The sequence below is a fragment of the Actinacidiphila paucisporea genome, assembly GCF_900142575.1.
Classification (GTDB): domain Bacteria; phylum Actinomycetota; class Actinomycetes; order Streptomycetales; family Streptomycetaceae; genus Actinacidiphila; species Actinacidiphila paucisporea.
Genome location: NZ_FRBI01000017.1, coordinates 1 through 115096, shown reverse-complemented (window position 1 = coordinate 115096; position 115096 = coordinate 1). Strand labels below are relative to the sequence as shown.

Genomic DNA, 115096 nt, shown 5'->3' with positions numbered 1-115096 from the left:
CCGACGGTCTCACGTGGCGGTACACCTACGATCCGCTGGGCCGACGGATCGCCAAACTGCATTCGCTCGACGGCACCTCGCACACGACCACCTTCGCCTGGGAGGGCACCCGACTGGCCGAGGAGCGGTCTCCGGAAGGGCGTACCACGACATGGGATTATGCACCGGGCACGCACACCGCTCTGGCTCAGACGACCAGCCGCGCAGTGCTTCTCAGGCCGGACCCGAACAGTCCGGCATCCCCACCGCCGGGCCCGCCGTCCTCCTCAGGCGCGGATCTCTCCTTCTACGCGGTGATAACGGATCCCGTCGGATCTCCGACGGAGTTGGTCGCCCAGGATGCCACCATCCCGTGGCACTCTCGGCACGACGTCTGGGGCGTTGCTCACCCGGCTTCCGAAAGTTCCGGGGAGGCCTACTGCCCACTGCGATTCCCGGGTCAATACGCCGACGACGAGACGGGATTCAATTACAACTACCATCGGTACTACGACCCCGAGACCGCGCGATACATCAGTCCTGATCCACTGGGGCTGATTCCGGCGGACAACCACTACGGATACGTGGACAACCCGCTGGCGTGGCAGGACGCCCTCGGACTCGCACCATGCAAGGGATATGACCTTCGAGGGAAAGATCCCATGAGCATCGTTCCTGACGATGCGAAGATTCGCGAATTGACGCCCCACTCAGGTGGTGGCTCGCAGTACGGCCTCGAATACTCCTGGAAGAACGACGCGGGACAGACGGTACGGCTCAGGATTCATGGCCCCGACGGAACTGCCCCGGTAGGGTCGAACTCAGCATCAGGCGAGACCTACCGCATCCAGATCGGTAGGCAATACCAGGACGAGGCCGGCAATCTGTACCATCATCAGTCCCACAACCCCAACAGTCCGAACTACAATCCGAACGCTGCAAACGCTACGCACATACCCTGGCCCTCTGAGTATCCGGGACTCTAGATGACCATCGGCGAGACGGATCTGGTGGGCCTCGTCACGAAGATCGTGTCCGCCTCCCCTGAAGATCGCGAATACGGCGCAAACACCTGCAGCGACTGGTCGCCCTTGTTCGACCAGGACGAGGCAGACCTGCTGGTGAGGATTCTGGCACTGACTGCGACGTCAGAAGATCACGAGACGATTCGCGAGATCCAGTTGCATGCCCTCCTGCGTATCGATGAACACCTGCTGGTCCGTACCGAACTCCTCGCGCCCCTGCGAAGGCTGTTCTCCGCCCAGCTCGACGAGGAACAGGCTGACTATCTACAGGAATTGGGCGTTCGGCCATGATGCCGAAGCCCTGGTGCCACGCGAAGCCCAACTGTGCGCGGATGTCAAGGCTCCGTCGTTCTCGCGGTTGGCCCGACAGAGCCGATAGTGGCCTCATGCCGCAACCCGGCCATGGCGGTGACGGATCGGCAGGTAGACGATCACCCGTATGTTCGCGCCTACGAATCTCTGCCGGATTCGTCCGCCGAAGCCTGCCCCAACTGTGGCGCCAGAACACTCAACCTGGCCTTTACCGGTCTCGTCCCTGACAGGGTCGGGTACGCATCGTTCTGGTGCTCCACCTGCCTGTTCGGCATCCACCTGTCACGCGTACCCGTACCTGATGACGTCGCCTCACCACGGTCACCAACCCGCAGGGGCTGACCTGGACCTACACCCACGACCAGGCAGGACGCCTCACCGCCGAGACGGACTTCAACGGCCGCACCCTCACCTACGCCCATGACGGTGCCGGGCAACTGGTCGCCCGCACCAACGGCGTCGGCCAGACCACCGCCTACACCCGCAACCCGCTGGGCCTGGTCACCGAACAACGCGCCACGGACGGTGAGGCTGCCACGTTCGCCTACGACGCTGCGGGGCTACTCACCGCCGCCGTGAACGCCGACGCCACCGTCACCTTCGAACGCGACGCGCTCGGCCGCATCCTCGCCGAGACCGTCAACGGCCACACCACCCGCTACACCTACGACCTCGCAGGCCACCGCCTCAGCCGCACCACCCCGTCCGGCCACTCCTCCACTTGGACCTACGACCCCGCCGGACGCCCCACCGGCCTGGAATCCCTCGCCGGCGCCCTCACCTTCGGCTACGACGCCGCCGGCCGCGAGACCGAACGCCGCATAGACGACGGCCTCCGCCTCACCCAGAGCTGGGACACCAGCAGCCGTCTCACCGGCACCGCCGTCACCAACGCTGCCCACGGCCAGGCCGACCACCTCCTGCACCACCGCACCTACACCTACCGTGAAGACGGCTACCTCACCGAGATCCGCGACCTCCAGGACGGCACCCGCCGCTACGACCTCGACCCCACCGGCCGCGTCACCACCGTCCACACCCCCCACCGGGCCGAGACCTACGCCTACGACAGCGTCGGCAACCTCACCCACGCCCCGGAAGCCGAGTCCGAGGCCCCCACCACCCGGGAGTTCACCGGCACACGCATCCACCGGGGCGCCCGCACCACCTACGAACACGACGCCCACGGCCGCCTCACCCGCACCACCCTCCGGCTCCTCAACGGGCAGAAACGCGTCCGCACCTACACCTGGAACACCGAAGACCGCCTCACCAGCACCACCTCAGGCGACACCACCTGGCGCTACCGGTACGACCCCCTCGGCCGCCGCACCGCCAAGCAACAACTCGCCCCCGACGGCAGCGTCCTCACCCGCACCGACTTCACCTGGGACTCCACCCAGCTCACCGAACAGACCACAGCCGACACCACCACAACCTGGGAATACACCCCTGGAAGCCACACTCCCCTCACCCAGACCACCCGCACCTCCGACGAGGCCCAGTTCTACGCAATAGTCACCGACCTCGTCGGCACCCCCACCCACCTCCTCACCCCCGACGGCACCACCGCCTGGCACGCCACCCCCGACCTATGGGGATCGCCCCCGCAGCCCTCCGACAACGAGCCCGCCGACTGCCCTCTCCGCTTCCCCGGCCAATACGCCGACGAGGAGACCGGCCTCCACTACAACCATCACCGCTACTACGACCCCACCACCGCCCGCTACCTCAGCCCCGACCCCCTCGGCCTCCGACCAGCCGACAACGACTACGCCTACGTCCCCAACCCCACCCGCTGGATTGACCCCCTCGGCCTCACGCCGTGCATCCCGTACGGCCCGGCAACGGAAAAGGTCCAGAACGTTCTTGATAGGGTCAGATCCAAGGGCTCGCCATTTGCCGGATACAAGGGCGGCGCTCCGTTCGGGAATACAGGGGCGAAGGGTGGGCAGATGCTCCCACTGGTTGACCCCGCGGGGAAGGCCATCACGTACCGAGAATGGGATGTCAACCCGAAGATCAAGGGTGTGGATCGAGGCGAGGAGAGACTCGTTACCGGTTCGGACGGATCTGCCTACTACACCGCAGACCACTATCAGACTTTCATTCACATCCCGTAAGTAAAGGAATCTGGGATGGCAATCCGATCAAACCCTTTGACCCGCCCCTCCCTGCCTTGGGTGGTCAAAGCCGACCTGGATGACGTCACCGCCAGGAACTACATCCAAGACGCCGGGGACTCGGGGGTGGTTGTCGAATTCCAGGGCGGGGACGCGAGGACGCTCGACTCCTTCTTCTCGATGGTTTCCAGCAGATTGGATTTTCCTGACTATTTCGGCCGGAACTGGCCGGCCTTGAAAGATTGCCTGACCGATCTCGAATGGCTTCCAGCAGACTCCTACTGCCTGGTGTTCCGGAGCAGCGACTCGCTCTTCGCCGACGAACCGATCGAGCGCCGAGCCTTTCTCGACACGATGAAACTGAGCGCCGAAGAGTGGGCGTCCCCGGTAGCGCAGGGCGAGTGGTGGGACCGTCCGGCGATCCCGTTTCATGTCGTCATGGACCTCGGGATCGCCGAGTGGGACGCCGACCAGGTTGCCGAGGTCGGCGAACTCGCCTCATAAGTGGACGGCGCGAAAGGCCGGTTGCCAGGAGCGGCCTCGTCCTGGGCTCGGCCACCGCACCGCATCCGCACCATGCCCAGCGGTACGGAACGGTCAACCACGGTCGTCAACGGCGCTGGCGCGGTAGCACCTCAGGGGCATCATGTGCCGCTGACCAGCACGGATATCGGCAAGGCACCCGTGATTCCCAAGCTCAGAGCGCGGGTTCGATTCCCGTCATCCGCTCCAATACAAAGCCCCAGGTCGAAGACCTGGGGTCTTTTTATTGCTCAAGCCGGCGAAAGAACCTGCAGCAACCGTGCACGAATTCCGACGGCCGATTGACGCCATTCACATTCTCCGATCCCCGACGATGACCGCGTGCCGCGATGCAGGAGGCCCTGAACCGGGAAGCCCTGCGGGCAGGCGAACGAGGGCCTGGACGTGCTGGATGCGTGCGCTCTACCAGGGGGTGATGACCTCGTCACAGATGGTTGCTAGGTTGGTGTGACTGTCGTGCCGCCGTGGGGGGTGGGGCGTATGGGGATCTTCGGGGATGCCGTCAACTCGGTCGGTGGCGGTCTGGAGCACGGCCGCGGACTGGGTCGAGGACAAGGGCGACCACATCGCCGACCACCTCGGCGCGCACGTGGCCGAGCAGCAGTTGGGTCAGTCCGAGGAGCCGGATGGCCATGACTGACCCCTTGTCCGTCCGCACCGAACAACGATGGACGGCCGAGGGACTGCTCGTGTCCCGCACGACGGCCGGCTGTCAGACGGAGTCGTGGGAATGGGACGCGGAGGGCAACCTCCTCTCCGAGACCGGTCCTTCGGGCAGCGCGACGTCGTACGTCCACGGCCCCTTCGGTCTCCCGCTCTCCCGCGTCGATCCCGACGGTGCCCGCTACCACTTCGGCTACGACACCGAGTTGCGCCTGACGAGCGTCACCGGCCCCCAGGGTCTCCAATGGCGCTACGAGTTCGACGCCGCCGGACGGCTGACCGCGGAGACCGACTTCAACGGCCGCGTCCTTGCCTACGAGCACGATGCGGCGGGTCAGCTGACCGGACGTGTCAACGGCGCCGTTCAGCACGTGGAGTTCGTCCGCGACACGCTCGGCCGCGTCGTGGAGCAGCGGGCGTCGGACGGGGCCGTCTCCACGTTCGCCTACTCGCCGTCCGGCCACGTCGTCCTGGCCACGTCGTCCTGGCCACGAACGCGCACACCTCCGTCCGCATCGAGCGGGACCCACTGGGCCGCGTACTCCGTGAGGAGACCGGAGGCCGCGCCCTCAGCAACACCTATGACGCCGCGGGCAGGCGCGTCGAACGCCACACGCCGTCCGGCGCGGTCTCGGTGTGGACCTACGACGCCGCAGGACGCGCCGTCGCACTCGACAGCGGCGCCGGCACCCTCGGCTTCGAGTACGACGCGGCGGGCCGGGAGACGGCGCGCCGTCTCGGCGGCACGGTAGCGATCAGTCAGGGGTGGGACGCGATGGGCCGGCTGGCGGCCTTGGAGGTGAGCGCGCGGCCCTCGCCGGCCGGCTCCGCGGTCCACCCGGCGGCCGGCTCGGCCGTCCTCCGTCGGCGGTACGCGTACAGCGGCAGTGGCGCCGTACGGGAGATCGCCGATCTGCACACCGGCAGCCGACAATTCACCCTTGACGCGACCGACCGCGTCACAGCCGTCACCGCCGCCGACTGGCAGGAGTCGTACGTCTACGACGCCGCGGGCAACCTGGTGCGCTCGGCCTTCACCGGCAATACGGGTGACGAGAGCGCCCACTCCGTACGGGGCACGCTCGTCCACGCGGCCAGGCGCCACCGGTACGCGTACGACGGCCAGGGGCGCCTGGTCCGGGACGACCACCGGCTCCTCGACGGCCGGCGCAGGACGTGGACGTACACCTGGGACGCCGAGGATCGGCTCGTCGGCGTCCGCACGCCCGACGGCAGCCGCTGGCGCTATCGCTACGACCCCTTCGGGCGGCGTATCGCGAAGGAGCGGGTGGGAGACGCGGGCGAGGTGCTGGAGCGCACCGAATTCACCTGGGACGGCCCGCGACTTGCCGAGGAGGGCAGCGGACCACGGCACAGGACGTGGGAGTACGCGCAGGAGAGCCACCGGCCGCTGGCACAGATCAGCACGCAGGACGAATACGACCGGCGCTTCTACGCGATCGTCACCGACATCGCGGGCGCCCCCACCGAACTCCTCGACGAGGCGGGGACCGTGGTGTGGCGGTTGCGCACCACCCTGTGGGGAGGCGGCCGCGGCTCCGGGCCGGAGGACTGTCCCCTGCGCTTCCAGGGCCAGTACCGGGACGGCGAGACGGCGCTCCACTACAACCTGCACCGCTTCTACGACCCGAACACGGCCAGTTACGTCTCACCGGACCCGCTGGGCTTGGACGCGGCGCCCAACCACCACGCCTATGTGCCCAATCCGCTGCTCTGGGCCGATCCGCTCGGGCTCTCCTGCGATCCCGCCGGCCCGGGGAACGCGGCGAACTACGCGAAGCAGCTGCGCTATCTCCAGCAGGCGCAGAAATACGGAAAGGGCGGAATCCGAGAGCTCCCGGACGGGCGCATTCGCTTTTACGGCACGGTCGCGGAGGCGAAGATAGCCGGTGAGATGCTCGGTCGGCGAGTGGTGCGCGAATGGGATCCGGCGACGGACGCCACCCGTATCTGGCAGGAGACCGTCGACCACTCCGGTAGGGTCCGTATGTCCGCCCGGACGTCAAGGTGACCGGAGGCAAGAAGGTCCACTACCTCTTCGACGCACAGGGCAACTTCATCGGGACGTTCTGACGACACCCACGAACCTGAGGGAAAATGGACGAGCGCCTTACCCAGCAGATCAAGATGAGGCTGGAATCGCTGGTGAACGATTCCACCGCCGACGTCTCCGCGATCGCCGACTGGGCACTGGAAACCATGCAGGGTGACGACCCGCTGCTGGAACAGGAACCCGTCTGGCGCGCCCTCGACGAGTTGAGCGGCGCCGACTCGATGACCGGCCCCGGGAGTTACCTCTACGGCCCGGCCGATTTCCGGGCATGGCTCGAGGAGTTCACCTCGTCCTGCCCGGAAGCGTGAACCTTCACCTGCTCTCGCTTGCAGCTGCCGGTGCCCGGTTGGATGGAGGGCAGAGGCGGGCAGCCGAAGGGCTACTGCCACCGGCAGATGCTCGACGCGGTCCGCTACCTGGTCGCGGGCGGTACCACCTGGCGGGCGATGCCCGCGGACTTCCCCCCGTGGGACCGCGTTTGCGCGTTGAGCCCACAACTGTTCGACGCGGACCACCGGCCGATCTATTTCCGGGAGGAGGACCATCTGACGGATTCCGGTGACTTGATCACGTTCCAGGACCACTGAACAGGGCATCGCTCACCCGGCGAGCCCGGATACCAGCGGCCCCCTGTCCATGTCCGGCCATTCGACGAACCCAGGAACGGCCAACTTCCAGGAGCCGAGGAGCATTACTACTATGACCCCAGCCTGGGCCGGACTGGTCCGCAACCTGGCGGTACTCACTGACTTCTACACGTCGCCCCCGCCGCTGGAACCCGTCACGGTGCGGTCCTTGTACCTCGATCGCCGTGGCCCGACGCTCACCCTGCGGTTCGACCTTTCGGGCTTCCCTGACCGGCCGCGCCCGGAGTGGGAGCAGAACGGCTGCGACATGTTCCAGTGCCAGCTGCAATTCCTCGCTGTGGACGACTTCCTGCTGCGCGGGTGGCACCCCCCGGTGACAGGATCCCTGGACATCGAGCCCACGGAGGAGCGGAGGGTCCTGGTGCGGCTCGGTGCAGGCGGCACCCGCCTCACCTTCTCCAGCAGCGACTCCCTGACCGTCGGAAAGATGAGCGCCTACCGATCCAGCGCCGACGGCACAGACCGCGGCCACCACTACTACGTCGGGAAGGTCGACCAAATGCGGTACGACGTCCTCCCCGACCTGGGAGAGAAGACGTTCTATGGACGGGTCTGACTGGCTGCGGCTCATGGATAGCTCGGAAGCCCTGGCGCGCCTCTACACTCGCCCGCCCGATCTGGCCTCCTTCGACCTCTTCTCCGTTCACATCGACGAGCGCGACACGAGCCTGACGCTCGGGTTCGCGCTGGACTCCCTGCCGGAACGACCCCCGAGGGAGTGGACGGAGAAGGGACTCAACGCCTTCGAGTTCTTCCTCACCTTCGAAGGGATCTCCCACCTGCGCATCGACGGCTGGTACGGCTCCCGCGCGGACAGTGTGACCCTGACGACGGGCGCGCCCGGCGAAATTCGTACGGAGATCCGCGGAGACGGTTTCTCAGCGTCCTGGGACGCCCGCCGCGCGCGCGTCCTGAGGATTCGGGCCTACTTGGCCGCACGCCACGAATGACCCACCCTCCGTGCCGTCCCCGCCCTGCACCACTTCCGCACCAGTTCGGGGGGTACACCACGGGTACCCAGGGTCGCCGTCGGGCGCAGTCCCCATGCTGCTGCTGTCGGCCACCGCCTCTGACCTGCGGCAAGCCAGCAGCGGCCCTCGTGATCCCCAAGCTCAGAGCGCGGGTTCGGTTCCCGTCATCCGCTCCGCAGAAAAGGCCCAGGTCATGGACTTGGACCTTCAACGCTGTCTAGCCCAATTTGAGAACCCGCACCACGTCCGCACCACATCTGGCGGTCAATTGGAGCACCCACCAGGCCGGCGTTGCCAGGTGGAGGGCGAGGGCAGACTTGTTCCGCTGCTGGACATCAGATCTGCTCCAGAGGCGCTGCTACGGGTTGAAGTCCCAGGGATTGATCACCGCGGCACCGGTGCGCTCCAGATGCTTGATGTTGCGACTGGCTACGGTCCAGCCGTTGGCCACCGCCGTGGCGGCGATGAGGGCGTCCGGCGGGTCGATACTCGTGCCGGCGGCTTTCAGCGCTTTGTGGACGGCGAGGTAGGCGGCCGCCTCTCGTTCGCCGATCGGCGCAATACGGTCCCGGTACTCCAGTCGGGCAGCCGCCAGGACCTCGGCGTACCGGCCTTGCCGTACCGGGTCCGGGGTGGCCGCTACGCCGGCTTCGATCTCGGCCACAGTGATAACGCTCAGGAAGCGGTTGGGCCGCGCGGTCGAACGGAGCCAGGCCACGACACGGGGATCGGGCCGAAGGCGCGTGGTGAGTTCCGCGACGACGTTCGTATCGAGCAGGTAGATCACCGATCGCCCGCCTGGTCGTCGTCGTAGGAGCGTGCGCCGAACTCCAGGCCTTCGAAGGGCTGGGACAGCAGGAACTCCTCGAAGCCGTCGGTAGCCAGGCGAACCCAGCGGCTCAGCATCTGCGGCAGCGCCTCCAGCTCGGTGTCAGCGAGCTCCGCGTCGAAGTGTCGGGCCTGGTCCTCCGGCAGGGACTCCCGGATGTCACGGATAGTTCGCAGCGGATGCGCCGTGCTCGCGGGGCCGAGCGAGCGCGGTGCGCCGCCAGGTGCAGTGGTCATGTTCATCCCCTTCGCCGCATGCGGGCTGCCGTCTCATACCAGGTTAAGGGCACCAGCCACCTCCACAGGAGAGGATCCCGGCCGTGGGCACCCCGAGCGGAGAGTCGCCGCACCACCAACGCACGAGTAGCAGGGGTACGCCAGGGCCAACCACAGACAACGCGAACCCGTAGCCGCTTACCTTCATTGAGCAGCCTCGACGAGGTGAGCTGGGCAAACGCGAACCAGGCACCCGTGATTCCCAAGCTCAGAGCGCGGGTTCGATTCCCGTCATCCGCTCCGCAAAGAAGCTCCGGCTCAGCGGGTCGGGGATTTGCCGCTGCTCAGACCAATCACCCGGCCGCTTGCCATTGCCGTGCCATCGGGCGGCGAATGGGGAGGCGCGAATTGCTGGTGTGCGTGCCGGGCCTCTCCGGCGACGTGCTCCTGGGGCCGGGCGGCGGGTACGCGCTCGTCGCGGGCGGCGGCGGGTTCCTGGTGGGTGCGCTGCCGGAAGGTGCGGACACGGCGCGGGCGCGGCGCTCGGCCTGCGCCCGCCGTCCCGGGTACGTCCGGCCCGCAGCGGCCACCAGAACCGCGCGGTTCGGCGCTTTCCCATGCGTCTGGAAGACCGCCGACGAGGTGCCCGCCGGTTCCCATATCGGCAGGCAACTGGGCCTGATGCGTGCCCTGTGCGCGCAGACCGTCGCCGCCGAGTACTTCACCCGCAGCCGGCTCGACGATCTCCGCCGCAGTCTGGATGTCCGCGAACGCGTCGGCGAGGGGCTCGCCCGCGCCATGGAGGACGTCTTCCACTCCCGCGGGGACTTCTCGATCGCCGCGTCCTCGCGCGAAGAGGACGACCTGGCACCGGAGCAGTTGCGCGCCGAAGTGGGCGATGTCCTTGCGGAACCCTCCGCCCACTGGCACGCGGCATTCGTTCGCGCACGCGGTCGGAGCGGCGGTGGTATCGGGGCCCGGGGCGCCGGCACACACGGTCCGTACGAGTCGAGTGATCGAGCAGGCGTCAAGAAGGTCGAGAAGAAGGCCGCCCAGGTCATCGGCGCTTCACCGCGACAGCGGCGGGCACCGGACGGCCGACTGCGGGCAGCGGCCAACGGGCAGCCGGCGGCGGCCAGCCCGCAGCCAGCCGTCCCTCAGTCCGAAGAGGAGTCGTCACCGTGGCTGCGGACGACCTCCTTCATCTTGGCAACGGCGAACCCCCAGCCCTGCTGGACGGTGGGCTTGGCGGGGACGGCGATCTCGTCGGGGTTGGTGAGGACGTCGAGGAGGACGGGGCCCGGGGTGGCCAAGGCGGTGCGGATGGCTTCGTCGAGGTCGGCGGGGTCGGTGACGCGGATACCGGTGAGGCCGAGGGACGTCGCGACGGCGGCGAAGTCGGGGTTGTCCAGCACGGTGCCGAACTCCGGAAGGCCCGACTGCTCCTGCTCCAACTTGACCATGCCCAGCCGGCGGTTGTCGAAGACGACCAGCGTGACCGGCAGGTCGTACGTCTTGAGGGTCATCAGGTCGCCCAGCAGCATGCTCAGGCCACCGTCGCCACAGAACGCCACGACCTGGCGGTCGCGGTCCAGCAGCTGTGCGCCCAGCGCGTGCGGCATGGCATTGGCCATGGAGCCGAGGTTGTACGAGCCGAGCAGCCGGCGGGTGCCGCGCATCTCGACAAAGCGGGAAAGCCAGACGGTCGCCATGCCCGTGTCGGAGGTGAAGACCGCGTCGTCGGCGGCGTGCCGGTCGACCGCGGCGGCCAGAGCCTCGGGGCGGATGGCGTGCTCGCGGTTGTCCAGCGCCGAACGGACCCGGCCGATCAGGCCCTTGTCGTGGTCGGGGGCGGTCAGTCGGGCCTGCCCCTCGCGCCAGGACTCGAAGTGCTCGACCGCCTTCTCCAGGTGCCCGCGGTCACGGGCGTCGCCGCCACCGGGCGACGTCCCGGACAACTCGGCCAGCAGGTCCCTGACGGTCACGCCGACATCGCCGACCAGACCGATCTCGACCGGAACCCGGCGGCCGATGTGGGTCGGTTCCGTGTCGACCTGGACCACGGTCGCGCCCTCGGGGTACCAGTCGCGGTAGGGGAAGTCGGTGCCGAGCAGGAGCAGGGTGTCGGCCTCCTGGAGGCTGGAGGCGGCGGCGGGGTTGCCGATCAGGCCGGTCTGGCCGACCTGGAAGGGGTTGTCGCCCTCGAAGCCCTCCTTGGCCTTCAGCGTCAGGACCATGGGCGCCGCCAGCCGCTCGGCGAGGGCCAGAACCTGGTCGCGGGCGTCCCGGGCGCCTCGGCCGACGAGCAGGGTGACGCGCTCGGACCGGTCGAGCAGGGCGGCCGCGGCGCGGACCGCGTCGCCGTCCGGCCGGGTCGTGGGCATGGTGAGCGAGAACCGGGACTGCCGGTCCGCGTCGAGCTCCTTCTCCCCGATGTCGCCGGGGACGGAGAGCACGGCGACCCCCCTGCGCCCGATTGCGGTGCGGACCGCGGTCTCCAGCAGCAGCGGCATCTGCTCCGGGGAGGTCACTGTGGCGCGGAAGACCGCGACGTCGCTGAACAAGGCGTCGTTGTCGACCTCCTGAAAGTAGTCGCTGCCCAGTTCGGCCAGCGGGACCTGGCCTGCTATGGCCAGCACGGGAGTGTGGCTCTTGGCGGCGTCGTAGAGGCCGTTGAGCAGGTGCACCGAGCCCGGACCGACCGTCCCCATACAGACCCCGAGTCCCCCGGTGAGCTGTGACTGCGCGCTCGCGGCGAACGCCGCCACCTCCTCGTGCCGGCAGCCCACCCACTCCACGCCGTCGGAGGTGCGGATGGCGTCGGTCAACGGGTTCAGGGCATCGCCGACCACCCCGAAGACCTGGCCCACGCCGAGTTCGGCCAGGGCGTCCACGATGACGCGGGCAACGGTACGGGCCACGGTTCCTCCAGTTCGGGGACAGGACGTACGGGTCTCAGACGGTGAAGCGGTCGGGATCTGCGGCGGACCAGTCGGCCGCCCACGAAGCGGGCGGCTCGGCCCGCAACTGCCCCGGCGACAGCCACTCGTACAGTTCGTCGTAGGAGCGGACCGTGTAGGGGTCGATCCGTCGGCGCAGCATGTGCGGGCGCAACTGCGCCGGGTCGGTGACGCCCATGGACGCCATGATCTGAAGCGCGCTGGCGACGGTCGACTCCTGCAGCCGCTGCACCCGGGCGGACTTGTCGCCGACGTCGAGTGCCCTGGCGCGCCGGGGATCCTGGGTGGTGACGCCCGTCGGGCAGGTGTTGGTGTGGCAACGCTGCGCCTGGATGCAGCCGACGGCGAACATCATGGCGCGCGCGGCGTTTCCGTAGTCCGCGCCCTGGACCATGCGCTTGACGAGGTCGCTGCCAGTGGCGATCTTGCCGCTCGCGCCGATCCGAACCCGATCGCGCAGGCCCACGCCGACCAAGGCGTTGTGCACGGTGACCAGGCCCTCGGTGAGCGGGGTGCCGACGTGGTCGGCGAACTCCAGCGGCGCCGCCCCGGTGCCCCCCTCGGCGCCGTCGACGATGATGAAGTCCGGCGTGGTGCCCTCCTCGATCATCGCCTTGCAGACCGCCAGGAACTGGCTGCGCGAGCCGACGCACAGCTTGAAGCCGGCCGGCTTCCCGCCCGACAGCTCCCGCATCCGGGCGATGAACCGGATCAGCTCGCGGGGCGTGCTGAACACCCGGTGGTACGGCGGCGAGACGACGGTCTTCCCCTGCGGGACATCCCGCACGCGGGCGATCTCCGCGTTCACCTTCGCACCCGGCAGGACCCCGCCGATACCGGGCTTGGCGCCCTGCGACAGCTTCAGCGAGACGCATTTGACGCTGTCATGCGCGGCCTTGTCCGCGAACTCCTCGGGGTCGAAGTCCCCGTCGTCGGTGCGGCAGCCGAAGTAGCCGGTGCCGATCTCCCAGACGATGTCGCCGCCGTGCCGCAGGTGGTACTCCGACAGACCGCCCTCTCCGGTGTCGTGCGCGAAGCCGCCACCGGCAGCGCCCTTGTTCAGGGCCAGGATCGCCTGCGCGGACAACGAGCCGAAGCTCATGGCGGACACGTTGAGCAGCGCCATGTCGTACGGCTTGGTGCAGTCCGCGCCGCCGATCCGCACGCGTGGCGCCTCGTCGGGCACCGGCCGCGGGGCCATCGACGGTACGAGGAACTCGTGGCCCGGGCGGTAGACATCGCGCTCGGTGCCGTAGGGCTCCTCGGCGTCGGTGCCTTTGGCGCGCTCGTAGACGATGCTTCGGGTGTCGCGGTCGAACGGCCGGCCGTCGAAGTTGCGCTCAATGAAGTACTGCTGCAACTCCGGGCGGATGCTCTCCAGCAGGAAACGGGCGTGGCCGATCACCGGGTAGTTGCGCAGCACCGAGTGGCGCCGTTGCAGCAGGTCGTACGCGCCCAGGAGTCCGAGGAGGGCGATAGGCACCGCGGCCACCCACCACCAGAGCGAGGTGCCGAGGGCTGCGAGGACCGCCCCGGCAGCCAGAAGAAGGGTCGCGACCACCGCGCCGAATCTCATCACCTCAGGCGCCTAGCCGGAGAACGCGCCTCCACGCCGCACGTAGTGTCAAGCTCTGGTCATGACCGTCAGCCCGGCACCGCCCCTCGGGACATGGCGCCTGACGCCGCTGCCGGCACACGGACGGGCCGGACCCCGCACCACATCCGCACCACGCACAGCGGTACGGCGCGGGCAACCACGGTCACCAACAGCCTCGTCCATGTGGACGCTTCAGGACCGGACGTCCCGCTGACCAGCACGGACGCCGACAGAGCACCCGTGATTCCCAAGCTCGGAGCTCGGGTTCGATTCCCGTCATGCGCTCCATTGGTGGCCATGACGCGGGGTGCGTTGCCGGCGTGGACGGGACAACAGCGACTCACCTTGCCCACCACCGTCCAGCCCTGGTTCCGGCTGACGGTCACGGCCAACAGTGGCTTGCCGGCCGGTCAGCTCTCGGAGTTCGAGGTCCGGAGTTCGCAGCACCAGACCCGGCTGCGCGCGGGGCGGTGCGTGCGCGCGGCGCTGCCCCGGGCGATCATGCTGGTGATCGAGTAGCGTCCCGCCTTACGTCGTGGAGGATGACCCGTGTCGAAGCCGCCCCTGCCCGAAGCCGCCGTCGCCATGCTGGAGAAAGCCAACCCCGCCGTCATCTCCACGCTGCGCCGGGACGGCCAGCCGGTGTCCGCGGCCACGTGGTACCTGTGGGACGACGGGCGTGTGCTCATCAACATGGACGAGGGGCGCGTGCGGCTCCAGCACGTGCGCAACGACCCCAGGGTCTCGCTCACCGTGCTCGACGAGGGCGGCTGGTACACCCATGTGACCATCATCGGCCGCGTCGTCGACCTGCAGGAGGACACCGACCTGTCCGGCATCGACCGGCTGTCCCGCCAGTATCTGGGCAAGGACTACGGGCAGCGCGACCGGCGCCGCTACAGCGCGTGGATCGAGATCGACCGCTGGCACGGATGGGGCGCGCTGAAGGACAACGAGCAGCCCGGCTGACGCGGCCGCGGATCCAGACACGGATCCGCGCGCCCTGTCCGCCGTACGACATACGGCGGTCAGGGCGCCCTGGCCTCAGCAGAGATCGACTGCTGGGCGGACAAGGGCTGCCAGGGCGCCGGACCAGCTGTCCGCGTGCCGTACCGAGGTCGATGGGTCACCCAGCGCGACCTGCGGAGCCGGTCCAAAGAGATCATGGACGCCGTCCAGGGCGGGCAGTCCTTCACCGTCACCCGTGACGGGCACCAGATCGGGGAACTGATCCCGCTGCGCCGCAGACGACGGTTCGTCCCACGCTCGGAGTTCGCCGCCATGTCCCGCACAGCCTCGGACGTCTCCCTGGAGGCGTTCCGGGCCGACCAGGACGCCACAGCCGAGCAGGAGACGGACGACCCCTATGCCCGCTGAGTACGCCCAGGGCCTGCTCGACACCAACATCGTCATCCTGCGCAAATGGATCGACCCCGCGGAACTCCCCGCCGAGGTGGCGATCAGCGCCATCACCCTGGCCCAACTGTCCGCGGGACCCAACGAGGTGCGCAGGAACGAAGAGCAGAGCGACTACGACGAGCACACGGAACGGGGGCGCCGCCTCGACATCCTGCAACGCGCCGAGAACGAGTTCGACCCCATCCCCTTCGACACCGAAGCCGCCCGCATCTACGGCAGGGTCCGCGCAGCCGTCATAGGCGCCGGCCGCAGACCCCGCCGCCGCGTCGCCGACCTCATGATCGCCGCCGTCGCCATCGCCGAAGAACTCCCCCTCTTCACCACCGACCCCGACGACTACAAAGGCCTCGACGGCCTCCTCACCGTCGTCCCCGTCACACGACCCACCGTCCTCCACGACCGATAGGGCCTGCCCGCCGTACGGTCGCGGTCTTCGGCCGGTGCCCGCGGAACCCGCTTGCGCCGCTGCCGGAGGCAGGCGCCGGAGTCCGGCACGTTGCGTGATTCACGGCAACCGCAACTGAGAGCGCGGCCGGTCTCCGCTCATGCGGGGTAGCACGGCCGCGCCATTCCCGTGGGGGGAATTCTGGATCGCCAACCCCGACGGCACGAACACGTACGTGCTCGTCGACAGCAAGACCCTGCCGGTCGTGGTCAGCCCGAGCCGCATCCGCCTCGGCCACTCCAGCGTGCAGATCAAGTTCGGCACGAAGGCGTCCGCGTCGGGTGTCGTGGAGTACCTGCGGCGGCACCTGGCGCCCGGCGAAGGGCGTGGCCCTCGACATGGGCTACTACGCCACGGCGACCAGCGGTGCCGGCGGGCGCTTCACGCTCACCTACCTGTACTTCCCGTACGACGACTCCACGTACACGGTGGAGACCAGCATGGACAGCTACCTGGCCGACCCGTATCTGACGCCCTCGCACGCGCAGTTCAAGGTCGACGTCATCAACCGGACGAGCATCTGCTCCTGTTCGAGCTGGCTCGACGCGAACTCCGACCTGCACATCGAGGGCAGCATCTCCGCCAGCAACGGCAAGGTGCCGCCGAACCGCAGGATCTACCTCCAGCAGTCGGCCGACGGCAGGACCGGCTGGAAGTCGATCGGCTGGTTCACCGCAAAGCCCAACGGCACCTTCGACCTCGACGGGTACGTCTCGGTGCCGAAGGGTTACTGGCGGCTGTACTCGGCGGCCTCGGCGGACTACCAGGCCGGCTACTCCAACTCCGTGCACTTCAACCGCACCGCCACCCGGATCGCCGGCTTCAACGCCGGTCCCGAGCCGGTCCGCAAGGGCCACACGGTGACCTCCACCGGCATCCCCGTGACCTGGACCGCCGTGTCGGCCGCGGTCCGGGACGGCTGTCGGCGACGGATTTTACCAAGAGCGCGCACGAAAGCCCGGAGTGACACGACCGCGGGCGCTCCGCGTGGTGCGGTGGTCTGCCGCGGGGCGGCCGCATGCGCGGCTCTCCGCTGGTCCGCAGCCGTGGCATACGGTCTAGCCGAATGCCACGCTGTTCACTCGTCTGCCGCGTCCTGGACCGGCCCCCGCTCTCGTTGAGGAGGTGTGAACCCCCTCTCTGGCCAATTGACTTCCGAGGATTCGGGCCATCTGCCTGCCGGCTCCGGTCCCGTTCCGCAGACATTCACTCCCGTGGACGACGTGGAGGTGCCGGGCGATGCGGGACGCGGCTGCGAACCGGCCGTCGTCCTCCCGCCGTACCGTTCCCTTCTGGGTGAGTTCCTCGTCCTGATGGGGCGCATGGAAGTCGACTTCGTGCGGCGTCCGGACACCGCACTGCTCGCAGACCCGACGAGCGCCGCCCACCGTCAGGACCCGCAGCACCACTGGGCCCCCCTTGTATGAATACGACACCTACGGGGTGTTGGACTCTGACTGGTACGCCCCCCGGCCGGGGCAGCAACAGGACGTCGTCCCCGAGACGCAGAGGGAAGGGACGCAGTTCGAGACGCAGTTTGTGGCGCAGGCCGACGGCACCGGACGACCGTGGGACATCGACGCGGAGTTCGAGTACCTGTTCCAGCCGCCGGTGCCGGAGACGGCGCCGCCGCCCCAGGTCGACCTGCCCGCGCCGCCGCCCCTGGTCCACCGCCGCCGCAGGCGTCCCCGTGTCGCGCGGCTGCAGCGGTCGGCAGTCATCGGGGGAGCCGTCGCGGGCATCAGCGCCGTGGCCACCGGCACCGTCAGCGTGCTCAGCGCCATGGTCGCGTACGGCCCGATGCGCCAGTTGGCCGCTCCGACCACCCAGGGCCTGGCCGGTGCGTGGCCGCTCCTGGTGTACGGTCCGTGGCTCGTCGGCTGCCTGTCCATCCTGAACGCCGCCACGCATCGGCGCACGGGGCGGGCCGGATGGGTCGCGATGATCCTCTTCTCGATGATCGCCACGGCTCTGTGCGTCATCCACGCCCCGAGGACGATCACTGCCAGCGCGGTCGCCGGCCTGCCGCCGTTCTCCGCGCTGACCAGCTTCCTCCTCCTCTCCCGCCAGATCACCCTTCTCCGCCCACGCCATGCGAAGCCGCCCCCTCAGACGAAGCATCCGCGGCGGACGAAGCTGCCGCGCCAGCGCAGACATTGACCCCGGCGAAAGCGGGCGTGGGGGGCCTCGGGCCACGACTAGACGGCTGGAAAGCTGGACGACCAGCGGCGCGGGTGCCCGAGCAAGGCGGCCGATGCGGCCGGGCAGTCCTGACGGAAAGGGTGGGCAGTCCCCACAGAAAGGCCAGCGTACGCCTCAGAGAGAGCGACCGGACGATGATGGAAAACCCGCGAACAGAAGGCTGGTTCGTCTGGGGGATGCACTCCACCGACCTTCCCGACACTCCGGGTGTCCCGCGCCTGGTGGTTGAGCTCCCCGCAGTCAAGGAAATGATCGAGATGCTTGCGCAGAGGTACGTCACCGGGCAGGAGCTCCACGAGGCGCTGGACGCCTTCGCACAACGGATCAGCCCGCCGGACTACCGGAATCACTACGCCGAGGAGGAGACGACCGGGTACGACTGCCCGCACAACTGTCCCGTGTGCATCGGCGCGCGGCCGGAGTTCGACGCGATCGCCGCCGAGTCATACATGCACAAGGTGCGCCACTCCGACCCGGACCGCTACCCGTATGCGGCCGGAAAGACCACGCTGCACAGGAGCTACTGCCCCCGGGTGGCGCGGTATGTCGGCTATGCCGAACCGATGGGGCCGCCGTGGCCCCTGGCCGGCCTGCCCGCGTTCGCCCACCACGGAGTGTGCAGCACCTTGTGGGCGGCCGGGATGAAGATCATGACAGCGGAAGAAGCCACCGAATGGGTGAGGTGGCAGACCGACCCCCGCCACGGAACCGGCTACAAACTGTGCTGCGACTGCCTGTCGCCCGTCCCGGCGGCCGTGTCGGGCGAGGAGAGCACGTTCGACGTCAACTACTGGTCCGCGGACAGCACCGTGACGTGGGGATGACGGGGCGCGCCCCTCCAAATCGACGGCACGCCGCGACGAACGCCAGGCGCGGGAAGCCCGGCACCTGGAACCCCGATCCGACCGCCCTCCAGTTCACCTTCGCGGTCATGCCGGACACCCAGTTCCCGTACTGGGGAAGCCAGGACAGCGTCAACCGGGAACCGCAGGAGGAGTCGTTCCGCTTCGTCATCGACCACAGCGGGACCCCCGACACCAACATCGTCTTTGTGGCGCACCTCGGCGACCTGACGCAGGACGCCGACCCGCTGTCCTTCCGCGAGGTCGACAAGGCGTTCGCGCTGCTGGACTCGCACGGCGCCGCGTACAGCGTGCCGGCCGGGAACCACGACGTGAGCGGCGACGACAGCCGCGGTGACACGCCGTACCTGCAGATGATGGGACCGCAGCGCTTCCGGCGCTCGAAGTCGTTCGTCGGGTCGGACCCGACCGCCTACGACACCGCGCACGTCTTCCAGGCCGCCGGCCGCTCGTGGCTGGTGCTTGCGCTGGACTGGCGGACCACCGACCCGGGCTACGCGTGGGCCGGAGAATCGTGATGCCGAAGCGAGCGGAGTGATCCCCGTGCGGGGCCTGGATTCCGGGCCCCTCACGAGCCAGAGTTGCCGAGGCGCAGGCCGCCCCCCGACCCTCGACTTCGCGCGGGGCAGCGCAGCATCGTCGCCGCCGTGACCGATGGGCGACTCGCCCGAAGAGACCGGTGCCTCGGCATGCAGGCGCCGACCCGGGATACGCCACGCACATGACGAGCCACGCCGGCGTGAACGAACCGCAGCAGGAACGCCCGCGCGTCGGCGGTACGTAGCGGCATACGCCCTCGCCGGTGACCGGCGTTCGCCCGAGGAGGGGGGCGTGCGGGCTGACGCGACAGCGCGTGTGGCCGCGTGGAGGACTGTCTGCGGCTGGCCATCGCCACCGTGCACGACGACACCTCCGCGCTGCGGCGGTACCTGATCGAGGAGGGCCTGCTCGGGCGCACCGCGGACGGCTCGGTCTACCAGCGCCTGCGCTGAAACGGCCGCGCCGCGAGCCGGCAGGCGCCGCGGACCGGGTGGCAGCCCACCGCAAACTGCGCCGGCGCGCCCGCCCCCGGCGCCACGCGCCACGAGCGCGAAGGGCTTCCCCGGTTCAGTGGGAGAGGCCGGCCGGCCGGAGGGGTCCGGCCGGCGGGAGGTCAGCAGGCTTCTCGGGGTGCAGGCCGAAGGTGATGACCGGGGCGAGCGCGTGCAGGAAGCCCTGGGCGTCGAACATCTCGCCGGCGGAGGCGACGCCGGTGGTCCTGGTGCGGCCGGTCAGTACGCGGTCGAGGGCCTCGGCGACCAGGGGGGCGGTGACGGCGTAGATGTCCTGGCCGCCGGCCGTGGCGCGGCGTTCGGCTCCGGCCGAGCGCACGACCACGTCGACGAGGAAGGTCTGGTCCGAGCGCCCGGTCCTGTCGGTGGCGGTCGGGGCCGGTGTGTGCGGGGCGGCGATGTCGCGGACCGCCTCGGCGGTCATGTAGGTGGTCACCTCGGGGATGGACAGGTGCTGGGGGACGGTGACGACGTCCGCCATCGTGAACTCCCCGATGACCTGCCGGGGTCCCATCGGGTCCGGGAAGGTCCACTCCAGGGTGGGAGCCTCGTCGGTGCGGTGCTCCCACTGTCCGCCGGTGTAGCGCAGGCGGACGTCGCCGCGCCGTTCGCGGGAGACTGCGCCCGAGAGCCGGGTGCCTGCGGTGGGGTGCCAGTTGCTGAGGCCGTAGGCGATGTGAGCCTCGTCGGCTTCGGTCCAGTCGCCCATCGCCGCGGTGGCCAGCAGGTCGCCGAGACCGCCGAAGAAGGCCATGGCCGGGACGATGACCGCTCCCGCGTCCCGGGCCCGCTCGCGGTAGTGGGCGAAGGTGTCGAGGTTGGCCTCGAGTTCGGCGGCGACGTCCAGGTACGGGATCCCCGCGCGCAGCGCGGCCTCGATGACCGGGCCAGTGGTGGAGGCGAAGGGACCGGCGCAGTTGATGACCGCCACCGTTCCCCCCAGGGCGCGGTCCAGCGAGGCGGGGTCGTCGACCGACGCCACCCGGGCCGTCAGCCCGTGCTCGCCGGCCAGCTCCTCCAGAGCACGCGCGTTGCGCCCGGACGGCACCGGGACGTACCCCCGCCGGGCCAGCTCCGCGACCACGAACCGGCCGGTGTGACCGTACGCGCCGAACACCGCGACCAGCTGACCTGACCCCATGGGACTGCTCCTTCGCATTCGGACGCCGGCCCGCGCTACCGATCCCCGCGGCCTGACACCCCCATCCTGTCCTCGCGGCGGCACCCGCACGAGTGTCGGAAACGACGGGACGCGTACAGTTCCGGACATGCCCACTGTCGCGCTGGCCGTCGCCGACGGCATGCTCTCCTACGAACTGTCCGTGGCCGTGGAGATCTTCGGGTCGGACGTGGCCCACATCGTGGACCCCTGGTACGACTTCCTCCTCTGCGGCAGCGGTCCGGTGCGCGTCGGCCGCTTCCGCCTGGAACCCGACCACGGACTCGAGCACCTCACGTACGCGGACACGGTGATCGTCCCCGCCTGGGCCGACACGGATCGCGAACCGCCCGCAGAACTGGTCGAGGCGGTCCGCGCCGCCCACACGGCCGGCGCGCGCGTGGCCTCGCTGTGCACGGGCGCCTTCGTCCTGGGCGCGGCGGGACTCCTCGACGGCAGGCGCGCCACCACGCACTGGGCCCACACGCGGGAGTTGGCCAGGCGCCACCCGGCAGCCACCGTCGATCCGGACGTCCTCTACGTCGACAACGGCGACGTCCTCACCTCCGCGGGCAAGGCCGCCGCCATGGACCTGTGCCTGCACCTGGTACGCCTCGACCACGGATCGGCCATCGCCAACACGATCGCCCGCCGTCTGGTCATCCCGCCGCACCGCGACGGCGGCCAGGCCCAGTTCATCGCGACGCCCGTCCCCACGCCGGGCAACCACCCCCTGGGCGAGCTCTTCCCCTGGGTGCTGGAGCGGCTGGACCAACCGCTCACCGTGGAGGACCTGGCCCGCCGGGCCCGGATGAGCTCACGCCACCTCGGCCGCCACTTCAAGCAGCTCACCGGCACCACGCCGCTGCAGTGGCTCCACTCCCAGCGCATCCGCCACGCCCAGGAGTTGCTGGAGACCACCAACGCCACCGTGGACACCATCGCGGTGGCCACCGGCATGGGTACCGCCACCACCCTGCGCCGCCACTTCCACCGCAGCGTCGGCGTCCCCCCCGACACCTACCGCCGCACCTTCCGCCCCTCCGCCTGACTGCGTGAGGTCCGGGACGGTGCCAAGCTCCTAAGCAAGCGCCTTTGTGAGGACCGGAGTTGCGAGGTCAGGGTGCCCAACGGGCCTTGGCCCGGGTCGGGGGCGCGTGGAAAGGTGGTGCGGTGCATACGAGCCCTGTCGACTGGACCGCTGTCGCCGCTGAAAACTTCGCCTTTCCGGCCGGGGTGGGCGCGCGGCGGATCGGGGACGAACTGGCGGGGATGCTCGTTTCCCCCGACCCGCGAGTGCGCGACGAGTACGCCTATACGGCCGCCGCCGGCTGGATCCGCGGCGGGTACCTCGACGAGGTGCTGGTCGCCATGGGGGACGCCGCCGCCGAGCGCTTCGTCCACCCCGAGGTGCAGGCCCGCACGTTCGCGCCGCTGGTGCTCACGTGCGTGCTCGACCGGGGCCGGCAGGTGCCGGGGGCCGTGCCGGAAGCGGCCGTGCTCCGCTGGTACGCCGACTTCGCCGCCTGGTACCCGCACGAGCGCGACACCCGCGGCTGGGACGACGCCATGGGCTGGTTGCACGCCGTCGCCCACGGCGCCGACGCCGCCGCGAGCTTCGCCGCAGCGCTGCCCGACCACCGCACCGAGCTGCTGGAGTTGTGCGCCCAGCGGATGACGGCAAAAGGCGGCGACTACCGCTACGTCCAGGTCGAGGACGCGCGGCTCGCCGCGGCGATCACCCGTATCCTGCTCGCGCCCGGACTCACCGCCGGACAGGCGACGGGCTGGCTGGACATCGTGACGGCGGCGTTTGCGGACGGCGGCCCCGGCGCCGTACCCGCATGGGCCTTCAACACCTTCGCCACGCTGCAGTCCCTGCATCTCCACCTGAACCGGGGCCTGGCCGAGGGCGGCGTTCCGCCGCACGCGGACGAAGTGGCCGGACGCCTCGTCGAGATCCTGCGGCTGCCGTACCGCTGGCTGGGCTGACGAGGGCCTTTCACGCGGACATCGGGCGGCTAGGGCCCGGTGGGACGTCCACCCCGTGCGGTCACGGCGTCGGCACCGGTCGGCGCAGCAGATACGCGGCCACCGCGCCGGACACGGCGAACACGCAGGCCACGAAGATCACGCCCGCGCTGCGGAGTCCCACCGCCACCGCCAGGGCGCCGATGCCGACCACCGGTACGGAGATGCCGACGTAGGCGGCGACGAACAGGGCCGAGATCGTCGCGCCGCGCTGCTCCGCGGGGGCGACCCGGCTCACGGTGGTCACGGCTCCCCGGAAGGCCAGGCCCTGGCCGATGCCGCTGACCACCGCGCCCGCGACGAGCACGCCCAGCGACTTCAGCAGGAGGGAGCAGCCGATGAGGGCCAGTCCTGCCATCAGGACCAGGCAGCCCAGGGGCAGGGCGCGTGACGGGCCGACCGGGCCCATGAGGAACTGCCCGACGGTCGAGGCGACGAAGACGGACAGGACGACGGCACCGAGGACGGCGAGGTTGTCCTCCTGGAGGTACTGGGACATGAAGGCGGGGGACACGGCGGTGAACAGGCCCAGCACCGAGAACCCGGCGAAGGCGGCGAGCGCCGCGGGTACGAACACCCCCCGCACCTGGGCGGGCACGTACATGCCCTGCGGACGCAGCGGTGGTCGGGGGTCCTGGCGGGCCACCGTCTCCGGCAGCGCCCAGGTGATGGCGCAGCAGACCACGAGCAGGCCGAGGTGCACCAGGTAGGGCAGCCGCAAGGGGTGGGGCGCGTACTGCGCCAGCACTCCGGACAGCAGCGGCCCGCAGCCGAGGCCGCCCATGTTGGCGACCGTCGCCGCCAGTGCGGCCCGACCGCGTTGCCCGGGAGGGGCCAGGTCCATGACGGCGGCCGTGGCGGAGCCGCTGAGGAGTCCCGCCGCGAAGCCCGACAGCAGGCGCCCCGCGAACAGGGGCGCCAGCCCGCCCTCGAACACGAAGCACACCGCACTCAGCATGGACAGGCCCAGCGCCAGCAGCAGGATGGGGCGGCGGCCCAGCAGGTCGGAGAAGTTGCCGGCGACCAGCAGGGCGGCGATCACGCCGCCCGCGTAGACGGCGAAGACCACCGTCACCATGAATTCGGAGAACCCGATCTCCTGGCGGTAGAGCCCGTAGAGCGGGGTCGGCAGCGTGGTTCCCGCCATTCCCACGGCGAACACCACAGCGGCCAGGAGGTACCAGGGCCGGACGGGGCGCTCAGCCGCGCCGGGAAGTCTCATGACCACACCGTAGGCAGCCGCCCGGCCCGGGGGCCGTCGCCACTCCCCCACCGTCCTGAGGAGGGCGGGCGGCACTGGGCCAGGTGGTGCTCACTCGGGAGGGACCGTTCGTCGTGATCGCACGGCTGCAGGGCCGACCGCCGCCGGGCCGACCGCCGCCGTGACCGACTCCCTCCGCCCTCGGCCGCCCTGGCGGCCGACCGCCGTGGCGGCCAGCAGCGTCGCGGCGGCGAGGGAACCCCAGAGCGCGGCGGGGCCGTGGGCGGCGAGGGCGGTCATGACGGCGGGGGAGATCGCGAGGCCGAGGCCGGTGGAGAGCTGGAGTCGGGCCAGGGCCCGGCCCAGCGCGTGCGGTGGTGCGGTGGCCGCGACGAGTGCGGTGGCGCTGCCCGCGTAGAGGATCTCGCCGAGCGTGCACAGGACGGACACCACGGTGATCGCCGGGGCGGCCAGCCCGTGGCGCAGCGGACTCGCCAGGAGAAAGCCGAGGTAGGAGAGGGTGAGGATCACCCCGGCGGTCATCAGGGTGAGGTGGCGCGGGAAGCGGGACATCCTGACGGTCACGCCGACCTGCAAGGCGACCACCAGCACCGTGTTGACGACGAAGATGCCCGCCGACCAGACCGGGGAGGCGCGCACCTGTGTCGCGAGGACCAGGGGGAGGGCGACTTCGGGGACGTTGAGGCAGAAGGCGAAGACGACGTTGGCGGGCAGCACCGCGCTCATGGACGGGGCGGGCGCGTCCGGCGCGGAGGAGGCCGGGCGGGTGGGCGGAGCGGCGGAGACGTGGACCGACCACGCCAGGACCGCCGCGGTCAGGTAACCGACGGCGGTGGCGGCGGCCAGCGCTCTCAGAGCCGGGGTGCCACCGGCGAGGCAGGCGGTGGCGACCAGCGCGCCGACGCCCATCCCGGCGTTGCGCACCGACCGCGCGGCGGCCAGGGCCGCGTCGCGGGTACGGCCGCTGGAGACGGTCGCCACGAGTGCGGCGTGCGCGGCGGGCCACGCCTGGTTGCCGATGCCGAGGAAGAGCGCGGCGGCCGCGAACATCCCCGGGTTCCCGCCGGGTGCGGCCAGCAGCAGCGCCACGCCGACGACACGCACCAGCATGGCCGCGGCCACGGCGTCGCTGCGCGCGCCCCGGTCCAGCCAGCGGCCGAGCGCGGGCGTGCAGCCCAGACCGGTGACGATGCCCGCCGTCATGGCGATGCCGGTGGTCGTGGCGGACAGCCCCAGCACCCTGATCCCGTAGAGCAGCAGGAACGGCCGCAGCATGCCGGTGCCGAGCGCGTCCACGGCGACGGCGACGGCGTAGCGGGGACCCCCGGAGGCCTGTACGAGGTCGCGGGGCACGGTGGTCGTCATGCCGTCACCGTGCGCGGCCGCGCACCGGCCGGTCACGCGGGTTGACGGTTCGCGTCAACCGGGGCGGGGCCGACCCCGTCCACCGGCGATGATGGGGAGGTGACTCTGCACATCGACATCGCCGGAGTACCGCCGGAGCGGCTGTGCTTCGCCGCGTCGCCGCTCGCCGAACTGACGGCGATGCTGCATGTGCTCGCCGCTCCTGACCATCACCCGCACCTGGCGGCGTGGTCCGCGGGTGTCCGGGCCGCGCTGCGTCCGGAGCTGGCGGAGCGGCTGCAGGAGGCCGAATTCCTGTGGCGGTCGTCGCGCGCGGACTTCCTGCTGCCTGCCAGGCCGCGGGCGACCCTCGCCGAGGAACTCGACGACGTCGACCGCCTCGACGACGACGCCTATGTGACCTCCGCGCTGATCACGACCTGCGGCAGCAGCCGCCTGTTCTTCGGCGGGCCGTCCCCGCTCACCGACGCCGGGGCCCGTGAGCGCGCCCTGGACCGGGCGCAGGCCCGGGGCACGCTCCAGGAGGCGTTCGCCGAGAGCCTGCTGAAGGACCCGACCGGCGTCCGGGCCCGGGTGCGCGAGACGCTCCAGCAGTGCGCCGAGGCGTTCTTCGACGCCGCCTGGCCCGGCCTGGCCACCCAACTTGCCGCGGACATACGGCTCAAGGCCGACCTCAGGGCCCGGCAGGGACTCGGTTCGGCCCTGGCCTCGGTCTCGGCGGCCGTCACCCTGGACCGCGACGGCGAGCGCATCCTCGTCGACAAGCTGCAGGACAACGCGAGCAGCGCGCGCGGATCGGGCGTCACGTTCATCCCCAGCGTGTTCGGCCATCCGCACCTCGTCGCGGTGCACGCCGCCGGCCGCCGGCCCACCCTGCAGTACCCGGTCACGGCATGCGGCACGTCCGGGCCGGTGCCGCTGGAAACGGTCCAGCTGCGGCTGGAGGCGCTGGCCCACCCGGTCCGGCTCCGGCTGGTACGCACCCTGGCCCGCGGCCCCCACACCACCGGCGAACTGGCCGACGCATGGGGCCTGACCGCGCCCGAGGTCTCCCGCCACCTGGCCATGCTGCGCCGGGCCGGCCTGCTCACCTCCCGACGTCGCGGCCGCTACGTCCACTACGCCCTCGATCTCACCGCCGCCTCGACGCTGGGCGCGGACCTCTTGGCGGCGGTGCTGCGCTGAGGCCGCGTACCGAACGGGGAGGGGCGGTGCCCGCGGCCGGGTCGCACGGGCGGTACGTCCGGTCGGCCGAGGCCGCCGACGGCACGGCTCCGGCGCGGCTCCGGCGGGCACTTCGGGACGCGTGGCCGTCGCGCGAGCGCCCTGCAAGCGTTACCGCCGGGCCACTTCCGCGCGGCGTCCAGCGGGTAAAGTGCCAAGCTTGAGCTGGGAGTCATGCCCGAAAGGGCAGGGGCGGGGAGCGGAAAAAGGCATGCGCACGCGTATACGGAGAGCAGCCGTCACGACAAGCGGGGCGGTCCTTGTCCTGGCCTCCCTGGCCGGCTGCGGCAGCGACAGCACCACCCCCGGGGCCCGGGCGGCGCAGTCGGCGACGTCGGTGTCCGGCGTCCCCGCCCGGCCCCTCAGCCAGGCTGAGTTGTGGAACGCGGTCATCACCGCGGAGGACGTCCCCGGCTTCGAGGTCGACTACGTCCAGAGCAGGAACGCCCCCTTCCGGCCCGGAATCCCGGCGAACCGCCTGCCCGCCGTCTTCCCGGCCGCCTGCGCCCCCGCCTACTGGAGCACCCAGGCCGCCAGCGCCTATCCGGCCGGCGCCCGCATCGACGCGATGGCCCACACCACCGGCACCCCCGAACAGTTCGGCAACGTCGTCCTCACCGACTACAGCGCGACCGGCGCCTCCGCAGCCATGGCCGATCTGCGCACCTCGCTCAAGGCCTGCGCCGGCGCCCACATCGAACGACACGACCCCCTGGCCGGCGGCATCTCCTTCACCCGCCCCACCCTCCGGCCCGGCCCCCGCCTCGGCGACGACGCCCTCACCTACCGCATCACCCAGAACGTCGCCGGCGACGACCTCGACCCCGAGCCCCTCGAGGTCCCCATGACCTTCACCGTCGTCCGCACCGGTACCACCGTCGTCACCTTCTGGAACCAGGGCGACGCGACCAGCGCCACCCCCGCGGTCATCGCGCCCCCACTCATCCCCGCGCAGATCACCAAACTCACCCGGTTCGCCAAGGCGCGGCACAGCACCGTATGACGCCCGTGCCGCGGCGTCGGTAGGATGGGAGTCGGGTTGCCCGGCGCGTCCGGCTGCGGCGACGCCTCGGCGGTCGGAGCCGGGGATCGACACCAGCTCGACAAGTCCCGGACGCCACGCCCGTATCCCCGGCCCCAGCACCGGCACGGCATCTGCTGACCCGCACTCCGCACACGGCGCCTGAAGGGCGCGGGCGGAGCGAGGGGAGGAAGGCGGCGACGGGCACGGCGACTCGTCGCCCGCGACGTCTCCGGCGGCACTATTCGCGGCGGGCTCGGGCGCGGTTGGCGCGGCGTCGCACCGAGCGGCGCTCGTCCTCGCTGAGTCCGCCCCAGATGCCGGAGTCCTGACCGGTCTCCAGTGCCCAGGTTCGGCACTGGTCCATGACCGGGCACCGGCGGCAGACGGTCTTGGCTTCCTCGATCTTCAGCAGCGCGGGGCCGGAGTTGCCGACGGGGAAGAACAGTTCGGGGTCCTCGTCACGGCACGCGGCGCGGTGTTGCCAGTCGGGGGTCATGGTTCCTCCATCGCTCGATCGGCCTTCCGGTGGGTGAGCGGCCGGGCGGGGGTGCGGCCGGCGGGCCGGCCTCGACTTCTCCGCCCCCCTGGGCGGCTGCGCTCTCCGGCTCGCCTTTCCGATGAGATGGAGCCCAACCACAATGTGGGGAAGCCACGGGTTCAAGCGGGCACGCGGCACCACTTCAAGCCATCCGCCCGGGCGGTGCCAGGTCCTCAGCCGAGCCCGACGACGAGCGCGGCGGCGATGACGATCAGAACCGCCGCCGACAGCAGGACGATGCGCCCCAAGGACAGGGATCCGGCAGCGTGGTGGCTGGGGCGCCCCTCTCGTGCGTGCTTGTGCGGGTGGCCGACAGACGCGTCGGCGCCCCACGGGCTGGTGCTCTGTGTGGTCATCCTGAAGTGCGTCATGGTGACCTCCTGACCGCTGAGCGGGAAATGAAGCCGAAGACGACGGACGAGATCGCATCCGGGGCCCATAGCCGTTGGCTATCACGGAGGTTCTTGGACAGGGGCCCGCTCAGGGAACGACGATCGGAGCCGTAGCGGACGCGGCGTCGGCCCGACCGCGATGTGGCGGAGTCAAGGGGGAGATCGACTGTGCGTTACCGGCTGCTGGGCCAGACCGGGCTGCGTGTCTCGGAGTTGTTCCTGGGCGCGATGACCTTCGGCGAGCAGGGGGGCGTCGGCGCCCCGCCGCAGGAGTGCCGCCGCATGCTCGACACGTACGCGGACGCCGGCGGCAACGTGGTCGACACGGCGATCAACTACCGGGGCGGGGAGAGCGAGACCATCCTCGGCGAGCTGCTCGAAGGGCGCCGCGACCGCTTCGTCCTGGCCACGAAATACACCGTCTCCCGGGACGGGGGCGACCCGAACGCCGCGGGCAACCACCGCAAGAACCTCGCCCTGTCCCTGGAGACGAGCCTGCGACGGCTCCGCACCGACTACATCGACCTCTACTGGGTGCATCTGTGGGACAGGCACACCCCGGTGGAGGAGACCATGCGGGCGCTGGACGACGCCGTACGCGGCGGGAAGATCCTCTACGTGGGCATATCGGACACCCCGGCGTGGGTCGTCTCGCGTGCCAACACCTTGGCGCAATGGCGTGATTGGACCCCGTTCGCGGGTCTGCAGGTCCCCTACAACCTGCTCAACCGCGACATCGAGCGCGAACTGCTGCCGATGGCCGAGGCCTTCGGGATGAGCGTGGCCACCTGGGGACCGCTGGCCGGCGGGGTCCTCTCCGGCAAGTTCACCCGGCCCGGTGGCCCGGACGGGCCCACCCGCGTCGCCCCCGAGTCGCTCGGCGAGCGCGACCTGGCCGCGGCACGGGCCGTCCAGGAGGTCGCCGGGGAGCTGGGGGTCACCGCGTCGCAGGTGGCGCTCGCCTGGACCCGCGCCCGCTCCCGCGCCGTCCACCCGATCATCGGCGCCCGCAGCGTGGCACAGCTCAAGGACAACCTCGGTGCCGTCGACGTCACCCTCCCCGCGGACGCGGTCGAACGCCTGGACGCGGCGGTGGACTTCACCGCGGGCTTCCCCACCGACTTCATCGCCCAGACCAGCCCCTGGGTCTTCGGCGAGGCGTCCGCGAGGCTCGACGGAAGGCCCTGACCTCGCTGCCTCCCGAGCTGGTGGCTCCCTGACCACCCCGTACGGGCCCGCCCCCCGTGGCCGGGCCCGTACGGCGTCAGCGGGTCAGGACGGCGCCCGAGGCGAAGGAGTCGCCCCCGTCGCTCGACACGTAGTGCCAGGCCCCGACGGTGAGATGGGCACCCGAGGAGACCACCGAGGAGACGCCCAGCGGCAGTTGCGGGTCGTTCTCCGGCAGGCCGAGGGAGCTCCAGCCCGCAGCGGGGCTCCAGGCCAGGCCGACCGCCGCGTCGTCGTTGCCGCCGACCACGGCGAGACCACCGCGCGGGCGAAGGGTCAGCGCCTGCAGGGCGAAGGTGCCTGCGGGCAGCGGCACTTGGGCCCACGAGGTGCCGTTCCAATGGAGAGCCAGCCCCGCGGGACGCTGCTTGTCGGTGTCGCGGGACCATCCCACCGCCCACACGTCGGACGGCGTACGCGCGGCGATGTCGAAGAGGACCGAGGAGTCGGGGAAGGCGGGGGTCGCCGTCCGCTTCCACCGCTGTCCGTCCCAGTGCACGGCGAGGGACTGGCCGGTCGCGTAGTCCGTGCCGGCCACCCAGACGTCGTCCGGTGCGACCTCGTCGACCTGGTAGAGGCCCCAGTCGTCCGACCCCGGGATCCGTACGGACCGCCACTGCCGGCCGTCCCAGTGCTGGACGACGGGGACCTGGGCGAAGGTGTCCCGCGTGTAGCCCTGGCCCACCGCCCAGGCGTCCTGCCCGGAGACGGAACTCACCGACAGCAGGCTGCCGCTGACCGTGCCGGCGGGCAGCGTCCTGTCGGCCGTCAGCTTCCACGAGCCCGCGGCGTAGCGTCCGACCAGGACGCCCTGGTCGCCCGCCCCCTGGTCCCCGACGAAGAAGGCCGAACCGTCGGGATTCGTGGCGATGTCGTTGATCCTGCTGTTCCACGCGTCCGCGCCGGCGAGCGGCAGCTGCCGCCAGGTCCCGCCCTTCCCGAGGTCGCGCTCGTAGAGGGTGGGGGTGAACGCGACGGTCCCGTCGTCGGGCGTCACGACCTTCGCGCCGGCGGCCCAGGTGACCGACGGCGTCGGCTGCGCCACGCTCATCACCGAGACCGCGCCGGTGGACGTCTCCGCCCACGTACTGCTGTCCGCCGCCGCTGCCACGGCCGGGCCGCTCACGGCCAGCGTGACGGCTCCCGTGACGGCGAGGGCCTGCGCGGCCCTGCGTTGGAACGACACGTCGGGTTCTCCCTTCACGGAGGAGCGGTCCTCCTCCCACCTCATCGACGCGGCGAGACCCCGGAGGCGTTACACCCGTCCGCCGGGGACCGCGACTTCCCCACGTGCGCAGGTGCACCTTCCCTACGCGCACAGGTGCGAGAGAACGGCGCGGGTCGCGAGGCCGACCGCCTGCCGGGCCTCCTCCGAGTGGTCCAGCGTCTCGAAGCCGTGCTCCGCCGACGGCACGTCGACGACCTGGACGCCGACCCGCGCGGCCTGCGCGGCCACCAGGAAGTCCTCGACGGTCGCGGCGAATTCAGGGCGCTCGCGCCCCACCCGGGTCAGCACGACCGGAAGCCGCCCCGCGGTGCGCACCGCCCGCGCGGGGCGGAACCGCGGCCCCGCTCCCCACCCGGGCAGCGGCGCCAGCAGGGGATACGTCAAGGCGAGGCACCGCAGCCACGGCGGGGGCGCGGCGAGCCAGTCCGCCGCGATCAGCCCGCCCGCGGACAGGAACCACAACGCCACCCGCTCCGCGTCGACCCGCGGATGCGCCCGCACCAGCGTGACCGCGTCCTGTACGTCCCGCGCCGCCCGCTCGAAGTCGGCGAGTCCGTGCAGCCGGTGGTCCACCGTGACGCCGACCGCGCCGAGGTCCGCCACCAGGCGGGCGTAGCCGACCAGTGCCGGCCAGTCGCGCGGTGTGGGCCGTGCCCCTTCCGGTACGGGTCCGCCGTGCACGAACACCACCGCCGGGCACGGGCCGTCGCCGTCCGGCAGGTGGAGGTCCACCCGGCCCGACCGCTCGCGCGGGCGCTCCGGCGCGTCGATCAGGAACGGCCCCAGGTGCGCGGGCCGTTCGGCCGCGGAGGGCCCGCGTGCGGCGGTCCCCTCGCCCGCCGCGGCGCGCAGCAGGATCAGGGCCGTCGCGTCGGGCTCCGACAGCATCGGCCAGTGCCCGGTGGCCATCTCCAGGTAGCTCAGGTGCGGGGCGGCGAGATAGCCGAGCCGGGGGTCGCCGAGCGCGAGCGCCCTCTCGACCATGGCGAGGCTCGACCCGTTCGCTGCGCACAGCACGCCGGTCACCGGCACCGTGCCCGTTGCACCGGCGGAGCCGCTCAGCCGCAACGGCTGCGCCAGCGTCGCCCACGGCTGCGGCACGGCCTGGCGGACCAGCCGTTCCGCCGCGGCCGGGCCGAGCCCCTCGAAGCTGCCGCGCTCGCGCCACCCCTCCTCCGACGGCGGTGCCAAGGTCCCCGCTGCGAAGCCGCCTTCAGCCCCCCGCAACACCTGCTCCCGCAGGGCCTGTTCGGGTACGAGCGCCGCCGGCGGGTCCCCGTCCTGCGGCATCGGGGTGTCGACCAGGACGATCCGCGCGACCCGGTCCGGCAGCCGGTCCGCCGCGCCGACCACCGGGTGGACGCCGTAGCAGTGGCCGACCAGCACCACCTCGCGGGCGTTCGCCTCCTCCACCGCCCGCAGCACGTCCGCGATGTGCGTCTCCAGACCCGCGCCCGTCCCCTCTTCCCGCTCGCCGCGCCCGCTCATGCCGGTCAGCGTCAGGCAGGACGCCTCCGCGCCCGCCTCCCGCAGCCTGCCTGCCACGTCCTGCCAGATCCATCCGCCGGTGTGCAGTCCCGGCACCAGGACGAACGCCGTATCAGCCGCCATCGCCGTCTCCTCCCACGCTTCCGTACGCCTCGCACGCCTCGTGACCTCGTACGCGCGGTCGGCGCACGCACGGCCGGACGGCGGTCCGCCGCCCGGTCCGCCGGTACCGTAGGAACTCCCCCTGAGGGAGGTTCAAGCCATGCCACCCGACGACCTGTGGAGCATCGGCGAGCTGGCCGGACGCGGCGGCGTCAGCGTCAAGACCGTGCGGTTCTACTCCGACCGCGGCCTGCTGCCCGAGGCGTACCGCAGCACCGGCGGGCATCGCAGGTACGGCCCCGGGGCGCTGGAGCGGCTGCGCACCATCCGGTCGCTGCGGGCGCTCGGACTCGGCGTGCCCGAGATCGCGCGCGTCCTGCGGGAGGACGGGGACGCCGGCGGCGGCGTACTCGACGCGCTACCGGCCGGCGGCGCGCTGGAGGACGCGGTCGCGGGGCGGCTGCGCGAGGTCGGTGCCCGACTGGCCGCGCTGCGCTGGCAGGAGACGGCGCTGCGGCTGCTGCACGACTGCGGTCCCGGAGAGCGGGCCGAGCGCCTGCGGCTGCTCGGTGCGGTGTGCGCGACCGCGGCGCCGCCCAGCACCGCCGCGATGGCGCGGTTCTGGCGGCGCTGGCTGCCCCCGCGGATGCCGCAGCGGGTCGCCGCGCGCGTCATCGAGCTGGCCGTACCGCAGCCCCCCGACGACCCGACACCCGAGCAGGCACTCGCTTTCGCCCGGCTGCACGCCTTCGTCTCCGCCGACTGCACGGGCCGCACCGGCAGCGGCCAGCCCGCGGCGCACGGCGCCGACACGGGGCACCGGCCCGCCGTGCTCTACCAGGGCCTGGAAGAGGCCTACGAGCTGGCGGCGCCCCACCTGCGCGCCGGACGCCCCCCGCACGCGGGCGAGGCACTCGACTGCTTCGTCGCGGCGTACGCGACCTCCCAGCGGGTCCCCGACACGACCGCCTTCCGCCGCGGCCTCGGCTCCGTACTGGCGGCGGACCCCCGCATCGACCACTACTGGGACCTCGTCGCCCGCGTCACCGGCCCGGCCCACCCCACCCCCGGAGCCGCCCACGCCTGGCTCACCACCGCGCTCGCCGGGCACCGGCCCCGCGACGGCCGCTGACCACCCGGGGTGCGGGTCCGCGGCGCCGTCCAGTCCGCGAGACCCGCGTTCCGGCAGGTGAGGCGCGACCTGCCGACCGCCCGGACCCGTGAGACGGTGAGGGGGCAGGGCCTGAGCGGCCGCGCGGTGACCCTTGCAGCAAGCCGCGCCCCAGGAGAGGACCCGAGGATGAGAGCACTGGAGACGATCGGCTACTCGCTGCTGGTGATCGGCATCTGCGTCGCTACTTTCGTGGTCCTGATGGGCGGCCCGAAGTACCGCGGCAAGGGGTAGCCTGCCCGACCCCGCCGTGGATCAGCCGGGCCGCTGCCCGACTGACGCCCGGCGCGTATCGGCGGTATCCCGCACGGCGACGGGGGCCCTGACCTCCTGCCCATGACGGCGACCTGGCACTCCTCGCCACTCTTGCCCGCCGGGTCTTGCGCGTTGTGCGCTCGACGCGACCACCGCGGTCGCCGCGGATCGAGCGGACCCGGTGGGCCGGGCCGGTCCGCCGGTCCGCCGGTCCGGTCCGGCGTCGGTCCGGTCCGGTCCGGCGTCGGTCCGGTCCGGCGTCGGTCCGGTCCGGCGTCGGTCCGGTCCGGCGTCGGTCCGGCGTCGGTATCAAGGAGAGTGGCCGGAGGATCAATCCGGCGCTGACCGCGCGCACGAGACTGGGCGCATGACCTCTGAGGGCTATGTGACCAGTCCGGAGTCCGCGACGGCGCCCGGCGGCACCGGCACCGGCACCGGCGGCGACCCGTCCGCGCAGGACGACCCGTCCGCGAAGGACGGTGCCTCCGCGGCGGCCCCGTGGGCGCCCGTCGCCGCGCTCACCCTGGGGATCGCGGCCCTGGTGGCCAGCGAGTTCCTGCCGGCGAGCGTGCTGCCGGCCATGGCGTCGGACGTCGGGGTGAGTGAGGGGACCGCGGGGCTCGCCGTCGCGGCGACGGCGATCGCGGGCGCGGTGACCGCTCCCACGATCGCCGTGCTGCTGCCGCGTACGGACCGCAGGGCGGTGCTCGTCGGCCTGCTCGCCGCGGCCGTCGTGTCCAACGCGGCGGTGGCTGTGACGCCGAACTTCCCGCTGCTGCTCGCGGCCCGGCTGCTGCTGGGCGTCGCCATCGCCGGCTTCTGGTCGTTCGCGTTCGGGGCGGGCACGCACGCGGCGCCGGGGCGGGACCATGTCGTGTCCACGAGCCTGGCGCTGGGCGTGAGCGCGGCCACCATCGTCGGCGTGCCGCTCTCCTCGGTCCTCGGTGACGCGGTGGGCTGGCGGCCGGTCTTCTGGGCCGCCGCCGGGTTGAGCGCGCTGGCGCTGCTCGCGGTGGCGACGACCGTGCCGCCGGTGCCTGCCCAGCCGGGATCGGGGCTCGGCATGCTCCGGCGGGCCCTGGCCAACCGCCGGCTGATGGCCGGGGTGGGCTGCATCGCGCTGGTGGCCTGCGGCAACTTCGCCGCCTATCCGTACATCCGGCTCGCGATCGAGCGGGTCACCTCGGGCAGTACGGTCTGGCTGCTGCTCGGCTGGGGTGTGGGCGGCCTCGCGGGCAACCTCGCGGCGGGCGCGCTGTCCCGCCGCCTCGGGGTCGCCGTGGTCGCCGCACCCACCCTGCTGGGCGCGAGCCTGCTGGTGCTGGCGACGACCTCGGGGCTTCCCGCCGCGACCGCGGCGATCGTGGTCTGGGGCTTCGGCTTCAACATGGTGCCGGTCGCGACCCAGTTGTGGGTGACCCGCGCCGAGCCGGAACGCGCGGAGTCGGCCCTGTCGTTGCAGGTGACGGCCTTCCAGGTGGCCATTACGGCAGGGTCGGCGATCGGCGGGGCGGTGGTCGACAGCGGCGGGGTCCGGGCGGCGCTACTGGTCGGAACCGGCGCCGCGCTGGCGGGAAGCGTCGGCTTCGGGGTGCTGAGCGGCCGCAGGGCGTGAGCGCCACGCCTGCGGGGAACTGCCGTGGTGGGCGGAGAAGGCCCGGCTGAAGGCCGCCGCGGAGCCGTATCCGACGGCGAAGGCGATCCGCTCGACGGGCCGGTCGGTCCCGGTGAGGAGTTCGCGGGCGTGCCGCATGCGTACGTCCCGCAGCATCTGCGCGGGGCTGCGGCCGAACTCGCGGCGGAAGCGCTCGCCCAGCGAGGAGCGGGACAGGTGCGCGACGCGGGCCATGCTCTCCACCGTCCAGGGGCGCCCCGGGTGCGCGTCGAGCACCGACACCAGCGCGGCCAGCCGCGGGTCGGCGTCCCGCCGCCCGGCCTGGTCGACGGCATCCGCCATCGCGGCCTGGATCAGCCCGCCGTAGCTGGCGGCGAAGAGCGGCCGGCTGCGGCGCGGGTCCAGCGGGCACATCCGGACCAGCTCGACGAGGCCCTTGTTGCTCTGCGCGAAGTCCCGCGCCACCAGCGGGCCCGGCAGCGGCGGGACAGCGCGCAGCGTGCCCACCGCGACCTCGGCCCGGGTCACCGCGACGAGCCGGTAGGTGCTCGTGGCGTCCACCTGGAAGGCGTCCCCCGCGTGCAGCTCCTCGGCGCCCGCCGCGCTCTCCAGCCGCGCGTCACCGTCCAGGACCAGCGCCCAGATCGCGCCGCACACCCCGTCCAGTCCCTCCCCGGGCCCGAGCCGAAGGACCGTCACTTCCACCATGTCCCACGTCGGCACCCCGCCCGCACCACTGCCGGGCGCGGCCGTGCCTTCCGCCAGCTCCATGCACCGGCAAGCGCTCGGGCCGCGCGCGCTATTCCGCGGCCAGGCGCGGGACGGCCACGGCGCGCGCCGGCCCGCGGATGCTCGCGCCCTCGGGGTTCCCGCCGCGAGACTGGCCTCATGGCTGACATCAAGCGCAGCGCGGGCCTGCTCCTCTTCCGCCGTGGCGCCTCGGGGGTGGAGGTGCTGCTCGGCCATATGGGCGGGCCGTTCTGGGCGCGCAGGGACGCCGGGGCGTGGACGGTGCCGAAGGGCGAGTACGAGGGCGGCGAGGAGCCCTGGGACGCGGCACGCCGGGAATTCCGCGAGGAGTTGGGGCTGCCCGCGCCGGAGGGTACGCCGCTGCCGCTCGGCGAGGTGGTGCAGTCGGGCGGCAAGCACGTGACGGTGTGGGCGGTGGAGGGCGACCTCGATCCGGCGGACGTGGTGCCGGGCACCTTCACGACGGAGTGGCCGCGCGGCTCGGGACGGACGGCCGAATTCCCCGAGCTGGACCGGGTGGCGTGGTTCTCGCTCGACGCGGCGCGCGGCGCCGTCGTCGCGGCACAGGCGGCCTTCCTCGACCGCCTGGCGGCGCGGATCTGACGCGGTGACGGGCCCGGCCCGGGACGAGGGCCGCGCCACCCACGGCGCCCGCGGCATCCGCGGCATCCGCGACGCCCCGGGCCGGACGCGTGCCGAGGGGGGACGCGGGTAACGGGATATCGTCCGGAGAGTGCGCTGACCGGGCGACGAAGACCGCGCGGAGAGGACTGTCATGGCCGATCGTCGGCAGGAAGGTGCGTCCGGCGAGAGCCAGGACCCAACGCCCGGGGGCCGGGTGGCGGCCGGGGGCGCGCGGGAGACGGCGCGGCTGGCCCTGGTGGTCGGCGCGCTCGGCGTGGTCTTCGGCGACCTCGGGACCAGCCCGCTCTACACGTTGCAGACCGTGTTCAACCCCGACGACCCGCACCCCGTCCCGATCTCGCAGCGCAACGTCTACGGGGTCGTGTCGCTCGTCTTCTGGTCGATCACGATCATCGTTTCGGTCACCTACGTTCTGCTGGCGATGCGCGCCGACAACGACGGCGAGGGCGGCATCATGGCCCTGATCACCCTGCTGCGGCAGGGGAAGGCCAAGCGGGGCCGGCGGGCGGCCGTCGCGCTGGCGGGGCTGGGGGTCTTCGGCGCGTCGCTGTTCTTCGGCGACAGCATGATCACCCCGGCCATCTCGGTGCTGTCCGCGGTCGAGGGGCTCAAGGTCGTCGAGCCGTCGCTGGGCGACGCCGTCGTGCCCGTCACGGCGGCGATCATCGTGGTGCTCTTCCTGTTCCAGCGCAGGGGGACCGCCGCGGTGGGCCGGGTGTTCGGGCCGGTGATGATCCTCTGGTTCACGGTGATCGCCGCCTGCGGCATCGGCGGTATCGCCGACCACCCGAGCATCCTGCGGGCCGTGTCGCCCACCTATGCCGCCGGCTTCCTGTTCGGCCATTTCGGTACGGCCTTCTTCTCGCTGGCCGCGGTCGTGCTGGCCGTCACGGGCGCCGAGGCGCTCTACGCCGACATGGGGCACTTCGGCCGCTGGCCGATCACCCGCGCGTGGGCCTTCCTGGTCTTCCCGGCCCTGGTCCTGAGCTACTTCGGCCAGGGCGCCCTGATCCTGGCCGACACGCACAACGTCAGCAGCCCGTTCTTCCTGCTCGTGCCGGGCTGGGGCAGGCTGGTGGTGGTCTTCCTGGCCACGGCGGCCACGGTGATCGCCTCCCAGGCGGTGATCACCGGCGCCTTCTCGGTGGCCTCGCAGGCCGCCCAGCTGGGCTACCTGCCGAGGCTGCGTATCGCGCACACCTCCGAGTCCACCTTCGGCCAGATCTACGTGCCCTTCATCAACTGGCTGCTGATGGTCTCGGTCCTCACCCTGATCTTCGCCTTCCGCAGCTCCACGTCGCTGGCCTTCGCCTACGGGACGGCGGTCACCGGCACCATCTCCATCACCACGCTGCTGTTCTTCTACGTCGCGCGGACGCGCTTCGGGACGCCGCTGTGGCTGGTGGTCTGCGGAGCGACCGCACTGCTCGCGTTCGACCTGCTGTTCGTGGCCGCCAACCTGACCAAGCTCGTCCACGGCGCGTGGCTGCCGCTGCTGATCGGGCTCACCGCCTTCACTGTCATGTCCACCTGGCACCGGGGGCGCGCGATGGTCACCGCGGAGCGGTCCCGGCGCGAGGGCTCGCTGCGCGAGTTCGTCGACGGGCTGCAGCACGACCGGACGGTGCTCCAGGTCCCGGGCACGGCCGTCTTCCTCAACCGCGACAAGCACACCACGCCGCTGGCCATGCGGGCCAACGTGGAGCACAACCACGTACGGCACCGGCATGTGGTCATCCTGTCCATCGAGACCACGCCGGTGCCCCGCGTGCCGCCCGCCGAGCGGGTCCTCATCGACGACCTCGGCTACGCCGACGACGGGATCATCCACGTGACCGCCCGCTACGGCTACATGGAGACGCCCGACGTGCCCGGCGCGCTGGCGGCCTGCGACCCGACGTTGACCGAGGGGCCGCTGGCAATCGAGGGGGCGTCCTACTTCCTGTCGAAGATCGAGCTGCGCCGGGGGAAGGCGACCACCTTGCGGCCGTGGCGCAAGCGCCTGTTCATCGCCACGTCCTACATCACGGCCGACGCCGCCGGGCACTTCGGGCTGCCGCGCGACCGCACCGTCATCCTGGGCTCGGACATCGAGGTCTGACGGGCCGGCGGCCGCCCCGGGCCGTGCCGGCGGCCGCACGACGGACCGGCCTCCCCGTGCACCGGGTGGAGCCGGCCGCTCAGAGCGGCAGCAGCACCAGGGGGGCGCCGGTCGGGGACGCCGAGCCGCCGCGTGGCTCAGCGGTGATGCCGACGCCGTCGGCGCCGGCCGGCGCTCCGTCCAGCAGCGCGGAGCCGGCGGCGCTGCCCCGGTCGAGGAGCCCGGCGGGCACCATGGCGCCGGCGCGGCGGTACCACAGCTCGTACACCCGCGAACCGGGCAGCGCGGGCAGGCCGTGGTAGAGGACGGCAGCCTGCCGCAGCCGGGCCGAGGCCACCACCGTCGCGGTGCCGCCGGTCGTGAGGGCAGCGGTGCGGAAGGTGGCGTCGGGCACGGCGAACAGGGCGCTGACCGCGGCCGCCTGCCGCTCGACGCCCGCCGTACGGGCCCGCTCGGCGCCGGCCTCGTGCCGGGCGTCGACGGCCACACCGGCGGCGGCGACGGCGCCGGCCAGGCACGCGGCGGCGACGAGCAAGGGCAGCCGCTGCCGCCAACCGCGCCGCCAGGGGGCGGGGAGGACCGGGTCGAGGACCCCGGGAGGCAGCTGCCGCACCTCGGGGATGGCCGACATGACCCGCTCGCGCAGCCCGGCGGGCGGCTGCTCGGCCACCGCCATGGCCAACCGGGCCGCGGTCTCACGCAGTTCGCGGACCTCCTGCGCGCACGCCTCGCACTCCCGCAGGTGGCCGCGGAAGCTCTCCGCCTCGGGCCCGGTGACCGCCCCGACGGCGTAGGCGCCGGTCAGCGTGTGCAGGTCGCCGCCCGTCACGCGCCCACCCCCATGCAGTCGCGGAGCCGGATCAGCCCGTCCCGCAGCCGTGTCTTGGCCGTGCCCAGGGCCACGCCGAGCAGGTCCGCGGTCTCCTGGTAGGTGAAACCGCGATAGTAGGCCAGGGTCACCGACTCGTGCTGGAGGTCGGTCAGCTGCGCCAGGCAGCGCCGCACCTGCTCGCGTTCCAGACGGCGCTCGACCTGCTCGCTGACCTCGTCGAAGGCCGGGGTGTGCTCGCGCAGCCCGGCGCGGTGGTCGCGGTCGGCGGACGCCTGCGCGGAACGGACCCGGTCCACCGCGCGGCGGTGCGTCATCGTCATGATCCAGGCCATGGCGCTGCCCTGCCGCGCGTCGAACCGCGCCGCGCAGCGCCACACCTCGATCATGACCTCCTGCGCGACCTCCTCGGACTGCGCCGGGTCGCGCAGCACCCGCCGCGCCAGACCGACCACGGAACCCGCGACGGCGGCGTAGAGCCGCTCGAACGCCTTCTGGTCGCCCCGGGAAACCCGGTCGAGCAACGCCTCCAGCGCCCCGGAACGGGGCTCCGGAAGCTGGTCGTCGCGTGCTGCGACGCGCATGGACACCTCCTGACGGGCAGTCGCTCGCAACGGTGGCCGGGCCCGCCGCCGGCCGCGTCACCGCCGCGCCCAGGATCCCGCGCGCGGGGGCCCTGAGCACCGTACGGCGTGGCCCGCCGGGCCGTGCCCGCCGCCCGGACGGCCGCGCCGCTCTTCGCTCACACCCGGCATTCGGCGCACGGCGCCCCGCGGATTGGTCCGGCGGCCGATCGGCCGGCGGTCCGCGCCCGCCGACCCGCGCCGGACCCGCCGGGGACCCGCCCCGCCCGCCCGCGGACAGCCCGCCGCCCGCTCGCCGGTTCACCCGTTCGGCACCCCGCGAGCACCCCCGCCGCCCGCTCGGGGCCCGTTCCGTGACCACCCCCGGTTCGGCGTTCCGGGGCCCGCCCGACCGTGCCGGCGGTCAACTGCGGTGCGCCCTGGCGGCGCTGCCTCGCTGGTGGCGGGCCCGGTGCGGGTGCGGCGCGCGGGGCGGACGTGGTGTCGTGCCCGGGGGCTGGGCCACAATCGGGGCGGCAACGGGGTTGTGACGGGCGCGGTGCCGACCGCACGGGCGGTCCGGGCGCCGCCGGCGTCGCACGGACGGCGGCGTCGCGTGGCGTGGCGCGAGCGGCGGCAGCCCCTACGACAGGCCTCACGGGAGGATCCCCCCATGTCCGCAACCGCTCAGGTCCCGCCCGAGACGGGCAGTCGGGTCGCGCCCGCCACCGGGCGGCTGGCCCGGCTGGCCCGCCTACTGGTCGCGCGGCGGCGGCTCACGCTGCTGCTCGTCGGGCTGGTCGCGGTCGTGGCGGCCGTCGCGGGCGGCGGGGTCGAGGGGATGCTGTCGAGCGGCGGGTACACCCCGCAGTCGGCCGAGTCGGTGGCCGCGGACCGGCTGCTGGCGCAGCGCTTCCACGCCGGCGCCCCCGACCTGATCCTGGTCGCCGGCGCCCCCGGCGGTGTCTCGCAGACCGCGGCGAGGCAGGCCGGGCTGGCGCTCACCGAACAGGCCGGCCGCACCCGGGGGGTCGTCTACGCCCGGTCGTACTGGTCCACCGGGGACCCCACGCTGCGCTCCCGGGACGGCCGTACGGCGCTGGTCCTGGTCAAGCTGGCCGGGAACGAGGACGCCGCCTACCACCGGGCCCACGACCTGGCGCCCGTGCTGGGGGGCAGGCACGGGCCGCTGGACGTCGGGATCACCGGGCTCTCGCAGGTCAACTCCGAGGCGGAGGACCAGAGTTCCAAGGACCTCACCCGGGCCGAGGTGCTGGCGGCGCCGCTCACGCTGCTGATCCTGCTGGCCGCCTTCGGCTCGCTGCCGGCAGCGCTGCTGCCGGTGCTGGTCGGGCTCGCCGCCGTCCTCGCCACGTACGCGATGCTGGCCGGGCTCGCCCAGGTCACGTCGGTGTCCGTCTTCGCGCTCAACATCACCACCGCGCTCGGCTTCGGACTCGCCGTCGACTACAGCCTGTTCCTCATCAGCCGCTACCGCGAGGAGCTGGCCGCGGGCCGCGACGTGACGGAGGCGATCGCGGCCGCGCTGCGGACCGCCGGGCGTACCGTGCTGTTCTCGGCGCTGACGGTGGCGCTGTCGATGGCGGCGCTGCTGGTCTTCCCCCTGTATTTCCTGCGGTCGCTCGCCTACGCGGGAGTGCTGGTCGTGCTCCTCGCCGCGATGGCCGCCCTCGTCGTGCTGCCGCCGATGCTGGCCGTCATCGGCCACCGCATCGACCGGTGGGACGTCTTCGCGCCGATCCGCCGCCGGCTCCCCGGCGCGCGGGGTCCCGAGCAGGGCGTGTGGCACCGCACCGCGATGGTGGTGATGCGCCGTCCGGTGGCCGTCGGCGGTGTGGTGGCGGTGGTCCTGGTGGCCCTGGCGCTGCCCTTCCTGCAGGCCAGGTTCGCGCTGATGGACGACCGCGTGCTGCCCCGGCACAGCGACGCGCAGGTCGCCGCGAACGTGGTGCGCGACCAGTTCCGCGAGGCGCAGACGTCACCCGACGTGGTGGTGCTGCCCGACCTGGACGCCGCCGCACAGCGCGGCTCGCTGGCCGCCTACGCGCGGCGGCTGTCCCTGGTTCCGCACACCGTGCGGGTGGACTGCGCCGCCGGCGGCTTCACCGCCGGCCGCCGGGTGGCCGGCGCGGCCGCCGGCTACCTCGCCCCGCGGGGCAAGGGCACCTGGCTGTCGGTGCTCTCCGACGTCGACCCGTCCTCGGCGGCCGGCGAGCGGCACGCGCGCGACGTGCGGGCGGTGTCCGCGCCCGCTCCCGGCCCGGTGCTGGTGGGCGGCGCCGCGGCCACCCAGGTGGACACCAAGGACGTGCTGGCCGACCGGCTCCCGTGGGCGGGCGGTGTGATCGCCGCGAGCATGCTGGTGCTGCTCTTCCTCTTCTCCGGCAGCGTGGTCATCCCGGTCAAGCAGCTGGCGCTGAACATGCTGAGCCTGACCGCGTCCTTCGGCGCGATGGTCTACGTCTTCCAGGACGGCCGTCTCAAGTGGCTCGTCGGCGACTTCGTGAGCACCGGGCGGCTCGAAGTGACGGTGCCGATACTGATGTTCTGCGTCGCCTTCGGCCTGTCCATGGACTACAGCGTCTTCCTGCTGTCCCGGATCCGGGAGGAGTACCTGGCCACCGGCGACACCACCCGTGCGGTCGCCGTCGGCCTCGAACGCACCGGCCGGCTGATCACCGCCGCCGCCCTGGTCGTCGCGACCGTGCTCGGCGCGCTCGCCACCTCGCAGTTGAGCATTTTGAAGCTGCTGGGCGCCGGTCTCGCGCTGGCGGTGGTGGTGGACGCCACGCTCGTACGCGGCCTGCTGGTGCCGGCGCTGATGCGGCTGCTCGGGCGGCACAACTGGTGGGCGCCCGGCCCGCTCCGGCGGCTGCACCGCAAGGTCGGGCTGACCGACTCCTGACCCCGGCCGCGCGGCCGGGCGGGCCCCCCTTCGCGCCGCCCGGCCGCGCAGGTCCGGACGGGTCGGGGCAGGCCGGGGCAGGCTGCACCGATCGTGCAGAAGACGTGCAGAACCTCTGCAGTCCGCGCGGAACATACTGCCCGTGGACAGCCGAGTCGGGCTGTCGTTGAGCGGACAGAACACGCGCGCGAGGAGCCCGTCTTGAGCACGCAAGAGGACGCGGAGGGCCGGCCCGCACCGTTCCTGGTCGCGGCGGTGGGCAAGCGGGCGTCGTTCCACCGGACCGTCACGACGGCGCTGCGCGACCTGGTCAGGGACTCCGGCCGGCTCCTGGACGAGGACGACCCCGGGCAGGCCGCGCGGGCACTCGACGCGCCGGCCTACGGGCAGGTGCTCGACCGGTCCCGGCGCTTCCTGGACGCGGTGCTGCCCGACGCCGGATTCCGGCTGGTGAAGGCCGACTCCCTCACCGGCCTCGGCCACACCCTCCAGCGGCGGGCCGCAGGACCGGGCGGCCCGCAGGCGCCGGCGCTGCTGCTGATCGACGCGGCCGCGGCCGGTGTCGGCGCGGCTCCGCTGGACCGCGAACTTCAGGCGGCCCTTGACCAGTTGGGCACCGGCCCGGAGGGCGCGGCGGGCTCCGGGCCGTCCGGCTGCTCCGTGGTGGTCTACGAGGCGGCCGTGCCGGACACCGTGCACGTGGCCTCCCCCTTCACCCACCGCCTGCTGCCCGAGCAGGACTGGGTGCTGGCCGGCGACATCGTGTGCTGCCTGACCGACGCCCTCCAGCTGAGGCAGAGCGCCGCCGCGCTGCGCGCCGCCTCCCGGGCCGCCACCTGCGCGCTCGCCGCCGCGCTCGCCGGTTTCCTGAACGGCGAGGCCGGCGCCGCCTGGGGGCTGCACTACTACACCGGCTCCGCCGTCAGCGGGCTGATCGGCGACCTGGAGGAGATCGTCGCCGGGCCCGGCAACCCGGTGCTGCGCGGCCCCAGCGAGCACAGCCTGGCCTGCGGGGCGCTGGCCCGCTGGCAGGTGGACGGCGCGCCCGCGCTGATCGTGGCGACCAGCGGCATGGTGGACGAATTCCGCGGCACCCTGGCCAACCTCAGGGAGGCCAGGGCCCGCGGCTTCATCGTCTGCGCCGACTCCCCGGCCGGCGCCTGGTATCCCTTCCAGGGCACCGTGCACGCCGCCGAGGACTCCCGCGAGGTGCTGCGGGCCCGCCGGCTGCCGTACTTCTACCTGGACGACCCGGGCCGGCTGGACCAGGACCTGGCCGCGGCCTTCGAGGCGTACGGGCAGGACCGCGGCCCGGTGGTGCTGCTGGCCACCCCCGAGGTGCTGCGGGTGCCGGCCGGCGCCGCGCCGCCGCCGCGGCCGGCCGCCGTCAGGCCGCGGGCAGCGGTCACCGAGGACGCGCTCGCGCCCGTCATGGACATCATCAACAACGGTCCGGCGCACGTGCTGTGGCAGTGCGGCGCCGTCGACGCGGAGCAGCGCGGCCTCGTCCACGAGATCGCCGCCGCGGCCGGCGTCGCCCTGGCCGACTCCCTCACCCGGCCCGGCACGGTCGCCGGCCACCACGAGGGCCGGCGCGTCGAGGAGTACCTGGGCACGCTGGGCATGTACGGCTACTCCGCCCGCGTCCACGACTACCTGCACGAGGGCGGCCGGCTGCGCGGCCGCGACCGGCAGGCCCTCTTCTTCCTCAACAGCCGGATCGCCGAGGCCGCCACGCCCTTCGCGGCCCGCACGCTGAACCGGATGCTGCGCATCGTGCAGGTCACCCGGGAGGCCGGGCACCTGGCCCCCTTCGCCGACCACCCCGTGCACGCGGAGGGCGCCGACTTCCTGCGCGAGGTGCGGCGCCGGCTGGCGGTGCCGGAGCGGCTGCGGGCCGAGCGGCGCGCCGCCCTCGCGCGCACCGCCGACAGCCCGTCAGACGTGGTGCACCTGCTGCCGGTGGCGCCGATGAGCGCCAACTACTTCTTCCACCGCCTCGCGGCCGTCCTCGACGACCTGATCACCCGGCACGGCTACACCTACACCGGTGTCTACGACGTGGGCCGCGGCGGCCTGTCCGCGATCCGCAACCTGCCCCGTACCGGCCCCGGCTTCTCCGGCTGGTACGGCAGGGCCCTGATGGGCGACGCCCTGTCGGCGGTGCCCGCGCTGGCGCTGACCCGCGAGGGCAACGTGCTCGCCTTCGTCGGGGACGGCGCCGCCGCACTGGTCCCCGACATGGTGCCCACCCTGGTCGAGCACATCTGCCTGGACGGCCGCCGGCCGGCCCGCAATGTCAGCGTCTTCCGGCTGATCGACGGCGGTCACTCCGTCATCCGCACCTACCGCGAGGGCCGGTCGGGCGCCGCCGCCGCCCGCCAGACCCGGATCCTGCACCTGCTCGACGACGAGCGGGAGCAGTCCTTCGGCCCGGTGACGGTCAGCCGCCGCCGCCTCACCGGCGTCGACCCCGACGCGCTGCGCGACCAGCTCACCCGCCCGGCGACGGTCAACCTCTACTCGGTCCTGCTCGCGCACAACAACGAGGGCGACGGCCTGAGCCTGCTGTCCTCCCTCGGCTGGCAGCGCGACCACCTCTCCGATCTGGCCCTCGCCATGGGCGGCACACCCCGCCCGGCAGCACGTAGGAGCACACGGTGAAATTCGGATTCCTGGCCCACCCGACCAGTTCGGGCCACCGCAACCAGGTCCGCGGGATGGACCTGGTCAGCCGGCTGCTGGAGGACCAGCGCGGCACCGTACGGGAGGACGCGCCGCGGCACCACCTGCGGCTGCCGCTGCTGTCGTCGGTGACCTCGGCGACCGGGGCGCGCTGCACCGGCGACGTGCGGTACCTGCCGTACACGGCGGCGGAGTTGCTGCGGCTGCCCGGCACCGCCAAGGAGGTGGTCGCCGCCGAGGTCCTGGCGTTGCGCGAGGCCGGCGCGGACATCGTCGGCCTCGGGGGTGCCACCTCCATCGTCGGGGACCGCGGCCTGTGGACGGCCGAGCGGACCGGCACCCCCGTCACCAGCGGCAATTCGCTGACCACCTACGCGGCCCACCACGCGGTGCGCACCTGCGTGCGGCTGCTGGAACTGCCGGTGGACAGCACCCGGATCGTGGTGGTCGGCTATCCGGGCTCCATCGGCCTGGCGATGACCCGGCTGCTGCTCGCCGACGGCTTCCCGCTGGACCTGGTGGCCCGCCGCGGCAACCGCTCCCCGGCGGCGCTGCTGCGGCACCTCGAACCGGCGCAGCGCGACAGGGTGGCGCTGCACGACGACATCGGCGCCTGCTACGACGGGCCGCGGCTGTACGTGACGGCCTCTTCCACCGGCGCGGTCGTGGACACCGCCCGGCTGCACCCGGGGTCGATCGTGGTCGACGTGGCGCTGCCGCGCGACGTGCCCACCGCGCCGCGGGCCGGGCACGACGTGCTGGTCATCGACGGCGGCCTGGTCACCGCCACGGACGAGGTCGCCTTCGGCGACGGCTCGCTGCCGGGCCCGAGCCAGCAGCTCAACGGCTGCCTCGCCGAGACCGTGGTGCTGGCCCTCGAGGGGCGGGCCGCGTCCTGCTCGCTGGGCCGGGACCTCGATGTCGGCACGGTCCGCGAGATCGGCGAACTCGCCGGCCGGCACGGCTTCCGCCCCTCGCCGCTGGCCGCCTTCGGACGGCCGCTCGCCGACGGCGACATCGCCCGGCTGGCGGTGCACCACCCCGCGTCCCGCACCAGGCGGGCGAGCGCCGCGGACGTCACCGCCGCCACCAGGTGGCGCTTCCGCGCCCACGTCAACCCGCCGATGGCGAAGCTCTTCGCCGCCCACGACATGGACCGGGTCTTCACCGAGGCGCGCGGCTGCACCCTGACCACCGCGGACGGCGTCCCCTACCTCGACTTCGTGGCCGGCTACGGGTGTCTCAACCTCGGCCACAACCACCCGGCGGTGACCCGGGCGCTGCGCGGCTTCATGGACGACGCGGCGCCCGCCTTCGTGCAGTACGTGTCCCTGCCCGCCCAGGCCGCCGAACTCGCCGAGCGCCTCTCGGCACTCGCCCCGCCGGGCCTGGACCGGGTCTTCTTCAGCAACTCCGGCGCCGAGGCGGTGGAGGCGGCGCTCAAACTGGCCCGCGCCGGCACCGGCCGGCAGCGGCTCGTCCACACGCACGACAGCGACCACGGCAAGACGCTCGGGGCCCTGTCGGTCACCGGCCGCGACACGCACCGCGCCCCCTTCGGCCCGCTGCTGCCCGAGTGCGTCGCGGTCCCCTACGGCGACATCGTCGCGCTGGCCGCGGTCATCGACGGGGCCGCCGCCTTCATCGTGGAGCCGGTGCAGGGCGAGGGCGGTGTGGTCCTGCCGCCGCCGGGCTACCTGAAGGCGGCGCAGGAGCTGTGCCGGCGGGCCGGGGCGGCGTTCGTGCTGGACGAGATCCAGACCGGGCTCGGCCGCACCGGCGCGATGTTCGCCGCCGAGCACGACGGGCTGGAGCCGGACGTGCTGTGCGTGGCCAAGTCGCTGTCCGGCGGCATGGTGCCGATCGCCGCCACGCTGTCGCGCGCGGACCTGTGGGACGCCGCGTACGGCAGCAGCAACCGGGCGATGCTGCACTCGTCCACCTTCGGCGGCGGCAACTTCGCCGCGGCGGCCGGGCTGGCCACCCTGGACGCGCTGGAGGCGGAGAAACTCCCCGCCCGCGCCGCCGAGTTGGGTGCCCACCTGCGCGCGGGGCTCAGCGAACTGGCCGGCCGCTACGACTTCATCCGCGACGTGCGCGGGATCGGCCTGATGAACGCGATCGAATTCGACGGCGACTTCTCCGGCGCCGCCCGCGCGCTGGCCGACGAGCTGCTCACCAGGCTGCCGGGCGATCTGCACGCGCTCGCCGACTGGATGCCCGACGACGTGCGCGACGCGATCAGGAACGCCGGCGGCGCCCTGGAGGCCACGCTCGGCGACCTGATGTGCCTGCGCTTCGCGCACGCCCTCGGCCGCGACCACCGCATCCTCACCTTCGTCACCGCCAACCACGGCCGGGTGCTGCGCATCCAGCCCCCGCTGGTGCTGGACCGCGGCGAGGCCGACCGGTTCGTCGCCGCCGCCGACGCCGTATGCCGCGACCTGGGCCTGCACGCGGGCCTCGAAGCGCGCCGGGCCCCGGCCCGGACCACCACCCGCCCGTCAGGAGAAGACCTGTGACAACCGACGCCACCGCCGCGGACCTGCTGCGGCACCGGATCGCCGACGTACTCGTGGACCGCCTCGGCCTGCTCCCCGAGGAGGTCGTGCCCGACGCCAGGTTCCGGGAGGACCTCGGGATGGACTCGCTCGACATGGTGGAACTGCTCACCGTCGTCGAGGACGAGCTGGGCGAGCCGCTGGACTCCCCCGACGACACCCTGTCCTCACTGGCCACCATCGGCGACGTCGTCGCCTTCCTGCTGGAACGCGGCGCCGGCCGCGAGGAGGTCCGGGCGTGAACGGGACCAGGAGCGACGGCTCGCCCGCGGTCGTGGTCACCGGTCTGGGCCCGGTGACCTCCATCGGGATCGGCGCGGCGGAATTCCACCAGGCGCAGATCAAGGGCGTCAGCGGGATCGGCCCCCTCACCCGTTTCGACGCCTCCGGCCTGTCCTCGCGGATCGCCGGCCAGGTGGACCTGCCCGCCGCGCTGGCGCCCGGCCGCCGCGAGACGCTGGCCGCCGACCGCTGCACCCACCTGGCCCGCGCGGCCGCCACCCTGGCGCTGGCCGACAGCGGTCTCGACCTGGAGCGGGAGGAGCCGAGCCGGTGCGGGGTGGTCATCGGCACCGGCGCCGGCGGCCTGGAGACCTGGGAGTCCGCCACCCGCACCCTCGTCGAGTCCGGACCGGGGCGGCTCGGGGCGCGCTTCATCCCGATGGCGATGGGCAACGCGCCGGCCGCCACCATCGCCGTCGACCTGGGACTGACCGGCCCGTGCAGCTCGGTGGTCACCGCGTGCGCCTCCGGCGCGGAGGCGCTGGTCGCCGCCTTCCAGATGATCGTGTGCGGCGAGGCGGACGTCGTCCTGGCCGGGGGTACGGAAGCGGCGGTCAACCCGCTCACCGTCGCCGGCTTCGCCCGGATGGGGGCGCTGTCCCGCCGCAACGACGCACCCGAGCTGGCGAGCCGGCCCTTCGCCGCCGACCGGGACGGCTTCGTCCTCGCCGAGGGCGCCGCCGTCCTCGTCCTGGAGTCGGCCGAGCACGCCGCCCGGCGCGGCGCCACGGTGCTGGCCGAGCTGCGCGGTTACGGGCGCTCCTGCGACGCCCACCACATCACCGCCCCGCACCCCGAGGGCGCCGGGGCGCGGCAGGCCGTCACCCGCGCGCTGCGTTCGGCCCGCCTCGCGCCGGACGAGGTCTCGTACGTCAACGCGCACGGCACCGGCACCGCGTACAACGACGCCGCCGAGGCCCTGGGGCTGCACGGCGCCCTGGGGCCGGCGGCGGCCGCGGTGCCCGTGTCGGCCACCAAGTCGATGACCGGGCACGCGCTCGGCGCGTCCGGCGCGATCGAGGCGGTGGCCGGCGTCCAGGCGCTGGTCCACCAGGTGGTGCCGCCCACCGTGAACCTGGACGACCCCGACCCGGGCATCGGCCTCGACGTCGTCGGCGCCGACCCCCGCGAACTGCCGCTGACCGCGGTGCTCTCCAACTCCTTCGCCTTCGGCGGCCACAACGTGGTGCTCGCCTTCACCGCGGCGGGCGCCTGACCGAGGGGGCGCCCGGCCACCCCGCTTGTGCGCCCGATGATCACGGGGTTACGTTCCCCCGGGCACGTATCGGGGGAAGACCGGGGTGGGGACATGGCAGACGGCGTCGGCACGCCGGAAAAGGGCGCGGGCACGTGGGGGCAGGTCATCACGGCCGTGGTCCTCGTCGGGGGCCTCGGGGTGGGCCTGTGGACCGTCGAGAGGGCGAATACGTCGGCGGCGAAGGACAGCGCACCGCCGGCCGCCGTGTGCTCGACGGCCGAGCCCGATCAGACGGCGTCCGCGGAGGTCTCCCGGGCGCGGCTGTGCGAGCTGCTGAACCGGCGCGACCTCGCCGCGCTGCTGGGGACGCCGGGGGAGGTCGCGAAGTCCACCGGCACCAGCGGCGGGGGCGGCTCGAAGCTCTTCGGCCCCTCGGCCCAGGTCGTGTTCGACACCTACGCCGTGAGCCTGACGGCCACCTACAACCGTCTCCCGGTGGCCGACGCCGCGACCCTCCTCGGCGGCACCGCACGCAGGCGCACGGTCCTCGGCCGCCCCGCGATCTCCTACGCGGACCGCACCATCAGCGTCGACCTGACGATCGGCGGCGGCGGGACCGGCGGCGGGAACCTCCCCGGCCACCAGGCCTTCATGCTCTCCGTGGCCCGGGACGCGAAGGACACCGGCGGCTCCTTCGACGTCGCCGTGTGGCGCATGGACGGCGGCGTCCCGCAGGACGACGTCCTGCTCCACGTCGCCGAGGCGGTGCTGCCCACCGTCCCGGGGTGGAATCCCGGCGTGTGACGGCGGGATTCCACCCCGGTCCGGCCGGGCGGGCCCGGAGCCGCCCCGGCTCCGGGCCCGCCCGCTACCCGACGACCGCTACGGCCGCCAGGTGTTCGCGCCGTTGGGCGGGCCCGCGGTGTCCTCGCTGAAGGCGACGTTCGCGGGCACCGGCTCGCCGATGAAGCCGGCCGCCGCGCCCTCGCCGAGCACCGCGACGTCGAGCGTGCACGCTTCCAGCAGCGTGGCGTCCTTCACCGCGTCCTGCCGGCAGATCGCCTGCGCCTTGTCGTGCAGCGCCTTGGGCAGCTGGTTTTCCCAGAAGGGCGCCGTCGGGTCGGCGGGCTGGGCCTTGTCGCCGCAGACCGCGACCAGGGACTGGCTGTCCGGGACGCGCCAGCTGTCGCCGTAGACGGTGTAGAGGGTCTTGAGGTCCACGGGAATGCCGAGGACCGTGCCGGTGCTCGTCCTGAGCTTGTCGGTGGTCCCGGGCGCGTTGGCCAGCAGGCCGGTGACCGGCTGCGGATACGTGCCGAGGCCGACGTGGACGTCCACGTAGCCGGTGTTCAGGGTGGCCGCCATGCTGTCGCCCTGCGGGTTGGTCACCAGGTACTGGCTGCCGGTCCTGACGACCCTGTCGCCCGAGGGCAGGCTGAGCGTCCCGCCGGAGGCGAGCGAGGTGGCGGTGCCGTCGACCACGAGGCCGCGGGAGGCGCAGACCGCGACCGTGTCGGCGCCCATCTGCGTCGCGACGCCGCTGTTGACGGACGCGCCCGGCCAGCCGAGCGAGGCGCCGGAGACCTGCTGGGACTGCACGGTCATGGCCGAGGACCGGGCGAGCGTGAAGGTGCCTTCCGCCTGGAAGTCGTAGAAGGTGCCGCCGAAGGTCTCCAGGTGCGTGTCGCCGATGCCGTGGGCGGCGGCGCAGGAGGGCGGGGTGGTCGCGATGTTGCTCTGGGTGCTCCGGATGGAGGGTGAGGCGCCCGGGGCGTAGGCGGCCGTGCTGACCAGGTTCAGGTTGTTGGTCTCGCCGGTGAAGCCCTCGGTCAGGCAGGTCGGCGCGTTCGTCGTGCCGTTGTGGGTGGCGGTCTGCACGGTGATCGTGGAACCGGGGTTGAAGGTGGCCTGCGAGCCGCCGCCGTTGCCGCCGATCATGAACTCGACGGTGTTCCAGGCCGCGGACAGGCTCAGGGTGCTGTCGGCGGTGGAGGCGCTGACGCTGCCGCCGCCGGTCGTCATGACGACGGTGTCCGTCGTGCTGGTGACGTTGCCCGACAGGCTGAGGCCGGCGAGGTTCGTGATGGGCTGCGAGGCGACCCCGACGGCGGGGCCGTTGCGGTAGCAGTCACTGAGGTACGACGACCAGCCGGCCGGGCAGGTGGTGAAGTAGTTCAGGATCCAGAACTGGATGAAGGCCGCGCTGCCGCCGGAGCCCGGGTTGGCGAAGATGAACTGCTCCCAGCCCTGGCAGCCGGCGTGCCCGGCGCAGACCGGGCTGGTGAAGGGCGCGCTGTTCAACTGCAGGGAGTACGAGTTGGCGACGCCGCCGCCGGTCTCGCCCGTCACGCCGGAGACGGTGGCGAACGAACCGGTCGCCCCGGTCAGCAGGCCGGACACCCCGGCCGAGTAGTCGATGCCGTTGCCCACCACGTAGGGCCCCGCCCCGGCCGCGGGCGGGACGGCGGGTAAGTACGCGCCGGCGGCCGGCTCGTAGCGGCGGTCCGGCGCGGTGGTGCAGCCGGTGCTCTGCCAGGCCAGGGTGGGGTAGGAGGCGGTGTAGCAGCCCTTGGCCGGGGTGGCGAGCTGCGTGATGGCGGTGTGCCAGGCCTGCGTCGACAGCGCCGAGGGGGTCGAGGTGTCCGCCGTGGCGCCCGGCGGTATCAGCAGGGTCGTCACCAGGGCGGCGACGACGGCGGCGACGAGGCCGACGATGCGGCGGAATCTTCTGTGCGGCTCTGCGGGGGGATTGTCAGGAGACATGTCTGCACTCCAGCTTTTCGCGAGACGGGCCCACGGGTGCAGCGCATCGTAAGCAGGCCCTGACGTTACGTCGATGTTTCACCCGGCGGGGCCGGTGGCCGAGAACAGCTCGCCGGCCCCGGCTCCGTATACGCCGCGCCGCCGGCCCCGCCGCATCCCGGGCTTCGCGAGCTGCACACCTGTTCGGTGAGCCGGGCGGTGGCGGGCGGTGCGGCCGGTGGCCGGATTCCTCGGGAGGGCGCAGAGAACCCCAGCTCAATGGACCGGCCGGGCCTGACTCTTCGGCGTACCCGGGTCGTCACCGGCCGCCGGATCGCCCTCCTCCGGCGGTCGTCCGCGGTTCACCGCCCGGCCGCCGAACGGGGTGTCAGGGCTGGAGGCGGGCGGTGTGCCAGCCGTCGGCGTCACGGTCGTAGCGGAGCCTGCGGTGCAGGCGGTCCGGGTCCGCCGACCAGAACTCGACCGCGGTGGGCCGCAGGCGGTAGCCGACGTAGCGGGGCGGCCGGGGCAGGGGCGTGCCGGTGGCCGCCAGACGGGCGGCCTCGCCGCGCAGCGCGGCCACGTCGGGCAGCGGATCGCTCTGGCGGGAGGCCGCGGACATGGCGTGCAGCGGGGTCGGGCGGCCGGCCCACAGCGCGTCGGACTCGGCCCGCGGGCACTCCTCCACCGGGCCCGACAGGACGAGTTGCCGGCCTGTCTCGCGCCAGTACAGGACGCCCGACGCCCAGCCGGTGGCGGCCATGTCGCGGCCCTTGCGGCTGGTGTTGTGGCTGGTGAAGAGCAGGCCGCGGCCGGTCACCTCGATGACGGCGACGATCCGGTTGGAGACGCGTCCCCGCGCGTCGGCGGTGGCCAGCGCCAGGGCCAGCGGCTCCCGGACGCCGCGCGCGGTGGCCTGGTCGATCCACTCCATGACGAGCCCCATCGGCTCCGGCGGCGGCGCCTCGTACTCCGGGAAGGCGAGGCCGACCTCGCCGGTGAGGCTTTCCAGCCTGCTGCTGCCCTCGCTCATCGGTGGCCGACCTCTCATACGTAGATGGTGCCGCGGGCCACGATGACGCCGTGCCCGCCGACCCGGACCTCGTCCACCCCGGCGGCCGAGCCGTCGGCCGTGGCCAGCATGCGCGAAGGGCGGCCCATCTCCACGCCCTGGACGATCTCCAGCTCCTGCCCGTAGGCGGCGAGCCCGTGCCGGGCCGCGTGGATGGCCAGAGGCCCGGCCGCGGAGCCGGTGGCGGCGTCCTCGACCACGCCGTAGGCCGGCGAGAACATCCGGGTACGCCACCGGGTGCCGCCGCCGGCGAAGCAGTTGGCGGCCATGTCGGGGAACCTGGCCAGCGCCCGGTGGTCGGGTTCGAGCGCCGACAGCTCGGCCACGCCGGGCAGCCCGACGAAGACGTGGCGCGGGCCGTTGCGGTAGATCTCCACCGGGGTGGTGGAGGACGCGACGCCCAGCGCGGCCAGCAGCGCGGCGGCGTGCTCGTACGGCTCCCAGGTCGGCACCGGCTGCCGCATCCGGACCGCCGCGGCGCCCCCGCCGCGCGCCTGGGGGTCCGCCTCGAAGTCCGCCTCGAAGTCCACCTCGCACGGGACGACGCCCATCGCGGTCTCCAGCCGCAACCGGTCCTTGCGCAGCGCCCGGCCCACCGCGACGGCGGTCCCGAGCATCGGGTGGCCGGCGAAGGGCAGCTCGTTGACCGGGGTGAAGATGCGGATACGGGCGTCCCCGCCGCGCTCGGGCGGCAGGACGAACGTGACCTCGGACAGGTTCATCTCCCTGGCGATCCGCTGCATCAGGCCGGCGGTGAGGTCGGCGGCGTCGAAGAAGACGGCGACGGGGTTCCCGGTGAGCGGTTCCCGGGCGAAGGCGTCCACGACGGCGTATTCGTGCATGGGATCTCCGTGGGGTCTCGGAAACGGCCGGAAGGCCCTAGGGCCTGTCCGGCGGATCTTGGCGGATCAGCCTGCGGCGTCCGGTGCCGTACATCGCAAGGCGGAGAATCGTCCTCGTACCGGGCCGTACAAGGATGATTCGACAACGCTGGGGGCACCTCCCGCCGAAGGCAGGGGGAGGGGTGCGGTGCCGGGCGTCGCAGGCCCGCCAAGATCCGCCGGACGGGCCCTAGGGAAGGAACACCGGGCCCAGTCCGTGCAGGGCCTCGATCGTGAACGCGCCCTCGACCACGGCCTCGACCTCGAAACCGAAGCGATGGGTCGGCGGGTAGCCGATGAGGTCGGCCGCCCGGTTGGGCGGCAGGTCGGCGGTCCGTTCGGCCTCCCACAGCATCACCGCCCCCCAGCGGTTGCCCTCCCGGTCGGCCATCCAGAACTTCAGCCGCAGCCCCTCGACGGCGGCCCACTGCTCGGCGGCGCCGTCCCGCAGGTGCTCGCGCAGCGAGTCGACGGTCGCCGCCGACGCGTCCAGGTCCCACCAGGCGATGTCAACGCGCATGGCGCAGCGCCCCCTTGACGGTGTCGGCCACGATGCGCGGCCCGTCGACGGTCAGCACCGACTCGGCGTGGAACTGCAGGGACGCGAAGTGCGGGCCGCGCAGGGCGTGCACCTCGCGGGTGCGCGGGTCGCGGCTGACCTCCACCGTGCCGACGCCCTGGACGTGGTGCCGGTCCTCGGCGGCGCGGGCGGCGTAGGTGTTGTAGAAGCCGACGCGTTCGCGGCTGCCGAACAGCTCGATCTCCCGCTGCACGCCCTGGTTGGGGACCGTGCGGCGGGTCAGGCCCAGACCCAGCCGCCTGCTGAGCACCTGGTGGCTCAGGCACACCGCGACGAAGGGGCGGCGCTCGGCGAGCAGGGTGTCGACCGCCGTGCGCAGCGCGCGGATCTTCCGGTCGTCGCCGGAGCGCGGATCGCCGGGTCCCGGGCCCATCACCACCAGGTCGTAGCCGTCGAAGGCCGGTTCGATCTCGTCGAAGCGGCGGATCATCACCTGCATCCCCAGGGTGGACAGCTGCAGCCCCAGCATCGCGGTGAAGGAGTCCTCGGCGTCGACCACCAGGGTCTTCAGCCCGGCCAGCTCGGCCGGCTCGCCGTAAGCCCCGTCCGTGCGGCGGGAGTCGGGGTCCCTGAGCCAGAAGTCCCCGATGTCGGCGTTGCGGTGGCGCAGGGTGGACACCACCTCGGGGTGCCGGGCGAACCGCGGCCCCTCGTCGGCCTCCAGCGCGGCCAGCAGCCCGGAGACCTTGGTGCGCGTCTCGGCCGCCTCGGCGTAGGGGTCCGAGTGCCGTACGAGCGTGGCGCCCGCACTGATCCGCACCCGGCCCCCGGCGTCGATGTCGGCGGTGCGGATGAGGATGGCGGAGTCCAGGGTGCGGGCGCCGCCCGCGTCCCTGCCGATCAGCGCGGCGACCCCGCTGTAGTAGCCGCGGCCGCCCGGCTCGTAGCGGCTGATCACCCGCGCCGCGCTCTCCACCGGGCTGCCGGTGACGGTGGGGGCGAACATCGTCTCGCGCAGCACGTCCCGCACGTCGCGGTCGGAGCGGCCCTCCACGAAGTATTCGGTGTGGGCCAGCCGCGACATCTCCCGCAGGTAGGGCCCGGTGATGCGGCCGCCGTGCTCGCAGATCCTGGCCATCATCTTGAGTTCCTCGTCGAGAACCATGTACAGCTCGTCGGTCTCCTTGCGGTCGGCGAGGAAGTCCCTGACGCCCGCGAGGGTGGGGCCGCCCGGCGGGTAGCGGTAGGTGCCGCTGATCGGGTTCATCACCGCCGTGCCGCCGCTGAGCGAGACATGGCGCTCCGGGCTGGCGCCGACGAAGGTGCGGCCCCCGGTGTGGATGGCGAACGTCCAGTACGCGCCCTGCTCCCGGGTCAGCAACCCGCGGAAGAAGGACAGCGCGTTGCGCGGCGAGTAGTCGGCGATGTCGACCAGCAGGGAGCGTTTGACGACGAAGTTGGCGCCCTCGCCGGTGCCGATCTCCTCCGCGACGATCCGGCGGACGATGTCGGCGTACTCCTCGTCCCCGACGTCGAAGCGGCGCCTGCCCAGCCGCACGGGCGTCCGCGGCACCCTGGCGACCAGCTCGGACACCGGCACCCGCTGCTGCCCGGTGACGGACATGGCCAGCAGCGCCTCCCCGTCGTCCGGCGCGGCGAAGCCCCGTTCGGCGAGCTGCCGGTAGGGCACGAGGACCAGCATGTCGTGCCGGGGCGCGGCGGGGTGCGCCGGCCCGTCGTCGAGCGGGAGGTCGGCCAGCGACGCGTACGGGGAGACGTCGCCGACCAGGACGTCCACCACGTCGGGCGTGCCCGGCCGGCGGATGAGGGCGAAGGACGCCGGCTCCAGGGCCAGGATCCGGTCGAGCAGATCGCCGTCGGGCAGGTCGCCCTCGGGCTGGGTGGCCGGCGTCTTCATCAGGGGAGGACCTCTTCGGTGAGCACGACCACGGCGCAGGTGCGCGCGACGTAGTCGAGGGCGAGCCGGTGGTCGGACGCGGAGAAGTCGGCGACCGCGTCGGCGACGACGAAGGTCTCGATGTCGTGGGTGAAGGCCTCAAGGGCGGTGGCCTGGACGCCGATGTGCGCGTAGACACCGCACAGGACGAGCTGGTCGCGGCCGGCGGCCCGCAGGCGCGCCAGCAGGTCGGAGCGGAAGAAGGCGCTGTAGCGCCACTTGGTCAGCAGCCAGTCGTCGTCCTCGGGCGCCAGCTCGGGCACCACGGCGCGGTCGGCGGCCTCGGTGCGCATGCCGGGGCCCCAGAAGTCCGCGATCAGGCCGCGGTCCCGCGCGGACATCCGGCCGGGCTGCGCCGTGTACGCGACCGGCATTCCGGCGGCGGAGCAGCGTTTTCGCAGGCTCGCCGCATGCCGGACGACGTCGGCGCGCAGGGGTTCCGGGATACCGCGGAGGAAATAGCGCTGCATGTCGTGGACGAGCAGGACCGCGCGTTCGGGGTCCGCTGTCCAGTGGGCGACGTTTTCGGGGAGATCCGCGGCCGTGGGCAGCGGATAGGCGCTGATAGGGGGTAAGCCGGTCATCGGTGGGCTCTTTCGCCGTGAACAGGGAGAAGGACCTCGCCAGCCGCTTGCGCAGCCTAACGACGGCCCGATCTCAGCGTCCAGACGGCCCTCTCCCCGATGGCCGGTGAAATGGCGGGAAGCAGGCGTACTTGACATGTCGGCGCGCATCACGTTCCGACTGCCACCTGCAAATTCACCGAGTGATGAGGTGGTATTTCCGGCGGCGGAAGGCGGCACACTTGGCCGAAAGTCAAAAGCTGCCCGATCGCGCCGGTGGCCGGTCTCCGCACGGTCTTGACATCGGGGACCCGCCTCGGCTCCACTGGGGAAAACCCGGATTGCGAGGCGTGATGGCTGAATTCGCCGAGGATATCGAGTTACGGCGCCGGCACCGTGCGGTGGTCGAGGACTACCTGAGCCGGAAGGGCGAGAATCGGCTCACCCGTTACCTGTTGTTCACCGAGGACGGCAGCGCCGGTTTGTACACCGGTGACGCCGTGGAGCCGATCGTGTCGCGCGGGCACGAGAAGCTCAAAGCGCACGGCGAGTGGTCGCTGCGGATGTTTCCCGACTGGGTCTGGTACAACATTGAAGTATTCGAGACCCAGGACCCGAACCGGTTCTGGGCGGAATGCGACGGCGAGGGCAGCATTCTTTACCCGTCGTATCCCCCCGGGCAGTACAGGAATCACTTCATCCACTCGTTCGACCTCGCCGACGGCAGGATCGTGACGCAGCGCGAGTTCATGAACCCCTTCAATCAGCTGCGGGCGCTGGGCATCGAGATTCCGGTCATCAACCGTGGCGGCATCCCCACCTGAGGGAAAGCCGGCCCGCCAGGAGGATCCGCAGTGAAGATCGACCTGAAAGCCGCGCGGGAAGCAGTCGAGCTGATCACCGGCGGCTGGCGCGCCCAGTGCCTGCATGCCGCGCTCAAGCTGGGGATACCCGACCACCTCGCGGCCGGCCTGACCACCGACGCCCTGCTCGCCGAGGCCACCGGGGCCCGGGAGGAGGGCGTGCACCGGCTGATGCGGCTGCTGGTCGCGATGGGCGTCTTCGACGGCGACGGGCGCACCGGCTACCGCAACACGCCGGTCAGCAGCGTGCTGCTCGACGAGCCCGACTCGCTGCGGGACATGTGCCTGCTCTACGGCGAGGAGTTCTACACCGCGTGGGGCCACGCGCACGAGGCGATCAGCACGGGAACCGCCGGGTTCGAGCTGGCCTACGGCGAACCGCTCTACCGCTACCTGAGCCACGAGGACGACGTCAACGCGCGCTTCCAGCGCGCCATGAAGGCCGGCAACCTCTTCTTCGACCACGTCCCCGAGGTCATCGACTTCACCGGCAGGACCTTCGCCGACATCGGCGGCGGCATCGGCCAGTTGACCGCCGCGATCCTGGCCGCCGTGCCGGACGCGCGCGGCACCCTGCTCGACCGCGAGCACGTGGTGCCGGTCGCCGCAGGGAACCTCGCGGCCTCGGTGGGCCTGGACCGCGTCGAGCTGGTCGGCGGCGACATGTTCGAGGCGGTGCCGCAGGGCAGGGACGTCTACCTGCTGTGCCGGGTGCTCGCCGGGTGGAGCGACGACGCGGTGGTCGGCCTGTTCGAGAACTGCCGCAGGGCCATGGCCGACGCCTCGTCGCGGCTGGTCATCCTGGAACGGGTCGTCGTGGACGAGGACTCCACCGTGCTGCCCGCCCTGTGGGACCTGCACCTGCTGATGACCAACGGCGGGCGGCACCGCACCCTGGCGGCGTTCACCGCCCTGCTCGACCGGGCCGGTCTGGACGTGGAGCGCGTCGCCGACCTGCCCGCGGAGACCACCGCGCTGATCGCGGCGGCCAGGTGAACCTGGACGCCGTCGGCCGAACCGCCCTGGTCACGGCCGCGATGCGGGCCGCCGAGACCGCCAGGACCGACGCGATCCACCGGGACCCGTACGCCGCGGCCCTCGCGGGCGATCTGGGTCCTGCGCTGCTGGCGGAGCTGCTGGCCGCGGGTCCGGGCGGGTCCGGCGCGTCGGGCAGGCGGGCCGTCAACGCCATCCGCACGCGCTTCTTCGACCGGTGCCTGAGCGCCGCCGCCCGGGAGCCCGGCATGCGCCAGGTCGTGGTCGCCGGCGCGGGCATGGACTCCCGCGCCTACCGCATGGCCTGGCCCGAGGGCGTCCGCTACTTCGAGGTCGACCGGCCGCCCGTCCTGGACTACAAGCGGCAGCGGCTGGCCGGCCAGCCGCCGCGGGCCGACCGCCGCGCGGTCCCCGCGGACCTCGCGTCGCCGTCCTGGCCGGACGCCCTGACCGGCGCCGGCTACCGGCCCGACCGGCCGTCGGCCTGGCTGCTCGAAGGCCTGCTGTTCTACCTCCCGGAGCCCGCCGTGCACCGGGTGCTCGACCAGATCGCCGACCTGTCCGCCCCCGGCAGCCTGATCGCCGCCGACCTGGTGAACGCGGCCGCGCTGGCGATGCCGGGGCAGCGCGCGCTGCTGGACGTCTTCGCGGGCTGGGGGTGCCCGTGGCTGTTCGGCTGCGACGAGCCCGAGGTGCTGTTCGCGCGGCACGGCTTCAAGGCCGATGTGACGCAACCCGGCGAGGCGGGCGCCGACTTCGGCCGCTGGCCCGACCCGGTCCCGCCGCGGGACCTGGCGGAAGACGTCTACCGGGTCTTCCTCGTCACCGGCCGGCGGCACGGCTGACGGCGGCCGCGGCGGACGTCGCGGCACGCTTCGGCCGAACGCGCCCGCGAGCCACGCGCCCGCGAGCCGACGCCCCGGGGCGCGCACGGTGAAGCCGCGCTGAAGCCGCGCTGAAACCGGCCGGCCGCACGCTCTGCGGCATGACGACACCGACAACACCGGCGACACCGGCAACGCCGACGACATCCGCTCCACGGGAACTCGCGATCGCGGCCACCGGGCTGCGCAAGGCCTACGGCGACAAGACCGTCCTCGACGGCATCGACCTGGCGGTGCCGGCCGGCACGGTCTTCTCGCTGCTCGGCCCCAACGGCGCGGGCAAGACCACCGCCGTCCAGATCCTCACCACGCTCATCGGCGCCGACGCGGGCGAGCTGCGCGTCGGCGGCCACGACCTGGCCAGCGCGCCGGACGCCGTGCGGGCGGCGATCGGTGTGACCGGGCAGTTCTCGGCGGTGGACAACCTGATCACCGGCGAGGAGAACATGCTCCTCATGGCGGACCTGCACCACCTGGGCCGCCGCGAGGGCCGCCGGGTCACCGCCGAGCTGCTGGAGCGCTTCGACCTCGTCGAGGCGGCGCGCAAGCCCGCGTCCACCTACTCCGGCGGCATGCGGCGGCGCCTGGACATCGCCATGACGCTGGTGGGCGAGCCGCGCGTCATCTTCCTCGACGAGCCGACCACCGGGCTCGACCCGCGCAGCCGCCACACCATGTGGGGGATCATCCGCGAGCTGGTGGCCGGCGGCGTCACCGTCTTCCTCACCACGCAGTACCTGGACGAGGCCGACGAGCTGGCCGACCGCATCGCGGTGCTGCACGGCGGCAGGATCGTCGCCCAGGGCACGGCGGAGGAGCTGAAGCGGCTCGTGCCCGGCGGCCACGTGCGGCTGCGGTTCACCGACCCGGTGGCGTACGAGTCCGCCGCCGCCGCGCTGCGCGACGCCGTACGCGACGACGGCGCCCTGTCCCTGCAGATCCCCAGCAACGGCAGCCAGCGCGAGCTGCGCGCCGTCCTCGACTGGCTCGACGCGGCCGAGGTCGAGGCCGACGAGCTGACCGTGCACACCCCGGACCTGGACGACGTCTTCTTCGCCCTCACCGGCAGCACCACCGCCGCCGACAGCACGACCTCCGACAGCACGACCTCCGGCAGCAACGCAGGGAGCACCGCCCCCGCCGCCCGTACCGCGGCCGACAGCACCGCCGACTCCAAGGAGACCGTCCGATGAGCTCGTCCCTGTCCCTCACCGTCCGCGACTCGTCCACGATGCTGCGGCGCAACCTGCTGCACGCCCGCCGCTACCCGTCGCTGACCCTCCAGCTGCTGCTCACCCCGGTCGTGCTGCTGCTGATCTTCGTCTACGTCTTCGGCGACGTGATGAGCACCGGCCTCGGCGGCCACGCCGACCGGTCGGCGTACATCGCCTACGTGGTGCCCGGGATCTTGATGATGACCGTCGGCGGCGCCTCGCTCGGCACCGCGGTGTCGGTGTGCACCGACATGACCGAGGGCATCATCGCCCGCTTCCGCACCATGGCGATCTCCCGCGGCTCGGTGCTCTTCGGGCACGTCGCCGGCGGTGTGCTCCAGGTGATGATCAGCGTGGTGCTCGTCATCGGCGTCGCGCTGGCCATCGGGTTCCGCACGGACGCCACCCCGCTGGAGTGGCTGGCCGCCGCGGGACTGACGGCGCTGGTCGGCCTGGCGCTGACCTGGCTCGCGGTCGGCATCGGCCTGTCCTCGCCGAACGCCGAGGGCGCCAGCAACACCGGGCTGCCGCTGATGGTGCTGCCGCTGCTCGGCAGCGCGTTCGTGCCGGTCGACTCGATGCCCGGCTGGTTCCGCTGGTTCGCCGAATACCAGCCCTTCTCGCCCTTCATCGAGACCCTGCGCGGCCTGCTGCTCGGCGACGCGATCGGCAAGAACGGCTGGCTCGCCCTCGGTTGGGCCGTCGCGCTCACCGTCCTGGGCTGGATGTGGTCGACGTCGCTCTTCAACCGCGACCCGTCGAGCCGATGAGGCCGAGCGCCACCGCGGGCAACTCCGCACGTCCCAGGGCGGCATACTCCGACACCGCGTCGGCGTACGCCGCCCTGTCGGCTTCCTCCGCGGCCTGCCGGATACGGTCCGACGACATCGTCGGCTGGAAGTCCCGTGCCACGCCGAGGCGTTCGGACAGCGCCACCAGCCGTACGGCCGAGGTGTCGCCCGCGGCCAGCCGCGCCATGCCGAGCGCCAGCAGCGCCGTGCCGCACGCCGGGAATTCGGCGGGCGGCGCGGGCGCGTCGCCGCCCGCGGTGGCGGCGGCGAGCAACTGCGGCAGGCGCTTCCGCAGTTGGGCGATCAGCTCCGCCACCGGCTCCAGCCTGCGGTGCTGCGCGTGGGCGATCACCGCCACCGACCTGATCTGCAGCGCCCACGGCCCGATGTACGGATCGCCGTAGGGGTCCCCGTACGGGTCGTCGTACGGATCGGCGCCGGGCGGCAGCGGCTGCTCGGCCCCCAGCCGCTCCACCGCGTCGCGCCACAGCCGCAGCCCTATCTCGGTGAGGCCGCGGGCCAGTGCGATCTCCGCGCGCGCACCGCCGTCGGTGCTGAAGACGTCGGCCTGTTCCGCGGTCCTACTGCGCTCGGCCTGCGCCAGCCAGTGCTCGGCCTCGCCGGCCTCGCCGCGCTGCAGGCAGGCCAGGGCCAGGGCGCTGCGGATGCCCATCGAGTCCGACCGGTCGCCGAGCAGTTCCAGGGCGGCCATGGTCGCCAGCAGGTGGCGGTAGGCGTCCTCGCCCTGCGCGGTGCGCAGGCACAGCTCGCTGATCCGGGCGTGGCTGAGCATCCGCATCGAGGGGTGGCGCAGCGGTTCCAGGCATACCAGCATCCGGCGGGCGGACTCCAGTGCCGCGTCGACGTCGTACTCGTACTCCCACACGTAGCTGGCGACGCACTCGGCGATGCCCGCCAGCAGCGGCTCGCGGCTCGCGCACAGCTCCCGCAGGACCGGGTAGTGCGGCGGGCGGATCTCCGGGAAGGCGCACAGCACCACCGACAGGGCCCGGACCATGGTGTCGGGCTGTGCGGGCGGCAGCCGCCGCAGGGTCACCAGCGAGCGCAGCGCCCGCGGCCCCAGGCCCATGAACAGGCTCGCCGTGCACACGACGGCGACCGTCCTGCTCACCTCGACGTACGCCGGACCCGGGCGGTAGTGCGACAGCGGGTAGCCGGTGTCGGCGGCGAGGCCGACCAGGCGGGCGTAACTGGAGCCGGTGGACCAGATGGTGGCGAGCACCGCCGCCACCGCGGCGATGGAGTCGCCGTCGCCGCGGGCCAGCGCGTGGCGCAGGGCCACCACGAGGTTGTCCTGCTCGGCGCGGACCCGCTCCCAGGAGGACAGCGGGTCGGTGCGGAAGAGCACGTCGTGGTTGGCGCACCCGAAGTCCCGCGCCCAGTCCAGGAACCGGCCGGTGACCGCTTCCTGGTCACCGGACGCGGCAAGCCTGGCGGCGGCGAACTCCCGCACGCTCTCCAGCATCCGGAACCGTAGACCCGCGTCGGTCTCCACGGCGGTGACCAGCGACTGGTCCGCGAGCTGTTCGAGCAGCAGCAGGCCGTCGAGGCCCTCGGCCAGCACGTGGTCCGCCGCGTCGGCGGTGAATCCGCCGGGGAAGACCGACAGGGTGCGCAGGGCCGCCTGCCCGTCCGGCGCCAGCAGATTCCAGCTCCACTCCACCACGGCGTGCAGGGTGCGGTGCCGCTCCGGCACGTCGCGGACACCGCCGCTCAGCAGCGAGAAGCGGTCCTGGAGGCGGCGGGCGATCTCGGGCACCGACAGCACGCGCACCCGGGCGGCCGCCAGTTCCACCGCCAGCGGCAGCCCGTCCAGATGGCGGCACAGCTCCGCCACCGCCTGCTCCGGCAGCTCCGACCCGGGCCGCGCGGCCCGCGCCCGCTGCACGAACAGCTCCACCGACGTGGTCTCGCTCAGTGCCGGAAGCTGGTAGACGGCCTCCGAGGTCAGCCCCAGCGACGCCCTGCTGGTCGCCAGCACCCGCAGGTCCTTCGACAGCGACACCAGTTCCCGTACGAGCGCGGCGACGCCCCCGACGACCTGCTCGCAGTTGTCCAGCACCAGCAGCGCCGGGCCGGGGCCGAGGCTCGCGGCGATACCGGCGCCGGTGCCCGCGGCTCCCGCGCCGATGGCCGAGGCCACCTCGCCCAGCACGTCCTCGTCGGCGAGGACGCCCGCGAGGGCCACGAAGTGCACCACCCGCTGGGTGGCGCCGCGGCTGACGACGTGCGCCAGCCGCGTCTTGCCGAGCCCGCCGGGCCCGACGACCGACACCACCCGGGAGGAGGCCAGCAGCCCCGCCACCGCGGCGACGTCGGCGTCCCGTCCCACCAGCGGGTTCGGGTCGTGCAGCACCCCGTGCCGCACCACCGGCGCCGTGCCGCGCAGCAGTTCGCGGTGCACCGCCTTGAGCGCGGCCCCCGGGTCCGTCCCCAACGCGTCGCGCAGCTGCCGGCGATAGGTGTCGTACCGCGTCAACGCGGCCGCGGGGCCAGCCGTTTCGGCCTCGCAGCGCAACAGCTCCGCCAGCACCTCCTCGTCCCTGGGCTGCTGCTCCGCGAGCGCGGCCAGCAGCGCGGCGGCCTCGTCCCGCCGCCCGGTCCGCGCCAGCGCGAGCGCCCTCACCCGGCCCAGCGACCGGTGCGCCGCGACCCGCTCCACCCGCAGGGCCACCACCGGGTCGTCCAGGTCCTCGTCGGCCGCGGCCCCCACGCCGCCGTCCCACAGGGCCAGTCCCGCCTCCGCCTCGGCCAGCGCCCCCGCGTGGTCCCCCGCCCGGTGCCGCTCGGCGGCCGCCGCCTCCCGCAGCAGCAGCGCGGAGGTGTCGACCTGCTCCTCGTCCAGCGCCAGCCGATACCCGGTCGGAGTCGTCACGACCAGGTCGGCCCCCAGCTGCGACCTGACCCGGGCGACCAGCACCTGGACGGCCTTCCCCGGCCGATCCGGCAACTCGTCCGCCCACAGCCCCTCGACCAGCCGCCCCGTGCTGCACCCCGTCCGCAGATCCGCCGCGAGCAGCGCGAGCAGCCCCCTCAACCGCGGCGCGGTGATCTCCCGCCCCCGGTAGCCCACACCCGACAACAAGGTCAGCTCGGTGCTCATCCCCGCACAGTAGCGACCACCTCGCTTTTCCCGACCGGCGCGGTGGCCTCCGGTTCCGCTCCGACGACCGTGGCGGTGGCGGCCGCCTCCGGGCCGCGGCACGTCGAGGCGGGCGTGCGGGGGCGGTTGAGGCCGCCGGGCGGGTCCCACGGGACCCAGCCGCACCTTGGCCCTTTTTTTCACGCGTCTTGTGCGAGAAGAAAGTTTCCTTCACTCTTGGCGTGGACGACGACGCCCACACCCCCCCGCACCACGCTTCCCCCTCGGAGGATCTCGTGTTTAATTGGCATGTCCCCGCCAAAAAGTGGGGTCTGGCCGCCTGCGCGGCGCTCGCCTGTGCCGCCCTGGGCGCCACCGCCGTGCCGGCCGCCGCCGCCACGCCCACCGCGGCCACGAACCAGATCACGCACCCCGAACTGGACTGGGCCGGCTCGCAGATCGCCCTGCACCAGCCCGCCTCCGGCGGCCGGTCGGTCGTCACGCCCAACGTCGCGGGCACGCCGGGCCTCGACGTCAGCGGCTACCAGGGCAACGTCAACTGGTCCTCGGTCGCGGCCAACGGCGGCCGCTTCGCGTACGTCAAGGCCACCGAGTCCACGTCGTACGTGAACCCGTACTTCGCCCAGCAGTACAACGGCTCCTACAACGCGGGCCTCATCCGCGGCGCCTACCACTTCGCGACGCCCAACACCTCCTCGGGCGCCGCGCAGGCCGACTACTTCCTCGCGCACGGCGGCGGCTGGTCGAAGGACGGCAAGACGCTGCCCGGGATGCTCGACATCGAGTGGAACCCCTACGGCGCGACCTGCTACGGCCTGTCCGCGTCCTCGATGGTCAACTGGATCCTGTCCTTCAGCAACGAATACCACGCCAAGACCACCCGCTGGGTGACCATCTACACTGCGACGAGCTGGTGGAGCCAGTGCACCGGCAACACCGGCGACTTCTCGTCCACCAACCCGCTGGCGCTGGCCAACTACAACGGCAGCCCCGGCACGATGCCCTACCACTGGGCCTACCAGACGATCTGGCAGTACGCCGACAGCGGCGTCTTCCCCGGCGACCAGGACGCCTTCAACGGCGACTTCAGCCGCGTACAGGCGCTGGCCAACGGCTGACCCGCCCGCACCCGGTGGGGGCGTGGCGACCCGCGCCCCCACCGCAGTCCGCACACCCCGCGCGTACCCCCAGGAGGCCTCCCATGGTCGGCTCCGGTCACCGTCCTTCCCGCCGCAGCGTGCTCGCGGCCGGCACCGGAGCCGTCGCGGCCGGCGCCCTCCCCCTCCCCCGTCCGCCGTCCGGGCACCAGCCCATGGCACAGCCCACCGCGCTGACCCCGCAGCAGCAGGCCGGGCAGCGGGTCGTCTTCTCCTACTCGGGGACGACCGTGCCGCAGAGCCTGCTCGACCAGATCAGCTCCGGCCAGGCGGCCGGCGTCATCTTCTTCGGCGGCAACATCAGCAGCCTGAGCCAGATCACCGCGGCGATCAAGCAGATGCGGCAGGCGAACCTGCGCAGCCCGAACCCCGCGCCGCTGCTGCTGATGACCGACCAGGAGGGCGGGCAGATACGGCGGCTGCCCGGCGCCCCGGCGCTGTCCGCGAAGCAGATCGGCGCCTCGGCCGACCCCGCGGGCGCCGCGACGGACGCCGGTACGGGCGCGGGCAACCTGCTGCGCAGCGTGGGGATGAACGTCAACCTGGCCCCGGTGCTCGACGTCTACCGGACGGCCGGCGACTTCGAGGACCAATACCAGCGCTCGTACAGCACCGACCCCGAGGTGGTGTCGCTCTGCGGCCGGTCGTTCATCACCGCCCAGCAGGCCACCGGCGTCGCCGCCACCGCCAAGCACTTCCCGGGCCTGGGGCCCGCGACCGCCTCGCAGAACACCGACCTGCGGCCCGTCACCCTGACGACGTCGCTGTCCCAGCTGCGCAACGTCGACGAGGTGCCCTACGTCGCCGCGCTCACCGCCGGGGTCGACCTGGTGATGGTGTCCTGGGCGATCTACTCCCACCTGGACGCCGCGCATCCGGCGGGGCTCTCCTCGACCGTGGTGCAGGGCGAGTTGCGCCAGCGGTACAGCTTCACCGGCGTGACCGTCACCGACGCGATCGGGGCGGGCGCGCTGAGCGCCCTGGGCACGCCGGGGCAGAACGCGGTCGCCGCCGCCGCGGCCGGCATGGACCTCGTCCTCGACGCCTCCGGCGATGTCGCGACCGGCCGGGCGATCGTCTCCTCGCTGGCCGCCGCGCTGCAGGGCGGCACCCTGGGCGCGTCGAACTTCACCGCGGCGCTCGGCAGGATCAACGCGCTGCGCAACCGGCTGTTCTGACCCGCGCGCGCCCGCCGCGGCGGGCGCCGCCGAGGAGGGAGAGACCCCGTGCGGAGAACCGCCCTGTGGTGCGTCCTGCTGGCGCTGGTCGCCGGACTGGCGGGCGCGACCGGCACCGCCGCCTCCGCGGCCACGGCCGTGTGCGCCCTCTACTGCGACACCGCCGACCCTTCGCGCGCGGCCCAGGAGGCCTTCCCCGTACCGGACGTGAACGTCAACGGCCGGCTGCTGCGGCTGCACGTGGACGACGCCGACGGCATGGCCTGGGCCAGCATCGACAGGGCCGTTCCGAGCGATTCGGTGTGGATCGACCGGTCCTGGGACGGCGGCGCCACCTGGGACGGGCTGCTGGGCAAGGCCGCGGTGCCCGGCTCGTGGACCGGCACCCGCACCCTGATGTACAACCTCTACGACCCGGCCGGGCACCGCCGCGCGGTGCTGCGCGCCTGCGGCGACGCCCAGGGCGTGGCCTGCACCTCCTGGGCCAGGACCACCGTCTGCGCGGCCGCCTGCGACGGCGGCGGCACCGCGGCCGGGGACAGCAGGCCGGTGCCGCAGACCACGCTCAGCGGCCGCGCCATCGCGCTGCACACGGACGACTCGGGCATGGCCTGGGCGACGCTGAGCGCCGGTACCGCGGGCGACGAGGTGTGGCTGGACCGCTCGTGGAACAGCGGGGCGAGCTGGCCCGACGGCTCGTCGCTCGGCAGGACCGCGGTGCCCGCCGGCGCGACCGGCACCCGTACCGCCCGCTTCAACACCTCCGACCCGCTGGGCAGGTTGTACGGCGGCGCGGTGCGCGCCTGCGGCCGGGCGGTGGAGGGCCAGAGCGGCAGCTGTACGGCCTGGGCCCGGCCCGCCGCCGGCCGCGCCGCCGCCGCGGCCGACGCGCTGATGTACTCCTACGACCCGAACACCGCCTACTGGCCGTCGAGCTGGTGGAATTCGGCGGTGGCGCTGACCACGGTCGTCGACTACATGCGCAAGACCGGCGACACCCGCTACGCGTGGATCGTCAACCGCACTTACCAGGTCGACAAGGCCGCCTTCCCCGCGGGGGCGCGCAGCTCCGACCCCATCGACGGCGACTTCATCAGCAGGGCCACCGACGACGCCGAGTGGTGGGCACTGGCCTGGATCGACGCCTACGACCTCACCCGCGACGCGACGTACCTCAACGAGGCCGTGGTCATCGCCAACTACGTCAACGGCCTGTGGGACACCGGCTCGTGCGGCGGCGGCGTGTGGTGGGACCGGGAGCGCACGTACAAGAACGCGGTGACCAACGCGCTGTGGGTGCGGATCACCGCGGCCCTGCACAACCGGATTCCCGGCGACACGCAGTGGCTCGGCCGGGCGACCACCGCGTGGACCTGGTTCCAGCACAGCGGGCTGATCAACTCCGCCGGGCTCGTCAACGACGGGCTCACCGCCTCCTGCGCCAACAACGGTCAGACGGTGTGGAGTTACAACCAGGGCCTGTCCATCGGCGGCGCCGTCGAGATCTGGCGGGCCACCGGTGACGCCGCCGCGCTCGGCACCGCGCGCCGCCTCGCCGACGCCGCCCTCGCCTCGCCCTCCCTGGTCTCCGGCGGGGTGCTCACCGAGTCCTGCGACGCCGTGTCCGCGAGCTGCGACGACAACGCCAAGCAGTTCAAGGGCGTCTTCATGCGCTACCTGGACGAGCTGGACACGGCCACCGGCGGCGCCTACGCGGCCTTCGCCCGCACCCAGGCCGACAGCGTGTGGAACGCCGACCGCGACTCCCTCGTACGCCTCGGCGAACGCTGGGCCGGCGCCGACCCGGCCGCCCACCCCAACACCCGGGACTGGCGCACCCAGGCATCCGCCCTCAGCGCGCTGCTGGCCGCGCCCTGACGCTCCGGCCGCCGGGTTTTCCACAGCCTGTGGACAATTCGGCGGCGCCGGCCCGGCGGACCCGCGGCCTGCGTCCCGGCCGCTCAGCGCTGGCTGGCCGGCTCGGCGGGGAGCGGGGCGCGGGCGCCGCGGCAGGAGTAGACGATCTCCACCGAGCCGCCGGGCAGAGCGCGTTGGCGCTCGAAGGTCAGGGCGGCGGCGTGGTCGAGGGCGGGGGTCAGCTGGGTGCCGGCGCCGAAGAACAGCGGCAGCACGACGAGTTCGAGGGTGTCGAGGGCGCCGAGGGCGTGGAAGGCGCCGATGGTGCGCGGGCCGCCGACCAGATGGACGTCACCGCCGCGGTTGGCCGCGCGGAGCTTGTCCAGCAGGCGGGCCGGGTCGCTGTCGGTGACGACGTGGCGGGGCGTGCCCGGCGGGCGGTGCGAGCCCAGGACGAAGACGTCGAGGTCGGGCCAGGGCCAGCGGGAGTTGGTCAGGGCCGGCTCGAAGGTGGTGCGCCCCATCACGGCTGCCTCGCAGCCGTCGAGGAATTCCCTGATGCCGTGGCTCTCGCCGGAGACGAAGGCGGGGTCGGCGGTCTGCGCGGGCCAGCCGCTCGGGGTGGTCACGTAGCCGTCGGCGCTCATGCTCACGCGGGCGCGGATCCTCATGTCGTCCTCCGGGTGATCGCGGTCGGGTTCCACTCAAGCGTCGAACGGGACTCCCGTCGATCGACACACGGCCCTGAGATCCACGAGCGGCTGGTGGTCCGCGCCTTCCCGCGGGGCATGACCGGCACCTGCGGGACCGACCGGCGTACTCAGCCGCGTTCGTAGGCGGTCAGCAGGAAGAGCCAGACCTCGCTGACCGTCGGGAAGCAGGCGACGGCGTGGCGCAGGCGCTTGAGGGGGACCTCGCCGGCCACCGCGATCGTGGCCGAGTGGAGGAGTTCGCTCACGCCGGGGCCGGCGAAGGTGACGCCGAGCAGGATGTCGCGGTCGAGGTCGACGACCATGCGGGCGCGGCCCTGGTAGTGGTCGGCGAAGAGGTTGGCGCCCTGCGCGGCGGTGAAGTCGACGTCCACGGTCCTGACGCGGTGGCCGGCGCGGGTCGCCTCGTCGGCGGACAGGCCGACCGCGGCGGCTTCCGGGTCGGTGAAGAAGACCTGGGGGACGGCGTGCTGGTCGGCGGTGGTGGCATGGTCGCCCCAGGGGGCGTCGTCCAGCGGGCGGCGCGCGGCGCGGGCGACGATGGCGTCGCCGGCGGTGCGGCCCTGGTATTTGCCCTGGTGGGTGAGCAGCGCGCGGTGGTTGACGTCGCCGAGGGCGTACAGCCAGTCGCCTTCGACGCCGCGGACCAGGCACGTGGTGTCCACGTCCAGCCAGGAGCCGGGGGCCAGGCCGACGGTGTCCAGGCCGATGTCGCCGGTACGGGGGGCCCGGCCGGTGGCGAACATGACCTCGTCGGCGACGACTTCGCTGCCGTCGTCCAGGGTGAGGGTGACCGGTCCCGCCGGGTCGGGGCGGCGGACCGCGGTGGCCTGCACGCCGATCCGTACGTCCGCGCCCGCCCGGGTGAGGCCGTCGGCGACCAGTTCGCCCGCGAAGGCCTCCATGCGCGGCAGCAGCGGGTGGCGGGCGATCAGGGTCACCCGGGAGCCGAGGCCCTGCCAGAGGGTGGCCATCTCGACGCCGACCCCGCCGCCGCCGACGATGGCGAGCCTCGCGGGCACCGTGCTGGAGTCGGTGCCCTGCCGGTTGGTCCAGGGCCGGGCCCCGCCGATGCCGGGGATGTCGGGGAGCACGGGGTCGCTGCCGGTGGCGATCGCCACGGCGTGCCGCGCGGTGAGCGTCCTGGGCGCGGCCCCCTCCGCGGTGACGGTGACGCGCCGCGGGCCGTCGAGGCGGCCCTGGCCGCGGACGAGGCCGGCTCCGATGTCCTTGAGGAAGGCGGCCTGCCCGCTGTCGTCCCAGTCGGTGACGTAGTGGTCGCGGCGGGCGAAGACCCGGTCGGTGTCGAGGCGGCCTGTGACGGCCTGCCGGGCGCCGTCCACCCGGCGGGCGTCGGCGACGGCGATGACCGGCCGCAGCAGCGCCTTGCTGGGGACGCAGGCCCAGTAGGAGCACTCGCCGCCGACGAGTTCCCTCTCCACGACGGCCACCGTCAGGCCGCCGGCGCGGGCGTGGTCGGCGACGTTCTGGCCGACCGGACCGGCGCCCAGCACGATGACGTCGTAGGTGTCGTCCGCCTGGCTGTCGCGTACGTCGTTCATATGTCCTCGCATGACGGTGTGGGCTGCCCTTCCACGTAACCACCACGACGGGCCCTCCGCCGCCGAAGGCCTCCTCGCACGGACAGGACCCGGTATAAGCCACCCCTATGGCCCCCTCCGGCGCCGCGTGCGGGACGCGAACGGGCAGGTCCCGCGTCGGGCTCAGCGCGCGCCGGGGCGGCGGGCCAGGTCCTGGAGGAGCCGGTGGGCGGCGGCGACCACCGCGGAGGTGCGGTCGTGGCGGGTGGCGAAGGCGGCGACGGCGGTGCGGGAAGCCGGGTGGAAGCCCAGGAAGCACTGCTGCCCGAAGGTGGCGCCGGCATGGAAGAGCATGGGGCCGCCCGCCACCTCGTGCTGGTTCCAGGTGAGGGTGTGCGTCTCGCGGCGGCGTGCGGATCCCCGCCGCAGCTGCGGGACCTGGACGTCGGAGAGGGCGGCGGTCGGGCGCAGGTGCGCCTCGGCATATGTGAGCAGGTCGCCCGGCGTGGACAGCAGGCCGCCCGCGGGGTCGAAGGCGGCCATGTGCGTGGGCGGCAGCGGGGTGCGGCCGTCGCCGCGGCGGCCGACCGCGGCGAGGCGGGACGGGGGCAGGGCGTCCGCGCCGAGGGTGGTCGCGGTCAGGGCCAGCGGGCGCAGGACCCGGTCGGCGAGCAGGTCGGGGAAGGGGGCGCCCGCCGCGCTCTCCAGTGCCGGACCGAGCAGCGCCAGGCCGAAGTTGGAGTAGTGCCTGCGGGTGCCGGGGGCGTGCCGGACGCGGGTGCGGGCCAGTGCGGCGAGCAGGCGGTCGCGGGTGTAGCCGGCGTACCCGTTGGCATAAGGGTGCAGGACCGCGCCCGCGATGAGGTCGCGCGGCACCCGCGGCAGGCCCGAGGTGTGGGTGGCCAGGTGGCGCGGGGTGATCCGGCGGGCGTGGCCCGGCGGCAGCGGCAGGTGCGCGCCGAGCGGTTCGTCGAGCCCGAGGACGCCGTCGCGGGCGAGGCCGGCCAGCAGCAGCACCGTGAAGGTCTTGGTCAGCGAGCCGAGCGCGAAGCTCAGCTCCTCTCGCGGCGCCGCGGGGTCCGGGTCCGTACCGCCGGTCGCGTACGTACGGCGGCCGTCGCGGCTGACGGCCAGCACGACGTCGGGCGCCCGTACCCGGGCCAGGGCGGCGGCCAGCAGCGGCGCCGGGTCCTCGGTCCCGTCAGGAGGCGCCGCCGGCCGCAGCGTCACGCAGCGACGTCCGCGGACAGCGACCGGGAGGTGGCCATCGCCGAGGCGAACGCCGCGACCAGCGTGGGGTGGTGGAGCTGGTCGAAGACCTCGCCGCGGTCGCCGACCGGCATCGTGCCCTGCACCGGCATGGCGCCGTCGGGCCCCTGCGCGGCGGCGTACCGCTCCCACATCTCCGCCTCCAGGGTGGGACGGGGCAGGCAGGCGTCGACCACCAGGAGTTCGCCGAGCAGGTCCCAGTGCTCCAACTCGGCCCAGTCCGCGGTCCACGCGGGCAGGTAGCGGGCCAGGTAGTCGGCGATCTCCGGTGGGACGCGGTCGGGGGCGGCGCCCCAGTCGGTGAGGTGGAAGACGGTGTGGGTGATGTCGTAGGCGATGTGCAGCTGGACGGTCCAGGGCTCCGGCATCCGGCCGAGCCAGGTGGCCGCGAGTGCCCGGCCGGTGTCGCCGCTGGGCACCAGGCCGATCTTGCGTTCGGCGTTGAGCAGGCCGAGCCGCCGGGTCGGCATCATCTCCAGCGCCCGCCAACTCGCCGTGCCCCGGGCCAGGCCGATCGCGCTCTCCAGACCGGGGTGGCGGTGGCCCAGCTCGTGCAGGCTGGCGTAGATCTCCAGCGGGACGGGCGACAGCGGCTCCTGGTGCTGGAGTTCGGCCAGCAGGTTGCCGCCGTCGAGCAGGTCGCGCCATACGTGGTCGAGCAGCCGCACCGAGATGTCGTGCTGCCGCGACCCGGCCACCCCCTCCCGGGCGAGCACCCGCATGTTGACCGCCAGCTCCCCCACGGGCTTGAGCCGTTCGACGATGCCGCGGCCGGTGGCCAGGTCCTCGTCGGTCAGCCGGAAGTGCTCGCGGTGGGCGTCGAGCCAGGCCAGCGCCCGGTCGCCGACGCGGTGCAGGAGCGCGGGGGATGCGGCGGTCACGGTGTCGCCTCGCTTTCTGGCGGGTCGGGGTGCCCGGCGGCGCGGGCCAGGGTGGCGGCGAAGGCGGCCACCAGCGTGGAGTGGTAGCACGCGGTGAAGGCCTCGCCCGGGGACGCGCCCGGCGGCGGCACCCCGCCGGTCTCGGGCACCGCGCCGTCCGGGGCTTGCGCGGCGGCGAGGACGCGCCAGGCCGCGAGGTCGTAGGGCGCGCCCGGCAGGCACGCGGACACGGCCAGGAATTCCCCGACCAGGTCCCACAGCCGCTCCTCCGCCCAGGTCTCGGTCCAGGCCGGCAGCCACAGCCGCAGGTAGCCGGCCAGGGGGGCGGGCAGGCCGCCCGGCGTGCGGCCCCAGTCGGTGGCGTGGAAGACGTCGTGCGTGATGCCGTACGCGGCCTTGCGGTCCAGCGCCCACGGTTCCGGGCGCAGGCCGAGGCCGGTGTGCGCGAGCACCGTGTCGAAGTCGGCGTGCGGCGGCAGGCCGATCCTCCGCTCGGCATTGAGCACGTTGAGGGTGCGGGTGTGGTCCTCGCGCGCGACCCGCCAGCGGCGCAGCGAGGTCGTCGCCCCGACCAGCTCCTCGACGCCGGGGTGGCGCAGGCCCGCCCGCGCGAACACCCCGTAGAGCTCCACCGGGTAGGTCGCCACCGGCTCGCCGCGCACCAGCTCCACGAACAGCTCGCCGCCGCGGGTCTCCTTCCACGCGAAGGCGAGGAGGTCCGCGGCGGCCTCCCGCAGCGCCGCCACCGGGTGCAGCGCCTGCGTCACCTGGGCCAGCTCGGCCAGTTCGCCGAGCGGTTTGAGCGTCAGGTTCGGGTCGGCGTCGGTGGTGACGTCGGCGGGCAGCCGGAAGGAGCCGCGCATCGCGCCGATCCAGTCCAGGGCGCCGGCGGCGACGGTGTCGAGCAGGTCGGCGTCGGGGTGCGCACGGCGGGCGGGCGGTGGTCCCCCGCTCACCACGGCCCGCCGCCGGGAAAGCGCTGCGCCGCCGTGGTGTGCAGCACCACCCGCGGGTCGCTGCCGCTCATCCGGCGGACGAAGACCAGGCCCGCCGCCAGCCCGAGGGAGTCGGGCACGTCCGGCGCGCGTACCAGCCAGCGGCCGACGCCGGCCGCCTGCAGCCAGTCGCGGCGGCGTACCGCCCGGACGAAGCCCCTGGCCAGGTCGTCGGTGCGGGCGGCGAGCCCGACGGCCAGCGCGGGGGCCAGGCTGGGCAGCGAGAGCGCGGCCAGTTGCGACGCCCGGTGGGCCAGCGCCGGCCAGGGGTCGGTCTGCACCCAGGCGTCGCCCGGCCGCGGCTCGGGCGGGCGCTCCGCGCCGGGCTCGCCGCCTTCGCCGTCCCTCCCGCCTCCGTCCGCTCCGTCTACGCCGTCCGCGCCGGTTTCCGGCAGGAAGGCCCGGGACGCCTCGACCAGGCCCCGGTAGCTCCACAGCGACACGTCGGAGGCGTCGGCGCCCGGTGGATACGCGGCCAGCGCCCTGCGGACGACCTGGCGGTCGGTGCTGCCGCGCGCCGGATCGCCACGCAGCGCGTACGGCGCCAGCACGTCGGCGCCGAGCACCCGGACGGCGGCGAGTGCCACCGTGTCCTCCTGCGCGAGGAGGGCCGACAGCGCATAGGAGTCGCCCTCGCCGTCAAGGGCGAGTGCGACTCCGTTTGCGACATCGGCCACCGCAGCGCTCAGAGCGGAATTCTGCTGCGCCTGCTCGGCCAATGGGTCCCCCTGACCGTCAGCGGGCGTCCGTCTTCGGGGCGCGGGGGGTGGGGGGCGAGATCAGCAGCAGGGCGGCGAGCAGAAGGCCGCCCCCGCACTCGCGGGTGTCCCGGTAGATGCCTTCCGGTTCTGCGGAATCCAGCAGTCCTTCGACCTCAGCGGCAAGCGCTGCCGTCTCGACCGGGGCTGTCAGCTCCGTAGCCATGGGACCATCTCCTTCTCTCGGGGTGGATCTTCAGACTGACATTCCCCACATTTCATCGCAACTGGGACATGGCGCACGGGGACGGCCGGGCCGACGTCCCCCCTGGGCGGGCAGGCGCAAGCCGCCGGATCGGCCGATGGGCGGCCGACGGCGACCGGCTCCACCGCGACCCCCCCTCGACACGGTCGCCGTCGATGACGGCCCGTCCGGCGCCGCCGGCCGGGGGCGCCGGACCACATGGCGCTTGGCGCCGGCTTGGCGTGGGCTTGGCGGATCGCCGGCAGGGCTCGCACGGGCCGGCGGGGGCCACCGGCCCGTGCGGGTGGCGATGGGCCGACCGGGCACGGGCGCCGCGCCCCGCGGGGGCGGGACACCTTGCGGGCGGGCGCCAAGCGGGCGCCAGGCCGGTGCCAAGCCGGGTGGGCGATGCTCCTGCGTGTCACCCGGCTGGGAGTGACCCGGTGCGGGGTGCGGGAGTGGCCTGGGCGGCGGTGTCATGACCGGCCCTTCCGTGAGCCGGGTGCGTGGTCCACGTCGACGGCGAGCGTCCGCGCGCCCCCCAAGGCTCACCCCATGGGGAGGAGACGAGGCGCTGATGCGACCTCTCACACCACTGCGGTCTCTCACACCACTGCGACCTCTCGCACCACGCCGGATGCTGGTGGCCGCCGCGGCGGCCGCCGCGCTCGCCGGTCTGGGCGCGGGACCGTCGGGACCGGTGGCCGAGGCGGCCACCCGCCCGGCCGAACTCACCGCCACGTCGCCCACGACCGTCGTGGCGAGCGGCCTGAACGGACCGCGGGGCCTGGTCTGGGGCCCGCACGGGCACCTCTTGGTCGGCGAGGCGGGCACCGTCCCCTCGCTGTGCGACACCGCGAACCCGGCGGCGGTGAACTGCTTCGGCCTGACCGGTTCGATCGCGGACGTCTCGTCCGGCACGCCGGTGCGGGTCCGCACCGGTATCGCCTCGCTGCTCAACGGCGGCGAGATGGTCGGCCCCGATGACCTGGAATACGTCGGCGGCCACCTCTACACGGTGGAGCCGGCGTCACCGGAATTCGTCCCGGCCGATCTGCCCGGCCTCACCCCCGAGTTGAGCGCGACGCTGAAGACGCAGTACGGCGCGCTGCTCGACGTCACCGGCCCCGCCCCCAGGGCGCTGGCGAACCCCGGCGACGTCGACGACAAGGCCTACCACGACAGCAACCCGTACGCGCTGGCGGCGGCCCCCCGCGGCGGCTTCTACGTGCTCGACGGCGGGTCGAACACGCTGGACTCGATCGACCGCCACGGCGACGTGCGGGTCCTCGCCCTCGTCCCCAACACCCCGGGCGGCGCCAATTCCGTGCCCACCTGCCTCGACGTCGGCCCGGACGGGGCGGTCTACATCGGCGAGCTGACCGGGTTCGGCAGCTCGGCCACCGACGCGAACGTCTACCGCTACGCGCCCCGTACCGGCGCCCTGACGGTGTGGCAGTCCGGCTTCAGCGCCATCAACGGCTGCGGCTTCGGCGCCGACGGCGACTTCTACGTGACCGAGTTCGACACCACCGGCTTCCCGTCCAACGCCGTACGGCCCGACGGCGCCGTCATCCAGATCGGCAGGGACGGCCGGCGGACGACCCTCGGAGCGGGCAAGCTGTTCGCGCCCGCGGGCTTCCTGGCCGGCCGCGACGGCTCGATCTACGTGAGCAACTACTCCTCGATGTGGCCCTTCGGCGACCCGGCCCTGTCGACCTCGGGCCAGGTCGTCAGGATCGGCTGACCCGTCCCCGGCGCCCGGGGCGCGACCGGCCCCGGGCGCCCGGCCACGAACGCCCATGACCCCCGTTCCACGTGGAACAATGACCGCAATCCGGGTCATCCTGGCGACCGGAGCAGAGCGGAAGGGGCCGCCCGATGGCCGTGTTCGGACTGGGCCTCGCGGCCCTGGGACGCCCCGAGTACCTGACCGTCGGTCATGGCGGGGCCCTCGGCGGCGACCGCTCCGCCGAGGGGCTGCGCAAGCGCTGCGAGGAGGTCTGCGACGCCGCCTGGGCCGGCGGGGTGCGGTGGTTCGACGCGGCCCGCTCCTACGGCCTGGCCGAGGACTTCCTCGCCGGGTGGCTGGAGCGGCGCGGCATCGCGGCCGGGGAGGTGACGGTGTCCTCCAAGTGGGGCTACGCCTACACCGCCGACTGGCAGCCGCACGCCCAGGTGCAGGAGGTCAAGGACCACTCCGCCGCCGCCCTGGCCCGCCAGTGGCCGCGGACCGAGGCGCTGCTCGGGCCCTGGCTGCGGCTCTACGCGGTCCACTCCGCGACCCTGGAGTCCGGCGTCCTGGACGACGCGGTGGTGCTGCGCGAGCTTGCCGGGCTGCCCGTTCCCGCCGGGCTCAGCCTGAGCGGTCCGCGGCAGGCCGACACGCTGCGCAAGGCGCTGGAGGTCCGGGTCGACGGGCGGCCGGTCTTCTCCGCGGTGCAGGCCACCTGGAACGTGCTGGAGCCGTCGGCCGGCGCCGCGCTGGCCGAGGCCAAGGCCGCGGGCTGGACCGTCGTCGTCAAGGAGGCGCTGGCCAACGGCCTGCTCGCCGCGCCGGGTCCGGCGACCGCGCGGCTCGGGCCGCGGCCCGACATGGCGGCACTGGCCGCCGCCTTGTCCCAGCCGTGGGCCGACGTCGTCCTGTCGGGCGCCGTCACCGCGGGGCAGTTGCGGGCCAACCTCGCCGCGATGGCCGCCGAGCCGCCGGACCCCGGCCGTTACGCGGCGCTCGCCGTCGACCCGCCGGCGTACTGGGCCGACCGGGCGGCTATGAAGTGGACGTGAGGGGCGGCCGGGCGGGGCCGCGGTACGGCAAAGTCTGGCGGTAGACGACGCCGGTGGTCGTGCTGCCGAAGCCGGCGAGTTCGTCGACCAGGGCCTCCAGGTGCTCCATGGAGGTCGCGGCGACCTTCAGGGTGTAGCAGTCGTCGCCGGTGGTGCGCAGGCACTCCAGGATCTCGCGGCGCTCCTCGATCAGGCGGCGCAGCGGCTGGTGGCGGTTGCCCGGGTATTTGAGGCGGACGACGGCCAGCAGCGGATAGCCGACCTCGGTGAGATCGACGGTCGCGTGGTAGCCGGTGATGACACCCGCAGTCTCCAGCCGCCGTACGCGCTCGGCGGCGGCCGACGCGCTCAGGCTCACCCGCCGCGCCAGCTCGCTGACCGAGATCCGCGCCTCCCGCTGGAAGTGCTCGATGATCGCCCAGTCGACGTCGTCAAGATTCGCGGTCACCTCGCCATACTACCGGGAAATCACCGGCAGTTGGCGGCCGCTGCCGCGAGGATCGCTTCCTCGGGCGGCAACCGCCGCTATAGCATTCCGGCATGGAAATAGGCGTAAACGTGCCCAATTTCGGGCCGGGAACGGACCCCGGCGTGCTGCGCGAATGGGCGCGCGTCGTGGAAGGGCTCGGCTTCGACCTGCTCATGGTCTCGGACCATGTCGCCATCACCCCGGACGTGGCCGAGAGGTACCCGGAGCCCTTCTACGAGCCCTTCACCACGCTGTCCTGGCTGGCCGGTCTGACGACCAGGGTCCGGCTGGGCACCACCGTGCTGATCCTGCCCTACCGGCACCCGCTGCTGGTGGCCCGGATGGCCGCCAACCTCCAGCAGCTCAGCGGCGGACGGTTCGTGCTGGGGGTGGGCGTCGGCTGGGCGCGGCAGGAGTTCGAGGCGCTCGGCGTGCCCTTCCGCGAGCGCGGCCGGCTGACCGACGCGCACCTGGCCGCGCTGCGGGAGGCCTGGCGTGCGGACGCGGGCGGCGCCGGCGCCGTCCCGGTCTGGGTCGGCGGCAACAGCGACGCGGCGATCCGGCGGGCCGCCAGGTACGGCGACGCCTGGCACCCGCTGCGGGTCACCCTGCCGTGGCTGCGGTCGGCCGTGGAGCGGCACGCACCGCCGGCCTTCGCGCCCCGCATCTCCCTGCGCCTGACCGCCGCGCCGGTCGAGGACGCCGACCGGCTCGCGGGCACCGGCACCGCCGAGCAGATCGCCGACGACCTCGACCAGTTGCGCCGGCTCGGCGCCGGCGCCGTCCTGCTCGACCCCTACCACGGCGACCCGGAGGACACCCGCAGGCCGCACGCGGCCTGGCAGGCGCTCGCCACGGTGGCCGCCCAGCAGAAAACCGGATGAGGTCCGATGAGGTCCGGATGAGATCCGGGGTCCGGATGGGGTCCGGATGAGGGACGTCCGCCCAGCCGAAAACCGCCCGCAGGAGTCCGCTCCGCACCAGCACGTACGAGCGCGGTCCGCGCCGCACCAGCACGCCGAAGGGAACGCACCATCGTGATCACCTCCGCCGACGAGGACCTGCTGCGCCGGGCCGTCGCCATCGCCGCCCATGCCGTCACCCTGGGCGACGCCCCCTACGGCTCGCTGCTCGCGGGCCCGGACGGCGCGGTCCTCGCCGAGGCGCACAACACGGTGCGCCGCGACAACGACATCAGCGCCCACCCGGAGCTGAAACTCGCCCGCTGGGCGGCCCGCGAGCTCGACGGCGACACGGCGGCCGGCACCACGATGTACACCAGCTGCCAGCCGTGCGGCATGTGCGCGGGCGGTATCGCCCGCTCCGGTCTCGGCCGGGTCGTCTACGCGCTGTCCACCGACCAGCTGGTCGGCCTCAACCCGGAGTCGGGCGCCTGGCCGGTGGTCCCGCAGGACGGCCCCGCCCTCCTCGCGGAGGCGCGCGTACCGGTGGAGGCGTACTACCGCCAGTCCGGGGGCCCGGCGCCCGCGGGGGACACGGACGGCACGCCCTCCTGACGCGCCGGCCGCCGGGAGCGGCGGCAGCACCCGACGGCCGCCCGCGCGCCGCGTCGGGCGGCGGCTCCCGGAATCACCCGTCGGACCCCGGAGTGGGCGGCGCAGGACGAACATTCGTTTTACGATGCCCGCATGCCCAAGGTCAGTGCGGAGCACCGCGAAGCCCGACGCCGGCAGATCCTGGACGCCGCCTGGATCTGCTTCGCGCGCAACGGCTTCCACAAGACGTCCATGCCCGACGTCTTCGCCGAGGCCGGGCTGTCGGCCGGCGCGGTCTACCGCTACTTCGCCGGGAAGGAAGCGCTCATCACGGCGATCGCCGAGGTGTCGACGCGGCAGCTCGTCGACATCCTGGACGCGCATCTGGCGGCGCCGCGGCTCGCGCCCCCCGAGGAGCTGCTGCCGGCGGTCGTGGAGGATCTCACGGCGCTGGGCGCCGGGACCGCGCCCGCGCCCATGGCGCTCCAGGTGTGGTCGGAGATGATGCGCGACCACCAGCTCGCGGGCGCGGTCGCCGACATGCTGGGCGCCATCCAGGAGCGGCTGACCGAGCTGTGCCGGCGCTACCAGGCCGCGGGCGTCCTCGACGCGGGCCTCGATCCGGCGGACACCGCCCGCGTGCTGATCGCGCTGCTCCAGGGGTGGATCATCCAGTGGAACACCATGGGCCTGGCGGCCCACCAGCAGATCAGGGCCGGTGTCCGCGCTCTTGTGACCCGGCAGCGGGCGTCCGGCGAAGGCGGCTGAGCCCCTCTCCCTGCTCTTCCCGCACGAGGCTCAGCCCCTCGGGCCGGCCCTCCCGTACGAGGTTCAGCCCGTCCGAGCGGCCCTCCGCCGCCAGGCCGCGCGCCTCGGACCGGCCCTCCGCCAGGAGGTTGTCGCCGGTGTCGGCGGGGCCGGGGCGCCCGGAGGCGACGGCGGCCAGCCCGAGCACGCTCCACACCGCGAGGACGGTGAGCGGGGCAGCCGAGCCGCTGCCGCCGAAGTAGGCGGTGCCGCGTACGAGTTCGGCGCCCGCACCCGGCGGCAGCCACCGGCCGATGCCGCCCGCCGCCGCGGGCAGCAGCTCCGGCGCCGAGGTGACTCCGGAGAAGGGGTTGCCGAGGAAGACCATCAGCACGGCGCCCATCCCGAGCCCCGCGCGGCCGACGAGGGTGACCAGGCCCGCGGTCGGGGCGGCGATGGCGAGCATGGTGAGCGCCAGCGCCGCCCAGGTCGCCGCGTGGTCGTGCGGCAGCGCGCCGAGGAAGCCCTGTGCGACGAGGTAGACGGCGAGGCCGGCCGCGGCGCATCCGGTGAGCAGCCCCACCAGCCGCGCCCCGCCGGGCTTCACGGTGCCCGACATCGTGACGACCAGGGCGATGAGCACGCTGCAGATGGTGACCGGCAGCAGGGCGGAGCTGAAGACCACGCCCCGGGCGTCGCCCGCGGAGAGCGGCACCACGTCCACCGTCCGCAGAGGTGCCGCGGCGGCGTCCGCGGTCCCGGACGCGGCCGGCGTACGGCCCTGCGGGGACGCCGCGTGCGCCGCGAGCCTGCTGCCCGACGCGTCGAGCAGCTGGGCCACGCTCGGGCCGGCCGCGGTGGCCTCCAGCACGGTGACGCCGCCCGGCCCGACGGCGAAGGCGCCGTAGACGTCGCGGTGCTCGATCGCGGACCGCGCCGCCGCCTGGTCGGGGTAGCGGTGGACGGCGAAGGCGCCCGGCGCCGACCGGTCCAGCGCGTCGACCGCGGCGCGGGCGGCCGGGCCGGTGCCCACCACGCCCACCGGCAGGTCGCGCGGCGCGAGACGTGCCGCCGGCCAGGCGTAGGCCAGCACGGCGAGCGAGATCACCAGCGGCAGCGCCACCGTCGTGACCACTATCTGACGCCATGACAGGACGCCCAGCGGGTTCTTCACGGGACCGAGCCTAGGTTCGTCCCGGAAATGCGTCAAGACGAACGTTCGTTTTCTTTTATCGACCCGCCCCCACGGGACCGCGCCTCCACGGAGCGCGTCTATACGAAGCCGGACGGCTGGTCCGACTTACGGTGGTTTTATGGGCTATGTGACCTGGTGGGCCGTTGTCTCGTCCGGATGCGCTCCCGTCCTGCTGATCGGCGGTTCGACGACCGCGGCGGTGCTCGAAGGGCCCAGCTACAACCCCGTCCACCAGACGATCAGCGTCCTGGCGGCCGGCGGCCCTTCCGGGTACTGGGTGCTGACCGGGATGCTGATCGCGCTGGGCGTGTGCCACCTGGCGACCGCCTGCGGGCTGCGCGCGGCCCGGCTCGCCGGGCGGCTGGCGCTCGGCGCCGGCGGGGTGTCGGCCATGGTGCTCGCGTTCTTCCCCGCGCCGAAGACGGGGGGCTCCTTCTCGCACGGGTCCGTGGTCGCGGTCGGCTTCTCGCTGCTGGCGCTGTGGCCGGTGCTCGCGGCGTGGCCGGTGCTGACCCGGGACCGGTGGCCGCTGGCGCCCGGGAACCGGGTCGCCGCCGGTGCCCGGCTCGCGACCGGCTCCCCGGGCGCGGCCGACCCCCAGGCCACGGCCGGCCCGCGGCTCGCGCCCGATCCCCCCCTGGCGGCGGGCCCGCAGGTCCCGCCCGGCCCCCAGCAGGCGGCCGCGCCCGACCCGGAGGCCGCGACGGCGCCCGAGGGCGCACCCGACCCCGGCCCCGCGCCCGATCTGGAGGCCGCGCCCGGGTCAGCGGGCGCGACCGCCCCGCCCGCGCTTCCCCCCTGGGGGCTGCGGCGCCTGCCGTCGCTCGCGGCGACCACGCTGATGGCGCTGGGGGCCGCCTGGTTCCTGGTGGAGATCCAGGTGAACGGCGCCGCGGGCGTGGCCGAGCGCGTGCTGACGATCGTGCAGTCGCTGTGGCCCGTGGTGGTCGTCCTGTCCTGCCTGCACCACGCGCGCCGCACCCCGGCATGACCGCACCACCGGCACCGCAGGGGACGGCACGGCGGCACACCCGCACCGCCGGCACCGCACCGGAGCCCGCCGGAGCACACCGGTCAGGTTTGGAGAAGCGCGGGTCCCGTACCCGCGCTTAGCGTCTTTCCATGACCTCCATCGCATCAGTCACGCTGGACGCCGCCGACCCCGCCGCCGCCGCCGACTTCTACGCCGGCGCCTTCCGCCTCGACACCCAGGTGCGGGTGCGGGCCGCGCAGGCGCCGAGCACCGGCTTCCGCGGGTTCACCCTGTCGCTGACCGTGTCGCAGCCGGCCACCGTCACCAGCCTGTTCGAGGCCGCGGTCAAGGCCGGCGCCACGCCGGTGAAGCCGGTCGCGAAGTCGCTGTGGGGCTACGGCGGCGTCGTGCGGGCTCCCGACGGCGCCCTGTGGAAGCTCGCGACCTCGGCGAAGAAGGACACCGGCCCCGACACCGGGGAGATCGACCAGCTCGTGCTGCTGCTCGGGGTCGACGACATCGTCGCGAGCCGGAAGTTCTACGTCGGGCGCGGCCTGACGGTGGGCCGCAGCTTCGCCCGCAAGTACGTCGAGTTCGCGCTGCCGTCGAGCCCGGTGAAGCTGGCGCTCTACGGCCACCGCGCCCTGGCCAAGGACGCCGGCGTCTCGCCGGAGGGCACCGGCTCGCACGGCCTCACCGTCAACGGCGACGCCGGCACCTTCACCGACCCCGACGGCTTCGCGTGGGAGAACCCGTCCGCGTGACAGCCGACACCAGCCTGGCCGAATCCAACGTTGTAAACAACAGATGCGGACAACATCATCGGCCCGGCAAAAATAAAAGCAACAAATATTGACGCAAACAATCAGCGCGCGTACGTTCCGTCGCAGCCGCCGGCAGCAGTGCCACAAGCACCGCTCCGCCGGCGGGTTCCGCTCCCACCCCCCACCTAGGAGCACACCATGCGCAGAACGCGATCCGCGCTGCTCTCCGCCCTCGCGACCTTCGGACTCCTGCTCGCCGCGCTGCTGACCCTGCCCGGCACGACAGCGCAGGCCGCCGGCACCCTGCCCTGTGACATCTACGCCGGCGCCGGCACCCCTTGTGTGGCCGCGCACAGCACGACCCGCGCGCTCTTCTCCGCCTACAACGGCCCGCTCTACCAGGTCATCCGTGCCTCGAACGGCGCGGCCACCGACATCGGCGTGCTCTCCGCCGGCGGCTACGCGAACGCCGCGGCGCAGGACTCCTTCTGCGCGGACACCACCTGCCGGATCAGCAAGGTCTACGACCAGACCAGCCGGCACAACGACCTCTACCCGGGCCCCGCGGGCACCGCGGGCGGGGCCGACCGCGGAGCGGACGCCGCCGAGCTGTCGGTCACGGCCGGCGGCCACAAGGTGTACGGCATCTGGGTCTCGCCGGGTGTCGGCTACCGCTCGAACGGCGCCGCGTCCGGTACGGCGGTGAACGGGCAGCCCGAGGGCGCCTACATGGTGGCCAGCGGCACCCATGTCGGCTCCGACTGCTGCTTCGACTACGGCAACGCCGAGAGCACCCCCGCCGACACCGGCAACGGCCACATGGACGCCGTCAGCATCGCCACCACCTGCTACTTCGCCCCGTGCAACGGCACCGGCCCCTGGGTCGAGGCCGACATGGAGAACGGCATGTTCCAGGGCGACAACGGGTCCAACACCGCCAACGCCGGCAACAAGAGCGCGTTCGTCACCGCCGTCCTGAAGAACAACGGGCAGACGACGTACGCGCTCAAGGGCGGCAACTCGCAGTCCGGTGGCCTGAGCACCTGGTGGAACGGCGGGCTGCCGACCCGCGGCGGCTACCGGCCCATGCAGCAGGAGGGCGGCATCATCCTGGGCACCGGCGGCGACAACAGCAACCGCAACATGGGCACCTTCTTCGAGGGCGTGATGGTCGCCGGCTACCCCACCGACGCGGCCGAGAACGCCGTCCAGTCCAACATCGTCTCGGTCGGCTACTCCGGTGAGACGAACGTGCCCAACGGCCCGCAGGGCACCATCACCGGGCCCGGCGGCAAGTGCGTCGACGTCGCGGCCGACGACACCGGCGTCAACGGGGCGGCCGTCCAGCTGTGGGACTGCCAGACATGGGCCGAGGACCAGTTCTGGGCGCACCACACCAACGGCTCGCTGTCCACGATCGGCCGCTGCCTGGACATCGTGGGCAACGGCACGGCCAACGGCGCCAAGGTCGAGCTGTGGGACTGCAACGGCGTCGGCGGCCAGGTCTTCAACCAGCGCTCGGACGGGTCGCTGTTCAACCCGCAGTCCGGCCGCTGCCTGGACTCCCCCAGCGGTGCCACCGCCAACGGCACCCGGCTGCAGATCTGGGACTGCAACGGCACCCCGGCGCAGAAGTTCACCCTGCACTGAGGCCGAGGCCGCTGCGGCCGACCGCTGAGGCCGTGGCGACGGCGCAGGCGGAGGCCGTACGCCAAAGGGGCCGGTTCCGCCGCGGCGGGACCGGCCCCAACCCGTGGGGTCAGTTGTCCTCGTACTCGCGCCAGAGCCGCACGACGTCGGGCTGCGCCCGGTAGAAGGACAGCAGCTTGAAGTACTCGCCGGCCGGCGAGGAGGCCACGTAGCAGATGAAGGCGCGGTCGGAGCCCGGGTCGGCGGAGGGGGCGTTCCGCGCGAGCTGCTCGATCTTGGGTTCGAGGTGCCCGCCGGTCAGCGCCGCCGGGTCCTTGGTCATCGCGCTGAAGCAGATCCGCTGGACGCCGGGGGAGTCCCAGTTCAGGGTGACGTAGAAGCCGCCCGCCGACCGGGCGAGGGTCAGCAGCTGCTCGCTCGGCTCGGGCATGCCGATGTCACCGAGGACCGCGGCGACGTTCTTGGGTTCGAGCAGGTAGCCGTCGGGCGTCTTGAAGTAGACGTTGAAGGTCTTGTGCTCGTAGTCCATGCCCGTCAGCGCGACCTGGTCGGCGACGCCGTGGCGCTCGAAGAAGGCGGTGTTCGCGGCCAGGGCGGGTGGTACGGCCGCGATGCCGGCCAGCGTGGAGACCGGCTGCAGCTCGTCCGGCGGGAAGAACTGGAAGGTCTTGGTGAAGCCGCCGACGACGCCGAAGTCGACGCCGTAGTTGTCGATGGGACAGGCGGCGGCGATGTCGGCGCTCAGTGAGCCGACGGGGTGGTCGGTGCGCGGGGTCAGGCCGCCGGACAGCGCGAGCGCGTAGGGGTCGATCTGCTTGGGGAGCATCGTGAAGCGGCAGCTGAAGTCGTCGCCGCGGCGCGCGCTGGTCTCCACCCGGAAGGCGATCGCGGACTGCGGTATCAGGTCCTGATACGTCGTCATGACCGGCCAGACCGTCTCGCGCGAGCACGTCACGCCCAGCTGCCGAGCTGATGCCTCGATGACCGAGTAAAGGTCTTCCAGTTCCGTCGTCCCGGCCATACGCCCTCCAAGTTCGGTTGAGAACAAGAGCACCGACAGCCGGGCAACCCTCACCGTCCGTGTCCTGCTGCTCTGTCACCTGAGCATTGGACGCGGGGCTTGGCGGGGACTATGGGGTGACTTGGCGCCGGCTTGGCGGCAGCCGCCCCGGCTGCGGGGGCGACCTCCCGCGAGGGGGGCGAGGCGCCGGCCGGGGCGGGGCCGGCGGCCGTTTACGCTGGCGGACGTGTCCGCCTCTCGCCGTCTGCACCGCGTCGCCGTCCTCGTGCTCGAAGGGGCCAAACCGATGGACGTCGGCATCCCCGCGCAGGTGTTCACGACCCGCGCGAGCATGCCGTACGAGGTGCGGGTGTGCGGCGCGGCGCCCGGGCTGGTGGCGGGCGGCGACGGGTTGTCCTACCACGTCGCCGACGGCCTGGACGCCCTGACGTGGGCCGACATCGTCTTCATCCCCGGCTACCGCTTCCCCGACCGCGAGGACCCGCCGGGCGCCGTCCTGGACGCGCTGGTCGCCGCGCGCGACCGCGGGGCGCGACTCGCGGCGATCTCGACCGGGGCCTTCGCGCTGGCCGCCACCGGGCTGCTCGACGGCAAGCGCGCCACCACCCACTGGCACTACACCCGCAGCCTCGCCGCGAAGCACCCGCTCGTCCGGGTGGACGAGAACGTGCTGTTCGTGGACGAGGGCGCCGTCCTGACCTCGGCCGGGGCCGCCTCCGGCCTCGACCTGTGCCTGCACATCCTGCGCGGCGACCTCGGCGTGGCCGCCTCGAACCACGCGGCCAGGCGGCTGGTCGCCGCGCCCTACCGCAGCGGCGGCCAGGCGCAGTACGTCCCGCGCAGCGTGCCCGAGCCGCTCGGCGAGCGGTTCGCCGCCACCCGCGAGTGGGCGCTGCACCGGCTCGGCGAGCCGCTCACCCTCGACGCGCTCGCCCGGCACGCCGCGGTGTCGCCGCGCACCTTCTCCCGGCGCTTCGCCGACGACACCGGCTACACCCCGATGCAGTGGGTCATGCGGGCCCGCGTCGACATGGCCCGCGAGCTGCTGGAGCGCTCGGAACGCGGTGTCGAGCAGATCGCCGCCGACGTGGGCCTGGGCACGGGGGCGAACCTGCGGCAGCACTTCCAGCAGATCCTCGGGACGACGCCGAGCGAATACCGCCGCACCTTCGCGCAGGGCGAGTAGCCCCCGCCGGGGCGGCTGGCGGAATCCTTTCGAACCATGGCGCTCACGCCGCCGCCACCCCCGCAGTCCAGCGGCGAACCTGGAGCCATGACTCGTATCGCCATCAACGGATTCGGCCGCATCGGCCGCAATGTGCTGCGCGCACTGCTCGAACGCGACAGCGACCTCGATGTCGTCGCCGTCAACGACCTCACGGAGCCGACCGCCCTGGCCCGCCTGCTCGCCTACGACTCGACGGCCGGCCGCCTGGGCCGCCCGGTCACGGTCGACGGCGACACCCTCGTGGTCGACGGCCGCCGCATCAAGGTGCTCGCCGAGCGCGACCCGGCCAACCTGCCGTGGGCCGAACTCGGCGTCGAGATCGCGCTGGAGTCGACCGGCCGCTTCACCTCCGCCGAGGCCGCCCGCGCCCACATCACCGCGGGCGCGAAGAAGGTGCTGGTCAGCGCCCCCTCGGCGGGCGCTGACGCGACGCTCGCCTACGGCGTCAACACCGACGCGTACGACCCGGCCGCGCACACCGTCGTCTCGAACGCCTCCTGCACGACCAACGCGCTCGCGCCGCTCGCCGCGGTGCTCGACCGGCTCGCCGGCATCGAGCACGGCTTCATGACGACGGTGCACGCCTACACCCAGGAGCAGAACCTCCAGGACGGCCCGCACCGCGACGCCCGCAGGGCCCGCGCCGCCGCCGTCAACATCGCGCCGACCACGACGGGCGCCGCCAAGGCGATCGGCCTGGTCCTGCCGAACCTCGACGGCAAGCTGTCGGGCGACTCGATCCGCGTCCCGGTCCCGGTGGGCTCGATCGTCGAGCTGAACACCACCGTCGCCCGCGACGTGACCCGCGAGGAGGTGCTCGCGGCCTACCGCACGGCCGCCGAGGGCCCGCTGGCCGGCATCCTCGAATACTCCGAGGACCCGCTGGTCTCCTCCGACATCACCGGCAACCCGGCGTCGGCGATCTTCGACTCCGCCCTGACCCGCGTCGACGGCCGCCACATCAAGGTCGTCGCCTGGTACGACAACGAGTGGGGCTTCTCCAACCGCGTCATCGACACCCTCCAGCTCCTCGCCACTGCCTGACACCCCCCGTCCATAAAAGGACCGCCTCCGAACCGCCGCGCGAGCGGTACGGACGCGGTCCTTCCCGCTTGCGCGGCGGGGACGGCGCCCGGGTCAGGACCCGGCGGTGTGTCAGGCGAACTGTCCTGGCTGGTAGTCGCCGGCCGGCTGCTTGATGAGGACGTTCATCCGGTTGAAGGCGTTGATGACGCAGATCAGGCCCACGAGCGCCGCCAGCTGGTCCTCGTCGAAGTGCTTGGCGGCGTTCGCCCACACCTCGTCGGGGACGCCGCCGGCCGCGTCGGCGATCCTGGTGCCCTCCTCGGTCAGTTCCAGGGCGGCGCGCTCGGCGTCGGTGAAGACGGTGGCCTCGCGCCAGGCGGCGACCAGGTGCAGGCGCTGCGCGGTCTCGCCCGCCGCCTCGGCGTCCTTGGTGTGCATGTCGGTGCAGAAGCCGCAGCCGTTGATCTGGCTGGCGCGCAGCAGTGCCAGGTCCTGGACCTCGCGCGGCAGCGTGGAGTCGGCGATCGCCTTGCCCGCGGAGTTGATGTACTTGGTGAACTTCTGGGCGGTCGGGTTGGTGAAGAAATTCAGGCGTGCTTCCATGACTGGCTCCCTGATCTGCTGCTTCGCTCTGCCGTCGCCGGCCGGTACACCCCTTTGACGTAAGGGACCGGGAGGTTGTGACCGGGCCTCCTGTGACCTGGCTCTCAGCGGCGTACGGGCGGAGCGCACAGCGGCGCGGCGGCCGCGAAGGGCCGCCGCGCCGGGGTCGGTGCTCCTGGTGGGAGGGTCAGCTCGCGCTGCAGGAGACCGACGGCCAGGTGGTGGAGCCGTTCTTCTGGAGGGTCATGCCCCAGTTGTTTCCGCTGCCGTTGGGCTTGGCGACGAGCTGCTGGGCGCTGGGGTAGCTCGCGGTGATGTTCCAGGTCGACATGACCTTCTCGGGGGCGGGGACGTTGACCGTCACCGTCCAGGTGCTGGAGCCGGTGACCGCGACGTTGAGGTTGTAGCGGTCGCTCCAGGCCTGGCCCGCGGACAGCGTCGCGGTGCAGCTGCCGCCACCGCCGCCACCGGTCGTACCCCCGGTTCCGCCGGTCGTACCCCCGGTCGTACCGCCGGTCGTACCGCCGCCGTCGGGGGCCACCGCGCGACCGGTCTGCGGGGAGATCATGCCGTAGCACAGGCCGCGGGAGGCCAGGCCCTGCGCGATGCGCGGGATCGCGGCCAGCGTGTTGGCGGGCCACTCGTGCATGAGGATGATCTGCCCGTTCTGCAGCCGGGCGTTGGCCGCGACGATCGCGTCCACACTGGCGCCGTTCCAGTCCTGCGAGTCGATGTCCCAGATGACCTGCGTCAGGCCGTACTTGGCCTCGACCGCCTGGAGGGTGGAATTGGTCTCGCCGTACGGCGGGCGGAAGAGCTTCGGGGTACCGCCGCCGGCGCTGGAGACGGCCTGCTGGGTCCTGGAGACCTCCGAGTCGATCTGCGCCTGGCTCTCCTGGATCAGGTGCGGGTGGGTGTAGCTGTGGTTGCCGACCCACATGCCGGCGTTGACCTCGGCCTGCACCTGCCCGGGATAGGCGGCCGCGTACTGGCCCTCGTTGAAGACGGTGGCCCGCAGCCCGTTCTGCTTGAGCGCGTTGAGCAGGGCGGGGGTGTGGTCGTTGGACGGGCCGTCGTCGAAGGTCAGCCCGACGTAGCCGTTACAGGTGGCGGCGTGCGACGGGGTGGCGCCGGTGGTGAAGGTCAGGGTGGTCGCGACCGCCAGCGCGGCGACGGCGAGCCCGGTGATCAGGGCGCGCGGCGACAGCTTTCGTGGAGTGCGCATACGGGTGGGTCCTCCTCGGTGGGAACTGTGGGGGGATGCGGAGGTCAGGCGCCGGTGGTGCCGGTCGGGACACCGGTCGACGTGCCCGTACTCGTGGCCGCCGACGTGGCGCCGCCGCTGGGCGGCGGGGCCGTTTCGGGAGGGAAGGGCCGGGAGCGCTCCCATGGTAGATACGGCCTCCAGGGGTGGCAATATGCCGAACGCGGGCGCCTCAGCTTGGCCGTTTTCCCACCCAGGAGGACGCCCTCAGCCCCTCCAGAGGCGGGCGGAACAGCGGAAACCGGCCACGTACAGCCGCCTGAACTGGCAGTTCACCGAGCAGCGCTTTTCAGCCACTTTCCGGCAGAAAAACGAAAGTTTCGGAAACCCCTACGAGGAAATCACCCGTCGCTGAGGGCGGTACGCAGGCACGGCCGTGCGGGAATCAGCGGCCCGAGTCGTCCTTCGCCCACGGGCCGACGCCCAGCTTCCCCGTCGTCCCGAGGTCGAGCTCCGGCGTCACCGTCACCGCGTGCGTGCCGGGCTGCGCGACGACCCGCACGTAGGGGACGTCGACGTTCGTGCCGTCCGTGACGGTGTTGCGCCACATCAGGCCCGAGGTCGCGCTCTGTCCCGGCTGGAGGGTGAACGGGTGCGGCGGGACGTCGAAGTCGGTGCCGGTGGAGATGCCGCCGCTGCCGTGCAGGACGCGGACGCCGGTGACGGGTTCGTGGGCCAGGTCCTGGAGCTGGATCTGCGGGAAGCCGCTGACGCGGTAGGGGCCGGCCGAGCAGTTGCGCAGGTGGAGGCCCACCACCCGCAGCCCCATGGCGGCGTCGCCCTGGTCGGCCGTGACGTGGACACCGGAGGGCGGGCAGGTGCCCGAGGCGACGGGTGTCTCGTCCGCGGGGACGCTTCTGACCTTCGCGATCCCCACGTGGCCGCCCTCCGCATTGCGCAGGACCTCCCCGAAGTCCGCGCTCCCCCGGGCGGTTCGGCCCGGAGCGACGTTCACCACCGTCGCGCCGCCGTTCGTCAGCGGGCCGCCCGAGGCGTCGTAAAGCGTGAACTCGACCGTGTACGTCAGGGGTCGGCCCTCGTGGTTGCTGACCAGGAAGCCGACCTTCGGCGGATCGGAGGGCGTCCCCGTACCGCAGCCGAGCGCGGCGCCGCTCACGCCGGTGATCTCGACGCCGCCCGACGTCCGGGCGGCGGGGTCGTGCGGAAAGCCGCACCGGGCGCCGGAGGTCGAGCCGGGGCGGGCGTCCGCCGGCTGCCCCGGCGCCTCGCTCCCGCAGGCCGTCAGGAGCAGAACGCCGGTCAGTGCCGCGGCGGGAGCCGCGAGGGAGGTGCGCATCGGACCACCCCACCAGAGGCGCCGCCCTTCCCCTGTGACGGAGGCCACACTTCCCGTCACAGGGGCGTCACAGCTGCTCGCCGCCCTACGCGGGGCCCGCCTCCAAGGTGGTGATCCGCTGGGCACCGTCCGCGGTGTCGGGCCGGGCGCTGGTCAGGTCGAGGCGGATGCGGTCGGTGTGGACCGGGGCGAAGGTGATCACGGTCGGTTCGCCGGACGCGGTCGCCCAGCTGACGGCCTGGTCGCGGGCGGGGACGAAGCGGTCGCCGTCCCAGGCGGAGACGGTGACCGCGGCGGGCAGCGAGTGGGTGGCGTCCACGGTGAAGGAGACCGCGACGGACCCGATGCCGCGGGCCGCCGCCCAGGCGACCGAGACCCAGTCGGCGGCGCGGGCGCCGCTGAAGGCGGGCAGCAGGGCGGTGGCGCTCTTCTTGAAGGCGTTGGACCAGCCCGTCGCCGGGTCGCCGTCGAGCATCGCGGCCGGCAGGGTGTCCGGGGCGCCCGAATAACTCGCGTCGGCCAGCGGGTAGTCGGGGGCGGCGGGCGCGGGCCCGGCGGCGAATCGCGCCGGCGGAGTGGTCGCCACATCGGACGCGCGCTCCGTCCGCACCTGGGCGGTGGCCGGGCGCAGGCCGGGCCCGGTGGCCGTGACGGTGAGGCGGCCCGGCTCGGTGCCGGAGCGGACGATGGCCAGCGCCTTGCCGTGGAAGGCGGTGCGGGTGGTGGCCTGGTAGCGCTCGGCGCTCTCCTGGCGGCCGTTGTCGACACCGGCGAGCGAGCCGCCGTCGACCGCGAAGGTGAGCAGGTGGTCGGCGCCGGGCACGACGGTGCCGCGCGCGTCGATGACCTCGGCGGTGACGTAGACCAGCGAACGCCCGTCGGCGGGCAGCCGGTCGCGGTCGGGCAGCAGCCGTACGGTGTGCGGCGCGCCCGCGGTGCGCAGCACGTCGGTGGCCACCGTCCGGCCGCCGCGCCTGGCCACCGCCTTCAGCTCGCCCGGTGCGAAGGGCACCTGCCAGGTGAGGTGGAGCTTGCCCGCGCTGCCGTTGGGACTGGTGTAACTGCCCGGGTAGGGGCCGCCGGTTACCGTGCGGTCGTCGCCGGTGGCCTCGGTGGTCTCCAGGTAGGTGCGCCCGTCGGTGGTCTTCTTGGTGTCGAAGCGCCGCACGCCCAGCGAGCGTCCGTCGAGGAACAGCTCCACGGTGTCGACGTTGGAGTACGCCCACACCTCCACCGTCTCCCCCGGCTTGTGGTCGGTCCAGTCCATCGGGACCAGGTGCACCATCGGCTCGGTCGTCCACTGGCTGCGGAAGAGGTGGTACATGTCCTTGGGGAAGCCGGCCGTGTCGACCGCGCCGAAGAAGGACGCCTTGACCGGGAAGACGCCGTAGGGCGTCGGCTCGCCGATGTAGTCCATGCCCGACCAGAGGAACTGCCCGGCGAAGAAGCGCCGGTCGCGGTCCTTCTTCAGGCCGTACTCGCCGCTGATCGTCCAGGACGCGAGGTTGTTGTCGTAGCTGGAGGTCTCGCGCCTGCCCGGGGTGTGGTTCTCACCGGTGTTGAGGTGCCGCGGCTCCTGGTAGGCGCCGCGGGTCGAGGTCTCCGAGGACGACTCGGACTCGAAGAGGAAGAGGTGCGGGTAGCGGGCGTGCAGGGCGTCGACCGAGGCCGCGGTGTTGTAGTTCAGGCCGAGGCCGTCGAGCTTGGCCAGCATCAGGTCGGCCGCCGAGCCGGCCGCGGGCAGGCCGCGGTATTTGTCGGAGCCGATGACGACCGGGCGGGTGCTGTCCAGCGAGCGCACGGTGTCGATCAGGCCCTGGGCCATCGCGAGGCCCGCGGTGCTGGTGGAGTCGGGGATCTCGTTGCCGATCGACCACATGACGACCGCGGGCGAGTTGCGGGCCGCCCTGACCATCTCGGCGATGTCGGCGGCGCTGTTGGCGTCGAAGAAGCGGTGGTAGTCGTAGGTGGTCTTGCCGGTGTGCCAGCAGTCGAAGGCCTCGACCATCATCACGATGCCCAACTGCTCGCAGACCCGGATCATCTCCGGCGACGGCGGGTTGTGCGAGGTCCTGAAGGCGTTCACGCCCATGGACTTCATGAGGGTCATCTGCCGCAGCAGCGCGTCGGAGCTGACCGCGGAGCCCAGCGCGCCCTGGTCGTGGTGCAGGTCGACGCCCTGCAGCTTGGCGTACGCGCCGTTGACCGTCAGGCCGAGTTCCGGGTCGACGGCGACGTGGCGGACGCCGAAGGTGGTGGGCACGGTGTCCACCGTCCGCCCGTCGACCCGCACTTCGGCGTCGAGCCGGTAGAGGTGCGGCGACTCCAGGGACCACAGCCTCGGGTGCGTGAGGGTCATCTCCAGCGTGGCGGTGCCCTGTCCGCCCGCGGGCAGGTCGAGCGGCGCGGTGGCCCTGGCCACCTGGCGGCCGTCGGGGTCGCTGACGGTGGTGACGACGGTGGCCTCGCGGCCCGCGGCGGTCTCGTTGACCGCGGTGATCTCCGCGCGCACGGTGGCGCGTCCGGTGCCGAGCGTCTCCGCGAGGCCGGGGGTGGTGACGAAGGTGCCCCAGCGGGCCAGGTGTACGGGGTCGGTGATCACCAGCCGGGCGTGCCGGTAGATCCCGCTGCCGGAATACCACCGGCTGCTCGGCAGCTGGTTGCGCACCTGCACGGCGATGACGTTGGGCGTGCGGCCGTCGGTGTGCAGCAGCGCGGTGAGGTCGAAGGCGAAGCCGGTGTAGCCGTAGGGGTGGTTGCCCACGAGCGTGCCGTTGCAGTAGACGTAGCTGTCCATGTAGACGCCGTCGAATTCGACCGACACCCGGCGGCCCGCGGTGGCGGCCGGCAGCGTGAAGGTCCTGCGGTACCAGCCGAGGCCGCCGGGCAGGAAGCCGGTGCCGCCGGAGGTGCCCGAGTCGGTGGTGGGCGTCTGCTCGATGCTCCAGTCGTGCGGGACGGCGACCGTACGCCACCGCGAGTCGTCGTAGCCGGGCGCGGCGGCGTCGGCGTAGGCACCGGTCGGGTCGGTGATGCCCGCCGGGTTGACCAGGGCGAAGCGCCAGCCGTCGCTGAGGTCGACGGTCCTGCCCGCGGTCGTGTCGAGGGTGGCGCCTGGCGTACGGCCGTGTCCGGCGGCCGCGCTGTGGACCAGGCCCGGCAGGGCCGGCGCCGCGGCTCCCGCGGCTCCGGTGACCAGGAACGACCTGCGATTGACCGGCACTGCGACCACTCCTCGTCGAGGGCATAGGCGGGGCGTACGCGACAGGCCTCAGCAGCGCGCGGGCATCACAACAGATCAGCACCGAACAGAATCCACCAAGGCCAACCGGATTCTTGCAGCTCGCGACCGGGCGGGGTCAAGAGCCGTGCCGCATTTCCGCAAGTCGGCCCGCCCGCCCGCGGTCGGCGCGCGAGGAGCCGCCCCCCGTGCTCTGATGGAGGAGATGTCCGCTTCCAGCACATTTCCGGCAACCATTGTTTCCGGCAGGATTGGGGAGGTCAGGATGGCCACCTACCGCGTTGCGCAGATTTCCGCCGCCGGCGGGTCGTTCGAGCTCGTCGAGCGCGAACTGTCGGAACCGGGGCCCGGGCACGCGCGTATCGCCGTCGACGCCTGCGGAATCTGCCACAGCGACGCCGCGTTCGTCGAGGGCGGCCTCCCCGGCCTGACCTTCCCGCTGGTCCCGGGACACGAGATCGCCGGGCGCCTCGACGCGCTGGGCGAGGGCGTCGCGGAACGCGGCTGGCAGGTCGGCGACCGGGTCGTCGTCGGCTGGTTCGGCGGCAGCTGCGGCTACTGCAAACCCTGCCGGCAGGGCGACTTCATCGTGTGCGAGAACCTCAAGGTCCCCGGCTGGGCCTACGACGGCGGCTTCGCCGAGTCCGTCGTCGCCCCCGTGGACGCCCTGGCCCGCGTCCCCGACACCCTCGCCCCCGCCGACGCCGGCCCGCTCGGCTGCGCGGGCGTGACCACCTTCAACGGCCTGCGCCGCAGCTCCGCCGAGCCCGGCGACCTGGTCGCCGTCCTCGGGGTCGGCGGCCTCGGCCACCTCGGCGTGCAGTACGCCGCCGCGATGGGCTTCGAAACCGTCGCCATCGCCCGCGGCGCCGACAAGGCCGACCTCGCCCGGCGGCTCGGCGCCCACCACTACGTCGACAGCACCGCGGGCGCCACGGTCGCCGACGCCCTCCAGGCCCTGGGCGGCGCCAAGGTCGTGCTGGCCACGGTCGGCAACTCCGACGCCATCGCCGCGACCGCCGACGGCCTCTCCCGCCGCGGCGAGCTGGTCGTCATCGGCGCGACCGCCGACCCGATGGCCATCAGCCCCCTGCAACTGATCTTCCCGGCCAGGGCCGTCCGCGGCCACCCGTCGGGCACCTCGCAGGACATCGAGGACACGATGCGCTTCAGCGCGCTGCACGGCATCCGCCCGATGACCGAGACGGCGCCGCTCGCGGACGTGGGCGAGGCCTACAGCAGGATGATGTCCGGCGCGGCGCGCTTCCGCATGGTGCTCACGACCGGGTGACCGCGGCCGGTGCCGCGCCGCCCGCCCCGCGCCGTCCCCGGCGCCCGGCGGGCGGCGCGGCGCCCCCGGGTGCGTGAAGTGGATGGGCTGGGCTGCGACTTCGCCGTAGAGTCGGACATGTGTGCTGCCGGTCGCCCCGGCGCGCGGTTCCGGGACGGCAAGTCCCCCGGGGGAGGGCAACACCGCATGACTCGTCGCTCCAACAGCGGTCCGATCGGCATCTGGGCCGAGACGCAGCGCCAGCAGCAGCGGCAGCAGGAGGCGCAACTGCGGGCGCGGGCACAGCAGCAGCGGGAGCGGGAGCGGCAGCAGCGGGCGTACGAGCGGGACATGGCCCGGCAGAGCCGCGAGCAGCAGGCCGCCTACCGGCAGCACCAGGAGGCCGACGCCCTGCGGCGTACCGAGGAACTGGACGCCCGCGTCGAGGCGCTCGGCCGCCTGCTGGCCACCGGGAGCCGCGCCCCGGCCTTCCGTACGGCCGCGCTGCTGCGCTCCGAGCAGCTCGAACCGTTCGCCCCCGGAGCGCTCGCCCGGCCCGTCCCGATGCCCGACCCGCAGCGCTACCAGAACCAGGCGCAGGGCGGTTGGGGCCGGGCGGCCCGGCGGGCGCAGGAGGAGGCGCAGGCGCACTACGCCCGCGACCTGGCCGCCGCGCAGGCCGCGGAGGCGCAGCGGCAGCAGCAACTGGCCGCCTACCGGCAGCAGTACGACCAGTGGGCGGCGGGCCGGCTCGCCGAGATCCGCCGGCACAACACCGGGGTAGGCCAGTTGGCGGCCGCCCTGCGCGCCGGGGAGCCGGACGCGGTCGCGCAGTACTTCTCCGCCGCCCTCTACTCCTCCACCGCGTGGCCCGAGGACATGCCGCGCCAGGTGGACGCCGCGTACGACCCGGGCGCGCAGCAGTTGGTGCTCACGTGGGAGCTGCCCGGATACGGCGTCATCCCCGAGGTGAAGTCGGTGCGGTACATGCCGGCCGCCGACCGCTACAAGGAGACGGCCCGCCCGGTGACCCAGCGCCGGGCGCTCTACCGCGACCTGCTCGCCCAGTGCGTGCTGCTGGCGCTGCGCGACGTCTTCGCCGCGGACGAGTCCGGCGCCCTGGAGTCGGTCGAGCTGAGCGGCTTCGTGGACGACCACGACCCGGCGACCGGCCGCGAGGCCCGGATCTTCCTGGCCGCCGTGACGGCCACCCGCACCGCCTTCGACGCACTGGACCTGGCGCGGCTGAGCGCGGTGGACTGCCTGGTCGACGGCTTCCACGGCCGGCTCTCGGCCCGCCCCGACAGCTGCGTCGCCGTACGCCCGGGCCGGCTCCCGGACGACGTGGGCGCCGGAGCGGTGTCCCAGACCCCGGCGCCCCGGGTCCCCGAGGCCCGGGGTTCGGCCGCCGGGGACTCCGCCGCCCGGGACTCCGCGGCGGACGACGACGAGCCCAACCTCTACGCCATGGACCCGCTGGACTTCGAGCTCCTGGTCGCCGACCTCTTCCGCGCCATGGGCATGGAGGCGGTCACCACCCAGCGCTCGGGCGACGGCGGCGTCGACGTGGACGCGGTCGACCCGACCCCGATACGCGGCGGCACGATCGTCGTGCAGGTCAAGCGCTACCGCCACACCGTGCAGCCCACCGCGGTCCGCGACCTGTACGGCACCGTCCAGCACACCGGCGCCAACAAGGGCGTCCTGGTCACGACCTCCCGCTTCGGCCCCGGCTCGCAGGCCTTCGCCCGCGGCAAGCCGCTGGAGCTGGTCTCCGGTGAGCAGCTGGTCGAGCTGCTGCACCAGCACGGTCTGCGCGGCCGGCTCGGCCCCACCGAGCGGCCGCCGGTGCCCGCGGCCCCGCCCACGCCCGACCACAACGTGCTGGGCGTGTCGTGGTCGGGCACGGTCGTCCTCGACGTCTGCGCGCTGGTCTGCCGGGGCGGCAACGTGCTGAGCGACGACCACTTCGTCTTCTACAACAACCCCCGCACCCCCGACGGCACCGTCACCGCGATCCCGCCGACCGCCCCCGACAGGGCGGCCCTGCGGGTGGCCTTCGACGCCCTCCCCGACCGGGCCGACCGCCTCGTGCTGGCCACCGCGATCGACCCCACCGTCAATCCGGACGCCGACCTGTCCGGCTTCACCCGTGCGGGCATCCGGCTGCTGGACGGGTCGGCGGCCGAGCTGGGCCGCCTGGAGGTCTCCGACGGCCGCCCCGGCGAGACCGCCCTGGTCCTCGGCTCGTTCCGCCGCCGCGCGGGGGGCGACTGGGACTTCGTGATGGGCGGCAAGGGCTATCCGGGCGGCCTGGAGGCGCTCCTGCGCGACTACGGCGTCGACGTCGCCTGAAGGTGCCGGAAGGCGGTGTCAGGTGCCGGAAGTGCCGGAAGGCGGTGTCAGGCCGGCGCGATGTTCTGGTTCGCGTGGAAGAAGTTGTCGGGGTCGTAGGTCCGCTTGACCTGCGCGAGCCGCTCGTAGTGGTCGCGGTAGGTGGCCCTGACGCGGTCCTGGCTCTCGCCGGTGCCCATGAAGTTGACGTAACCGCCGCCCATCGACTGCGGGTGCAGCGCCTCCCAGTAGTCCACGCACCACTGCCTGATCACCTCGGCGTTGGCCGGGTCGGGGTCGATGCCGGCGACGATGCCGGACCACACGGCGTCCCGGTAGGCCCACGCCGTGGCCGCCGGGTCGACCCGGTGGGCGGCGCCGTCGACCGGGTACATGTGCATGGTCGACAGGGCGGTCGGCATCCGTTCCGCATAGGTGGCGTGCACCTCGACGGCGTCGTCCGTGATCCGGTCGAAGAAGTCCCCGCGCCAGTACCACTGGAGCCCCGGGGGCAGCAGGCCGTCGAACATCGTCTGCACCGCCGGGTAGGGCATCGGGGCCGTGAAGTGGAAGTCCGGCGGCGCGGGCTCCGCCACCGCCGCGAGCGCCGCCTCGGCGCCCTCCGGGTCCCCGGTCAGGCACCACACGACTCCGCACATCTTCCGCCCGTGGATCTCCTCGGGGAAGGGCGGGGCCGGCGGGACGGTCAGCTCCGCGAAGAAGCCGTTCACGTCGTCCGGCGCCTGCGGAAGGAACTCCCGGTACCACCGCAGCACGTCGCGGATGCGGTCCAGGCTCCACAGGGTGATCCCGAGGACGACGGTGTCCACGGGGTGCAGGCCGAAGGTGAGGGAGGTGACGACGCCGAAGTTCCCGCCGCCGCCGCGCAGCGCCCAGAAGAGGTCCGGGTGGTCCTGCTCGCTCGCGGTGACGAAGGAGCCGTCCGCGAGCACGACGTCGGCGGACAGCAGGCTGTCCACAGTCAGGCCGTACTTGCGGGTGAGGTGCCCGTGCCCGCCGCCGAGGGTCAGGCCCGACACGCCGGTCGTCGACACGATCCCGGCCGGCACGCCCAGACCGAAGGCGTGCGCCGCGTGGTCGAGGTCGCCGATCAGAGCGCCTCCGGCCACCTGGGCGGTCCGCGCCACCGGGTCGACGCGTACGCCGCGCATCGGCGACAGGTCGACGGTGACGGCGCCGTCCACCAGGCACAGGCCGGGGCCGCTGTGCGCGCCGCCGCGGACGGCGATCTCCAGCCCCTTCTCGCGGACCGCGGTGACCGCGTCCCGTACGTCCCCCGCGTCCCGGCACCGCACGAGCGCGGCCGGCCGGCGGTCGATCATCGCGTTGTAGGCCCGGCGTGCCTCGTCGTACCCGGCGTCCTCCGCGGTGACGACCGGGCCGCGCAGCGCGGTCCTCAGCCCCTGCAGCGTCGCGGCATCCATGACGGTCTCCTTGCCGGGGCGCGATACGGCTCCGCGCTCCCCGCGGGGCGCGGGGGCGGTGCGTGGTCCGTGCGTCGTACGTCGTCGCGGGCGGCCCGCCCGGCTCCGCCCTCGCAGGGCGGCCGGTGCGGCGGCACCCCTCGCGGGCCGCACGGCGGCCGGAACAGGACCTGCCCCTCCCTCCACCCTCTCGCCGCCGCGCCCCGCCCGCATCCCGGCGGCCCGGTCGGGCGCCGGGTCGGGCCGCCCGGCAGGTCCGGCCGCGGGTGACCGGGGCCTGGCCGAGCGGGTGGGGCGACCTCCTGTGCCGGGACCGGCGGGGCGGTCAGCGGCGGTGCCGGCCTGCGGCCTGCTGCTGGAGCAGGCCCAGGATGCGGGCCTCGTCGTCGATGAGGCCGAAAAGGCCCGGGATGTCGGGCGTCGTGGCGCCGTTCACGGCGAGGTAGACGGTGCAGAGCCGCCCGTGCCCCGCGTCGAGGTAGCCGCCCATCGTCTGGGCACCGACGGCCAGCCGGTTGTTGAGGGCGTCGAGACCGGTGACCGTGCCGGGCTTGGCCCACACCCTGCCCTTGCCGGGACACGTCGGCTCCCCTTCGCACACGCCCGCCGGCGAGCCGTCCACGCCGAGGACCGGCTGCGCCTCCCTGAACAGCGTGGCGTCCGGGGTGGTCTCCCAGTAGCGCAGGACCTCGGTCTCCAGCCGCGGGGTCACCCGGTCGACGGGATCGCCGCCGCGGCCGTCGAGCAGCTGCGCTTCAGGAAGCTGTTGAGCACGGCGAAGCCGTCCTGGTCAACCCCGCGGTGACGGCGGCCGCGACGGCGCCGCCCCAACCGGGCCGGCGGCCGCGGCCGGCCTGCTGCTTCTGCTGCTGCTGTTCGCGGAACACGGCCGCACACATACCGCGCGGCCGCGGCCGCGGCCGTACGTCCGCGCCGAGTCCCGTTTCACCCGCCCGGCGTCTTCGGCGCCCGCGCCTGCGCAGCCGCCTCCGGACGTCCCGTCAGGAAGCTTCAGGCGCGCAGGTCGACGGCGGGGTCGGCGGGGGTGGGCGCGGTCGCCGGCGGCACGGCGTCGGTGGCGCCCTGGGAGGGGGCCTCCTCGGTGGGGGCGCCCTCAGCGGTTGCGCCCTCGGTGGGGGCGTCGAGGGCCGGGGAGGACGCCTGGTCGCCGACGTACGTCGAGGGTCCGGCGTAGGAGGGCCGCCCCCCGCGCGGGCCGAGCCGGCCGGAATCGCACAGGCCGTGGGCGGACTCCCCGCCCGCCATCGGGTGGTTCCGGTGCTGTCCCAGGGCGCAATACGCCGCCGCGGGGCCGCCGGGGGCCGCGTAGGCCTGCCCGGCCAGGCCGCCGGCGAGGCCGACCACCGCCGCCGTCGCCGCCGTCAGCGCCGCCAGACGTCCGCGCATGCTGCTGTCCATGACGACCGCTCCCATCGTGAAACCGTTCGTGGCTACCGCGAGCAACGCTCAGATGATTCCGGTGACCGGGGCCGACGGCCCGCCCCGACACGGCAGCGGCCCGCGAGAGCACCCGATGGCGGTACGCCGGGCCCACCGCGGACGCCCCGCCCGCGCGACCCGCCACGAAACCCGCGCACCTTCGGCGCCGCACGAACCGCCGAACCGTCCGCATCGCGCGAACCGTAAGAACCATCCGAACCAGGCGAAAAAGCATGCCGCCTACATCTGTTCATCCGGAGGTCCACTCCTGCGTGGGCCCGAAGGCCTAGCGTCGTGCGTCATGGACATGGAGTGCACGGGCACAGCAGGCATGACGCGCCGGGGACTCATCGTGGGCGCCGTCGCCGCCGCGGGGGTCGCCACGGGAGTCGCCGGGGGCGGGGGCACCGCCTTCGCGGCCGGGGACGAGCACGGCGGCGGGCCGAACGGGCAGGCCCCGGGGAAGGGCGCGGCGGGCTTCAGGCCGCCGGCGTACCGGCTGACCGTCGACGGGGAGTCGGTCCTCAGCAGCCGGGTGGACCACCCGGTCGCGCCCGGCATCGCGCTGACCTCGTTCGACGTCTTCGGGCGTACGGGCTGGCTGCGGGCGCACGTGCTCAACGCCGACCTCGGCGAGGCGTCGGTGGACCTGGTCGCGGACAAGGTCAGCGACCCGCGGCCGCTCAAGGGCGCCACCGACGCGCAGCACGCGGTGGCCGCGGTCAACGGCGACTACTTCGACATCACCGAGACCTTCGCCGCCGAGGGGCCCGAGATCCAGGGCGGCCGGCTGCGCAAGGGGACGAACCGGTCCTCGACGGTGATGGCCGTCGGCGCCGACCGGGTGGCGCGACTCGCCGACCTGATGATCGCCGGCACGGTCACGGTGGCCGGCGCCGAGCAGCCGCTGGCCGCGCTCAACTCGCCCTCGACGCCCGCCGACGGCGTCGCCGTCTTCACCCCGCTGTGGGGCCACGGGGACCGCACGCTGCTCCAGGACCCGGGGCCGTACACCGAACTCGTCGTCGTCGGCGGCCTGGTGACGGCCGTCAACGCGCGGATCACCGCGGCACCGGTGCCCGCGGACGGGCTGATCGTGCTGGGACGCGGCGCCGCCGCTGGCCAGTTGGCCGGGACGCGCGTCGGCGACGCCGTCAGCGTGGACTTCGCGCCGCGGAGCGACGCGCCCGGCGCGCTGCGGATGGCGCTGGGCAGCGGCTCGGTGCTGGTCAACGGCGGTACGCCGGTGGACTTCCCGCCGAGCACCGGCAATGACGCGCCCAAGCCGCGTACCGCGGTGGGCTGGCCGGCCGGCGGGCACCGGCTGCTGCTGGTGGCGGTCGACGGGTCCTCGAACGTCTCCGCGGGCCTCAGCTTCGACGACATGGCCCGGCTGCTGGCACAACTGGGCGCGGACGAGGCCTTCATGCTGGACGGCGGCGGCTCCACCGAGATCGTCGCCCGGCGGCCCGGCGACACCGCGGTCGGCGTCGTCAACACCCCCTCGGACGGAGCCGAGCGCCCGGTGCCCAACGGTGTCGGCCTGTTCGGCCGTCCCGGTTCCGGGCGGCTCACCGGGCTCGACGTCCGGCCGCAGGCCGACCGGGTCGTCCCCGGGCTGACCGTGGACGTCGCGGTCGCCGGCTACGACGAGGCGTGGGGTCCGGCGGCGACCTCCGGGCACCAGGTCGGCTGGACGGCCGAGCCCGGCTCGCTCGGCAAGGTAGGCGACGGGGTCTTCCGCGCCCGGCGCTCCGGCGCCGGCGTGCTGCGGGCGCACGCGGGCGGCGCCGAGGGCGAGCACGGGCTGCGCGTGCTGGGCGACCTGCACCGGCTGGCCTTCACCGACCGCACGGTCACCCTCGACCCCGGCGCGACGGTCACCGTCGCCCTGACCGCTTACGACGCGGACGGCTTCGACGCGCCCGTGGCACCGCGCGACGTGGCGCTCGACTACGACACCTCCGTGATCACGGTGGTGGCCGGCAAGGACGGCCTGACGGTGACCGGCGCCGCCGACGCGGGCGGCAGGTCGGCGACGCTCACCGCGACGGTGCAGGGCGTGGCGGCGCGGCTGCCGGTGACGGTCGGCCTGATCGACGTCGCTCTGGCGGACTTCGAGCCCGGCGACACGTGGACGGCACTGGCCGCCCGCGGTACGGCGTCCGTCTCGGTCGTCGCCGCCCCCGACCGCCCCGGCGCGGCCGCGGACAACTCCGCGCTGCGGCTGGCGTACGACTTCACCGGGCAGGGCAGCACCTCGGCGGCCTACGCGGTCAGGGCGCCCGGCCCGATCACGCTGCCGGCCGGCACCAAGAAGCTCGCGCTGTGGGTCAACGGCGACGGCAACAACCACTGGCTGCGCGCGATGCTCTCCTCGCAGGGCACCACCAACGTGCCGTTCACCTTCGCCACGGCCGTCGACTGGACGGGCTGGCGCCGCGTCGTCGGCGACATACCGGCCGGCTTCTCCGACCCGGTCACCCTGCTGCGCCTCTACATCGCGGAGACCTCGCAGACCAGCAAGAACGCCGGCCGTCTGGACTTCGACGGCCTCACCGCCCAGGTGGGACAGCAGCCCGACCTGGCGGAGCCGCCGCAGCCCGACCCCTACGTGGTCGAGCAGGGCGAACTGCCCGACCGGCGCTGGACCTTCGCCGTGCTGTCCGACCTGCACATCAGCGCGGCCGCGGGCCTGGACTCCTTCTCCGGGCGGCAGGCGGTGGCGGCGCTCGGCCAAGTGGTCGCGGCGAAGCCGGACTTCATCCTCATCAACGGCGACTTCGTCGACAACAACACCCCCGCCGACTTCGACCTCGCCGACGGCCTGCTGCGCGACCACGTACCGGCCGGCCTGCCGGTGTACTGGACGCCCGGCAACCACGAGGCGGGCCTGTCCGCGACCGGCGGCCTCGACACCTTCCTGTCGGTGACCGGGCGCCCCAACAAGCAGATCCTCGACCACAAGGGCACCCGCTTCATCCTGCTGGACTCGCACACCGGCGACATGCGCACCTCCGACTGGTCCCAGGTGCCGCTGCTCCAGGCCGAATTGGCGAAGGCCGCCGACGACAGGTCGGTGACCGGGGTGGTGGTCTCCTTCCACCACCCGCTGCACGACCCGTCCGGGGCCGAAGCCTCCCAGCTGTCCGACCGGTTGGAGGCCGGGCTGCTCCAGCGCTGGCTCGCCGACTTCCGCGAGCAATCCGGCAAACCGGTCGCGCTCTTCACCGGCCACGCCCACACCGCGTCGGTCAGCCGCGCCGACGGCGTGCTCGACGTGACCACCCCCGCGGTCGGCAAGACGCCCTACAGCTCACCCGACCAGGGCGGCTTCTTCGGCTGGATGCACATCGGCGTCGAGCCGCACCCGGCCAGGATCCGGGCGGGCCGGCCGAGCCCGGAGACCCGCGACTGGCTTCAGGCCGAGAGCCGCCCGCTGATCGACGGCATCGACCTGTCCGCGCCGGGACAGCTCGCGCCGGGCGCGTCCGCCCCCGTCGTGGCGACCGGCCTCACCAGCGAGTTCGGCCTGCGCTTCCCGCTGCGCTTCCCGGCCAGCGTGACCTGGTCGGGCAGCCGCGGCCTGGCGGTCGCCGCCTCGTCCTCCGAGGCCCGCTCGGCCCGCCGCGAACCGGCCACCCTGGCCGTACTGGACCTGACCACGGCCACGCTGGCCGCGGTCCGCAGCGGCCACGTCACCCTCACGGTGACCGCCGGCGGCCTGTCCGCCTCGTCGGACGTCACCCTCGGCTGACCACCGAACCGCCGCCTCCGGGCACGTCCTGATGACGGCCGCGCCCATGCCGCCGAGCAGGGCGCCCGCGGCGGGCACGGCGTACGAACCGGGGTCCGCGCCGTCACGGCAAACGGCCCCGGCGCCGGTCCGTACGCACCCGGCGGCCGCCTCCCGTACCCCCGAGGTCGGCTGACCCCTACAGCTGGGTGTCCGCCGACTTCATGGACGCCACCGCGTCGGCGACGGTGGTCCGGTACAGGCCGAGCTTCGGCCGCAGGACCAGGGCGCCCTTGCCGAGGGGGAAGCTCTCGGTGGCCGCGGCGGGCATGTGGTCCGCGTCGGGAAGGACGTTCAGCTCGTCGACGCCCGGGGCGGTGCCGGTGGTCGCGCCGCTCGGGTCGAGGTCGATGACCGCGTAGGCGGTCTGCCGGGCGTGCACGGGGTAGGCGGGCGGGCCGCCCAGACCGCCGGGGACCCGCGGCTTGACGGCCCGGGTGCCGTCGGCGGACTTCGCGCTGTCCAGGTAGACCCGCGGGTAGTAGCTCAGGCCGCAGGCCTGCCCGCCGTTGTTGCGTACGGCGATCACCCGCTGCGTCGGCGCCCCCGCCCTGGCGGTGACGCGCACCGTCAACTGCTCGATCGCGCAGGGGTGCTTCCACGCGTAGGCGTCGGTGTCGGTGCCCCCGCCGGTGCCGCTCATCGGCTTGGTCTGGGGCGCTGCGGTGGTCGGGGCGGTGGTCGCGGATGCGGTGGGGACGGGTGCCTCGGTGGTCGGGGGGGACACGGTGGTCGGCGCGGACGCAGCGGCCGAGGTCCGGTGGGACGGGGCAGGGCCGCCCGCCGCTTCGGTGGAACCCGACTGGCAGGCGGTCAGGGCGAGGGCGCCGAGCAGCAGCACGGCGGAGGAGGAAAGAGCGGACGGGAGAGCGGACTTCACGGACACGGTGGTTTGCCTTCGCTGGAGTCGGTGGTGATGGCGCCACCGTCCGCCACGTCCTGTCCCGGATGCCACAGTCTCGCGACAAAAGGGGACGGCAGAACGCTTCCACCATCCTGACCTGCGAGGATGAACCCTCCTGGAACGCCGGTCCGGGACGACGGGGAGGGTGGAATGACCACGGGCATCGGGGACTTCGCGACTCAACTGCACGAACTGAAGGAACGCTCGGGTCTCAGCTACGGCACGCTCGCGACCCGCCTGCACGTCAGCACCTCGACGCTGCACCGCTACTGCAACGGCGGCGCCGTCCCCGGCGACTACGCCCCCGTCGAGCGTTTCGCGCGGCTGTGCGGCGCGAGCCACGAGGAGTTGCTGACGCTGCACCGGCGGTGGCTGCTGGCGGACGCCGCCCGACGTGAGCGTTCCGCGTCCGCGGCGGAAGCGGAGGCAGTACCCGCACCGGCTCCGGACGCGGCACCCGCACCGGCTCCCGAAGCGGCTCCCGAAGCGGCGCCCCTTGCCGAGTCGGCCGCGCGCGCCCGCCGGCCGCGGCGCCGTATCGCGGCCGTGCTGGCCGCTGCCGCCGCGCTGGCCGTCGTCGCCGCGCTGGCCCTGCACAGCGCCCTCGCCGACGAGGGGCCCGCCGCCGGGCCCCGTCCGACCGCCACCGCCACCGCGGCGCCGACGTCCACCGCGCCCGCGCCCCTCCAGGTGTCCGTCCTGGCGGACAACTGGAACACCCCCTGCGACCAGTGGTTCCTGCTGGCGCAGCAGCCGGCGAAGGTGCCGCCGCCACCGGAGGTACGGCAGGCGAACGGCTGGGCCGACGCGCTCGGCGGGACACCGGCGGGGAAACTGCGGCTCGAACTGACCGTGCAGGGTGCGCCGGGCCGGCCCGTCGTCCTGCACACCCTCTCCGTACGGGAGACGGGCAACCGCCCCGCGCCCAGGGGCATCGGCTACACGACGGGGTCCGGCTGCGGCGGCGCGCTCACGCCCGCGTCCTTCGACGTCGACCTCGACGCCGCCGCACCCCGTACGAAAGCCGTACCCGGCTTCGCGGGGAAGGACCAGGCGCGCGTCGTCGCCGACTTCCCCTTCCAGGTCACCGCGTCCGACGCGCAGGTGCTCGACGTGGCCGCGCGCACCGCGGACCGGGACGTCAGCTGGTATCTGGAGATCCTGTGGAGCTGCGGCGACCGGCAGGGCACGCTGCGGGTCGACGACCACGGGAAGCCCTTCCGCACGGTCGGACTGGCGGGCGACCCCGCGTATTTCTACAACGGCACCGCGTGGGAGCCGACGTCGGTGGCCGCCTTCTCGTGAAGCGGCAGCCCTAAGGTGCCCGGAAGAGGCGGGGGAAGCGGGGTGCGAGCCACGGTTTGCGGCCCCAGGCGAGGATCTTGCCGCGGGTCAGCGCGGACACCGGGCCGCACCGGCCGAGGGCGATCAGCAGGAAGGTGACCGGCTCGCTGACGATCGTGCAGTCGGGGCGCCGCGGGCGCCCGGCGCCGACCACCGCCGTGCCGTCGGTGAAGGTCACGGTGAAGCCGCCGCCGCCGCGCACCCGCAGGTCGTAGCAGGCGCTGTGCCCGGCGGCGGCCCGCGCGTCGACCACCCGGGGCATCGCCAGCGTCACGAAGGGCAGGGTCAGCGCGACGTTCGCCGCGTCGAGCATGTGCGGGCGGCGCAGGGCCAGCGCGATGTCGTAGCCGTGGCCGAGCATGTGGGTGAGCAGGTACGAGCCGAGGGTGCCGAGGTCCATCGGACCCATGGGGGTGACGACCTCTTCGCCCGGCGGGCGGACGGCCGCGGCCGCGGTGAAGGCCTTCGCGTGCGACACGATGCCGTCCGCCAGGACGGCACCGCGGCGCTCGGTGAAGCCCGCGAGCCCCGCCGCGTTGACCGCGGCCAGGCTGCCGGGCGTGCCGTCGCCGTAGGGGCGCGGCCGGCCGGCCGCGAGGTCGGCCATCAGCTCGTTGGCCAGCACCAGATGCGCAGCGGCCTCGCCGACGGTCCACTCGGCCCCGGGGATGCGCACCGCGGTGTCGGCGGCCGTACGCACCAGGTCGCCGATCCGCTCGGCGACCTCGGCTATGGCGGTGGCCGGCGCGGCCTCGGGGAAGAGGGATACGTCCATGGCGGAGAAGACTGACCGACCCCGGCCGATCTGTCCAGGTCACCGGCCCGCACCGGACCACGGGCCGGCGCGGACCGGGCGCCGGGCGGCGCGAGGTCCGGCCCGTTCCGGGCACGGCGAGCCGCTTCCTGCGGCGGGCACACCCGGGCGTCGCGCACCAGCGGCGCACCGACCGCACCGCCCGTGGTCCAACCGGTCCCAGGCACGCGGAGTCGCTTCCTGCCGCGGGCGCGCCGCCGGCGGTTCACCGACCGCGGCGGGCGCGAATGCGGCCGCCTTCAGCCCGACCCGCCGACCCGGCAACCCGCTTCAGCCCGCCGCCGCCTCCTCCAGGAAGGGCGGCGGGATCGCGGCCGCGGCCGGGACGGTGGTCGGCACTGCCGCCAGGCCGCCGTCGACGCTGGTGAGGGCGGGGGGCGGCGCGTCGACCTGGGTCGCGGACTCGGTGACCGCGATACGGGCACCGAGGCGCGGCTCGGCCAGGGGGCCGGTCTCGCCGCGCAGCAGCAGGCGGACCGCGGCCCAGGGGAGGTTCACGCCGGTGAAGGCGGTCTGGAAGATGCCCGCCGATGCCCGGGGGTTGGCTTCGAGCAGCACCGGTCTTCCCTCAAGGTGCCGCAGCTGGACGTTGGACAGGTACGCCAGGCCGAAGTGCTCGACCAGTCGGCGGGCGATCGCGGTGACTTCGGGGTCGTCGAGGAGCAGCCGGTAGCGGCCCGCCTTGGACCGCGCTATCGCCGCGAGCGGGTGGCCGCCGGGCGCCGACAGGCAGTCGACGCTGATCTCCGGCCCGTCGAGATACGGCATGACCAGGAATTCCGGCACCGGGTCGCCCTCGTCCACGGCCCGCTCGAAGGCGTCGGCGACGGCTGCCACCGAGGCCTGCGGAACCGGCGGCGCGAGCAGGTCACGTATCCGCAGCGGGCCGTCGTCCAGGACGCGGAAGCCGAACGCCGAATACTCGCCCGCGGGTTTGATGCAGACCTTTTCGCCGGCCGCCGACAACTCCGCGACCGCCGCCCGGAATTCCGCCGCGTCGCGCACCGACCGCCACGGCGGCACCGGCACGCCCGCCGCCAGCGCGGCCTCGTACGTTCGGGTCTTGCTGGTCAGCACCTCGATCGCGGCAAGCGGCGAGCACATCAACCGGGTGCCCACTGCGGCGAATTCGGCGCCGAGCCCGGCGAGTGCGGTCAGCCGCCGGGGCGGTACGAGGACGTCGATGCGGTGCCGCCGGCAGAAGTCCAGGGCGAAGGCGGAGTATTCGTCGTCGCTCACATGCCGCGGCTCGACCTCTGCCACGTCGCACGCGGCCAGCGCGGCGGCGTCCCGGTCGACGTTCGTCCCGTAGATGTGGACGCCGACGGCGTCCGGGTTGTCGCGGAGCATCGACATCACCTGCGTCGAGGCGACTCCCGCGCTGCTGAGCCATATTCGAAGCGCTATCGCGAAGCTCCTCGCCGTTTGAACAGCACGCGACCGGTGCTGCGCCGATCATGGGGTGAGCGGATCGTAGCCCCGGCCGATGACGGTGAGGTTTCCGACCAGTGGCCGGCGCGGTTCCGCCCGCAGTGCCCCGGCCATTGATCCGCCCCGCAACCGGGGCTGCTGAACAATTCCGGGCCTGATGAAGTCGTTTCTGCCAGGCCCGGACCCCGGGGGGGGCGTACCGCTTCCGTAGCCGTCGGTACGCGGGCCTGGCGGCCCGCCGCGGCCCCGTGTCCGCGGCGGGCCCAACCGCCCCGGCTCCGCGCGGTCGGGGGCGCGGCCCGCGGGACGGCTCAGGCCGCCGGGCGGGCGGTGCTGGCGCGGACCACGAGGGTGGTCGCCAGCTCGACGCGGCGCATCGTGGGCTGGACGTTGCGGCCGAGGTCGAGGACGAGGCGGGCGGCGGCCTCCGCCATGTCGACCAGGGGCTGGCGGACGGTGGTCAGCGGGGGGCCCATCCAGCCGGAGATCGGGAGGTCGTCGAAGCCGACGACGCTGAGGTCCTCCGGGATGCGCAGGCCGAGGTCGCGGGCGGCCTGGTAGACGCCCATGGCCTGGACGTCGTTGCCGGCGAAGACGGCGGTGGGGCGGTCGGGCGCCGACAGCAGTTCCAGGGCGATGCGGTGGCCGGCCTCGGTCTGGAAGGTGCCGTGGCGGACCAGCGCGTCGTCGCAGACGACTCCTCCGGTCTCCAGGGCGGCCCGGTAGCCGTCGATACGGGCCCGGCTGCACAGCACGTCGGCGGGGCCGCAGATGACGCCGATACGGCGGTGGCCCAGCTCCAGCAGGTGCCGGGTCGCCGTGTAACCGCCCTGCCAGTTGGTGGTGCCGATGGACGGCACGTCGTCGGCGGGGTAGCCGGCCGGGTCCATGACCACGAACGGCACGTCCCGGCTGGCCAGCGACTCCCGCTGCCCCGCGGTGAGGTCGGACATGATGAGGATGACGCCGGCCGGGTCCCGGGTCAGCACGCCGTCGACCCACGACAGGCCCATCTCCTCGCGGCCCGACGACTCGGACAGCACGAGGGTGAGCCCTTCCTGCCTGGCCACGTTTTCCGCGCCGCGGATAATCTCCGTCGCCCACAGGCTGATCAGCTCGTGAAAGACGAGTTCCAGCAATCCGGAAGGGCGCGGCCTGGCGGCACCGCGCTTACGGCGGTAACCGTGGTCACGCAGCAGCAGCTCGACTTTTTCCCTGGTGGCGGGCGCCACATGGGCCCGGCCGTTGAGGACTTTGGAAACGGTGGGCGCGGAAACCCCTGCCTGCCTGGCGATTTCCGCCAGCGTGGCTGTTCCGCCGGACGCCGACTCGCCCCGTGCACTCGCGGTTTGCGGCTTGCTCGATTTCTGCACGGTCACGTTCCCATGCTACCGGCTTTGCCGTACGCCATTCCGTGCCGCAATCCCCGGCCAAGGGCCTTCTCAGGCCGCGGGAATACGGACTTCCGCCAGGTATAGCACGCCCGGATTGCGGGCGTGTTTCAGTGCGCGGCGAGCGACGCGGCACCGGCGCGGGCGAGTTGCCCACTGCCGTCCCGGCCGCGGTCGCCGTCGGCGATGACGACCGCGTAGCGCCGGTTGAGGGTGGCGCCGTCCTCGACGGCCACCTCGCGGTCGAAGAAGGGCGCGGGGCACACGCACGCGAAGGGCGTGGCGCGGACGAACCACTTGACGTGGCCGGCGCCCGGCTCGTTGGCCGCGTCGTCCACGAAGACCAGCGTGGAGGACCGCCCGTGGTCGTCGTGCCGTCCGGTGAAGCCGAGCCAGGGCGCGCGGACGCCCATCAGCTCGTCGCCGCCGGTCGCGTCGGGGGTGTGGACGGTGCCGCCGGTGAAGGACCGCGGGCCGCGCCAGAACAGGCCGCCGTAACCGGCGTTGTCCCGGCCCTCGGTGGTGGGACTGCCGATGACCGTACGGGCGCCGCGGACGTTGGTGATCGCGGTCTCGAAGACCAGCACCCACGCGTCGTCGTCCGGCAGCACCTCGATGCCGAGACGCCGGGTCTCGGTGACGTACGGCTCGCCGTGCGCGGTGTGCCAGCGCAGGCGCTCCGTGACCCGCAACCGCCCCCCGGTCAGGCTGAGTTCGTCGAAGGCCTGGTGGTCCATGGAGCCGTTGTTGTCGAACTGCCCGTACCCGGTGCCGCGCCGGTAGGTGACGCCGCCCCAGAAGTTCTCGCTGCCGACGTTGGGCAGCGACAGCGACAGGCCCTTGTGCCAGATGTGGTCGTGCGGGCGGTAGATGCTGACCAGGTCCCCGCCCAGGGTGCGCAGGGGGTGGAAGTAGGGCCGCGGGGACTCCAGCGGGGCGTCCCAGGGCCGGTGGACGTAACGGGTCAGCGGGCGCCCCCGGTAGCCGACCCGCAGCGAGGTGCCGAGCTCGTGGGTCACCGTGAGGCCGGCGGGCTCGGGCTCGGTGCCGGGCGGGTGCGGCTGCTGGCGGCGGTCGTTCACCGGGAGGTCTCCTCGGGGTCGGCGGGAGGGCCGGCGGGCCGGGAGCGGCGCCGGCTGTGGGGGCTGTCCGCGGCACTCCGCGGCCCCCGGTACGTGCCTCCCGCCGGACCGAAAGTGTCGGTTTCCCTCCGGCGACGATAACCCGCACGACGCTACGGTTGGCGGCGGGACCGGGTCACCATCCGCAGGCCGGCACGGCCACGGGCAGTCAGAAAAGTTTCCGCACGATCCGGAGGGGACGCGCATGACCGACGACGTACCGCTGCTGCCGGGGGGAATCGGGCTGTCCCGGCTGCGGGTCTACCCCTGGCCGACCGAGGACGGCCTGCACGGCGGCTCCCCGCACCTGCACCTGACCTGCACCGAGTGCTACTGCGTGCTCGGCGGCACCGGTGAGCTGCATACCCTCACCGCCGAGGGCCTCCGCCGCACCCCGCTGGCCGCGGGCGACGCCGTCTGGTTCACACCGGGCACCATCCACCGGGCGGTCGACACCGGCGGCCTCGACGTCATGGTGCTCATGCAGAACGACGGCCTGCCCGAGGCCGGCGACGCCGTCATGACCTTCCCGCCCGAGCACCTGGCCGACCCCGCCGCCTACCGCGCGGCCGCCTGGCTCGGCGACGGCACCCCCGAGGAGCGCGCGGTACGCGCCAGGGCCCGCAGGGACCTCGCCGTCGCCGGCTACCGGGACCTGGTGGAACAGGTCGAATCGGGGCACCCCGAGGCGCTCAACGCCTTCCACGAGGCCGCCGCGGCACTCGTCGCCCCGCGGCTCGACGCGTGGGAGGCCGCCTGGCGGCAGCGCGCCGCGGCCGCGGCGGAACGCACCGGGGAGCAGATCGCCGCCCTGCGGCGCGGCGACGTACGCCACCTGGGCGACGCGGCCGTCGCACGGCTCGCGCCGCCGCCGCAGGACACCCTCGGGATGTGCGGCCGGCTGGCGCCCTACCGGCGGGACGACGCCCTTGAGCCGCCACCGGCGTGAAGCAGGCAGGGAAGCGGCGCGGCAGTCAGGGAGGGCTGCCGCGCCGCCGGTCTTTCCCCTGGTTCAGCTACCGCGCGTTCAGCTCGCTTGGCAGCTCAGGGTGAGGGTGGGCGCGGCTCCGCCGTTGACGGTGTAGCCGAAGGTCGTGCTCGCCCCGGCACCGAGCGTGCCGTTGTACGGTGCGTTCTTCGCCGTGGTCAGGCCACCGGAGCTGCCCTGCACGGCATTCCACAGGCTGGTGATCGTGTCACCCGCGGGCTGCGACCACGACGCGGTCCACCCCGAGATCGCCGAACTACCGGTGTTCTTGACCGTGACCTCGGACTGGTAACCACCCGTCCACGCGTTCACCGTCCGATACGTCGCCGAGCACCCCGCACTCGGCGGCGGCGTACCACCGGTCGTACCCGCCGACGTACCCGAACTCGTACCCGCCGACGTACCCGTGCTCGTACCGGT

At 73.3% G+C, this 115096-nt stretch carries 101 protein-coding genes and 4 pseudogenes (1 of these 105 cut by a window edge); 60 read left to right on the top strand and 45 right to left on the bottom strand.

Features of this window, described 5'->3' with window-relative positions; all coding sequences use genetic code 11:
• The 11 genes and pseudogenes from BUE44_RS23675 to BUE44_RS23620 form a co-directional block, all read left to right on the top strand.
• A protein-coding gene (locus tag BUE44_RS23675) for a putative T7SS-secreted protein (protein WP_073500997.1) crosses the window boundary here: on the top strand, positions 1 to 965 show its 3' end. The gene continues 3808 nt to the left of window position 1, outside the view; the window shows 965 of its 4773 coding nt (coding positions 3809-4773); its start codon lies off the left edge, out of view; its stop codon occupies positions 963 to 965.
• On the top strand, positions 966 to 1295 hold the full coding sequence (locus BUE44_RS23670) for a hypothetical protein (RefSeq protein WP_073500996.1): 330 nt from the start codon (positions 966 to 968) through the stop codon (positions 1293 to 1295). It abuts the gene before it with no gap.
• Between the two features lie 329 nt (positions 1296 to 1624).
• Positions 1625 to 3439: pseudogene (locus BUE44_RS39340) on the top strand (RHS repeat-associated core domain-containing protein); the annotation flags it as partial.
• A 15-nt stretch (positions 3440 to 3454) separates the two neighbouring features.
• The gene (locus BUE44_RS38745; RefSeq protein ID WP_079190009.1) at positions 3455 to 3943 is read left to right on the top strand and encodes a barstar family protein; all 489 of its coding nucleotides are present in this window, start codon (positions 3455 to 3457) and stop codon (positions 3941 to 3943) included.
• A gap of 535 nt (positions 3944 to 4478) precedes the next feature.
• On the top strand, positions 4479 to 4622 hold the full coding sequence (locus tag BUE44_RS37590) for a putative T7SS-secreted protein (protein ID WP_159450291.1): 144 nt from the start codon (positions 4479 to 4481) through the stop codon (positions 4620 to 4622).
• Between the two features lie 657 nt (positions 4623 to 5279).
• The gene (locus BUE44_RS38740; RefSeq protein WP_235002382.1) at positions 5280 to 6677 is read left to right on the top strand and encodes an RHS repeat domain-containing protein; all 1398 of its coding nucleotides are present in this window, start codon (positions 5280 to 5282) and stop codon (positions 6675 to 6677) included.
• Positions 6678 to 6763: 86 nt separating this feature from the next.
• A complete protein-coding gene (locus BUE44_RS23635) occupies positions 6764 to 7027 on the top strand; it encodes a hypothetical protein (protein ID WP_073500992.1) in 264 nt (87 codons plus the stop codon).
• 30 nt (positions 7028 to 7057) lie between these two features.
• Positions 7058 to 7306 (top strand): transposase, encoded by a 249-nt coding sequence (locus tag BUE44_RS38735; protein ID WP_322940586.1) that lies wholly within the window; start codon positions 7058 to 7060, stop codon positions 7304 to 7306.
• A gap of 54 nt (positions 7307 to 7360) precedes the next feature.
• A pseudogene (locus BUE44_RS39800) lies at positions 7361 to 7468 on the top strand (hypothetical protein); the annotation flags it as partial.
• Positions 7419 to 7922, top strand: a complete 504-nt coding sequence (locus BUE44_RS23625) for an Imm50 family immunity protein (protein ID WP_073500991.1) — start codon at positions 7419 to 7421, stop codon at positions 7920 to 7922. The pseudogene BUE44_RS39800 and the gene BUE44_RS23625, both read left to right, overlap by 50 nt.
• Complete coding sequence (locus BUE44_RS23620) at positions 7909 to 8316, top strand: Imm50 family immunity protein (protein WP_073500990.1); 408 nt, start codon at positions 7909 to 7911, stop codon at positions 8314 to 8316. Before BUE44_RS23625 ends, BUE44_RS23620 begins: the two co-directional genes overlap by 14 nt.
• 379 nt (positions 8317 to 8695) lie before the next feature.
• On the opposite strand, the gene BUE44_RS23615 is transcribed toward BUE44_RS23620, so the two are convergent.
• The 5 genes from BUE44_RS23615 to BUE44_RS23600 all read right to left on the bottom strand — a co-directional run bounded on the left by BUE44_RS23615 (position 8696) and on the right by BUE44_RS23600 (position 13917).
• Complete coding sequence (locus BUE44_RS23615) at positions 8696 to 9124, bottom strand: type II toxin-antitoxin system VapC family toxin (RefSeq protein WP_079190007.1); 429 nt, start codon at positions 9122 to 9124, stop codon at positions 8696 to 8698.
• A complete protein-coding gene (locus tag BUE44_RS23610; RefSeq protein ID WP_073501033.1) occupies positions 9121 to 9402 on the bottom strand; it encodes a hypothetical protein in 282 nt (93 codons plus the stop codon). Before BUE44_RS23610 ends, BUE44_RS23615 begins: the two co-directional genes overlap by 4 nt.
• 297 nt (positions 9403 to 9699) lie before the next feature.
• Positions 9700 to 10197, bottom strand: coding sequence for a hypothetical protein (locus BUE44_RS37135; protein WP_143172565.1), 498 nt, complete (start codon positions 10195 to 10197; stop codon positions 9700 to 9702).
• A 341-nt stretch (positions 10198 to 10538) separates the two neighbouring features.
• Positions 10539 to 12302 carry a thiamine pyrophosphate-dependent enzyme gene (locus tag BUE44_RS23605; RefSeq protein WP_073500989.1) on the bottom strand — a complete coding sequence of 588 codons (1764 nt, stop codon included), beginning with the start codon at positions 12300 to 12302 and terminating at the stop codon, positions 10539 to 10541.
• A 34-nt stretch (positions 12303 to 12336) separates the two neighbouring features.
• Positions 12337 to 13917 (bottom strand): FMN-binding glutamate synthase family protein, encoded by a 1581-nt coding sequence (locus BUE44_RS23600; RefSeq protein ID WP_073500988.1) that lies wholly within the window; start codon positions 13915 to 13917, stop codon positions 12337 to 12339.
• Between the two features lie 366 nt (positions 13918 to 14283).
• On the opposite strand from BUE44_RS23600, the gene BUE44_RS37580 reads away from it, so the two are divergent.
• From BUE44_RS37580 to BUE44_RS23545, 11 genes and pseudogenes are all read left to right on the top strand, one after another.
• Positions 14284 to 14457, top strand: a complete 174-nt coding sequence (locus tag BUE44_RS37580) for a hypothetical protein (RefSeq protein ID WP_159450289.1) — start codon at positions 14284 to 14286, stop codon at positions 14455 to 14457.
• A gap of 30 nt (positions 14458 to 14487) precedes the next feature.
• Complete coding sequence (locus BUE44_RS23590; protein WP_073500986.1) at positions 14488 to 14907, top strand: PPOX class F420-dependent oxidoreductase; 420 nt, start codon at positions 14488 to 14490, stop codon at positions 14905 to 14907.
• A gap of 60 nt (positions 14908 to 14967) precedes the next feature.
• A pseudogene (locus BUE44_RS37965) lies at positions 14968 to 15063 on the top strand (IS5/IS1182 family transposase); the annotation flags it as partial.
• A 39-nt stretch (positions 15064 to 15102) separates the two neighbouring features.
• Positions 15103 to 15315 (top strand): prevent-host-death protein, encoded by a 213-nt coding sequence (locus BUE44_RS23585; RefSeq protein ID WP_200804500.1) that lies wholly within the window; start codon positions 15103 to 15105, stop codon positions 15313 to 15315.
• Entirely contained in the window at positions 15305 to 15763 is a 459-nt protein-coding gene (locus BUE44_RS23580) for a type II toxin-antitoxin system VapC family toxin (protein WP_073500984.1), read from the top strand. The genes BUE44_RS23585 and BUE44_RS23580 overlap by 11 nt, the downstream gene beginning before the upstream one ends.
• A 320-nt stretch (positions 15764 to 16083) precedes the next feature.
• Positions 16084 to 16923 (top strand): hypothetical protein, encoded by an 840-nt coding sequence (locus BUE44_RS23570; RefSeq protein WP_073500982.1) that lies wholly within the window; start codon positions 16084 to 16086, stop codon positions 16921 to 16923.
• Positions 16924 to 17016: 93 nt separating this feature from the next.
• Positions 17017 to 17229 carry a hypothetical protein gene (locus BUE44_RS23565; protein ID WP_143172564.1) on the top strand — a complete coding sequence of 71 codons (213 nt, stop codon included), beginning with the start codon at positions 17017 to 17019 and terminating at the stop codon, positions 17227 to 17229.
• A 16-nt stretch (positions 17230 to 17245) separates the two neighbouring features.
• Positions 17246 to 17962 carry a DUF2637 domain-containing protein gene (locus tag BUE44_RS23560; protein WP_143172563.1) on the top strand — a complete coding sequence of 239 codons (717 nt, stop codon included), beginning with the start codon at positions 17246 to 17248 and terminating at the stop codon, positions 17960 to 17962.
• Between the two features lie 299 nt (positions 17963 to 18261).
• Complete coding sequence (locus BUE44_RS23555) at positions 18262 to 18828, top strand: hypothetical protein (protein ID WP_143172562.1); 567 nt, start codon at positions 18262 to 18264, stop codon at positions 18826 to 18828.
• Positions 18825 to 19385, top strand: a complete 561-nt coding sequence (locus BUE44_RS23550) for a metallophosphoesterase family protein (RefSeq protein WP_235002377.1) — start codon at positions 18825 to 18827, stop codon at positions 19383 to 19385. The genes BUE44_RS23555 and BUE44_RS23550 overlap by 4 nt, the downstream gene beginning before the upstream one ends.
• A gap of 345 nt (positions 19386 to 19730) precedes the next feature.
• The gene (locus tag BUE44_RS23545) at positions 19731 to 19859 is read left to right on the top strand and encodes a DUF2087 domain-containing protein (RefSeq protein WP_079190006.1); all 129 of its coding nucleotides are present in this window, start codon (positions 19731 to 19733) and stop codon (positions 19857 to 19859) included.
• A gap of 115 nt (positions 19860 to 19974) precedes the next feature.
• Here the strand turns inward: BUE44_RS23545 and BUE44_RS23540 are convergent, their stop codons facing one another.
• Positions 19975 to 21060, bottom strand: a complete 1086-nt coding sequence (locus BUE44_RS23540; protein WP_200804498.1) for a saccharopine dehydrogenase family protein — start codon at positions 21058 to 21060, stop codon at positions 19975 to 19977.
• A 127-nt stretch (positions 21061 to 21187) separates the two neighbouring features.
• On the opposite strand from BUE44_RS23540, the gene BUE44_RS23535 reads away from it, so the two are divergent.
• Both BUE44_RS23535 and BUE44_RS23530 read left to right on the top strand, forming a co-directional pair.
• Complete coding sequence (locus BUE44_RS23535; RefSeq protein ID WP_073500978.1) at positions 21188 to 22129, top strand: helix-turn-helix domain-containing protein; 942 nt, start codon at positions 21188 to 21190, stop codon at positions 22127 to 22129.
• Positions 22130 to 22251: 122 nt separating this feature from the next.
• Positions 22252 to 23070, top strand: coding sequence for a DUF2785 domain-containing protein (locus tag BUE44_RS23530; protein ID WP_143172561.1), 819 nt, complete (start codon positions 22252 to 22254; stop codon positions 23068 to 23070).
• Between the two features lie 61 nt (positions 23071 to 23131).
• On the opposite strand, the gene BUE44_RS23525 is transcribed toward BUE44_RS23530, so the two are convergent.
• On the bottom strand, positions 23132 to 24331 hold the full coding sequence (locus BUE44_RS23525) for an MFS transporter (RefSeq protein WP_073500976.1): 1200 nt from the start codon (positions 24329 to 24331) through the stop codon (positions 23132 to 23134).
• 90 nt (positions 24332 to 24421) lie between these two features.
• Positions 24422 to 25696 (bottom strand): MFS transporter, encoded by a 1275-nt coding sequence (locus BUE44_RS23520; protein WP_073501030.1) that lies wholly within the window; start codon positions 25694 to 25696, stop codon positions 24422 to 24424.
• A 99-nt stretch (positions 25697 to 25795) separates the two neighbouring features.
• Here BUE44_RS23520 and BUE44_RS23515 point away from each other — a divergent pair, with 99 nt between their 5' ends.
• Entirely contained in the window at positions 25796 to 26881 is a 1086-nt protein-coding gene (locus BUE44_RS23515) for a DUF5937 family protein (protein WP_073500975.1), read from the top strand.
• Between the two features lie 250 nt (positions 26882 to 27131).
• The gene (locus BUE44_RS23510; protein WP_073500974.1) at positions 27132 to 27923 is read left to right on the top strand and encodes a hypothetical protein; all 792 of its coding nucleotides are present in this window, start codon (positions 27132 to 27134) and stop codon (positions 27921 to 27923) included.
• A gap of 259 nt (positions 27924 to 28182) precedes the next feature.
• Here the strand turns inward: BUE44_RS23510 and BUE44_RS23505 are convergent, their stop codons facing one another.
• Both BUE44_RS23505 and BUE44_RS23500 read right to left on the bottom strand, forming a co-directional pair.
• Entirely contained in the window at positions 28183 to 28440 is a 258-nt protein-coding gene (locus BUE44_RS23505; RefSeq protein WP_073500973.1) for a WhiB family transcriptional regulator, read from the bottom strand.
• Positions 28441 to 28655: 215 nt separating this feature from the next.
• Positions 28656 to 28853 carry a hypothetical protein gene (locus BUE44_RS23500; protein WP_073500972.1) on the bottom strand — a complete coding sequence of 66 codons (198 nt, stop codon included), beginning with the start codon at positions 28851 to 28853 and terminating at the stop codon, positions 28656 to 28658.
• Positions 28854 to 29042: 189 nt separating this feature from the next.
• Here BUE44_RS23500 and BUE44_RS23495 point away from each other — a divergent pair, with 189 nt between their 5' ends.
• Positions 29043 to 30062: an aldo/keto reductase gene (locus BUE44_RS23495; RefSeq protein WP_073500971.1), complete on the top strand. Its 1020-nt coding sequence runs from the start codon at positions 29043 to 29045 to the stop codon at positions 30060 to 30062.
• A gap of 76 nt (positions 30063 to 30138) precedes the next feature.
• Here BUE44_RS23495 and BUE44_RS23490 read toward each other — a convergent pair whose 3' ends face one another.
• The gene (locus BUE44_RS23490) at positions 30139 to 31305 is read right to left on the bottom strand and encodes a hypothetical protein (protein WP_143172560.1); all 1167 of its coding nucleotides are present in this window, start codon (positions 31303 to 31305) and stop codon (positions 30139 to 30141) included.
• A gap of 105 nt (positions 31306 to 31410) precedes the next feature.
• Positions 31411 to 32940 carry an alpha/beta hydrolase gene (locus tag BUE44_RS23485; protein ID WP_073500969.1) on the bottom strand — a complete coding sequence of 510 codons (1530 nt, stop codon included), beginning with the start codon at positions 32938 to 32940 and terminating at the stop codon, positions 31411 to 31413.
• A gap of 139 nt (positions 32941 to 33079) precedes the next feature.
• On the opposite strand from BUE44_RS23485, the gene BUE44_RS23480 reads away from it, so the two are divergent.
• The gene (locus BUE44_RS23480) at positions 33080 to 34051 is read left to right on the top strand and encodes a MerR family transcriptional regulator (protein ID WP_073500968.1); all 972 of its coding nucleotides are present in this window, start codon (positions 33080 to 33082) and stop codon (positions 34049 to 34051) included.
• A 661-nt stretch (positions 34052 to 34712) separates the two neighbouring features.
• Entirely contained in the window at positions 34713 to 35960 is a 1248-nt protein-coding gene (locus tag BUE44_RS23475) for an MFS transporter (protein WP_079190004.1), read from the top strand.
• On the opposite strand, the gene BUE44_RS23470 is transcribed toward BUE44_RS23475, so the two are convergent.
• Entirely contained in the window at positions 35889 to 36731 is an 843-nt protein-coding gene (locus tag BUE44_RS23470; RefSeq protein ID WP_073500967.1) for a helix-turn-helix domain-containing protein, read from the bottom strand. The genes BUE44_RS23475 and BUE44_RS23470 overlap by 72 nt on opposite strands.
• A gap of 117 nt (positions 36732 to 36848) precedes the next feature.
• Between BUE44_RS23470 and BUE44_RS23465 the strand changes: the two genes are divergently transcribed.
• Positions 36849 to 37313 carry an NUDIX domain-containing protein gene (locus tag BUE44_RS23465; protein ID WP_073500966.1) on the top strand — a complete coding sequence of 155 codons (465 nt, stop codon included), beginning with the start codon at positions 36849 to 36851 and terminating at the stop codon, positions 37311 to 37313.
• Positions 37314 to 37485: 172 nt separating this feature from the next.
• Positions 37486 to 39456 carry a potassium transporter Kup gene (locus BUE44_RS23460; RefSeq protein ID WP_073500965.1) on the top strand — a complete coding sequence of 657 codons (1971 nt, stop codon included), beginning with the start codon at positions 37486 to 37488 and terminating at the stop codon, positions 39454 to 39456.
• A 79-nt stretch (positions 39457 to 39535) separates the two neighbouring features.
• On the opposite strand, the gene BUE44_RS23455 is transcribed toward BUE44_RS23460, so the two are convergent.
• Positions 39536 to 40285 (bottom strand): anti-sigma factor, encoded by a 750-nt coding sequence (locus BUE44_RS23455; RefSeq protein WP_073500964.1) that lies wholly within the window; start codon positions 40283 to 40285, stop codon positions 39536 to 39538.
• Positions 40282 to 40869 (bottom strand): ECF RNA polymerase sigma factor SigK, encoded by a 588-nt coding sequence (gene sigK / locus BUE44_RS23450; protein WP_073500963.1) that lies wholly within the window; start codon positions 40867 to 40869, stop codon positions 40282 to 40284. Before sigK ends, BUE44_RS23455 begins: the two co-directional genes overlap by 4 nt.
• 652 nt (positions 40870 to 41521) lie before the next feature.
• Between sigK and BUE44_RS23445 the strand changes: the two genes are divergently transcribed.
• The 6 genes from BUE44_RS23445 (at position 41522) to BUE44_RS23420 (ending at position 51304) form a co-directional block, all read left to right on the top strand.
• The gene (locus BUE44_RS23445) at positions 41522 to 43774 is read left to right on the top strand and encodes an MMPL family transporter (RefSeq protein WP_079190002.1); all 2253 of its coding nucleotides are present in this window, start codon (positions 41522 to 41524) and stop codon (positions 43772 to 43774) included.
• A 201-nt stretch (positions 43775 to 43975) separates the two neighbouring features.
• Entirely contained in the window at positions 43976 to 46438 is a 2463-nt protein-coding gene (locus tag BUE44_RS23440; protein WP_073500962.1) for a hypothetical protein, read from the top strand.
• On the top strand, positions 46435 to 48981 hold the full coding sequence (locus BUE44_RS23435) for an aminotransferase class III-fold pyridoxal phosphate-dependent enzyme (RefSeq protein ID WP_073500961.1): 2547 nt from the start codon (positions 46435 to 46437) through the stop codon (positions 48979 to 48981). Before BUE44_RS23440 ends, BUE44_RS23435 begins: the two co-directional genes overlap by 4 nt.
• A complete protein-coding gene (locus BUE44_RS23430) occupies positions 48978 to 49262 on the top strand; it encodes an acyl carrier protein (RefSeq protein ID WP_073500960.1) in 285 nt (94 codons plus the stop codon). The genes BUE44_RS23435 and BUE44_RS23430 overlap by 4 nt, the downstream gene beginning before the upstream one ends.
• Complete coding sequence (locus tag BUE44_RS23425) at positions 49259 to 50518, top strand: beta-ketoacyl-[acyl-carrier-protein] synthase family protein (RefSeq protein ID WP_073500959.1); 1260 nt, start codon at positions 49259 to 49261, stop codon at positions 50516 to 50518. Before BUE44_RS23430 ends, BUE44_RS23425 begins: the two co-directional genes overlap by 4 nt.
• 93 nt (positions 50519 to 50611) lie before the next feature.
• Entirely contained in the window at positions 50612 to 51304 is a 693-nt protein-coding gene (locus BUE44_RS23420; RefSeq protein WP_073500958.1) for a DUF6215 domain-containing protein, read from the top strand.
• 78 nt (positions 51305 to 51382) lie between these two features.
• Here the strand turns inward: BUE44_RS23420 and BUE44_RS39335 are convergent, their stop codons facing one another.
• The 6 genes from BUE44_RS39335 to BUE44_RS23390 all read right to left on the bottom strand — a co-directional run bounded on the left by BUE44_RS39335 (position 51383) and on the right by BUE44_RS23390 (position 58256).
• Entirely contained in the window at positions 51383 to 53263 is a 1881-nt protein-coding gene (locus tag BUE44_RS39335; RefSeq protein ID WP_073500957.1) for a hypothetical protein, read from the bottom strand.
• A 367-nt stretch (positions 53264 to 53630) separates the two neighbouring features.
• Entirely contained in the window at positions 53631 to 54293 is a 663-nt protein-coding gene (gene phzG, locus BUE44_RS23410) for a phenazine biosynthesis FMN-dependent oxidase PhzG (RefSeq protein WP_322940560.1), read from the bottom strand.
• On the bottom strand, positions 54290 to 55156 hold the full coding sequence (locus tag BUE44_RS23405; protein WP_073500955.1) for a PhzF family phenazine biosynthesis protein: 867 nt from the start codon (positions 55154 to 55156) through the stop codon (positions 54290 to 54292). The genes phzG and BUE44_RS23405 overlap by 4 nt, the downstream gene beginning before the upstream one ends.
• 229 nt (positions 55157 to 55385) lie before the next feature.
• Entirely contained in the window at positions 55386 to 55715 is a 330-nt protein-coding gene (locus tag BUE44_RS23400) for a hypothetical protein (protein WP_073500954.1), read from the bottom strand.
• Complete coding sequence (locus BUE44_RS23395; protein ID WP_073500953.1) at positions 55705 to 57633, bottom strand: anthranilate synthase family protein; 1929 nt, start codon at positions 57631 to 57633, stop codon at positions 55705 to 55707. The genes BUE44_RS23400 and BUE44_RS23395 overlap by 11 nt, the downstream gene beginning before the upstream one ends.
• Complete coding sequence (locus tag BUE44_RS23390) at positions 57633 to 58256, bottom strand: isochorismatase family protein (protein WP_073500952.1); 624 nt, start codon at positions 58254 to 58256, stop codon at positions 57633 to 57635. Before BUE44_RS23390 ends, BUE44_RS23395 begins: the two co-directional genes overlap by 1 nt.
• Before the next feature lie 332 nt (positions 58257 to 58588).
• Between BUE44_RS23390 and BUE44_RS23385 the strand changes: the two genes are divergently transcribed.
• From BUE44_RS23385 to BUE44_RS23365, 5 genes are all read left to right on the top strand, one after another.
• Positions 58589 to 59059, top strand: coding sequence for a PhzA/PhzB family protein (locus BUE44_RS23385; RefSeq protein ID WP_073500951.1), 471 nt, complete (start codon positions 58589 to 58591; stop codon positions 59057 to 59059).
• 30 nt (positions 59060 to 59089) lie between these two features.
• Positions 59090 to 60094, top strand: coding sequence for a methyltransferase (locus BUE44_RS23380; protein WP_073500950.1), 1005 nt, complete (start codon positions 59090 to 59092; stop codon positions 60092 to 60094).
• Positions 60091 to 60939 (top strand): SAM-dependent methyltransferase, encoded by an 849-nt coding sequence (locus BUE44_RS23375; protein ID WP_265737172.1) that lies wholly within the window; start codon positions 60091 to 60093, stop codon positions 60937 to 60939. The genes BUE44_RS23380 and BUE44_RS23375 overlap by 4 nt, the downstream gene beginning before the upstream one ends.
• 140 nt (positions 60940 to 61079) lie before the next feature.
• Positions 61080 to 62171 carry an ATP-binding cassette domain-containing protein gene (locus BUE44_RS23370; RefSeq protein WP_079190000.1) on the top strand — a complete coding sequence of 364 codons (1092 nt, stop codon included), beginning with the start codon at positions 61080 to 61082 and terminating at the stop codon, positions 62169 to 62171.
• Positions 62168 to 62962 (top strand): ABC transporter permease, encoded by a 795-nt coding sequence (locus tag BUE44_RS23365; protein ID WP_073500949.1) that lies wholly within the window; start codon positions 62168 to 62170, stop codon positions 62960 to 62962. The genes BUE44_RS23370 and BUE44_RS23365 overlap by 4 nt, the downstream gene beginning before the upstream one ends.
• Here BUE44_RS23365 and BUE44_RS23360 read toward each other — a convergent pair.
• Positions 62937 to 66107: an ATP-binding protein gene (locus tag BUE44_RS23360; RefSeq protein ID WP_073500948.1), complete on the bottom strand. Its 3171-nt coding sequence runs from the start codon at positions 66105 to 66107 to the stop codon at positions 62937 to 62939. The two genes, BUE44_RS23365 and BUE44_RS23360, sit on opposite strands and share 26 nt — an antisense overlap.
• 311 nt (positions 66108 to 66418) lie before the next feature.
• Here BUE44_RS23360 and BUE44_RS23355 point away from each other — a divergent pair, with 311 nt between their 5' ends.
• From BUE44_RS23355 to BUE44_RS23345, 3 genes are all read left to right on the top strand, one after another.
• Positions 66419 to 67225 carry a lysozyme gene (locus tag BUE44_RS23355; protein WP_073501026.1) on the top strand — a complete coding sequence of 269 codons (807 nt, stop codon included), beginning with the start codon at positions 66419 to 66421 and terminating at the stop codon, positions 67223 to 67225.
• An 83-nt stretch (positions 67226 to 67308) separates the two neighbouring features.
• Positions 67309 to 68442 (top strand): glycoside hydrolase family 3 N-terminal domain-containing protein, encoded by a 1134-nt coding sequence (locus tag BUE44_RS23350; protein ID WP_073500947.1) that lies wholly within the window; start codon positions 67309 to 67311, stop codon positions 68440 to 68442.
• A gap of 48 nt (positions 68443 to 68490) precedes the next feature.
• Positions 68491 to 70320, top strand: a complete 1830-nt coding sequence (locus tag BUE44_RS23345) for a glycoside hydrolase family 76 protein (RefSeq protein ID WP_073500946.1) — start codon at positions 68491 to 68493, stop codon at positions 70318 to 70320.
• Between the two features lie 83 nt (positions 70321 to 70403).
• On the opposite strand, the gene BUE44_RS23340 is transcribed toward BUE44_RS23345, so the two are convergent.
• From BUE44_RS23340 to BUE44_RS23310, 7 genes are all read right to left on the bottom strand, one after another.
• On the bottom strand, positions 70404 to 70952 hold the full coding sequence (locus tag BUE44_RS23340) for a dihydrofolate reductase family protein (protein WP_265737171.1): 549 nt from the start codon (positions 70950 to 70952) through the stop codon (positions 70404 to 70406).
• A gap of 167 nt (positions 70953 to 71119) precedes the next feature.
• Entirely contained in the window at positions 71120 to 72571 is a 1452-nt protein-coding gene (locus BUE44_RS23335; RefSeq protein WP_073500945.1) for a dihydrolipoyl dehydrogenase family protein, read from the bottom strand.
• Positions 72572 to 72733: 162 nt separating this feature from the next.
• Positions 72734 to 73780, bottom strand: coding sequence for a serine hydrolase domain-containing protein (locus tag BUE44_RS23330; RefSeq protein WP_322940555.1), 1047 nt, complete (start codon positions 73778 to 73780; stop codon positions 72734 to 72736).
• Positions 73777 to 74700: a DUF6895 family protein gene (locus BUE44_RS23325; protein ID WP_073500944.1), complete on the bottom strand. Its 924-nt coding sequence runs from the start codon at positions 74698 to 74700 to the stop codon at positions 73777 to 73779. Before BUE44_RS23325 ends, BUE44_RS23330 begins: the two co-directional genes overlap by 4 nt.
• A complete protein-coding gene (locus BUE44_RS23320; RefSeq protein WP_322940553.1) occupies positions 74697 to 75656 on the bottom strand; it encodes a DUF6895 family protein in 960 nt (319 codons plus the stop codon). The genes BUE44_RS23325 and BUE44_RS23320 overlap by 4 nt, the downstream gene beginning before the upstream one ends.
• Entirely contained in the window at positions 75653 to 76372 is a 720-nt protein-coding gene (locus tag BUE44_RS23315; RefSeq protein ID WP_079190013.1) for a hypothetical protein, read from the bottom strand. The genes BUE44_RS23320 and BUE44_RS23315 overlap by 4 nt, the downstream gene beginning before the upstream one ends.
• Positions 76373 to 76430: 58 nt before the next feature.
• Positions 76431 to 76619: a hypothetical protein gene (locus tag BUE44_RS23310; protein WP_073500942.1), complete on the bottom strand. Its 189-nt coding sequence runs from the start codon at positions 76617 to 76619 to the stop codon at positions 76431 to 76433.
• A 655-nt stretch (positions 76620 to 77274) separates the two neighbouring features.
• On the opposite strand from BUE44_RS23310, the gene BUE44_RS23305 reads away from it, so the two are divergent.
• Both BUE44_RS23305 and BUE44_RS23300 read left to right on the top strand, forming a co-directional pair.
• Positions 77275 to 78384 carry a ScyD/ScyE family protein gene (locus tag BUE44_RS23305; RefSeq protein ID WP_073500941.1) on the top strand — a complete coding sequence of 370 codons (1110 nt, stop codon included), beginning with the start codon at positions 77275 to 77277 and terminating at the stop codon, positions 78382 to 78384.
• Positions 78385 to 78518: 134 nt separating this feature from the next.
• A complete protein-coding gene (locus BUE44_RS23300) occupies positions 78519 to 79424 on the top strand; it encodes an aldo/keto reductase (RefSeq protein ID WP_073500940.1) in 906 nt (301 codons plus the stop codon).
• Here the strand turns inward: BUE44_RS23300 and BUE44_RS23295 are convergent.
• On the bottom strand, positions 79408 to 79872 hold the full coding sequence (locus tag BUE44_RS23295; protein WP_073500939.1) for an Lrp/AsnC family transcriptional regulator: 465 nt from the start codon (positions 79870 to 79872) through the stop codon (positions 79408 to 79410). The two genes, BUE44_RS23300 and BUE44_RS23295, sit on opposite strands and share 17 nt — an antisense overlap.
• A gap of 92 nt (positions 79873 to 79964) precedes the next feature.
• On the opposite strand from BUE44_RS23295, the gene BUE44_RS23290 reads away from it, so the two are divergent.
• From BUE44_RS23290 to BUE44_RS23280, 3 genes are all read left to right on the top strand, one after another.
• Entirely contained in the window at positions 79965 to 80777 is an 813-nt protein-coding gene (locus BUE44_RS23290) for an LLM class flavin-dependent oxidoreductase (protein ID WP_073500938.1), read from the top strand.
• A 153-nt stretch (positions 80778 to 80930) separates the two neighbouring features.
• A complete protein-coding gene (locus BUE44_RS23285) occupies positions 80931 to 81410 on the top strand; it encodes a nucleoside deaminase (protein ID WP_073500937.1) in 480 nt (159 codons plus the stop codon).
• Between the two features lie 132 nt (positions 81411 to 81542).
• The gene (locus BUE44_RS23280) at positions 81543 to 82157 is read left to right on the top strand and encodes a TetR/AcrR family transcriptional regulator (RefSeq protein ID WP_073500936.1); all 615 of its coding nucleotides are present in this window, start codon (positions 81543 to 81545) and stop codon (positions 82155 to 82157) included.
• Here BUE44_RS23280 and BUE44_RS23275 read toward each other — a convergent pair.
• A complete protein-coding gene (locus BUE44_RS23275; protein WP_073500935.1) occupies positions 82099 to 83310 on the bottom strand; it encodes an ABC transporter permease family protein in 1212 nt (403 codons plus the stop codon). The genes BUE44_RS23280 and BUE44_RS23275 overlap by 59 nt on opposite strands.
• A 139-nt stretch (positions 83311 to 83449) precedes the next feature.
• On the opposite strand from BUE44_RS23275, the pseudogene BUE44_RS39795 reads away from it, so the two are divergent.
• The 3 genes and pseudogenes from BUE44_RS39795 to BUE44_RS23260 all read left to right on the top strand — a co-directional run.
• Positions 83450 to 83884, top strand: a pseudogene (locus BUE44_RS39795) (DUF998 domain-containing protein); the annotation flags it as partial.
• Positions 83885 to 84453: 569 nt separating this feature from the next.
• Entirely contained in the window at positions 84454 to 85068 is a 615-nt protein-coding gene (locus tag BUE44_RS23265) for a VOC family protein (protein ID WP_073500933.1), read from the top strand.
• Between the two features lie 198 nt (positions 85069 to 85266).
• Positions 85267 to 86718 carry an arabinofuranosidase catalytic domain-containing protein gene (locus BUE44_RS23260; protein ID WP_073500932.1) on the top strand — a complete coding sequence of 484 codons (1452 nt, stop codon included), beginning with the start codon at positions 85267 to 85269 and terminating at the stop codon, positions 86716 to 86718.
• Between the two features lie 109 nt (positions 86719 to 86827).
• Here BUE44_RS23260 and BUE44_RS23255 read toward each other — a convergent pair whose 3' ends face one another.
• Positions 86828 to 87739: an aromatic prenyltransferase gene (locus tag BUE44_RS23255; protein ID WP_073500931.1), complete on the bottom strand. Its 912-nt coding sequence runs from the start codon at positions 87737 to 87739 to the stop codon at positions 86828 to 86830.
• 226 nt (positions 87740 to 87965) lie between these two features.
• Between BUE44_RS23255 and BUE44_RS23250 the strand changes: the two genes are divergently transcribed.
• Together BUE44_RS23250 and gap are read left to right on the top strand one after the other, a co-directional pair.
• Positions 87966 to 88925 (top strand): GlxA family transcriptional regulator, encoded by a 960-nt coding sequence (locus BUE44_RS23250; protein ID WP_073500930.1) that lies wholly within the window; start codon positions 87966 to 87968, stop codon positions 88923 to 88925.
• An 87-nt stretch (positions 88926 to 89012) separates the two neighbouring features.
• Complete coding sequence (gap, locus tag BUE44_RS23245; protein WP_073500929.1) at positions 89013 to 90011, top strand: type I glyceraldehyde-3-phosphate dehydrogenase; 999 nt, start codon at positions 89013 to 89015, stop codon at positions 90009 to 90011.
• A 111-nt stretch (positions 90012 to 90122) separates the two neighbouring features.
• On the opposite strand, the gene BUE44_RS23240 is transcribed toward gap, so the two are convergent.
• The 4 genes from BUE44_RS23240 to BUE44_RS23225 all read right to left on the bottom strand — a co-directional run bounded on the left by BUE44_RS23240 (position 90123) and on the right by BUE44_RS23225 (position 96380).
• Positions 90123 to 90596, bottom strand: coding sequence for a carboxymuconolactone decarboxylase family protein (locus tag BUE44_RS23240; RefSeq protein WP_073500928.1), 474 nt, complete (start codon positions 90594 to 90596; stop codon positions 90123 to 90125).
• Positions 90597 to 90783: 187 nt separating this feature from the next.
• Positions 90784 to 91821, bottom strand: a complete 1038-nt coding sequence (locus BUE44_RS23235; RefSeq protein WP_073500927.1) for a polysaccharide deacetylase family protein — start codon at positions 91819 to 91821, stop codon at positions 90784 to 90786.
• Positions 91822 to 92245: 424 nt separating this feature from the next.
• Positions 92246 to 93157 (bottom strand): DUF4232 domain-containing protein, encoded by a 912-nt coding sequence (locus tag BUE44_RS23230; RefSeq protein WP_073500926.1) that lies wholly within the window; start codon positions 93155 to 93157, stop codon positions 92246 to 92248.
• A gap of 85 nt (positions 93158 to 93242) precedes the next feature.
• Entirely contained in the window at positions 93243 to 96380 is a 3138-nt protein-coding gene (locus BUE44_RS23225) for a glycoside hydrolase family 2 TIM barrel-domain containing protein (protein WP_073500925.1), read from the bottom strand.
• Between the two features lie 283 nt (positions 96381 to 96663).
• Between BUE44_RS23225 and BUE44_RS23220 the strand changes: the two genes are divergently transcribed.
• Together BUE44_RS23220 and BUE44_RS23215 are read left to right on the top strand one after the other, a co-directional pair.
• The gene (locus tag BUE44_RS23220) at positions 96664 to 97689 is read left to right on the top strand and encodes an alcohol dehydrogenase (RefSeq protein WP_073500924.1); all 1026 of its coding nucleotides are present in this window, start codon (positions 96664 to 96666) and stop codon (positions 97687 to 97689) included.
• A gap of 186 nt (positions 97690 to 97875) precedes the next feature.
• Entirely contained in the window at positions 97876 to 100023 is a 2148-nt protein-coding gene (locus tag BUE44_RS23215; protein WP_073500923.1) for a restriction endonuclease, read from the top strand.
• 47 nt (positions 100024 to 100070) lie between these two features.
• On the opposite strand, the gene BUE44_RS23210 is transcribed toward BUE44_RS23215, so the two are convergent.
• The 3 genes from BUE44_RS23210 to BUE44_RS23200 form a co-directional block, all read right to left on the bottom strand.
• Positions 100071 to 101447 carry an FAD-binding oxidoreductase gene (locus BUE44_RS23210; RefSeq protein ID WP_073500922.1) on the bottom strand — a complete coding sequence of 459 codons (1377 nt, stop codon included), beginning with the start codon at positions 101445 to 101447 and terminating at the stop codon, positions 100071 to 100073.
• A gap of 325 nt (positions 101448 to 101772) precedes the next feature.
• Complete coding sequence (locus BUE44_RS23205; protein WP_073500921.1) at positions 101773 to 102159, bottom strand: hypothetical protein; 387 nt, start codon at positions 102157 to 102159, stop codon at positions 101773 to 101775.
• A 299-nt stretch (positions 102160 to 102458) separates the two neighbouring features.
• Positions 102459 to 102854, bottom strand: a complete 396-nt coding sequence (locus BUE44_RS23200) for a hypothetical protein (RefSeq protein ID WP_143172559.1) — start codon at positions 102852 to 102854, stop codon at positions 102459 to 102461.
• 364 nt (positions 102855 to 103218) lie between these two features.
• On the opposite strand from BUE44_RS23200, the gene BUE44_RS23195 reads away from it, so the two are divergent.
• A complete protein-coding gene (locus BUE44_RS23195) occupies positions 103219 to 106644 on the top strand; it encodes a phosphodiester glycosidase family protein (RefSeq protein ID WP_073500919.1) in 3426 nt (1141 codons plus the stop codon).
• A gap of 178 nt (positions 106645 to 106822) precedes the next feature.
• On the opposite strand, the gene BUE44_RS23190 is transcribed toward BUE44_RS23195, so the two are convergent.
• Positions 106823 to 107563, bottom strand: coding sequence for a DUF4232 domain-containing protein (locus tag BUE44_RS23190; protein ID WP_143172558.1), 741 nt, complete (start codon positions 107561 to 107563; stop codon positions 106823 to 106825).
• A 174-nt stretch (positions 107564 to 107737) separates the two neighbouring features.
• Here BUE44_RS23190 and BUE44_RS23185 point away from each other — a divergent pair, with 174 nt between their 5' ends.
• Positions 107738 to 108892: a helix-turn-helix domain-containing protein gene (locus BUE44_RS23185; RefSeq protein ID WP_073500917.1), complete on the top strand. Its 1155-nt coding sequence runs from the start codon at positions 107738 to 107740 to the stop codon at positions 108890 to 108892.
• 10 nt (positions 108893 to 108902) lie between these two features.
• Here the strand turns inward: BUE44_RS23185 and BUE44_RS23180 are convergent, their stop codons facing one another.
• The 4 genes from BUE44_RS23180 to BUE44_RS23165 form a co-directional block, all read right to left on the bottom strand.
• Positions 108903 to 109706, bottom strand: a complete 804-nt coding sequence (locus BUE44_RS23180; RefSeq protein WP_073500916.1) for a maleylpyruvate isomerase family mycothiol-dependent enzyme — start codon at positions 109704 to 109706, stop codon at positions 108903 to 108905.
• A 309-nt stretch (positions 109707 to 110015) separates the two neighbouring features.
• Positions 110016 to 111095, bottom strand: a complete 1080-nt coding sequence (locus tag BUE44_RS23175; RefSeq protein WP_159450288.1) for an ATP-grasp domain-containing protein — start codon at positions 111093 to 111095, stop codon at positions 110016 to 110018.
• Positions 111096 to 111487: 392 nt separating this feature from the next.
• On the bottom strand, positions 111488 to 112549 hold the full coding sequence (locus BUE44_RS23170; RefSeq protein ID WP_073501022.1) for a LacI family DNA-binding transcriptional regulator: 1062 nt from the start codon (positions 112547 to 112549) through the stop codon (positions 111488 to 111490).
• A 128-nt stretch (positions 112550 to 112677) separates the two neighbouring features.
• On the bottom strand, positions 112678 to 113649 hold the full coding sequence (locus BUE44_RS23165) for a DUF6807 domain-containing protein (RefSeq protein ID WP_073500914.1): 972 nt from the start codon (positions 113647 to 113649) through the stop codon (positions 112678 to 112680).
• 244 nt (positions 113650 to 113893) lie between these two features.
• On the opposite strand from BUE44_RS23165, the gene BUE44_RS23160 reads away from it, so the two are divergent.
• Positions 113894 to 114637 (top strand): cupin domain-containing protein, encoded by a 744-nt coding sequence (locus BUE44_RS23160; protein WP_073500913.1) that lies wholly within the window; start codon positions 113894 to 113896, stop codon positions 114635 to 114637.
• Between the two features lie 78 nt (positions 114638 to 114715).
• On the opposite strand, the gene BUE44_RS23155 is transcribed toward BUE44_RS23160, so the two are convergent.
• The coding region (locus BUE44_RS23155; protein ID WP_200804383.1) for a cellulose binding domain-containing protein at positions 114716 to 115096 on the bottom strand (381 nt) is incomplete at its 5' end.

Bases quoted from the DNA above. Each gene is read 5' to 3' on its own strand.
- BUE44_RS23670 (WP_073500996.1), top strand. From the start codon at position 966: ATGACCATCGGCGAGACGGATCTGGTGGGCCTCGTCACGAAGATCGTG.
- BUE44_RS38745 (WP_079190009.1), top strand. From the start codon at position 3,455: ATGGCAATCCGATCAAACCCTTTGACCCGCCCCTCCCTGCCTTGGGTG.
- BUE44_RS37590 (WP_159450291.1), top strand. From the start codon at position 4,479: ATGCCGTCAACTCGGTCGGTGGCGGTCTGGAGCACGGCCGCGGACTGG.
- BUE44_RS23635 (WP_073500992.1), top strand. From the start codon at position 6,764: ATGGACGAGCGCCTTACCCAGCAGATCAAGATGAGGCTGGAATCGCTG.
- BUE44_RS23625 (WP_073500991.1), top strand. From the start codon at position 7,419: ATGACCCCAGCCTGGGCCGGACTGGTCCGCAACCTGGCGGTACTCACT.
- BUE44_RS23620 (WP_073500990.1), top strand. From the start codon at position 7,909: ATGGACGGGTCTGACTGGCTGCGGCTCATGGATAGCTCGGAAGCCCTG.
- BUE44_RS23610 (WP_073501033.1), bottom strand. From the start codon at position 9,402: ATGACCACTGCACCTGGCGGCGCACCGCGCTCGCTCGGCCCCGCGAGC.
- BUE44_RS23600 (WP_073500988.1), bottom strand. From the start codon at position 13,917: ATGAGATTCGGCGCGGTGGTCGCGACCCTTCTTCTGGCTGCCGGGGCG.
- BUE44_RS23585 (WP_200804500.1), top strand. From the start codon at position 15,103: ATGGACGCCGTCCAGGGCGGGCAGTCCTTCACCGTCACCCGTGACGGG.
- BUE44_RS23580 (WP_073500984.1), top strand. From the start codon at position 15,305: ATGCCCGCTGAGTACGCCCAGGGCCTGCTCGACACCAACATCGTCATC.
- BUE44_RS23555 (WP_143172562.1), top strand. From the start codon at position 18,262: ATGCTTGCGCAGAGGTACGTCACCGGGCAGGAGCTCCACGAGGCGCTG.
- BUE44_RS23550 (WP_235002377.1), top strand. From the start codon at position 18,825: ATGACGGGGCGCGCCCCTCCAAATCGACGGCACGCCGCGACGAACGCC.
- BUE44_RS23540 (WP_200804498.1), bottom strand. From the start codon at position 21,060: ATGGGGTCAGGTCAGCTGGTCGCGGTGTTCGGCGCGTACGGTCACACC.
- BUE44_RS23535 (WP_073500978.1), top strand. From the start codon at position 21,188: ATGCCCACTGTCGCGCTGGCCGTCGCCGACGGCATGCTCTCCTACGAA.
- BUE44_RS23525 (WP_073500976.1), bottom strand. From the start codon at position 24,331: ATGAGACTTCCCGGCGCGGCTGAGCGCCCCGTCCGGCCCTGGTACCTC.
- BUE44_RS23520 (WP_073501030.1), bottom strand. From the start codon at position 25,696: ATGACGACCACCGTGCCCCGCGACCTCGTACAGGCCTCCGGGGGTCCC.
- BUE44_RS23510 (WP_073500974.1), top strand. From the start codon at position 27,132: ATGCGCACGCGTATACGGAGAGCAGCCGTCACGACAAGCGGGGCGGTC.
- BUE44_RS23505 (WP_073500973.1), bottom strand. From the start codon at position 28,440: ATGACCCCCGACTGGCAACACCGCGCCGCGTGCCGTGACGAGGACCCC.
- BUE44_RS23500 (WP_073500972.1), bottom strand. From the start codon at position 28,853: ATGACGCACTTCAGGATGACCACACAGAGCACCAGCCCGTGGGGCGCC.
- BUE44_RS23485 (WP_073500969.1), bottom strand. From the start codon at position 32,940: ATGGCGGCTGATACGGCGTTCGTCCTGGTGCCGGGACTGCACACCGGC.
- BUE44_RS23480 (WP_073500968.1), top strand. From the start codon at position 33,080: ATGCCACCCGACGACCTGTGGAGCATCGGCGAGCTGGCCGGACGCGGC.
- BUE44_RS23475 (WP_079190004.1), top strand. From the start codon at position 34,713: ATGACCTCTGAGGGCTATGTGACCAGTCCGGAGTCCGCGACGGCGCCC.
- BUE44_RS23470 (WP_073500967.1), bottom strand. From the start codon at position 36,731: ATGGAGCTGGCGGAAGGCACGGCCGCGCCCGGCAGTGGTGCGGGCGGG.
- BUE44_RS23465 (WP_073500966.1), top strand. From the start codon at position 36,849: ATGGCTGACATCAAGCGCAGCGCGGGCCTGCTCCTCTTCCGCCGTGGC.
- BUE44_RS23460 (WP_073500965.1), top strand. From the start codon at position 37,486: ATGGCCGATCGTCGGCAGGAAGGTGCGTCCGGCGAGAGCCAGGACCCA.
- sigK (WP_073500963.1), bottom strand. From the start codon at position 40,869: ATGCGCGTCGCAGCACGCGACGACCAGCTTCCGGAGCCCCGTTCCGGG.
- BUE44_RS23445 (WP_079190002.1), top strand. From the start codon at position 41,522: ATGTCCGCAACCGCTCAGGTCCCGCCCGAGACGGGCAGTCGGGTCGCG.
- BUE44_RS23420 (WP_073500958.1), top strand. From the start codon at position 50,612: ATGGCAGACGGCGTCGGCACGCCGGAAAAGGGCGCGGGCACGTGGGGG.
- BUE44_RS39335 (WP_073500957.1), bottom strand. From the start codon at position 53,263: ATGTCTCCTGACAATCCCCCCGCAGAGCCGCACAGAAGATTCCGCCGC.
- phzG (WP_322940560.1), bottom strand. From the start codon at position 54,293: ATGAGAGGTCGGCCACCGATGAGCGAGGGCAGCAGCAGGCTGGAAAGC.
- BUE44_RS23405 (WP_073500955.1), bottom strand. From the start codon at position 55,156: ATGCACGAATACGCCGTCGTGGACGCCTTCGCCCGGGAACCGCTCACC.
- BUE44_RS23400 (WP_073500954.1), bottom strand. From the start codon at position 55,715: ATGCGCGTTGACATCGCCTGGTGGGACCTGGACGCGTCGGCGGCGACC.
- BUE44_RS23395 (WP_073500953.1), bottom strand. From the start codon at position 57,633: ATGAAGACGCCGGCCACCCAGCCCGAGGGCGACCTGCCCGACGGCGAT.
- BUE44_RS23390 (WP_073500952.1), bottom strand. From the start codon at position 58,256: ATGACCGGCTTACCCCCTATCAGCGCCTATCCGCTGCCCACGGCCGCG.
- BUE44_RS23385 (WP_073500951.1), top strand. From the start codon at position 58,589: ATGGCTGAATTCGCCGAGGATATCGAGTTACGGCGCCGGCACCGTGCG.
- BUE44_RS23370 (WP_079190000.1), top strand. From the start codon at position 61,080: ATGACGACACCGACAACACCGGCGACACCGGCAACGCCGACGACATCC.
- BUE44_RS23365 (WP_073500949.1), top strand. From the start codon at position 62,168: ATGAGCTCGTCCCTGTCCCTCACCGTCCGCGACTCGTCCACGATGCTG.
- BUE44_RS23360 (WP_073500948.1), bottom strand. From the start codon at position 66,107: ATGAGCACCGAGCTGACCTTGTTGTCGGGTGTGGGCTACCGGGGGCGG.
- BUE44_RS23350 (WP_073500947.1), top strand. From the start codon at position 67,309: ATGGTCGGCTCCGGTCACCGTCCTTCCCGCCGCAGCGTGCTCGCGGCC.
- BUE44_RS23335 (WP_073500945.1), bottom strand. From the start codon at position 72,571: ATGAACGACGTACGCGACAGCCAGGCGGACGACACCTACGACGTCATC.
- BUE44_RS23310 (WP_073500942.1), bottom strand. From the start codon at position 76,619: ATGGCTACGGAGCTGACAGCCCCGGTCGAGACGGCAGCGCTTGCCGCT.
- BUE44_RS23305 (WP_073500941.1), top strand. From the start codon at position 77,275: ATGCTGGTGGCCGCCGCGGCGGCCGCCGCGCTCGCCGGTCTGGGCGCG.
- BUE44_RS23300 (WP_073500940.1), top strand. From the start codon at position 78,519: ATGGCCGTGTTCGGACTGGGCCTCGCGGCCCTGGGACGCCCCGAGTAC.
- BUE44_RS23290 (WP_073500938.1), top strand. From the start codon at position 79,965: ATGGAAATAGGCGTAAACGTGCCCAATTTCGGGCCGGGAACGGACCCC.
- BUE44_RS23280 (WP_073500936.1), top strand. From the start codon at position 81,543: ATGCCCAAGGTCAGTGCGGAGCACCGCGAAGCCCGACGCCGGCAGATC.
- BUE44_RS23265 (WP_073500933.1), top strand. From the start codon at position 84,454: ATGACCTCCATCGCATCAGTCACGCTGGACGCCGCCGACCCCGCCGCC.
- BUE44_RS23260 (WP_073500932.1), top strand. From the start codon at position 85,267: ATGCGCAGAACGCGATCCGCGCTGCTCTCCGCCCTCGCGACCTTCGGA.
- BUE44_RS23255 (WP_073500931.1), bottom strand. From the start codon at position 87,739: ATGGCCGGGACGACGGAACTGGAAGACCTTTACTCGGTCATCGAGGCA.
- gap (WP_073500929.1), top strand. From the start codon at position 89,013: ATGACTCGTATCGCCATCAACGGATTCGGCCGCATCGGCCGCAATGTG.
- BUE44_RS23240 (WP_073500928.1), bottom strand. From the start codon at position 90,596: ATGGAAGCACGCCTGAATTTCTTCACCAACCCGACCGCCCAGAAGTTC.
- BUE44_RS23235 (WP_073500927.1), bottom strand. From the start codon at position 91,821: ATGCGCACTCCACGAAAGCTGTCGCCGCGCGCCCTGATCACCGGGCTC.
- BUE44_RS23230 (WP_073500926.1), bottom strand. From the start codon at position 93,157: ATGCGCACCTCCCTCGCGGCTCCCGCCGCGGCACTGACCGGCGTTCTG.
- BUE44_RS23220 (WP_073500924.1), top strand. From the start codon at position 96,664: ATGGCCACCTACCGCGTTGCGCAGATTTCCGCCGCCGGCGGGTCGTTC.
- BUE44_RS23215 (WP_073500923.1), top strand. From the start codon at position 97,876: ATGACTCGTCGCTCCAACAGCGGTCCGATCGGCATCTGGGCCGAGACG.
- BUE44_RS23210 (WP_073500922.1), bottom strand. From the start codon at position 101,447: ATGGATGCCGCGACGCTGCAGGGGCTGAGGACCGCGCTGCGCGGCCCG.
- BUE44_RS23200 (WP_143172559.1), bottom strand. From the start codon at position 102,854: ATGCGCGGACGTCTGGCGGCGCTGACGGCGGCGACGGCGGCGGTGGTC.
- BUE44_RS23195 (WP_073500919.1), top strand. From the start codon at position 103,219: ATGACGCGCCGGGGACTCATCGTGGGCGCCGTCGCCGCCGCGGGGGTC.
- BUE44_RS23185 (WP_073500917.1), top strand. From the start codon at position 107,738: ATGACCACGGGCATCGGGGACTTCGCGACTCAACTGCACGAACTGAAG.
- BUE44_RS23180 (WP_073500916.1), bottom strand. From the start codon at position 109,706: ATGGACGTATCCCTCTTCCCCGAGGCCGCGCCGGCCACCGCCATAGCC.
- BUE44_RS23175 (WP_159450288.1), bottom strand. From the start codon at position 111,095: ATGCTCCGCGACAACCCGGACGCCGTCGGCGTCCACATCTACGGGACG.
- BUE44_RS23160 (WP_073500913.1), top strand. From the start codon at position 113,894: ATGACCGACGACGTACCGCTGCTGCCGGGGGGAATCGGGCTGTCCCGG.